Here is a 111943-nt window from a genome sequence, read left to right as displayed (position 1 = left end):
AGGCTGCCGTGGCGCAGGCCGAGGCCATCATCGAGACGCGTGTGCAGAACTTCATGCACTGGCTCGATGCGCGCAGCGTGGTGCCCGTGATCCGCGACTTGCACTCGCAAGCCGAGGTATTGCGCCAGGGCGAGCTGGAACGCGCCCAGCGCATGCTCGCGCGCGGCGATGACCCGGCGCTGGTGCTCGAAGCGCTGTCGCAAGCGCTGACCAAGAAATTCCTCCATGGCCCGACGCATGCGCTCAACCACGCGCAGGGCGAAGGCCGCGAACAGCTCATCGATCTGCTGCCGGCGCTGTTCCGCCAGTCCAGCCACTCCGAGCGCTAGCGCCCGTTGCGTCGCATGCGCGCTGCCCTGGCGCGCAATTTCCGGCGCGGTATCATGCGCCGCCTTCGCCCTCAGCGTTTCCTTCTGCGACTGCCCGAATGAAGCCCAGCATGCTGTCCAAGCTCGACCAACTGGCCGAGCGCATCATCGAAATCAACGCGCTGCTCGCGCGTGAAGACGCCACCGCCAACCTCGACCAGTACCGCAAACTCACGCGTGAACACGCCGAGCTGGAACCCGTGGTCGCGCAATTCGCGGCATGGAAGCAGGCCGAGGGCGACATTGCCACCGCGCAGGAACTGCTGGCCGATCCGGACATGAAGGCGTTTGCTGAGGATGAACTCGGCGCTGCGCGCGAACGGCTGGAATCGCTCGAAGGCGAACTGCAGCGCCTGCTGCTGCCCAAAGACCCGAACGACCACCGCAACATCTTCGTGGAAATCCGCGCCGGTACGGGCGGCGATGAATCTGCGCTCTTCGCGGGAGACCTCTTGCGCATGTACACACGCTTTGCCGAGCGCCAGCGCTGGCAGGTGGAGATCGTGAGCGAATCGGCGTCGGATCTGGGGGGCTACAAGGAAGTGATCGCGCGGCTCGTGGGCGAAGGCGCGTATTCGCGGCTGAAGTTCGAATCGGGCGGCCACCGTGTGCAGCGCGTGCCGGCCACCGAGGCACAGGGGCGCATCCACACCTCCGCCTGCACTGTGGCGATCATGCCTGAGGCCGATGCGCTGGCCGACATCCAGATCAATCCGGCCGACCTGCGCATCGACACCTTCCGCGCGTCCGGTGCGGGCGGTCAGCACATCAACAAGACGGATTCGGCCGTGCGCATTACCCACCTGCCGACCGGCCTGGTGGTGGAGTGCCAGGACGACCGCAGCCAGCACCGCAACAAGGACCGCGCCATGCAGGTCCTGGCCGCGCGCCTGAAGGACCGCCAGGAGCGCGAGGCACAGGCCAAGGAAGCCAGCGCCCGCAAGAGCCTGATCGGCTCGGGCGATCGTTCGGATCGCATCCGCACGTACAACTTCCCGCAGGGCCGCGTGACCGATCACCGCATCAACCTGACGCTGTACAAGATCGACGCGATCATGGATGGCGACATGGAAGAACTCGTGGGCGCGCTGGCTGCCGAGCATCAGGCCGAACAGCTTGCCGCGCTGGGCGAGGATGCCTGATCGCGGCTGATTGTTAAAAAGCGCTCACCCCGTAACATCCGCTTGCGTTTGATACAGCTTTGCGCGGTGGCACGCGGGGGCGGCATTCCTATAATCGATTCCGGTTGTCTGTGCGCGGAGATGTGCACAGCCACCGCCCCCCGAGCCCTGCAACGCAATCGATTTCTGGAGAGGAGAAGCATGAAGACCACCAACGCATTGGCCCTCGCACTGGCCGCCACCGTAGCCTTCGGCCTGGCCGCCTGCGACAAGAAGGACGCAGCCCCGGCCGACGCCGCCAAGGCCGCGATCCAGCAATCGGCCGATGCGGCCAAGAGCGCCGTTGACAGTGCCAGCAATGCAGCCGGCAAGGCCACCGAGGCCGCCGACCAAGCCAAGGATGCGGCCAAGACCAGCATCCTCGACGCCGCATCCAACACCAAGGCAGCGGTATCGAGTGCCATGGCTGCCGGCCAGGACGCCGCGAACAAGGCCATCGACGCCACCACCAAGGAAGTCGAAGGCGCCAAGAAGCCCTAAGCCGCCTACCGCACCTCGCCTCGCACGGGCCCGCGCCACACCGCGCGGGCCCGTGTTATTTTGGCGACCCGATTACGCATTCCCCGCACCGTGTCCGTGCTCTCGCCCGATTCGCTTTCCACCATTGCAGACGCCTTGACTGTGCTGGCCCGCAGCGGCCTGCCCGCACTCGAGGCACGCATGCTGGTCTCCCACGTGACCGGCCTGTCGCGCGTACAACTGATCACACAAGACACGAACCCCATCGATAGCGCCATGCGCATGCACTTGGCCGAACTGGCCGCACGCCGTCTGGCTGGCGAGCCAATGGCCTATCTGCTGGGCGAGCGTGAGTTCTTCGGCCGCATGTTCCGCGTCACGCCAGCCGTGCTGATCCCGCGCCCGGATACGGAGCTGCTGGTCGAGCAAGCACTGGATCGCATCGAAGACCGCGATGCGCCGGACGTACTGGACCTTGGCACCGGCAGCGGCATCATCGCCATCACCATTGCGCTGGCACGGCGCGATGCACGCGTGTGGGCCACCGATGCATCAGCAGATGCACTCGCCGTGGCAATGGGTAACGCGCAAGCGCTCGGCGCCACGAACCTGCATGCCGCACTGGGCGATTGGTACGGCGCGCTGGCAGAGGCTGACGCCCCGCACGTCTTCGCCCTGATCGTCAGCAACCCGCCGTACATCGCCGCCACCGACGAACACCTCGGCCAGGGCGATCTGCGCTTCGAACCCGCTGGCGCCCTCACCGATCATGATGACGGCCTGCGGCATTTGCGCACTCTCATCAACGGCGCCCCGGCGCGCTTGGCCGCCAACGGCTGGCTGCTGCTCGAACACGGCTACGACCAGGGCGAAGCCGTACGCGCGTTGCTGACGGAAGCAGGCTTTGCCGATGTCTTCACCGCACAGGATCTGGCAGGCAACGACCGCTGCAGCGGCGGACGACGCCCTGCCTGAAACGGCGCAGGCCGAATCTCGCTAAAATAGACAGGTTTTCCAATGCGGATGCAGCAGCCCTGCTCATCCCTCACTGAATCGAGTCTCCCCATGAGCACCACGCACGAAAAGATCGACCAGATCGTCAAAGGCCACCCTGTCGTCCTCTTCATGAAGGGCACGGCGCAATTTCCGATGTGCGGCTTCTCGGGCCGCGCCATCCAGATCCTGAAGGCCTGCGGCGTGGACCAGCCGCACACCGTCAACGTGCTGGAAGATGAAGAAATCCGCCAGGGCATCAAGGACTACGCCAACTGGCCGACCATTCCGCAGCTCTACGTCAAGGGCGAATTCATCGGCGGCTCGGACATCATGATGGAGATGTACCAGAGCGGCGAACTGCAGCCGCTGCTGGCGGCCTGATCGCCCTACGCGTCCTCATTTCAGCGTGCGCATTTCAGCGTGACCTCGCCCACAACCTCAGCCCAGTCCGCCGCAGGTGATGCGCAGCGCATGCGCCGCATCATCGTGGCGATCACGGGGGCGTCGGGGGCGATCTACGGTGTGCGGCTGCTGCAGGTGCTGCAAGAACTGCGTGAATCAGCGGGGGTGGAATCGCACCTGCTGATGTCGCCCGCAGGGCTGATGAATGTGCAGCACGAGCTGCACATGACGCGTGAAGAAGTGGAAGCGCTCGCGCACGTGGTGCACAACGTGCGCGACATCGGCGCGACCATCGCCAGCGGTTCGTTTTCTGCCGAGGCAATGGTGGTGGCGCCGTGTTCGATGCGGACGCTGGCGGCCGTCGCGCATGGGCTGTCGGACAACCTCATCGCCCGCGCAGCCGACGTCACGCTCAAGGAGCGCCGTCGCCTGATCCTCATGGTGCGCGAAACGCCGCTGAATCTGGCACACCTGCGCAACATGACGGCCGTCACCGAGATGGGCGGCATCGTCTTCCCGCCCGTGCCCGGTTTCTATCAGCGCCCCAAGACCATCGACGACCTGGTCGACCACACAGTCGGGCGCGTGCTCGACCTGCTGGGCCTGCCGCAGACGCTGGCGCCGGGCTGGCCGGGGCTGCGTTCAGCGGATTAAGGTCCGTACACGGCCTGGCGGCTGATCAACGGCGTCCGCCGTGGTAGTTGAAGTAGACCGACGGCCCCCAATAGCCGTAACCGCCGTAGTAAGCCGGATAGGCTGGAGCCGCATAGACCGGTGCAGGCGCGACCGCCACCGGTGCCGGATACACCGCACAACCCCCAAGCGTCGCGGCCAACAGGGCCAGAGCCACGATTTTCATGATTAGCGTCCTTTGGCCCCTCCAATGAGGCCATGCGGACGTTATAAGCCGGCGCGGGCGACGCCGGGGTCATGCGGGTGTAAGGGATGTAACGGAACACTACGAGCGTGTGTCCGTAAGCTCACTACTGTGACGCGGGCTTCCCTGCTGCAGGTTTGTTGGCTGCGGCAGGCGCAGAAGCCGCCACGCCGGAAGCCGGCTTCGGCGCATCCGGGTCCACCTCTGCGCGCATCTGATCCATGACCGCACCGGCGCGCGGCGACCAGAGGAATTCCACCGTACCGTTCTGCGGCTCTTCCGGAATCGCGTACATCGTCACGATGGTCTGTTGGCCGGCCCAGCGCGCACGCAGCGAATCAACGGTCTTGCCCGACTTCAGCTTGAGCGCCGCCTTGCCTTCCTGCGCGGGCTTGCCATAGCGATCCGACAGCGCCTGGAACACGCGCTGCTCCGTATCGACACCACGCGTGGGCACGAACATGCCGGCGATGTTGCCATCCTGATCAATCAGCAGCACGGCCTGCGGGCCGTCCATCAACTCAGGGCGCTTGCCCGACGGCACACCCAGCGAGCGCGTGCGGCCGTGCGATTCCAGCGTGTCGGAGCAGTATTCGGAGACATCCTTGCCGCCTGCACTGCGCACGTCCTCGCACGAGGGCAGCTTGCGCAGCGGCTTGCCGAGCGGGAAAGCGTCGAGCAGCACCGCCACGTCGCCCGGATCGCGCACCGCCTTGGCCGGCGCCTCCGCCTTCGGTGCCGCCTTGGCCGCAGGTGCGGCAAACGCCACCGGTACCAGCAGCGAGGTCGAGAAAACGAGCGCTACCGCGCCGCGCGTCCAGCAAGTCATGCGAACTCCATGAGGGAAAGAGCCGAGAGTGTGCCACGCTCGCAGAGTGGGCGATGGCGAACGCCGTTCTGACCCGATGGGTGGGGCCGCGTTCCCTCACCCGAAAGGTTGGCCCAACGAAAAGACGAGGTTTACACGCAACTTGACGTGGTTATCAGCCGGATACCGGCGGAAACGTTATCAAAATGTTGCCGGTTTTGATCTCGCAAAGGTCCGGCGGGTAAAATCCCGGGGGCACAGACGAATGATCGGCAGGCCCAAGCATCACACCTCTCCCAACCTGCCGCACAGTACGCGATCTCATTTTGAACACTCCCGACGCTGTTCCCTTCCATTCCGGCCGCCCCAGCAGCCCTCGCCGGACACGCTCCGTTGCGGGTTACGCGCGGCTGGCCGTGGGTCTGCTGGCGCTGGCTTCGGCACACGCGGCGCTGGCCTTCGGCTTCAATGACGTGGCCGTGCGCGCCAAGCAACTGGCAACCAAGCCGTACCAGGCCCCGGCCGAAACGCTGCCGCGCCAGTTGCGCGAACTCCGCTACGACCAGTACCGCGAAATCCGCTTCAAGTCGGATCAAGCCTATTGGCGCAAAGACAAGCTGCCGTTCGAACTCGGCTTCTTCCACGAGGGCTCGTACTACGACCAGCCGGTGAAGATCAACGAGGTCTCGCCGGCCGGTGTGCGCGAAATCCGCTTCGACCCGCGCCTGTTCGACTACGGCCCGGTCAAGCTGGACGCGAAGCAGTTACAGCATCTGGGCTTTGCCGGCTTCCGCGTGCACTACGCAATGAACACGCCCAAGTACAAGGACGAAGTGATCGTCTTCCTGGGCGCGTCTTACTTCCGCGCGATCGGCAAGAACCAGGTCTACGGCCTCTCCGCACGCGGCCTGGCCATCGACACCGCGCTCAACTCCGGCGAGGAATTCCCCCGCTTCACCGATTTCTGGATCGAGCGCCCGGCAGCCAACGCCAAGGAGCTGACGGTCTACGCGCTGCTGAACTCGCGACGCGCCACGGGTGCGTACCGCTTCGTCATCAAGCCGGGCACCGACACCGTGGTCGACGTGAAGGCACAGGTCTACATGCGTGAGAACGTCAGCAAGCTGGCGATCGCCCCGCTCACCAGCATGTTCTTCTTCGGCGAGAACCAGCCGGCCTCTGCACTGGACTTCCGCCCCGAGGTGCATGACTCCGACGGCCTGTCGGTGCTCTCCGGCACCGGTGAATGGATCTGGCGCCCGCTGACCAATCCGAAGCGCTTGCTGGTCAGTTCGTTCTCGACCACCAACCCCGGCGGCTTCGGCCTGATGCAGCGTGACCGCGCGTTCTCCAGCTATGAAGAGATCGGCGATCGCTACGAACTGCGCCCGAGCACCTGGGTCGAGCCCGTAGGTAAATGGGGCGCCGGGCGCGTGGAACTCGTGCAGATTCCGACGCCCGACGAGACCAACGACAACGTGGTCGCCTACTGGGTACCGGACAATCCGCCCAAGCCGCAACAGCCGTTCAACCTGGAATACCGCCTGCTGTGGCAGAAGGAAGGCGACAAGAAGCCGGCCCTGTCGTGGGTCACGCAGACGCGCCGCTCGCACGGCTGGACGACCAAGCGCCCGGATGAACGCAAGCCCGACGACACGATCGCCTTCGTGGTCGACTTTGAAGGTCCGGCGCTGGCCAAGCTGCCACCCAATGCGGCGGTCGAGCCGGTGTTCTCGGCAGACGCCAACGGCAAGATCGAATCGATCTTCGGCCAACCCAACACCGCGACCGGCGGCTGGCGCGTGACTGTGCGCCTCAAGCGGGTCGACGACGACAAACCCATCGAGTTGCGCGGCTACCTGCGCAGCGGCGGTACCGGAATCTCTGAGACGTGGAGCTACCTGCTACCTCCGGGCTGAACGTGACGTCAGCCCAGAATGGCGGCGCTGCAGGCGCTGCCACTTCCGCCGACCCGGCCACCGCGCAATCCGTGGCCGATCGCTATCTTGAAGCGCTTCCGCTGGCCGCCACGACGCGTGCTGCACTGGTGCGCGACGCCGGCATTGTCGCGGGTGACGACGATGCAGCAGCGCTCGCCAAGCTGCATCACGCGCTGGCCAAGCTCGACCCGGCACAGACGATGTCGCTGGAAGGTAGCGCACCGGCCTATGCATCAGTGGGGTCGCGCCTAGACGCTGCCTACGGCGCCACGCGCGCCGATGCAGCATCGGTCGAGCCCGCGGCCGAACCGGCGCCGCCGCTTGCGCACGACAGCGAAGGCCGCATTCACCTGGACACTGGCCCCACGCCCGCCCGGCGCTCGATGGTGCCGTGGCCGTGGGTGCTCGGGCCGATCTGGCGCATGCGCAACGCCATCCACCGCTGGCAGCACGGCGGCAAGGCGCCCGTGCCCTACGAAAAGCCCGACTCGCCCGACCCGAAAGGCATCTGGCGTTTTGTCGGTGCACGCCGCCGCTTGACGCTGCTGGCGCTAATGATCGCGCAGACCATCGCCGCAACCTGGGCGATGAGCACGGTGCTGCCGTATCACGGTCACGACTGGCTCGAAGCCATCATCATCGTGCTGTTTGCGGTGCTGTTCTGCTGGGTGTCGGCGGGCTTCTGGACGGCCATCACCGGCTTCTTGCTGCTGGCCTTCCATGGGGATCGCTTCGTCATCTCGCGCCGCGCCGCGCCGGATGCCGTGATCCCGGACGATGCGCGCACCGCCATCGTCATGCCGATCTGCAATGAAGATGTGCAGCGCGTGTTCGCGGGGCTGCGCGCGACGTATGAATCGTTGCAGCGCACGGGGCACCTGGAGCACTTCGACTTCTTCGTGCTGTCGGACTCCGGTGACCCGGACCTGCGCACCGCAGAAGCCGATGCGTGGCTCCACCTATGCCGCGCACTCGATGGCTTCGGCCGCATCTTCTACCGCTGGCGCCGCCACCGCGTGAAGCGCAAGAGCGGCAACATCGACGATTTCTGCCGGCGCTGGGGCGGCAAGTACCGCTACATGATCGTGCTCGACGCCGACAGCGTGATGAGCGGCGATTGCCTGACGCGTCTGGTGCAGTTGATGGAAGGCGCACCTTCCGCCGGCATCATCCAAACCGCGCCACGCGCTGCAGGCCGCGACACGCTGTACGCACGCATCCAGCAGTTCGCCACGCGCGTGTATGGGCCACTGTTCACCGCCGGCCTGCACTACTGGCAGCTGGGCGAATCGCACTACTGGGGCCACAACGCCATCATCCGGCTGGATCCGTTCATCAAGCATTGCGCGCTCGCACCGATCCCGGGCAAGGGCTCGCTCTCGGGCGAGATCATGTCGCACGACTTTGTCGAAGCCGCGCTCATGCGCCGCGCCGGCTGGGCCGTGTGGATCGCCTACGACCTGGATGGCAGCTATGAAGAGATGCCGCCCAACCTGCTCGACGAGCTGGGCCGCGACCGCCGCTGGTGCCATGGCAACCTGATGAACTTCCGCCTGTTCGGCGCGCCGGGCTTCCACCGTGTGCACCGCGCGGTGTTCATCACCGGGGTGATGGCCTATCTGTCGGCGCCGCTGTGGTTCCTGTTCCTGATCCTGTCGACAGCGCTGCTGGCCAAGCACACGCTGATCGCGCCGGAGTACTTCACGCAGCCGCGCCAGCTCTTCCCGATCTGGCCGGAGTGGCATCCGGAAAAGGCCGCGGCACTGTTCTCGGCCACCGCCACCGTGCTGTTTCTGCCGAAGATCCTGAGCGTGCTCGTGCTGTGGGCGCAGGGGCCGAAGCGGTTTGGTGGTGCCCTCCACCTGGCGCTGTCGATGGCGATTGAAGCGGCGTTCTCGGTACTGGCCGCACCGGTGCGCATGCTGTTCCACACGCGTTTCGTGACGGCGGCGTTCCTGGGCTGGAAGGTGCATTGGAAATCGCCGCCGCGTGAAGATGCGCAGACGCATTGGGGCGACGCCGTGCGCCGCCACGGCCTGCACACCGTGATCGGCATCGTCTGGGCCGCGATCGTGTATTGGCTGAACCCGAGCTTCCTGTGGTGGCTCTCGCCGGTGGTCGGTGCGCTGATCGTGTCGATTCCGCTGTCGGTGTTCTCGAGCCGTGTGAGCCTGGGCCGACGCATGCGCCGCCTGCACCTGTTCATGATCCCCGAGGAAGTGCGCCCGCCGCGCGAACTGCGCGCCACGCGCAAGCATCTGCGCAATGCGCCGCCCACACCTGACTTCCGTCAGGCCGTGGTCGACCCGGTCACCAACGCGCTGATGTGCGCGGTTGGCACCACGCGCTTCCCGCACGACCGTCGTCTGCTCGCTGTGCGCGAGGCCACCGTGCGTCACGCGCTGGAAGTTGGCCCCGACAAGCTCACGGGCAAGCAGAAGCTGGTGTTGCTGTCCGATCCGTTCTCGCTGTCGGCACTGCACCTGGCGGTGTGGTCGTCATCGGAACACCGCGCTGCCTGGCAAGCCTAGGCACGCAAAACAGGCGCCGCCTGAAACCCACGCCCCACAAGGCTTTTGCCGGTGGGGCGTTTTACTTTCCGTTACATCCGTAGGAATTGCGTATCACCTGATCCGGCTTGCGGTTCATAGAATGACCTCAACAACCTGATACACGAAGCCACGCGGCAACCTCGCCCCCCCGGCCTCGCAACCGCAAGGAGAAGCATCATGAAACGCACACTGCTCGCATTCGTTCTGGGTGGCGCCGCGCTGTGCGCCTCGACGGCGGCGCTGGCACATGTGGATGTCGGCGTGGCGATCGGCGTACCTGCGCCGGTGTACGTGGCCCCGGCGCCTGTCTATGCACCGCCCCCGGTCTATCGCCCGGCGCCGGTCTACTACGCGCCCGCACCGGTAATCTACGGTGGTGGCTACTACCGCGGCCGCGACGAGTGGCGTGAACGTGAATGGCGCCGTCACGAGTGGCGTGAGCGCGAATGGCGCCACGACAACGGCTGGCACCGCGGTTGGGATCGCTAAGACCAGCTGATCAACCAAACAGGCAAACGGGCCGCTCACACGAGCGGCCCGTTGCTTTTGTGCGTGCCAACACCTGCGTAAATTGCAAACCGACCTATGCTGACGTAGCGGCCCCTGCAATCCCGCCGCCGGCCGCACAGCACACGGGAGGACGCCATGTCGATCTCCAGCACCCTCGACGGCTGCCTGCGCAGCAAGGGCTGCCTGTACGAGGTGATTCGCCATCCGCATACCCACACCAGCACGGAAACCGCGCAGTCCGCGCATGTCCCGGGTGATCGTCTGGCCAAGACGCTCTTGCTCGAAGACAAGCTCGGCTATGTCGCGGCCGTGCTGCCGTCGACATACCACCTGCATCTATCGGAATTGCAAAAGGCCTCGGGGCGCGATGACCTGACGCTGGCCGATGAATCGGAGCTGCGCGAAGTCTTCAAGGACTGCGACGCGGGCGCCGTGCCGCCAGTGGGCATGGCCTACGGCATGCCGACGTATCTCGACAGCAGCCTGATGACCCATCGCGATGTCTACTTTGAAGCCGGCGATCACGAGAACGTCGTGCACATGGACATGGATCAGTTCATGGCATTGATGCGCGACGCGAAGACCGCGCACTTCGCCTATCGGATGCAGGGCATCCTATTCTGAGTCTGCTGCACTGACGGAGGCCATCATGGCCGACGAAGTCATCATCACGGCCCGCAACAACGGGCCGTATCACATCAAAGGCAGCTTTTGCATCGTCACCCAGGGCGGGCGTGAGTTGCCAGTCGAAGGCGACCAGGCATGGCTGTGCCGCTGCGGGCACTCGCTGAACAAGCCGTTCTGTGACGGCTCGCACAAGCGCGTCGAGTTCGACAACAACCTCGACGCGCCGCCGCCAGTGGAGGCGGATCGGTCACCGTAAACGAAAACGCGGGCCGAAAGACCCGCATGTCCTCGCTTAACGCGTGACGGGCTTGTAGCGGATGCGCTTGGGCTTGGCACCTTCCTCGCCGAGGCGCTTCTTCTTGTCGGCTTCGTATTCCTGGTAGTTGCCCGGGAAGAATTCGACGTGCGAATCGCCTTCGAACGCGATGATGTGCGTGGCGATCCGGTCGAGGAACCAGCGATCGTGCGAGATCACCATCACGCAGCCCGCGAATTCGAGCAGCGCTTCTTCCAGCGCGCGCAGCGTTTCCACGTCGAGGTCGTTTGACGGTTCATCCAGCAGCAGCACGTTGCCGCCCGAGATCAGCGTCTTGGCCAGGTGCAGGCGCCCGCGCTCACCGCCCGAGAGCGTGCCGACGTGCTTCTGCTGATCGCCGCCCTTGAAGTTGAAGCGGCCGATGTAGGCGCGCGACGGCGTCTCGTAACGGCCCACCGTCAGGATGTCGGAGCCGCCCGAGATTTCTTCGAAGACGGTCTTGTCGGCGGACAGCGCATCGCGGCTCTGGTCCACATAGGCCAGCTTGACCGTCGGGCCGATCTTGATCGTGCCCGAGTCCGGTTGCTCCTTGCCCGTGAGCATGCGGAACAGCGTCGACTTACCGGCGCCGTTCGAGCCGATGATGCCGACGATGGCGCCCGGCGGAATCGTGAAGCTCAGGTCGTCGATCAGCAGGCGGTCACCATACGCCTTGCTGACGTTGGTGAACTCGATGACTTCATTGCCCAGACGCTCGCCCGCCGGGATGAAGATTTCCTGCGTCTCGTTGCGCTTTTGGTATTCCTGGCTGTTCAACTCGTCAAAGCGGGCCAGACGCGCCTTCGACTTGGCCTGGCGGCCCTTCGGGTTCTGGCGCACCCACTCCAGTTCCTTCTTCAGCGCTTTCTGGCGGGCCGATTCACTCGATTCTTCCTGCTTCAGGCGCGTCTCTTTCTGATCGAGCCACGAGCTGTAGTTGCCCTTCCAGGGGATGCCGTGACCGCGGTCGAGTTCAAGAATCCACTCGGCAGCGTTGTCGAGGAAGTAGCGATCGTGGGTGACAGCCACCACGGTGCCCGGGAAGCGGGTGAGGAACTGTTCGAGCCAGTCCACCGATTCCGCATCCAGGTGGTTGGTCGGCTCGTCGAGCAGCAGCATGTCGGGGCGCGAGAGCAGCAGCTTGCACAGCGCCACGCGGCGCTTTTCACCGCCCGACAGGTGCTCGATCTTGGCGTCCCACGGCGGCAAGCGCAGAGCGTCGGCAGCGATTTCGAGTTGCAGTTCGACGTTGTCACCGGCACCGGCGGCGATGATGGCTTCCAGGCGCGCCTGCTCTTCGGCCAGCTTGTCGAAGTCGGCACCTTCCTCAGCGTACGCCACATAGACAGCTTCGAGCTGCTTCTGTGCGTCCATCACTTCACCCAGGCCGCTCTCGACTTCTTCGCGCACGGTCTTGGCGGGATCGAGCTGCGGCTCCTGCGGCAGGTAGCCGATGTTCAGGTTGGGCATCGGCGTGGCTTCGCCCTCGATGTCCTTGTCGAGGCCGGCCATGATCTTGAGCACGGTCGACTTGCCCGAGCCGTTCAGGCCCAGCACGCCGATCTTGGCGCCGGGGAAGAACGACAGCGAGATGTCCTTGAGGATCTGGCGCTTGGGCGGAACGATCTTGCCCACGCGGTTCATGGTGAAAACGTACTGTGACATGGCGTAGAAGCGGGGGAAAACGCAGAATTGGGGAACCCGGCGAGTTTAACAAAGCCGGGACACGGCAAAGCCCGCGCGGGCCCTGCGGACAAAAGAAAAGGCGCCCGCATGGGGCGCCCTTCCGATGCAGCCGGAGGCCAAGCCTCGTTACATCGTCATCATGTTGGCGTTCATGTTATGCATGACCCACAGCGAGCCGACAACGACGATCGCCAGAATCAACAGCGTGAACAGGAATGCCATCACGTTCCAGCGCTGGGCGGACGAGCCGTCCAAGTGCAGGAAATAGATCAGGTGCACGACGATCTGCACAACCGCCAGCGCCATCACCGTCACCAGCACGGTGCCGTGCGAGTAGCCGCCGTCCATCACCATCTTGAACGGGATGGCCGTCAGGATTACCGCCAGCACGAAGCCGATCAGGTAACCCTTGATGGTGGCATGACCGGCGCCGCCGGCTGCATGGCCGTGGGCGTCACCGTGGGCAATGCCCGTCGAAACGTTGGTCTGTTCCATTACATCGCTCCCAGCAGATACACGACGGTGAACACGCCGATCCACACCACGTCCAAGAAGTGCCAGAACAGGCTCAGGCACGACAGGCGGGTCGATTGGGTCGGGGTCAGGCCTTTGCGGCCGATCTGCCACATCATGACGATGATCCACAGCATGCCGCTTGCCACGTGCAGGCCGTGAGTGCCGACCAGCAGGAAGAACGACGACAGGAACGCGCTGCGGCTCGGGCCTGCGCCCTCAGCGATCAGGTGGTGGAACTCGTTGATTTCCATGCCGACGAACGCGGCGCCCAGCAGCAAGGTGATGCCCAGCCACAGCATCACGTGGTCCTTGCGGCCGTTCTGCAGGCTGATCATCACCATGCCGTAGGTGATCGACGACACCAGCAGGATGCCGGTTTCGATTGCCACGTACGACAGATCGAAAAGCTCCTTGCCCGTCGGGCCGCCCGCCGTCGCACCGCGCAGCACGCAGAACGTAGCGAACAGCGACGCGAAGATGATCAGGTCGCTCATCAGGTACACCCAGAAGCCGAAGACCTTGGTGTCTGCGGCGTCGTGGTGGTGCGCATGGTCATGCGCGTGGTCGTGGCCGTGCGCGTGACCGTGCGCGGCGTGACCGTCTAGAACATTGGAAGCCATGGTTTAAGCCTGCGAACCGATACGTTGGAAGTAGGCCGACTCGGTCTCGTGAACCTCTTGAGCAGGCACGTAGTAATCGATGTCGTCGTTGTTGCTGCGGAGGATGAAGCTGCCGATCATGCCGACCAGACCCAGCACGGCCATCCACCAGATGTGCCAGATCAGCGCAAAGCCCATCACGATCGAGAACATGCCGATGAAGAAGCCGGCGCCGGTGTTCTTCGGCATGTGGATCTTCTCGTAGCTCGGCGCGACCTGCGTCAGCACTTCACCGCGGGCCTTCATGTCGGCAAAGGCATCGACGTCACGGATGACCGGCACGCGGGCGAAGTTGTAGTGCGCCGGCGGCGACGACGTCGCCCACTCCAGCGTACGGCCGCCCCACGGGTCACCCGTCAGGTCAGCCAGCGCGTGACGGTTGCGGATGCTGACGAAGATCTGGATCAGTTGCGAAGCGATACCGCAGGCGATGATCGCAGCGCCAACCACGGCAACGTACAGCCACGGCTGCCATGCCGGATTGTCGGTATGGTTCAGACGACGTGTCATGCCCATGAAGCCCAGCACGTACAGCGGCATGAAGGCGGTGTAGAAGCCCACGAACCAGCACCAGAAAGCGCGCTTACCCCACTTCTCGTCCAGCTTGAAGCCGAAGGCCTTCGGGAACCAGTACGTGATACCGGCCAGGTAACCGAACACCACGCCACCGATGATGGTGTTGTGGAAGTGAGCGATCAGGAACAGGCTGTTATGCAGCAGGAAGTCGGCGCCCGGCACAGCCAGCAGCACGCCGGTCATGCCACCGATGGTGAAGGTGATCATGAAGCCGATCGTCCACAGCATCATCGAGTTGATCTCAACGCGGCCGCGGTACATCGTGAACAGCCAGTTGAAGATCTTCACGCCCGTCGGGATCGAGATGATCATCGTGGCGATACCGAAGAACGCGTTGACGTTCGCGCCCGAGCCCATGGTGAAGAAGTGGTGCAGCCACACCAGGAACGACAGCACGGTAATACCGGCCGTTGCGTACACCATCGACGTGTAGCCGAACAGCTTCTTGCGCGAGAACGTGGCGACGATTTCCGAGAACATGCCGAAGGCCGGCAGGATCAGGATGTACACCTCGGGGTGGCCCCAGATCCAGATCAGGTTCACGTACAGCATGGCGTTACCGCCGCCATCGTTCGTGAAGAAGTGCATGTCCAGGTAACGGTCAGCACCCAGCAGCGCCAGCGCCACGGTCAGCACCGGGAAGGCAGCGACGATCAGGATGTTGGCGCACAGGGCGGTCCAGGTGAAGATCGGCATGCGCATCAGCGTCATGCCCGGCGCGCGCATCTTGAAGATGGTCGCGACGAAGTTCACGCCGGTCAGCAACGTGCCTAACCCGGATATCTGCAGGGCCCAGATGTAGTAGTCGACCCCCACGCCCGGGCTGTAGGCCAGCTCCGACAGCGGCGGGTACGCCAGCCAGCCGGTCTTGGCGAATTCGCCAACGCCCAGCGACACGTTGATCAGCACCACACCTGCAGCGGCCAGCCAGAACGACAGCGTGTTCAGGAAAGGGAACGCCACGTCGCGCGCGCCAATCTGCAGCGGCACGATCAGGTTGATCAGGCCCGTCATCAGCGGCATGGCCATGAAGAAGATCATGATCACGCCGTGCGCGGTGAAGATCTGGTCGTAGTGCTCAGGCGGCAGATAGCCGGCACCACCGCCCGAGGCGACCGCCAGTTGCGAGCGCATCATGATGGCGTCGGCAAAGCCGCGCAGCAGCATCACGATGGCCAGAATGCAGTACATCACGCCGATCTTCTTGTGATCGACCGAGGTGATCCACTCGTTCCACAGGTACGACCACTTCTTGAGATAGGTGATCAGGCCAAACAGGCCCGCACCACCCAGCAGAATGGCCGACACCGTCACGACCACGATGGGCTCGTGCAGCGGAATGGCCTCCAGACTCAACTTGCCAAACATCGTCAACTCCTAGGAATTCTTGGCGGTGCCCTTGGGCGCCGGCAGGGCGGACTGCACCGGCAGCGGGCGCGTTGCCGCCTCAGCCGTGGCCGTCGTGCAGTTGGCGCCTTCGAGCGCCTCATCGAGCGTCAGGACCTTGTCCGAGTCACCCATGTATTTGTGCAGGATGCTGTGATACAGCGCCGGGTCGACCGAGGCGTACGCTGCCGGCGGCACCTTCTCGCTCGGCTTGGCCAGCTCTGCGTAGCCTTCCTTGGTCAGGACCTGCGGCGCAGTGCGAACTTGCTTGACCCAGGCGTCGAACTCTTCGTTCGTCATGGCCGTGGCCTTGAACTTCATGCCCGTGAAGCCCGAGCCGCTGTAGTTCGACGACATGCCATCAAACACACCGGTCTCATTGGCGATCAGGTGCAGCTTGGTCTGCATGCCCGCCATGGCGTACACCTGGCTGCCCAGTTGCGGGATGAAGAACGCGTTCATCACCGTGTCGGACGTGATCTTGAAGTTGATCGGGGTGTTGGCCGGGAACGCGAGCTGGTTGACCGTCGCGATCTTCAGTTCCGGATAGATGAACAGCCACTTCCAGTCGAGCGAGATGGCCTCGACGGTGATCGGCTTCACATCCGATTCGATGGGCTTGTACGGGTCAAGCGCGTGCGTGGACTTGTAGGTGATCCAGCCCAGCACAACGATGATCAGGCACGGGATCAGCCACACCACCGCTTCGATGGCGTTGGAGTGCGACCAGTCCGGCTCGTAGCGCGCCTTGGTGTTGGTAGCGCGGTACTTCCACGCAAACACCAGCGTCATCACGATCACAGGAATGACCACCAGCAACATCAGGCCGGTCGCCACCAGGATCAGCGTCTTTTCTTCAGCCGCAATCAACCCCTTCGGGTCCAGGACCGTCAGGTTGCAGCCCGCCAGCAAGAGCGGGAGGCTTGCGGCCAAGAGCCGCTTCATATGTGGAACGAGTGTGTTCTTCATGTCTTGCACAGTTGCGCCGGCAATGCTTACCAACATCACGGGAGCCAAGCAGCCCAGACAGCGGCCACAGGCAGAAAAACGCGGGAAATGAGAAAAGACCGTGCTATCGGCACCTCGAAAACACCCGGGTGCAATAGCGGATCTTCGATCACATCAGGCGCCGGTCAGGGAAAAGCTGAACCCAGCGCACCCCGCCCGTGGGGCGGACTTCGGCCATGACTGGCATGGACGAGGCTGAGCGCCGCCGCACTGCACAAGGCAGCGGACGACAGATCGGGGGCGGCAGGATTCGATGCAGGCACTACGTCAAGCGCTCGTTGGGGAGCGCGGTTTGGAGTGGAATGCGGGCGCGATCTTACCGCCAGACAGCGCTTCGGATTACGTTATGTGCTCAGGCAAATAGAAATCCGGGCCGATTGACAAGTGGTGCCAGCGTTGCGCGGCTAGGGTTTACGCGGTTTTGCGGGTAAGCAAATCGAAAGTGGCTGTTGTTGCACTGCGACAATCAGCCACAGTGGTGCGCAGCCGACGCTGACCCCAAATGTGCGCCCAAATGTTGAATTGATAATAAGAATACTTCTCATTTACAATTCGGCACTTTCCCGCTCCGCATCACCGCCCGGTGTCCTGCGATTCCTCCACCCCGCCCCTGCTTGCCGCCTTGGTCCGTCACTACGACGAACTGGTCGATCTGCTGCGCCGTCGCTTTGGAGCGGACCGTGGTTTTGCGCGCGATGTCGTCCATGACGTGTGCGTGAACCTGCTCGCAGAACCGCCGCGCCAGCCGGTCGCGGCACCCGTGGCCTACCTGCGGCGCGCGACGGTCAACCTGGCAATCGACCGGCACCGTGTGGAAACCGCCCGCGGCGCGTGGGTCGAGTCCACCGACGCACTGCCCGAGCCCGCCGACGAAACCCCCGGCCACGATCGCAACATCGACGCAGGCCGCGAACTGGAGCGCCTGTCCGAAGCCATCGCCCTGCTGCCGCCGCGGTGCCAGCAGGTATTTGTGCTGCATAAGATTCACGAGATGCCGCAGGCCGAGGTGGCGATAAGATTGGGAATTTCGCGCAAGGCGGTCGAAAAGCACATCAGGCTGGGCATGATGGCCTGCCGCACTGCGCTGGACCGCCCAGCGGCAACACTGCCGCGTTGATCACGCCCTTGATGCCCCACCCACCCGACGACTTCTCCCGCGAGGACGACAGCCTGGCGCGCCACCGCTGCACGCTGCGGGCGCGCTTTGCCATGCCGGAATTGCCGGCGCGGGCGCCCCGTCGGCGCGCGCCGATGGTGGCGGCGGGCCTGATCGCCCTGCTCGGCGTGGTGTTGTGGGCCGACCCTGCCTGGCATACCCAGCGCTACGCCACGGCCGCGGGCGAACGCCAGCACCTGACGTTGCCCGACGGCAGCGACCTCACCCTCAACACACGCACCGTGGCCGAGGTGGAATGGCATCTGCGTTCACGCCAAGTCCATCTTGTCGACGGCGAAGCGCTGTTCGACGTTGCGCACTCAACGTGGCGGCCGTTCCTGGTGCGCGCGGGCGAAACCACCGTGCGTGTGGTCGGCACCGCCTTCAACGTGCGGCGCGCCGATCCGCGCGTAACAGTAACGGTGCTGCGCGGCCGCGTACACGTGGAAAACGCCTCGGGCGACGCCGTGCTGTTGACGGCCCGCCAGGCCGCCGAATCGTTCAACAACAGGCTCACGGTACGTGCCGCGCCCGACCCCGGCGCCGCCGTTGCCTGGAAAGACGGCAAGCTGATGTTTGACCACACGCCGCTGGCCCAGGCCGTGGCCGACATCAATCGCTACCGCACCACGCCCGCCGTGCTGACCGATCCGGCGCTGGGCCGCCTGCAGATCTCCGGCGTATTCGACAGCGCGCGCACTGATGCGCTGCTCGATCTGCTGCCGTCCATCCTGCCGGTTGCTGTGCGCCGTGAGGCCGGCGACACCGTACGCATCCTCGCCCGCAGCGTCACGCGCTAAAAAAATCGCACGCCGAGGTAGGGATGCCCGGCGCGCGGTTCGTCTACTCCCCTGTGACCTAGACCAACAGATCCGCAGATCCACAGATTCAACACGGGGAGCTTCACAGTGATTCGCACACAACGACGCGTGCCGCGCCTGATCGCGCTGGCCGCGGCCACGCTGCTTGCCGGCGCCGCCTTCGCGCAAACTCGCCTGAGCATCGACATTCCCGCCGAGCCGCTCGACGCTGCGCTCAATGCACTGGCACGGCAGGCGGGCGCACAGCTTGTCTTCGCCAGCTCGCTGACGGCGGGCAAAACGGCCCCGCGCGTGCAGGGCCAGATGAGCGTGGAAGACGCACTCGACCGGCTGCTCGCACAGTCCGGGCTGGTGGCGCGCAAACAAGGCAGCAACACGTTCACGATTGAGCCGACTGGCGGCAGCGCGCAGGTCACGCTGCCTGCCACGGTGGCGACCGCCAGTGCGCAGCAGGAATCGGCCACGGGTCCGGTGCGCGGCTACATCGCCCAGCGCAGCGCCACCGGCACCAAGACGGACGTGCCGCTCTCAGAGATTCCGCAGTCGATCAGCGTGGTCTCGCGCGACCGCTTCGAGGCCCAGGGCGCGCAGAGCGTGAACGAGGCGCTGCGCTATTCGGCGTCGGTGTCGTCGTACGGCGCGGGCACGCGCTCGGACTGGTACACCGCGGTGCGCGGTTTCGTGCCAGCCACCTACCTCGACGGCCTGCAGTTGCCCAACACCATCAACCTGGCAAGCTGGCGCGTCGACCCGTGGCAGATCGAGCGCGTCGAATTGCTGCGCGGGCCGTCATCCGTGCTGTATGGCCAGGGCGATCCGGGCGGTACCGTCAACGTCGTCACCAAGCAGCCGACCACCGAGCCGATCCGCGAAATTGAAGTGCAATACGGCAGCCACGCGCGCAAGCAGGTGGCTGGTGACTTTGCCGGCGCGCTCGATGCCGACGGCAAGCTGTCGTATCGCCTGACGGCCGTTGCGCGCGACGGCAACCTGCCCTTCGGCCCCTTCAAGGATCAGCGGCTGATGGTGGCGCCCTCGCTCACGTGGAAGCCGTCGGCTGATACCACGCTCACGCTGCTGGCGACCTATCTGCGCGACAAGACCAACTCCTCCGACAACTTCCTGCCTGCCAGTGGCACCATCCTGCCGAACCCGAACGGCAAGATTCCGGCCACGTTGTTCACCGGTTCGCCGGACTTCGATGCGTATGAGAAGACGCAGTACTCGCTCGGCTATCAGTTCGAGCACAAGCTCAACGACACGTGGACGGTGCGCCAGAACACGCGCTACATGCACCTGAAGCTGGACGACCGCATGACCTACGGCGTGGGCCTGGACCCGAGCGACCCGACGCAGCGCATGATGTGGCGCTACGCCGGCATCGCACGGCCGAGCTACGGGCGATTCGATGTCGATACGCAGGTGCAGGCGAAGTTCGCCACGGGCATCGCACGGCATACCTTCCTGGCCGGTGTGGACTATCAGCGCCAGACCACCAAGGACCCGGAGACCTACGCCCTCACCTCGTCGCTGGATCTGTACAACCCGGTGCATGCGCCGTTCGACTGGTCGATCTTCAACGGCTCAGGGGCATCGCCGCAGGACATCCATCAGAAGCAGACGCAGTTGGGCGTGTATCTTCAGGATCAGATCAAGCTGGGCGAGCGCTGGGTGTTCACGCTCGGTGGCCACCATGACTGGAGCGACCTGCGCACCGATGACCTGCTCGCCGGCACCAACACCAGCCAGCGAGATTCCGCCTTCACGGGCCGCGTGGGCGTGGTGTATCTGGGGCCGTACGGGCTATCGCCGTACATGAGCTATTCGACATCGTTCAACCCGACCATCGGCACCGACCGCAGCAACCAGCCGTTCAAGCCGACCAAGGGCAAGCAGGTCGAGGCGGGTATCAAATTTGCGCCGACCAGCAAGACATCGATCACGGCGGCGGTGTTCCAGATCCACCAGACCAACGTGCTGACGCCTGACTTGAACGATCCGACCGGTATGCACAGCGCACAATCCGGCGAGATCCGCTCGCAAGGCATCGAGCTGGAAGGCACGACGCAACTGCTGCCGGGCTGGAACGTGATTGCCAGCTACACGTACCAGGATGTACGCAACACCAAGGCGAATGACGTTACGCTCAACAAGTGGCCGATCGCGATTCCGATTCCGCGTCAGATGGCATCGCTATGGACGGACTACCGTATCCGCTCGGGGGTACTGCAGGGCGTGGGCATTGGCGCCGGCGTGCGCTATACCAGCCCGACCGCCGGCGCGCCCGACAACTCCCTCAAGGTGCCGGGCTACACGCTGTTTGATGCGTCGATCTTCTACAACGTCGGCCACTGGCGCTTTGCACTCAACGGCACGAACCTCGGCAATCGCGAGGTCATCTCCGGCTGCTACGACGCCACGCGCTGCATCTACAACAACGGACGCACGGTGCTGGCAACGGCAAAGTACGCCTGGTAACGCGCATCACCATCGCCAAAGAACAACGGGCCACTATGTGTGGCCCGTTTGCTTTACTGCGTCATTGGGTCAGCAGCCCGGCAATGCGTACCAGCACCAGCCCTGCCGCCACCACGAGGTAGCCGCGCAGCACGAACATCCACGTGCGCTTGAGCGGCGTCCAGCGTGCCGGCGTGAGTTGCTCCAGCGGCGGCATGGTCCAGTGGTCGCGGTCCAGCACGCTCACGCGTTGCGGATGATGCGGCCGGTGCTTGCGGCGCTCGATGCGCCACAGCACCAGCGACATCACCACCGCGATGATTGAACCGCCGATCAGGATCGCACCGATCTCGAACTCGCCGATGCCGGGGAACAGCACCGCCGCCGTCAGGATGACCGACAGCATCACCAGCACCGCCACCACGCCGCCAGTGAAGATGTTCATCGCACGGCCGTTCGTCCACGGGCCCAGCACGGCCTTGTCGTTGCACAACAGCAGCAGGAACACGGTCGCGCTCGGCAGCAGCACACCGGCCAGCGATTGCACCGCGTTGGTCAGCAGACCGAGCGGCACACCCGGTGTTAGCACCAGGCCGGCGGCCAGCAGCGTCAAACCGAAGTACACCGCGTAGAAGCCCTTGGCCTCGGTCGGCTTGCGATGCAGCGAGTGCCGCACGGCAAACACATCGCCAATCGCATATGCGGTCGACAGCGACACTGCGCACGCGCCGATGATGCTGGCGTCCAGCAGCGCAATCGCAAACAGCACGCCAGCCCAGCGGCCCGAATGCGCCTCCAGCCCTTTCGCCGTGCCCAGTGCGTCGGTGTAGTTGCCGAACTCGGGTGTACCGTGGAAGGCCTGCGCACTGAAGGCGATCATCGCCACCGCACCGGCAATCACGAGCACGATGCCCAGCCACAGGTCCGCACGCTCATAGCGGATGAAGCGCGCGGTGATGCGCTTGTCGATCACGTAGCTCTGCTGGAAGAACAACTGCCACGGCGCCACAGTCGTCCCGACAATGGCAATGATCAACAGCATCACCTCCGCCAACGGTGCACCGGCCGGTAGAGCAGGCACGAAGAAGTCGCGTGCCACCTGCCCCATCGGCGGATGCACCATCAAGAAGATGGGAATGAGCGTAAGACTGCCGGCCACCAGTGCAAGCGCGAAGCGCTCGAACCGGCGGAAGTCGCCCGTGGACGCTGCCAACATCACCAACGCCGCCGCTGCACACACACCCCAATGGCGTGGAATGCCGAGGTACTCCAGCGCAAGGCTGATGCCAATGAACTCCGTCACCAGTGTCAACGCGTTGACGAGGAACAGGTCGATCACGGAGAAGCTGCCCCAGAACTTGCCGAAGCGCGCAAAGATCAACCGCGCATGGCCGACGCGCGTGACGGCGCCCAGACGCAACACCATCTCCTGGTTCACGTACAGCACGGGAATGAGCAGCATCAGCGTCCACAACAGCGTGGTGCCGTAGTTCTGCCCGGCCTGCGTGTACGTGCCGAACGCGCCGGCGTCGTTGTCGCCGACCATCACGATCAGGCCGGGCCCGAGGATGGCCAGCAGCGTACGCAAGCGTGCACGCCAGCCATCGCGTGCGCCGGTATCGTGATGCGCGATGGTGCCGAGCGCACCGCGGATGTCACCGACGTGCGCGTCGTCGAGTGCGGCATGACGTGGTGGTGCGTCGATGCCCGAAGCAAATTGGGTCATGTCGACCTCCGATTTGTTATTGGATGATTGGATTACCAGTACGTGCGCGACAGCCGGATGGCGGCGGCAGCGTAGCCATGGTTGGAGAGCGCTTGGCCGCCGTCGTCGGCACGGCGGTTGGACGTGGCCGATACAGCGTTGGCACGCTCCGGCGCACCGGCACGGGCCTGTACGAACGGCGAGCTGAACGGCAGTGCGATGGCCGAGAAACGACGGGCGGGAATGTTGAATTTGCGCATGACGACTCCTCGCCACATGGGCACGACTGTGCACGGCATGCGGCAATCGCCGCGCACGGGTCGTACCCCGGGCGGCGGATTCAAACAATCAAGGAGCGATGCAGACACCGCTGCCTTGCCTGGGCGGCAAGTCAGCAGCAGGGAACAACCGCGCGGCGGACTTGCCTAGTGGGATGAAGATGTCGGGTAAGGTCGACTCGGACTGTCCATATGGGTCCTCCGTAGGTTTCAGAACTCGGCGTGAGCGCGCAGGCCAAAGAACTTGGCGGGCCCGCGGTCCCGGTTGTAGCCGGGGTTCTGGATCAACTGAAAATCGGGGCTGAGCATGATGCCCTTGACCGGTTGAAAGCTGTAAAACACTTCGAGTACGCGCTCGTGGCCATAGTTCAACGCGCCATCGCCCAGGAACGCACCACTGCCGCCGGCCGCCAGGTAGGCACGGTGATCCGAACCCAACATGTTGAGTGAGAAGGCCGCACCCAGCACATCATTGGGACGCCCCCACGACGTGCCCTTGAGCAAACCGCCGAACGACACGTTGCGCCCCACTTCAGTAAAGGCATACGTCTCGGTCCTGTCATCCGACCAGTTCAGGCGAGTGAACAAGCCCAGGTTCTCGCCCACCTTCTGCTCGAACGACAGGCCCACACCCACCTTCGCGTGTTCCTTGCGCACCAGGCTCAGGTCCGGCGCGCTGCCCGTGGCCTGGCCGAGTGCCATCGCATCATCAAAGCGGCCCATGCGCGTCTTGTTACGCCAACCCATCAGGCGCACCTTGCCGTCCTGGCCGAACAGCGTGTAGCTCTTTTCCAGTTCCACCATGTCACCATAGTGCTGCATGAAGGCGGTATCCAGTGCCAACCCGTTCGACTCGATCGGCTGCAGGAAGCGACCGGCGCGCGCGGCCCAGCCGAGTTCGCTGTCGATGTATTCCAGCGCGATCCCCCAGTTGTAGCCACGTGCATCGGCGGGGTAGTCGAATGACGGGCTCGCCATGAACGACCAGTTCAAGAATTGCGTGCGCGGATCATGCGCGTACTCCACCGCGTCGAAGATATCGAGCACCGGCATGTTGCCCACCGTCAGCACCACACGGCGCTTGTCGACCACGTCGGCAAACTGGTTGAAGTCGGCATCGATCTTTTCGGTATCACCGCCTAAACCCCACGTCTGGCGCAGGAAAGCGCGAGCGCGGTAGAGCGTCGGGTCGGTGCCCGTCACCTTGGCCAGCTCCCCGTTGGTTGGGCCGCCCAGGCCATGCAGGTCCGAGAACGCCTTACCCATGATCACTTCCGGATTGAAGTGGAACTCCGCCCCCTTCCACAACCGCATGCCCAGATCCAGCGTGGTGCTGAAGGAGTAGCTGATCGCGCGGCCTCCGGTCAGGCTGTTGTCGCCGCTGTATGGCGAGTTGAATGCGGGCTTGGCTTGCCAAACCCAGGTGGATTGGCCGTGGAAGCCAAAGCGATCATCCAGTTCGCCGCCAGCGATCGGCAACGCATCTGCGGCCGGCGCCGAAGCCGGGGCTTCTTGCGCTTGAGCCGCGTGGGTGAAAACTGAGAACGAGGTCATCGCGGCCAGCAAGGCCGGACGACGGAGGGGGCGCAGTGCGGCGGCACGCACCAGAACAAGCGGACGCACCGCAACCCAAACGTATTGCAGCATCGAGAGAAACAGCATGAGACCTCCCCCGTTCGTTTCTATGACGAACGTAGGCATGAGCCGACCACGGTCCTCCCAGGAAACCACGCACGCAAGCGCGCACGCAGCCACATGGCCGTGTCGGTAAAACAATCGAATTGTGGGAATGGGCTTGTACGGAGAACCCGCACAAGTGCCACTACCCGCCGTGCAAAGCGGCTAGGCAGTGGATGGGCGCCAAGCGAAACTCAGCGCCGAGACTGTCTAGCCGTTCAGAGTGCGATCGAAGATCGACTAGAACAACTGTCCATGGAGAACATCTCCGTAGTGATGACGGGGCGCAGAGTAACAAAGTGTTCTTGAGCTCGGCAAGCGTTTTTTGGAGGGGATGGAAGGCGCTTTGTGCAGCAGCAACAAGGACATGACCCGCCATCCGAAGGCCGGTGCGGGATTGGCCTACTGACGCCGTTTGCGGGCCGCGAGGCCTCACCCAAAAATACTGCCCTCCAGTACAGCAACAACCACACGAATCTCACGCCTATTCATCATGCGTAGACCACACGCGACAGGCAGTCGTACCCCGCCGCCGCGTCTGCTTAACTGACCGTGTGGATACACTACCGCCACGCACCCGAGCGCACCGTGCTGCCCGCACACCGCACTCGGCCGCACATCACATCCAACACAAACGAGAGGTTGTATGACGCGCTTAGCAACGATGCTCACCACGGTTGCCGCAATCGCAGGCATGGCTGGCTGCTCGACGGCTGGCACAGGACAAACCAAGAACGCAGGCGAAGCGCCCATGGCTGAACACACGCAACCGGCCAGCACATGCAAAGCCGCCTCCGCGCCCGATGACACGCTGATCGGCAAATCCGAACAAGACGCCACGGCGCTGCTGAACGGCTGCCTGTGGCGCATCAGCGAACGGGACGGCAAGGCCCTGCCCGGCACCATGGACTACCGCGAAGAGCGCCGCAATCTGGGCATCCAGAACGGCAAGGTGATCTGGGTTCGACGGGGTTGAACCTGGCGCGAAGGTGAAGCACGCAGGCGACCAAGGGAGTGGTCCGAAACTGGCGCGTTGACGAGGTTTGCGGGCACTACGATCCGCGTAGATTCCGCCCCTCGCGCCTCACATGACAAGCCGAACCAGCAAAGACATCGTCGCGGATGCATGGCGTGCATTCGCCTCGCGCGATCCTGCACGCATCGCCGCCTGCTTCGCGCCGGACGCGCAATGGCTTGCTCCCGAAGGCAACGCCACAGCCGTCGCGCTCGATTACACGCATCACATGATCGGGCGCGACGCCATCATCCATTTCCTCACCGTTGAGTTTCCGAAGCTTTTCATCGCCGATGTCTCGGTGGAATTCCTCGGCATCCACGCGGACGGTCAGACGGTGATCGTGGAAGAACGCATGCAGGCGACACTGGCGAATGGCCGGCACTACGACAACGCGTATTGCTTCGTCTTCGTGCTGGAGGGTGAGCGGATCGCGCTCGTACGTGAATACATGGATACAAAGCGCGGCTGGGCATGCATCTTTGGCGAGGGACCGCACGCGTAGCCCCCTGGAGCGCTCGCCCAAAGAAAACGGCCTCCGCAAGGGAGGCCGTTTCTTAAAGCTGGTGCGGCTGCAGGACTCGAACCCGCCACCTGATGATTACAAATCACCGAAAGTCGATATTTCTTCGCGTTGATCGATGCTCACGAAATCTTGAAAAATGGCTTAAACACTGGACTTATGAGCTACTCGCAGTAGTCAAGTGATTGACTGAGGTGGATAGAATACCTCACACTCGGGTTACATGAGAGTTACATAGGGAGGGGGCGACTCCCCAGAGTCGCGTAACCCGGCAACGCGAGAAACAAGATGGCAAAGATCAACTTCACCGCTGCGCGCGTGGACGCGCACCACTGCCCACCCGGCGAAGTCACCGAAAAGGGAAACCCCGTAACACAGGCGTTCCTTTGGGACAGCAAAACTCCAGGGCTCGGCTTGCGAGCCACTATTGCTGGAGCGAAGTCATACATCTTCCAGGGCAAGATCCATGGGCAAACAGTGCGTCTGACCATTGGAGACACGCGTAGCTGGACGATCAGCAAGGCTCAGGAGGAAGCACGACGCCTACAAACGCTGATTGACTCCGGCCAAGATCCGCGCGAGGTCAAGGAAGAACAACGTGCCAGCTATGAAGCACGGCAGGTCGCTGCACTTCGGGAAAGCGCAACCGTCTCCCAGGCATGGGCCGACTACATGAGTGACCTTCGCACCAAGATCTCCCCGAAAACCAAGCAACCGAGGTCTGCGACCTATATCAACGACCACATCAAGTTGGCGGCGCCGGGGGGAACCCCAACCAAACGCGGCAGCAAACAGACTGAGCGCGGCCCGCTGTACCCGTTGATGGGACTGAAGCTTTCCGAACTGACGACCAAGGCCATCTGCACATGGCTTGAGTCAGAGGTACCGTCTCGACCAACGAGCGCAGCCTATGCATTCAGAATGCTCAAGGCGTTTGCGCGGTGGTGCGAAGGACACGACACATATGCGGGCATAGTTGCCGCTGATTGGTGCACATCCCCCAAGGTAACGGGACTATTGCCGCGCAACAATACGAAAGACGGGGACAGCCTACAACGCGAGCAACTGGCTGCCTGGTTTGCGGCAGTGCACGGCCTCCCCAATCCCGTTCAGTCAGCCTATTTGCAAGGGCTGTTGATTACCGGCGCCCGACGCGAAGAATTGGCAGCCCTCCGGTGGGAGGATGTGGACTTCCAATGGCGAAGCCTGCATATCGCCGACAAGATTGAGACGGAAGCTGGGCGCGTCATCCCGCTCACGCCCTATCTGGCAAGCCTGCTGCTCAATCTGAAGCGCGTCAACGAAACCCCGCCGAGCACACGGCGACTGCGCACGTTGGAGGCGCGCGGAGAAAAGTGGGAACCGTCACCGTGGGTATTCAGCAGCCTCAACGCCGAAGAGGGTCACATTGCGGAGCCGCGATATGCGCACAATCAGGCGACTGAAGCCGCCGGGCTGCCGCACATTACGCTGCACGGACTGCGCCGCTCGTTCGGCACGCTGTCAGAGTGGATCGAAGTACCGGTTGGTGTAGTCGCACAGATCCAGGGGCACAAGCCGTCCGCGCTGGCGGAAAAGCACTACCGGCGGAGGCCGCTCGACATGCTTCGGATGTGGCACGACAAGATTGAGGCGTGGATGCTTGAACAAGCCGGAGTCGAATTCCAGCCGACAGCCTGCCCCACAAAGGAATCATCTCGCAACCATAGTTAGCGCGCAGACCAATGCCATGGCGGCCTATCCAGCTCGTGAAAACCGAGTACCTGTGTTTGACCGAACTCTTTCTCCAAGCAGAATTCCCTGCAATCCTCGTGCTCATTGAGCACGGCAACTAACCTAGCCGCATGCGAGACAACGACAACCTGGGATCTTCGTGCAGCGCCGCTGAGGAGTCGGCCGAGTGCCGGCGGCAAATCTGGGGACAGACTGGTTTCGGGCTGCGGCCTGCTGGCCAAATCAAAAGAATCAAATCGGGACGGGGAGTTAGCAGTGATTCGGCACAATGGGATGCGCTGGTGCGCAGCGCTCCTGCTCGCGTTGGCGCTAGGCGGTTGCGCAGAGCAAAGAATTCGAGACGAAGCGAGCCATCAGTTGGGCGCTGGTGCCTACGAGGACTCGCTGGCCACGCTGGATGCCGGCATTGCCCAATACCCCGAGAGCGCGACCTTGCGCGTGGCTCGCCGCACCACTCAGGACGCGGTCGCAGACAAGCTACTCCAACAGGCGGGCAAGGAACTCAATACCGGCAAGCGCACGGCTGCCCAGGCCACGCTCAGGCGCCTGCTGGACATCGAGCCCCAGAACGACCACGCCCTTGCCCTGCTGCAAGCGATCAAGCGTGATGAGCAAAACGCCACTGCCCTAGAACTCTCCAAGCAGAAGACCGGCAGCGGCTCGCTGGTAACTGCGAAGGGATCAAATAGGCACCGTCGGCTCGCTCAAGCTCTTCTTGCGCCCATCGCTTTCATATAGCGTTGAGATCCGACGAACCTCAGAAATCAACATCGACCAAAAGTCTGGCCACTCATTAAGCGTTTCCACAGATTTCCTGGGGCAACGAAAAATTTTTCCTGTGTCGATTTCAATATATAAATTCGAACCATCCCAGCCATACCCACCGATAAACAACATGTTGGAACTCGCCCCCTTGGGCCGCTCCAACAAATTAGGCGATCCTAACGGATATGGATAAGCATCTTTAGAGAGACGATCCAAAGATAATCTAGCACCATAGATACAGAACGCTCCAGAGAAGGCCGTCAATCCATTCATACTCCTCAGAAAATCTGCAAATACTGAGGGAATTGTAATTCCAACCTCTTCCCCCAAATCGTCAACCTGATTTGCAGTCAATCCTGGAAATACAAAATGCCACCACCTCCTGATGCCGAGGCGCTCATCCTTTACAAATCCAATGAGCCGCGCTCCATTTGGAGTTATCTCCTCACCAAGATGCGCTGACGAATTCAAAATCTCCAGCAACTCATTTATTCGACTCATTGCTCACCTCTCAATCATGGAGCCCGATGACGGATTGGCCCAGTTACCTCCATGACCATTTTCCAGATGCTCCGATCTCGGCATAAATTCCACATTATTTGGATTGCTTGCCAAGCCCGGATTTCCCGCAACACCATTGATGTGGTGCCCTTCATAGCCAGCAACGCGGCCGTTGGATATTAGCTGCTGAAGTTCCTCGTCAGTCCATCGACGCGAGCCGCCTCGACCAGCGGTGATACCTGCCACCTCGTCTTGCCAAGCTCGCCTTACGCCTGCGCCTCGCGCATAGCGCACGTAAGATTGCCAAGAGCTTTTGCACTGCTGGCTATTCTCTCGAGACAAAACATCACGTGTAAGGTTGGTCAGAATCTCAACATCTCGATAAGTATAAGAGTTAGCACCTCTCGCTGATACTGTTTCGTAGGTGTAGTTGGGCCGAACTTGTCGAATAAGCTCTTGGAGCCGCGCTATGTCCGCAGCCGCTCGAACATTCTCAATCGTTGGCTCTCTAGTTTCTACTGCTAGATCGCGCTCTTCAATCCCAGCAAGACCAAGCGGATCGAACCAGCTCAGCGGGTTACCACCCACATAGCTATACGTGGAAGCCTGTCCGCCGTGAAGCCCGATGGGATCAGACTGAACGTAGCGGCCGCCAGCCGGATCGTAGTCCCGGTTCACGTTGTAGTGCTTGCCCGTCTCTTGATCGTACAGTTGACCCGGGAAGCGCGGGTTGTACGTGAAGGTCCCTTGGCCCGACGGGTTGCCGTCCGGCTGTGCCGCCCCGAACGGATCAGCCTGATCCCACCTCCACACCATCAGGTTGTTCGTGTCCGTGATCACCCGCGGCGTGTCGATCTGGTCCGCGTAGATGTAGTACGCGGTACCGTTCTTGATCGTGGCAACCGGCGTGTCACCCAGGTACACCGTTTCTTGGATGGCGTTGCCCGCCTGGTCGTATTCCCCGATCAGGTGCCCCGCGTCGTCGTACACATACAGGTTGGCGCCAGTGGGAACAGTTGTTCCCTGCTTAACTGTGCGCTGACCCAAGCCGTTGTATAGGTAGCTGGTGGTGTTGCTGCCGTTGGTGACGCTGACCAGCCTCCCCCGGTCGCTGTAGCTGTACGTGGTGACCCCGTCTCCCGTCTGGTTGCCCGCCGCGTCATAGCTGTTCGTCGTCGGCGTCGGGCCCGTGCTCGCCGTCTGACGGTTGCTCGCAGAGTCGACACTCTGCGTGTAGCTGCTGCCGTTGACGGTCTGCCCAACCCGGTTGCCGTTGGCGTCGTAGCTGTAGCTCTGGCTGCTAGCCGCCGGCAGGTAACTGATCAGCCGATCGTTGTCGTCGTAGCCAAAGGTCTGGTTCGCGGCCGTGGCGATGCTGCTGCTCGGGCTACCCGTTGTATCGGTGTGGGTGTACGCCGTGATGCGCGAGGCGACGTCGTAGTTGACCGTGCGCGACAGGCCGTTCGGGGTGGCGCCGCTGCCTGTGGTGGCACCCAGCGGGAACTGCGTCAGGCGACCGTTCAGGTCGAAGCTGCGCGTGTAGGCGGTGCCGTTGCCCCAGGTCCAGCCGGTGGGCTTGCCGAACGGCTGGTACTGGATGTTCGACAGCAGTGCGGTATTGCCCGCGAGCGTGGTCAGCGTCAGGCCCGCGATGCGCCCCGCCGCATCGTAGCTGTAGCCGATGACGTTACCGCTGGGATAGGTCTTGCTGACCAAGTGGCCAGTCGCGCTGCCGCTAGTGCCATAGGCATACGCCACCGTTTGTGTGACGGCTGCGCCGTTGGCGTTGCTGATCTGGGTCTTCTGGACCAGGTTGCCGAAGCCATCGTATTGCAGGCGTGTGCTGCCGGACTCGTCGGTGATCTTGGTCAGACGCCCGATGTCGTTGGGCAGCGGGCTGGTACCACCGTCGTACTCAATGACGGTGGGGGTGCCACTGGCATACGTCGCCTTGGTGAGTCGGTTCAGTGCATCATACGTATACGTCGTCGTCTTGCCCCGCGCATCCGTGCGGGTGATCAGGTTGCCAGCCGCGTCGTAGGTGGCATTGCTTACCCCGGTGTCAGGGCTTTGCTGGGCGGTCGTGTTGCCTAGGCCGTCGATGGTGTAGGTTGTTACCAAACTGCGCGGGTCAGTGACCTGAGACACCCGGTCTTGGCCGTCATAGGTGAAGACGGTGGTCGGCACCGGGCCACCCGACGTTGCCGGCGGAACCTGCACTTGTGTACGCCGGCCCAGCGCGTCGTAGGTGAACGTCGTCACCAGGCCTCGTGGGTCTGTGACCTGCGTGAGGTTGCCCTGCGCGTCATAGGCAAACTGCGTCGTTGCGTATTGCGTCGTCTGTGCCAAAAGCGATGTGCTCAGGCTCAGCAGCACCGCCGCGCTGATACCTCGAAAAACGTTTGTGTGTCGCATGGTGTTTATTTACTCCCTGCCCGTGATCTGTTGTACGCGGCCAAGCACGTCGATGCTGCGTGAGAGCGAGCGCGTCAAGTTGCCGCCGGGCTCCTTGACGTTCACCGCAACGCGGTTGCCGGCGTTATCCAGCGTGTATTCGATTCGGTTGCCCTGGCTGTCCTTGGTCGCGACCAACCGGTGGGCCGCGTCGTATTCATAGCCAATCCAACTGCCGTCGGGACGCGTAGCTTGAAGCAACTGACCGACAGCGTCATAGCTGAAGGCTGTGGTCTGGCCGCCGACACTGGTGCTCAGCAAATGCAAGCGCGGATCGTAAGTACTCGTGGTAGTGACCCCGTTGGGATCAATTACCTGCAGCGGCAGACCTGCTGCGTTGTATTGCGAATAAGTTGTGACCTGGCCTTTGGCGTTGGTGACCGTCTGCAGGTCGCCCAGGGTATGGCCAACGGCGCTGCCCCCCGTGCCGGTGAGATTCGTGTCGCTGTAATAAGCGTAGGTGATGACATTGTTAAGCGGGTCTTGCTCGGTCAGCACTTGACCTGTTGCGCTATAGGTCCACTGCTGAACACGGGGCGTAACTCCACTTTGCTGCGCGGTAGCAAGACCGAGATGCCCATCCGTGTCTGTAGTCAGTTGCTCGACCTGCTTGCACAGCACCGCAAGGGGCTTACCGTCAATCGCCAATGTTCCGCCTGATGCGCACGACGCAGTAGCGTTACCGTTGAACGGGTCCGGCTGGCCGTTATAGACGTACGTCGTGATCTTGCCCGGTTCAGCGACTTGGGTAGGCAGCGTCCAATCCGGGTGCCATACCGTACTGACCTTGCGAGCGCCACCAGGCAAAGACGATCCGTTTGGCGTATAGCTAGAACAGGCCATGCCGTTACCCAGTCCCTCAACCCGAGTAGTTTCCAGATTGCGGGTGAGGTCGTAGGCGTAGCACGCACGGTTGCCGTTGAAATCGTCTTCGCTGGCCTTGTTGCCGTTGGCATCGTAGGTCAAAGCGTTACTGGCTGCGGTGCAGCCGGAGCCTGCTGGCTGGCTTTGGCTTGTCATCCGCGGCACGCCGTTCACCAGCGTGACGTTCTGGGTGAGGCTGCTACCGTTCGGCGTCACAATGACGACGCCCTGTGGTGGCGCCCAGTAGTGATCACTGTGAACCACACCGGCTGCGCTATCGTAGTTTTCAACGATGTTCCAATTGGGTGGCGTTGTATAACTGACGCCGTAGTGGTTCACCCCTCCGGCCAATTGAGTATCGGTCGCGCGACCCTGTGCGTCATAACTGTAAGTCGACAACCGGCTGCCGTTCTCATCGACGATTCCGGTCAGTGCCCAAGGCAAGTCCGTGCGCTCGTACAGATATTGACGGACTGCGCCATCTGGCCAAGTGAGCTTGTTCAGGTTGCCATTCGTGTCATAGCCTGCTGCGACCGCCTGCCCGTCGGGCATCGTGATTTGGTTGACGCGTGCGCTACCGTTGCCGTCAGCTACGTATTGGAACTGCACCGATCGCCCTGTCTGATCCTGCACGCGAATCAAGAGGCCACTCTGGGGTGCAACAGTTGCCGGCGTATTGCTGTCACTGTAGGTGTAGCTGAGGCTTGCGCCGTTGGCATAGGAAACCTGGCGCAGCGCGCCATCGCCGCTGTACAGCTCCTTTGCGCGCGCATCGGCGTCATAAAGGAAAAAACCATTGGAACCGTTCCATTGAGCTCCCCCCATGCGGTCGTTGACATCGGAGTTGGGCGTGTAGGTTCTATCTCGCTGAGGGGAAGTGAAGCTAACCCAATGGCCCAACCCTCGATAAAACTGAAAGTCAAAATAGTCATCGGTCAACGACACATTCTTGTGCAGGCTACCAAGCCACAACCCGCCGAACGATGGCGGAAGTGGCTGAGCGAACACAGCATTGGGATAGTTAGCCGGGACTTTGAACTGATTGTTGTAGTCAATCGTCAGGCTTTGCCCTGCCAGCGTCCAACTGCCCAGAACCTCGGATTGCACCTTGCTGCCAGTCAGCGGATAGATCGGATTGCCGAAACCTCCCTCGCATCGTTGCGGTCTAGCATGCAAGCTCTCGATTTTATCGACGCATGTGCTGCTGCCGTCCCCGCGCCAAACGAAATCGCCGTGCTGAATCGCGCCATTGGCAATCCACTCCCCTGGGCATCGCCAGACCTCGACGGGCTGACTCGTCGGCCACGGGCTTTCATACCAAAATGTCGGCACGTATATGAAATTGCAAATCCCCGTATTGGGTCCAGTCCAAGCGAATGACCCATTGGTCAGCCCAGAATCGTTCTTTTCGTATTCCAGGCAGACGTCATTTGGATCGACGTGATACAGGGTGTTGTAGGGTTTCGCAAAACGATACTGCTGTCCTGGTGTCGCCTGGGCGCATGCGTTATTGACAACTGCGAATAGGAGAAGCACAAGAGCAAGTATGCTTACTTTTCTCATGAGTTTATGTTTGTTCCAATTGTGATCAAGCAGTTGTTCTTCAGCCGTTCAACCACCACTGGTCGGTGCCGTGCCAACCGTCGTCCTGAGTGGCCGGTTCATTGAATCGAAGACACGGGAGATCTGGCGTGCCAAGTTACCGCTCGGGTCCTTTGCCTGTTCTTGGGTTCGGTTGCCCATCGCGTCCAGTGTGTAGCTGACGCTATTGCCCGAACTATCGGCCGCACCGGTCAAGCGGTGAGCGCCGTCATAGCTGAAGGTCACACTGCTGCCGTCCGGGAGTGTCACCTTTGTCAACTGCCCCACCGCGTCGTAGCTGTAGGTCGTGGTCTGCGCCGCACCACCTCCTGCCGGCGTCACGGTCTGACTGGTCAGCCAGCCTCGGTTCGAATACGTGAACGCAGAGACTGTGCCGTTGGCATCCGCCATCTGCAGCGGCCGGCCGTTGGGATCGTACTGATTGATCGTGGTGACGTGGCCTAGCGGATCGACGATCCGGTACAGGTCCCCTTTGCGGTATTGCGGTGGGGTGTTGGTGTCGTCTGTCGTGCGATACACGTAGGTAGTACTGGTGACCACATCCATGCGGGGACCGCTGCTGGTAGCCACCTGGCCGTCAGTGGTGTAGGCCCAAGTTGTCGTGCGCGCCGGGCCGGTCGTGCTGGCGCCAAAGCCCTGGCTGCCGTTGGTGTCCGCCGTCGGCGTCTCGCTGTAGCTGGTCAGGTTGCCGTTGGCGTCGTAGCTGTAAGTCTGGAGCTGAGTCGGCGAGGCGATCTGCGTCGGCTGGCTCAAGAACTGCGGATGCCACTGGGTGCTGATGGTACGGGCACCGGGCGTACCGGCACCTTCCACCCGCTGGATCTCCCGCTTCTGGCTGTCGTAGGCGTGCGTGGTGACGGTGCCGAGATAATCCGCTTCCTGGATCAGGTTGTTGTTGGTGTCGTAGCTGCTGCTCTGGCGCGTGCTGCCGCACAGGCCACAGGGCGCGCTGATCGAAGTCGGCAGCAGCACGCCGTTCTGCTGCAGGAAGCTGTAGACGCTGGTCTTGCCCGTTGGGTCAGTGATGGTCGTCTGGTAGTTGTCACCGTACTGGAACTGATACTGATTCACTCCACCCGCGAGGGTGCTGCTGGTGGCGCGGGCTTGGTCATCGTAGGCGTAGGTAGCGTAACGACTGCCGTTCTCGTCAATGATGCCGGTCAGGGCGGTAGGGAAGCCGCTGTTCTCGTAGACATATTGGCGCACCGCACCATCTGCACGCGTCAGCGTCGACAACATGCCGCTGGCGTTGTAGGCGTACTTCGTGGTGGCACCGTCCGGGGCGCTCACGCTGGACAAACGATTCTGAGCATCGTAGGCGAAACTCAGGCTGCGCCCGCTCGGGCCCGTGACCATCGTCAGTTGCTTGGCGGCGTTGTAGGTCAGCGTCGTGATGCGGCCGTTGCGGTCACGCGCCGATTGCAGCTTACCGTTGGCGTCGTAGGTCTCGACCTCGCCGGTATCGACAACGGTGTATTGCCAACTGGCCACGTTGCCGCTCGCATCGACGACCGACTGCAGCGTGTCTTGGGTGTCTGAAGCTGACCAACCTGCCCCACTCTTGGTGTAAGTCGACGCCGACCCATCCTCGCGCGACACCATCACCTGCGGGGTTGAGTAGGCAGCCAAGGTCGTATCCAGGCCGCGCTGCCAATTGGTCGCCCACTGACCTCCACCGCCACCCAATCCGTACACGCTGTATGAGCGATAGGAGAGTGTGACGGGAATGTCCGCGCTACCGCCTTCACTTGGCTCAAAGTAGGTCTTGGTACCGGTGCCCGGAATGGCTGGACTGCCAGCCGAGCAGACTTGTACCGGTCGGCGAGACAACTGGCATGATCCATTCGACTGAAGCGTGTAGCCGATAGCACAGTTCCGCAGATCCAGATAGACCGGACCGTACTGATACGGCGACGGATGGCTAGGATCTGTCACATAACAAAGCAAAGTCGAAGAATCAACATAACTGAACGCAAGTGGAATGTTCGCAGGCGACAAAGCCTTGGTACAAGCTTCCGCAGCTGTGCCACCGTACCAATTCTCCCCACCAGCAGCCATGTACCAACGATGCCCAATCGCTCCCGTACCGCTCGTCTGGCAAAAACCCAGACTTGGGCCAAATGCACACACCACGACCGACACCACAACAAATCGCTTCATCCCCGTCCCGAAATTCATTCTGTTGTCTGGCCCTGGCAGCGGATTCCCGCGCTGTCGTTGGCCCATTGGGCGGTCACCCGCCACAGTCGATTAAAATATATTGAAGTCAGATTTCATAAAAACTAAACGCAAAATCCGACTCACATTTCTTCGCGGCAGGCAGCCTGCCATCCCAGAAAGCGACACGCAACAAACTTGAAGTGGGGTGTCCAGATTTACCCATTGAGAAAATTTGAGAATCCCGCGCAAACACGGCCAGTCGTTGTGTGATCAATGACCACCACTGCATAATGCGCAGCGGCCTGTCGGCCAAATCAAAAAAGTCAAATCGGGACGGGGAGTTAGCAGTGATTCGGCACAATGGGATGCGCTGGTGCGCAGCGCTCCTGCTCGCGTTGGCCCTGTGCGGTTGCGCGGAGCAAAGAATTCGGGACGAAGCCAGCCATCAGCTGGGCGCTGGTGCCTACGAGGACTCGCTGGCCACGCTGGATGCCGGCATTGCCCAATACCCCGAGAGCGCGACATTGCGCGTGGCTCGCCGCACCACTCAGGACGCGGTCGCAGACAAGCTACTCCAACAGGCAGGCAAGGAACTCAATACCGGCAAGCGCACGGCTGCCCAGGCCACGCTCAAGCGCCTGCTGGAGATCGAGCCCCAGAACGACCACGCCGTTGCCTTGCTGCAAGCGATCAAGCGCGATGAGCAAAACGCCACTGCCTTGGAACTCTCCAAGCAGAAAACCGGCAGCGGCTCGCAAGAAGCCGCCCTCACCGCCGTCGAAGCTGCCCTGCGTGGCGATCCCAAGAACCGCCGGCTACTGGATGCGCAAGCGGCCCTGGAACAGCAGTCTGGGCGACGCGACATTCCCCAAGCCAAAGGGGCAGCGGCCAAGCAGCCGATTAATCTCGACTTCCGCGATGCCAGCGTGCGGATGATTTTTGAGGCCATGGCGCGCAGCACAGGCATCAACTTCATCCTGGACAAGGATGTCCGCCCCGACTTAAAGACCACTGTCTTTCTGCGCCAAGCCAAGCTGGAAGACGCGCTTGATCTGATTCTGTCCACCACACAGCTCAACAAGAAGCTGATGAATGGCTCGACCATTCTGATCTATCCGAATACACCAGAAAAGCAGCGCGACTATCAAGACTTGGTCGTCCGGGCGTTCTATTTGACGAATGCCGAGGCCAAGCAAACCGGTGCGATGCTGAAGACGATGCTCAAGATCAAAGATCCGTATATCGATGAGCGCACCAATATGGTGGTGATTCGCGAATCCGCGGATGTCGTCCGGCTTGCCGAGCGGTTGGTGGAATTGCAGGACCGCAATGATTCGGAAGTGGTGCTGGAGGTCGAGGTGTTGGAAGTCAGTTCCACCAAGCTGACCCAATTGGGTATCCAGTACCCCAACAGCTTCACGCTGACGCCGCTGTCGGCGACCGGCGCCTCGTCGCTCACCCTGAGCGACCTCAAGAGCCTCAACAGCGACCGGATCGGCGTGAGCACGCCCAGTGTCATCCTGAACCTGCGGCGCGAACTGGGCGATACCGACCTGCTGGCCAACCCGAAGATCCGTGCCAAGAACCACGAGAAGGCGAAAGTGCTGATTGGCGACAAGCTGCCCATCATCACGACAACCTCCACCTCCACAGGCTTCGTGTCGGATAGCGTGCAGTACGTCGACGTGGGCATCAAGCTCGAAGTCGAGCCTTCGATCTCACCGGACGACGAGGTCAGCATGAAGATCAACCTCGAAGTCAGCTCATTGGTCAACCAGATCACCACACGCAACGGGACGACTGCTTACCAGATCGGGACGCGCAGCGCGAACACGGTGCTCAAGCTGCGTGATGGCGAAACGCAGTTACTGGCCGGCCTGATCAAGACACAGCAAACCTCCAGCTCTGCCCGCATTCCGGGGCTGGGCGATATTCCAGTGATCGGGCGTCTGTTCTCCTCCCAAACCGACAACGGTGTGCGCAACGAAATCGTGCTGTCCATCACGCCGCGTATCGTCAAGCCATCACACCGCCCCGAGACCAACTTCATGGAGTTCTGGTCGGGCACCGAGACAAACGCACGTGCGCGCCGCGCGCTGCAGGACGGACAAGCGCCGGCAGCGCTCAAGGTCGCAGATGGCACGCCCGCTACCCCGGCCGCTGCGCAGACGGCCGAAACTGTGGAAGCGAATGAAACTCCGGCTGTCGGTCAGCAGGAAGGCGGCAGCGTCGCCTTGACCATGAACGGCCCATCGGCCGCCAAGGTGGGCGAAACATTCACGGTCGCGTTGAACCTGCGCACCGATACCGCGCTGCGTAGCGTCCCGATCCAGTTCGCCTACGACAAGGACCGCTTTGCCTTCGACAGCGTCGAGGCCGGTTCGATGTTCTCGGGTCAGAAAGCGGCACCCAATCTGGCCAAGACCGACCTGCCTGCGGTGGGCCGCGTGATGGTTACGCTATCGGCTGCGGACAATACGCCCATGACCGGTCAGGGCGAATGGGCCAAGTTGCGTTTCCGTGCCAAGGCGGCCGGAACGGGGGCGATCTCGGTGGCGACGGCAACGCCGATTGGTACAACGGCCGCGCCGCAACCGCCGCAGATGCCGGCCCCGGTCTCCATCACGGTCAAATAACGTGGCGGCATCGATGCTCCGCAGACTCGGGACGGGACTCGGACAGTGGTTCGAGTGGACGCTGTTCTGTATCGCTCGGCTTGCGTCGCGCATACCCATCTTCATTGCCATCGGGCTGCTGCTCCTAGGCGGCGCGGCGTTCTTGTGGGCGGTGTGGGAGCCGGGCACGGCGGTGCAGGTTGCGCGTGTCCAGCGCGAGCTTGCCAAGAAGCGTGCGGCGGCACCGGCACCAGTGCGCCAGACCAGCTCGCTGGAAGCCGTGGCCACGCAATTGGAATCCCCGCTGAACCGCTCCGTCATCGGCAGCGACATCTTTGCAGGCTTCACGGCACAGAGCGTGCGCGTCGACCAAGTGGTCTTCAGCAAGGACGTTGAGGAAGCCGCCACGGAAGACGTGCGGTCGGTCCGCCTGCAGGCCACGGTCATTGGGCTGTACCCCGCCATCAAGACCGGCTTGGCCGACCTGATGCAGAAACATCCGAGCCTCGCGCTCGAAAGCGTCACCCTCACGAAGAACGGCGGCACCGAAAAAACGGTGACGGCCGATCTGGCATTCGTGCTGTGGTACCGGGGGCACTGACGTGAAGCCGGTCTACCTCGTCGCCTTAGCGCTGACCTTGGCAGCTTCGGGCTGGGTCTGGCTGCAGGACCACGGCAAGCTGACTTCCACCTCCGACGTGGTGGAAGTCAGCGCACCGCGCCAACGCAAAGCCCAGCACCAGCCTGATACAGCCGTCTCTGCCACTTCGGCCACCTCAACAACCTCGCTGCTGCGCGCGTCGATTGATCCGGCCGCTGGTGACCCGTTCAACGCGGTAGTGCCCCCGCCACCGCCTCCTCCACCGGCACCGCCTCCGCCGCCCCCCCAGCCACCGCCCTTTCCGTTCCGGTATTTCGGCGTGATGTCCGACGAGTCCGGCAAACCAGTCCACTTCCTGGCCAAGGGGGATGCGCTCGTACCGGTGAAGCCGGGGGCGTCGCTGGGCGATGGGTACCGCGTCGAGAGCATGAACGACAAGACGCTAGTGGTGCTCTACGAGCCGATTCCGAGCAAGACGGTCATCCAGCTTGGGGGAACCCAGCCATGAAAACCGCCAAGTGCGCGGGCTATAGCCTGATCGAGCTGGGGGTCGTCTTGGCCGTGCTGGCAACGCTCGCGGTACTGTCCGCGCCCGTTGCCCAGTTGATGACTAAGCGTGCCAAAGAGCACGAGCTGCGTGTCGCGCTGGAGCGCGTCCGCGATGCATTGGACGCCTACAAGCACGCCGTCGACACTGGCGAGATCCAGTCGTCCGGCACGCTGTCGGGCTACCCGCCCGCGCTCGCGGTGCTGGTGACGGGAGCCCCCTCGGCGCGCGACCCGGACCACCGCAAGATTTATTTCCTGCGAGCCATTCCGCGCGACCCGTTCGCGCCGCTCTCGCTCGCGGCAGAGCAGACTTGGGCGCTGCGTAGCTATCGTTCGCCAGCAGACGCGCCCCAGCCCGGCGAGGATGTGTACGACGTGCACTCAACCAGCGAGGAGGTTGGCCTGGATGGCCGGCCGTACAAGCAATGGTGACCCGCAAACATCCCCTCTCCCGCGGATTCACGCTGATCGAGCTGATGGTCGTCATGGCGGTCGTTGCCCTGCTGACGACCATCGCACTGCCTCAGTATTTCAAGCACGTGGACACGGCCAAGGAGCGTGTGCTGCGCGCCAACCTGGAGATGGTGCGCGACGCCATCGACAAGTTCTATGCCGACAAGAATCAGTACCCCGCATCGCTGGCAGACCTGGTCAAGCAGCGCTATCTGAAGACGGCGCCGATGGACCCGATCACAGATCGCACGGACAGCTGGAAGCCACTGCCCTCGCCCAACGGCGAGCCGGGCATCTATGACATCCGCAGCGGCGCGCCGGGCAAGTCCATGGATGGAACCCTGTATGCCGACTGGTAGAGCGCGCGGCTTCGCCTACCCCGCGCTGCTGGTGGGCATTGTGGTGTTCGGCATTGGCCTCGCCAAGGTCGGTGAGTGGGCATCGCAGCAGAAGCGCCGCGAAGACGAACGTGCGCTGCGGCACACGGGGGCCGATGTGGTCGGTGCCATCAAGAGCTACTACTACTCGTCACCGAGCATTCCGCGCGCCATGCCGCGATCGCTGGAAGACCTGGTCGATGACAAGCGGTTTCCTGTGACGCGGCACCATCTGCGCGATGTGCCGTTCGACCCCATCAGCCGCTCGAAGGACTGGGGCATCGTACGGGCGCCGGACGGTGGCGTCACCGGCATCTACTCGAAGGGCGGCGGGACGCCATTGCCGAGCGTTGACGCTGCCCAAGTGCGATCGGCCTATGCCGACTGGAAATTTGTATTCGATCCAAATGGAAGGTAAGGAAATGAAACTGATCATCCAGGTGCTACGGTGGGCGGTACGGGTTCTGTTCTCGTGGAGACTTTCCCCCTCTATGGCTGGGCGATTCTTCTCGCGTCCTGCGCCCATCTGGACACGCTTCCGTCTTCGGTTTGCGCCGCTGATGGCAGCCGGTGTATTTGGCGTGATCTCGGCTTCTAACGCGTTTGCCTCGGTTCCTGCCGGGCAGATTGATCCGAGTTCTACTGGTTGGAGCAACATCTCGAATCCAGACGGGGGGTGTAAGCAATATACCTGTACTGCTAGGCAGGCTTGCGAGGCGGTGCGTCCTTTTAAGCTTGCATTGATTGAACAGATCGGTCCTACGACTGCGACGTGCAAGTTTTTTGGGGAAGGGTATTTTGAGGGGCAACTGCTGGCGTGGGGGAATATTGGCTTGCAGTCGACGTATGTGCCTCCGCGCCCACCCGTCCAAGTCTGCACGGCCGGCAGCTCCGTCACTCCTGGTACGGGTGCCACCATAGCTACCGGAGGTGATGCGGGTGGCAGCCCCGACCTGCCCATGACACTGGCCTACCAGACGTTCACCGGCGGCGGTCAATGGACGACGAACTGGCAGCGCAGCTTGGACACCAGCGCGGCGAGTGGCGCAACGGCCCAGGTGACCGCACAGCGCGAGGATGGCTCGGTCGTTACCTTTAGCGGGAGCGGCACGGGTTGGACTGCTGCCGGCAGTCAAGACACGCTGCAGTCGGTTGCCGACACCAGTGGCAACACGACCGGCTGGCAATACACAGTCGCCGGCACGGGAGCTATCGAGACCTACAGCACCAACGGCCAGTTGCAATCAGTGCGCGACCGCAACGGCCGAATGACGACGCTGACCTACAACGCCGCCAATCAACTGTCGACCGTCACCGCTCCGAGTGGGCGCAGTCTGACGTTCACTTACGATACCTCGGGCCGCGTGGCCAGCGTCACGGCACCCGATGCAACAGTCGCGCGCTATGCGTACACCTACTTCGGCATGCTGCTGAGTGTGACTTGGCCGAACGGCACCGTGCGCAAGTACGTTTACGAGAACAGCAGCTTTCCTGCCGCCCTAACCGGCATCATTGACGAGAATGGCAACCGCTACGCCACCTACGCCTATGACACCCAGGCCCGCACCACCAGCAGCACCCTGGCAGGCGGAGCAAATCAATACCAGTTTCAGTACGGCGACAACAACCAGACCACCATCACTGATCCGACTGGCAAGGCCAGCGTCTACAGCTTCATCCAGCAGAACGGCGTGCTGCTACCGACTTCGATCAGCGCGCCATGTGGCTTGTGCGGCAGCACACGGCAGAGCAGCAGCTACGACGCGAACAACAACCTGATCCAGGAAACGGACTACCTGGGCAACGTCACGACCCACGCCTACGACAGTCAGAGGCGGGAGACGCAGCGCGTCGAGGGTGCCGGTATGGCAACTGCGCGCACGACCACCACCGTGTGGCACCCGCAGTTCTGGAACCTGCGGACACAGGTCGCTTCACCCACCAAGCTGGAAACGTACGGCTACGATGTCAACGGGAACCTGATCAGGTACAGCGAAACACCGACTACCGATACGAATGGCAGCCAGGGCTTCAGCGCCGCAGCGGCAGGTCCGACGCGCACGACCACGTGGACTTACACCGCCGATGGTCAGGTGGCGAGCCGTAGTGGCCCGCGTACCGATATCAACGACGGCACGACATATGCCTACCGCACCGCAGACGACACCAACACGCCGCCGCAATATCGCAGGGGTGATCTGTACCAAGTCGTCGATGCGCAGGGCCACACCACGACCATCAACCAGTACGATCCGAACGGCCGCCCACTGCAGATGACGGACGCCAACGGCACAATCACCGCGTTCACGTACTCGAATCGCGGCTGGCTGACTAGCCAAGTGGTGACCCCGGCCAATGGGGCGGCACAAACTACGAACTACAGCTACGACGCGGTGGGCCAGTTGATCAAGGTGGCGCCCCCCGATGGCAGCGGCGTGAGCTTCGGCTATGACGGTGCTCATCGCATGACCGGTGCGACGGACAGCCTAGGCAACAGCATCACCTTCACACTGGACGCGATGGGCAACCGGACACAAGACCAGTCCAAGGACCCAAGCGGCAACCTCACCCGCCAGATCACCCGCGTCTTTGACTCGATGAACCGACCGCTCAAGATCACCGTCGGCGCCACGCAGTAAGACAACAACGCCCCAAACGAGAAATGGATCAACGGCCAGTCGGCCGCCAATCAAGATGAGCATGCCCAGACTCTCGAAACTGAAGACCATCCCAACCGTGCGCGGCTTCACGCTGCTGGAACTGCTCGTCGTCGTCGCGATCATCGGCCTACTGGCCGCCTACGTGGGGCCGCGCTACTTTGCGCAACTCGGCAAGTCGGAAGTCGGTGTAGCAAAAGCCCAGATCCAGGCGTTCGAGAAAGCCGTCGACCAATACCGGCTCGACACCGGTCACTTCCCGACCACGGAGCAAGGTCTCAAGGCACTCATGAGCGCCCCCACCGGGGAGACCCGCTGGGGCGGGCCCTACCTGAAGAAAGACGTGCCACTCGACCCCTGGGGCCACGCCTACGAATACCGTCAGCCCGGCACCAGCGGCCGCGACTACGACATCATCTCTTATGGCCACGATGGTGCGGCTGGCGGCGACGGCGAAAACGCTGACCTGACGAACTGAGCGATGCAGTTCAAGGTCAGCACGTTCGATTCAGCCACGGCGCGGGTCTCCACGCGTCGGGTGACTGGGGACGACCAGGCCTCGGTGGAAGCGCGCCTGAAGGCGGAGGGCGCGACGGTGCTGTCGGTCGAGCCTATCAGAAGCAAGCTGACGCTCCCGTCCCTCAAGAACCGGCGCCGCAAAGTGGACGCCGGGCTGGTGTGCATCGAATTGGGCGGGCTGCTGCGCGCGGGCCTCACCGTCTCGGAAGCCCTGGACTCGCTGGCGCATCGCGATGATCACCCCAATGTGGCGGTGTACCGTCAGCTCTACGATGGCCTGCTGAGCGGGCTGCCCCTATCGGCATCGATGAGACAGGTCGAGGGCGTGTTTCCGGGCATCCTGGTCGCAGCGATCCAAGCCAACGAGCGCTCGGGGCGTATCCCTGACGCGCTGGAAGAGTACGCCAAGTATGCGCAGGCACAGGACGCGCTGCGCAAGAAGGTTGTCAGCGCCGCCGTCTATCCGGCCACCGTGATCGGCTTTGGGTTGCTGGTGGTGATCTTCCTGCTGGCCTACGTGATCCCCCGGTTTGCGATGGTCTACGACGGCACGGCGATGCAGGTGTCCGGCGCGACCAAGATTCTCCTCTCCGTGGGGCACTTCATTCATGACCGAGGTTGGAGCGTGTTGATTGGCATCGGGCTGTTGGCGCTGGTCGTTGCCTATCAATTTGCTCGCAGGAATGCGGCCGAGCGCCTCCTGGGCTCCATTGCCAACGTTTGGCCATTCAAGAAGCTGGGGGAACGCTTCCAGCAGGCCCGCATCTGCGCCTCTCTGTCGATGTTGACCCGCGGCGGCTACGACTTCCCGGAAGCGATGCGGCTGGCTTCGCCGCTTGCCATCTCGGCGTCCACCCGCGCCCAGTTGGATGACGCCCGCGAGCGCATCTTGGAGGGCGTGCTGGTCAGCCAGGCTTTGTTGAAGACGGACTTCGGTGATGGCTTTGCGGTGCGAATCCTGCAAGCCGGCGAGCGGGTCGGCGATCTGGCCGGCAGCTTCGAGATGCTCGCGCAGACCTACCGGCGCGAACTGGAGACCATGCTGGAGCGCACCATGCGCCTGGTCGAGCCGATTCTGCTAATGACGGTGGCCAGCATGATTGGTGCCATCGTCGTGCTGATGTATCTACCTATTTTTGATCTCGCGGGAGCGATCTGATATGTCCGACGTGGTACTCGATTGGACCGCATTCGGCAGTTGGCTGCGCTCTGCCCGCATGGCGCGTGGGGATGGCAGCCTGGTAGTTGCGCTCGCAGAGCAAGCCGGCATGCCGGTCGAGACGCTGGTCACGGCCGTTGCCAGGCGATTCGATTTCCATCGTGTTGACCTGCACGCCGACCTTGCCGCCCAGGTCACGCTTGACCCCATCTCGCTCAAGGACTGCCGCCAGCACAAGATCCTCCCGCTGCGGATCGACGACCAGTGGGTCGTCGCGATGGACGACCCCTGGGACGAGGCGCTAGTGCGCTGGACCCACGAAAGGCTTGGGGCAGCGCAGCTTGCCTGGGTCGACGGCCATCGCAGCATGGCCATTCTGGAGCGCGCCTTGAGCACGGCGTCGGCCTCTGCCCTGCTCGCCCAACGCGGACCTGAAACGGTCGTCCTGGATCAGGAAGTCAGCCGCATCGTCTCGCCGGATTCCATCGAATCGGCTGAGAGTGCAGTGGTGCGCTTCCTCGATGCGGTCCTGCTCGACGCCTGGCGTGCCGGTGCCAGCGATATTCACGTCGAGACGTCGCGTTCCGGTTTACATATCAAGCTGCGGCTCGACGGCGTCCTGGTGCCGGGCCCCGCCTTCACCGGGGCACGTTCGCCGAGCGAAGTCCTGAACCGTATCAAGGTGTTGGCCCAACTGGACATCGGCGAGACCCGTCTGCCGCAGGACGGTCGCTTCCGCGTGCGGCTGGAGGGGCGCGACGTGGACATGCGCGTCTCCATCATGCCCAACGTGTTCGGCGAAGATGCCGTCATCCGCTTGCTGGACAAGGCTCAGTTGCGCGGTGCCTCCGAGACGCTCACGCTGGAAGCACTTGGCTTCGACTCCGCCGCCACGGCCACCATCCGTCGGCTCACCAAGGAACCGCACGGCATGCTGCTGGTCACTGGCCCCACCGGCAGCGGCAAGACCACCACGCTGTATGCCTCGCTCTCCGAGATCAACACCGGGCGGGATAAGATCATCACCATCGAAGACCCGGTTGAATACGAGCTGTCGGGCATCCTGCAGATTCCCGTCAATGAGAAGAAGGGCCTGACGTTTGCGCGCGGCCTGCGTTCGATCCTGCGCCATGACCCCGACCAGATCCTGGTGGGTGAAATCCGCGACTCGGAGACCGCGGAAATCGCGGTGCAGGCTGCACTGACGGGGCACTTGGTCTTTACGTCCGTGCACGCGAACTCCGCGCTCGATGTGGTCGGCCGCTTCCTGCACATGGGCGTTGACCCTTACAACTTCATGTCGGCGCTGATCGGCATCGTATCGCAGCGCTTGCTCCGCCTGAAATGCCCGGAATGTGCACCCACTGCGCCGGCTCCGGGCAGCCCGTCTGCAGGATGTCCAGCTTGCCGCTACACGGGCTATCGGGGCCGTACCGTCGTCTGGGAAATCGTGCCCATCAACGACATCATTCGAGAACTTGTGATCCGGCGCGAGCCGCTGCGGTTGATCCGCGAACAAAGCCGCCAGATGGGCGTCGTCTCGCTGCGTGACCAGGCCGTGCGCATGGTGGAGCGGGGCCTCACGACCTTTGAAGAAATTGACCGCGTGGTGTCGCCCAATGAATGACTATTGGCTCTATCTCTCCAAGTCCGAGATGGTGATCGGCAGAGCGCGTGGACGCCGGCGTGAGGCCACGGTTCTGGACACTGCAGAATGCCGAATGGAGGGGCTCGCGGAATTTGTGGGGCAGCGCGTACCACGCGGCAAGCGCCTGTCGGTGTGGCTCAGTGGCGGGTACTGCCACTATGTGACCTTTGCGCGGCCGTGGTGGGTGTTTGCTCCAGGCAAGCTGCGCACGATTGCCGCGAAAGTCTTTGAGCAGAAGACGCTGCTGAGCGCGTCCGACTATGCGTTCAGCCTGAAGCCGTCTCGCTCAAGCCTGCATGTTTGCGGAATCCGGCAGGCGGATATGTCACAGATACTGCGAGCGGTCGGCGATCGCTATGCCGTACACACTATCTCGCCGCTGGCCCCGGCCGTGTTCGAGGCATACAAGCGCGCTGCCCGCGGGGCTACCCTGGCCTTATATGAGCCGGACAGCCTCACCGTGGCCCAGCCAAGCAAGGAAGCCGGACTGTTGCTTGCCACGACAGCCGGAGCATCCCATGCGTCCGTGCTAACTCGCATGCTGGCAGCCCACGGCGATACGCCCGCCGAGATCGAAGTGATTTCAGTGTCGTCAGTGCAAGCAGGATTGAGCGAGGCTCAAACGCCCGGTCTAATTCTGAATGGCTGGCTCAAGCGTCAGGAGCGCCTGCAGCAGCATGGCTAACTTCACGTTCCCGGTTCGCCCTAAAAACCGGCGACTGTCTCTGCTGGTGATGACACTAGGCTGCACGGCAGCCCTGATCGCGCTAGACAAGTTCGCGGAGACAGACAAAAGACTGGCGGCGGCACGACAACAGGTCGCCGCGATATCGCGCGATGTACCTGCGCAGCCAAGCAAGCCCGATGAAGCTACCGACAAGAAGAATGCATTGGCACGTGCTATCCAAACATCGATGGCCATCGATTGGAACAGCCGGTTGAACCTGCTTGAAAGCCTGCGTGGTGAAGCCGTGTGGGTCGGCTTGATCAAGCTTACCGCCGCTGACACCAAGGCTGAATTGCGCCTGATGAGCGACACACTGGAGGCGGCGAACGGTGCGTTGGATCGATACGCGCAAGCGGCTGGTGAAGACATGCGCCCAACGGTCACATCGATCGCTTATCGGGATCGGCGGTATGTGACGACGACGATCGTTCCGGTTAGATAGAGATTGAGCGTTCAGTTGCCCGCATTGCGTGGCGTACACGCCTAAAATCTGGGAGTGCATGACGAATGTCTCCAGACAGCAAGCATTCGACTAACGTTGGTACGTGCATCCCAGCCATGAGTCTGACAACGACGACTGAGCTACGGCGCAGATGGGGGCTTGGCAAATGGCTTGCCGTCGGCCCCATGCAGCTCGAAGAACGGTGCTGCGCTGTCATCCGTCTCCCAAAGATCAACAATGCGAATCGCACCGTTCCGGTTGAGGTAAATCCAGTGCGCGATTAGTGGCACTCTGACCGTTTCATCGCCATAGCGCGTTATGGTTGGGGCACTTAGTGGCTCAATCGTCCATCGATCGCTCTTTGGCTGTTGTGCTTCCGCACAGGCCACCGCATTGAAGATGCTCTGCCACGCGTCACCTACATTTGAGGCGGGCTTCATCCTCAAGAGTTCTACCTTGATTGCCTGAATACGTGCAACGCTCTTGGGATCTCTCGCCATAGCGACTCGTTTCCCTTGATATTTATCTAGCGACACAACCGGCTCGGCCAGCGCCTGCCCAAGCTTCGGCTATCGCGTATTGTGTCGCGCCATCAGCCGGGTTCGCTTGTGCCTGTGCTAACAACTTGGCGCGAAAAGGCTCACACTCGGCGCGTGGTGCCAGTTTGGCAACCAACCGTTCGACCTGGGTTGATGCGCTCTGCGAAGTCAGGTGATCCGCAAATTGCTGATACACCGCCCAAGCACCAATGGCGCTCACCACAACAGCGGACACGCCGAAGACCAACGGGATGCGGGGCTTTGAGGCCACGGGCTTTCCTAGGCAAAGAACTGCTTAGCTGCCGCAGCGCTCACCCGGACTGGCAGGCCTTTGCTACGCGCGAGCGCCCGCACAATCCGGTCATATCCGCCCTGTTTTCCTCCACAGCGCAATTCGACGTGCTTGAACGCGTCCTGGACTTTGTGCAGTACATAGAGCTTGCCCTTATCCGCGCCAGCGCTGTACGGGTCGCAGTCGTTGCACCATGCGTAGAGACTTGAGTCGCTGTTCCAGTAAGCCGTCACGAGCGTTGCCTCCTCTGTGCAATGATGACAAGGCTTCAACGTTGGCTTCGCATCGAATTTTGTGATCAGGTTCTCGAAATCCTTGCGCAACAAGGAGAGGCTGGAGCCTGCGTTGGCTTGACCGAGAACCCATTTCACGTAGGAGCCATGCCTCAGAAAAACCTCTTCGGACGATTTGCCGTCGTGCTTTCCAAACGCGATTTGCATAGGAGTCTTCCTTCTTCGGTGATTCAGAGGTTTTCCTACAGCCCTTCAAAAAGCGCCTTCACCTGGGCCGCGCTCACCGAGTTGTCGAAGACGTACTTAACGGCGCCCTGAGTACTGTTCTCCCGCATCTCGATCTCGCCCGAGTCATGGTTGTACGAGAAGGCGTAGCGGTTGCCGCCGATGTAGACCCAAAGAACATTCGTCAGTACTTTGATCTCCTGGTCCGCATCCTTGCGCCAGAGGATGGCGCCGATCAACACCAGTGCGACCTCATCGACGCCCCGAGCGTGATGATCAGCCCGTTGCATAACGCCATCGATGTACTGGCGAAGAACTTCAACTTCCGTCACTGCTGTAGCCATAGGCTCCCCCGATGTTCAGTCAAACTGCACGCGCATAACGGGACAGTATGGAAAAAGTCACATCCGAGTGCAAAAGAAGTCCACATCACCCAGCCGCTCTTCGGAAAAGCCGACAAATCGGTAGCGCTCCATGGCGCCTTCATCTCTCCCTTGGCAAAAAAAAAGAGGAAGGCGCGAGACTGCCAGTAGGCCCGAAGGCCTACCGGCGTCTGCGCATGGGCAGAAAGGTGCTCTAGCTGGTTGGGTTGGGCCGGCGTCGGAAAGTCACGTGGCTGAGCAATTAAGGCGTATCAATGCGCGGAAACCGCCCCCACTGATTGCTCGCACTGCTGCTCCATCGCCCGTGTCTGCTCCATGGTTCTGTTGGACGCGGCGCTGCCACCGTGCTGCGCGTCGTATGCATTGATGCTTTGTGAGAAACACGCCGTCACGGCCTGCGCCTGACTTTGCTTGTCCGCGTTCGCCTGAAGGGTCGCCTTCGCTTGGGCATTGGCCGCCGCTTGCGCCGCGATCTCGTCCGCAGTCGCGAGACGAGTGCCGCGATCGTAGGTAACTTCCTTAAGCAGCTTACCGTTGGTGTCCCACGTCTTGACGACACCGTTCATCTGATTGTTCTCCCAGTCGGCGTGCCCGATCTGCTTGCCGGTCGTGGCATGGTACTGGTCGTCCGGCCCCTGCTTCTTTCCCGCAACATACGTGACCCGGTGGATAAGCTGCTTGCCATCCGGGGCGTACACGAGCAGCTCGCCGTCGTACTGACCGTTGACGCGCGTCGCATGCACGTAGCGGTTGCCAGTATCTTCGTAGTAGCCCTCCTCCTCGCCGGTCGCGACGCCGTTTTCCCAGTTGTTGCGGTACACGAGCTTGTGCGTTTTCAGGCTATAGACCTTCTGTTCGCCCTCCGGCTGACCACTGCGGAACGTCACGGTAACAAAGGGCTCCCGGCCGTCGGTATCGGAAACCACGAAATCGCCGTCAAGCGCGCCCGCCTTGAAGACCATTTGCAGGCGTACAGCGTCCGATTGCGGTGTTTTGCAGGTAGCCTTGCCGTCGAGTTTCCCATCCTTGACGTGAACGTCACAGATCGAGCTGAGACCCATCGCGCCGACCGTCGTTGACGGCAGGTCGTAGTTCACGACATTCATCAGCTTAACGAAGCCATTCTGCGCAGCTAGGACCTGGCCGGCAGAAACATTCGTCAGTGTCCCGGAAAACGGCGTATTCGAGTCACCGGCATAAACCTTGCCGTTGTTAATCTGAGCGTTGCGGTAGTCGAGCATCTTGTCACTGCAACCCGTCATCAACAGTGAGGCTGCAAGCGGAAGGAAAAGGACGTTATTGGTCAGGGTGCGTTTCATGATCTTGGGAAGTGGGAGATTCGGCGAGCCCCGACGCAATGACAGCGGGGCCGAACCGGGTGGAAGCGGGAAGGACAGCAAGGCCCAATGGATTTCCCTGCTGTTAGCGAGCGCGATATGCCGGTCAGTGCATCGTCTGCACCGACCGGCTTTGCTTCAAGAAGGAAGCGCTTACGGATTCAGCGTGATGCCGAGGGCCGTGGCCGCTGCATGCATCGAAGCCGCGACCAGATCCGATTGCGCTGCGGTCAGCAGCTCGTAGGTCTGGGGTACAGATGCTGGGAACAGGTAGCCCATGGCCGCTTTGCCAGCGATGAGGGCCACAATCAGATTGCCACCGCTGGCGATGGCGCCCTTCACCGTCGGGTTGATATCCAGAGCGGTAGCCGACTTCGGCAGGCTGATCAACATGAGGTTGTTGTTACGCGGATAGATACTCCACTTCCCTTGAACCGGTAGCGACACCTTGCTGTAGTCGCAGCCCGACTTGCCGCTTGCTGCCAACTGCACCACACCACCTGCCTGGATGTTCAACACAATGCAGGAGCGCGCCTGGACGTTGTATGACACGTCTGCGGATTTACCGACGACTTGCGAGACATCAGTCATCGACACCATCACCGACGGATCACCCAGGGTTAGCACGGCAGTGGACGGTGCATTGTCCGGCGTGACAAAGATGCCCGCGTTGAATACGTCAGCTCCGTTCACCCATTCCGGACCCCAACCACCGGTGGTGACGATGGCCTGGTCGTTGGCGTGCCGGAGGGTGGCGTAGACGGCTGTCGAACCCGGAGCAAAAACACCAGCCATTGCCTGACGGATGGCGTTGGTCGGCGGCACGATCAGTGCACTGGACACCGGCTGATTGCTCACGTCCACCTGCGACAGCGAGACCGTCACAGCGTCATTGGTCAGCTGATCGGTGGCGCTGATCTTGCCGCTGGTTGAACTCACGGCGTAACCCGGATGCATCTGGTCGCTGGATAGGAATGCCGACAGCGATCCATCGGCCTTCATCACGTAGCCACCGGAAAGCGGCATCACATATGACAGCGGGTTGCTCAGGCCAGCACCCGTGATGTACGAATCGAACATGCCGACTTGCGGGGCGTTGACCCAGCCGCCTTGGTGCAGTTGCTGCGGCACCGTGAGCGTACCGCCGCTCAGGGTGTACGCATCCCGCACCGGCACACCAACCGCGTCTTGCAGGCCATAGTGCGAGAACGGCGTGCCACCGCTGCCGAGATAACCTTCCATCGCGTAGAGCGGTTGGGCCAGTGCCGTCGCGGGATCAACGGGCGTGCCGTTGGCTGCCGCTTGCTGCGCCACCGACGAAGCCGTCACCGCCGCCGGAGAGCCCGTAGCGACCACGGCATTCAGCACGTTGGCCGCAGCCGTGGTGGTGGTGCCGCCATAAGCCTGCAGCACGCCGACCGTCTGGGAAGCGAGCGTTGCCACCGGAGCGTTGCCAGCAGCGATGTAGTCGCCGTTGACATCAGCACCGCTGGCCAGCGCCTGCACCGTAGCCGTCGCATCCGCTTGCGATTTCCCAGCCGCCATCTGCGCAACCACCATCGACGTGAGCGGGGTGATGTTCTGGTTGGCACCGCCGACGATAGCCGACAGCAGGAAGCCCTGCTGGAAGGTCGTGTTCGTCGTGGTATCAACGTTGCCGGCCTGCACGACGGCGAGCAGGTGCTTGCCGGTCATGTCGCCCGACACGTTCAGCGTGTAGTTGCCGTTGATGTCCGTCACCGCCTCCGGCAGCGTCGGATCGCAGGCACCGTGACCGTTGTCGAAGCAAACCATCGCGCCGCTCAGGTAGCCGTCAATGGCCTTGCCGGTCAGTTGCTGGGTTGTGGCAGCAGGTGGGGTTGAGCTTGAAGTGGTGGAACTGCCGTCGCCGCCTCCGCCGCAGGCTGCCAGAACGGCAGCCATCATGGCGCTCAGCACGAGCTTGGGAATGCCCAGATTTCGAGTGGTGTTCAATTTGTAGACCCCCTGTTGTGTTGTACGAAGCGAATGCCCGTCTCGACAAGAAACCGGATGGGCATTCCTGCGGATGTGTATTGCGTGGCTTGGTTGGCCCTTTACATGGAGTGGTCGGCATCCTCCTCGGTCGTTGCGTGCAGTGGGTCTGCGATCTCCGCGTCCAGCACTGCCAGGCATGCTCGGAAGATCGGCATGCCCAACACGCCGCTACGCTCCAGCGCGATCAGCCGTTCGCGACGCACGTGCGCGGGTTGGTTGGCATCTCCGACGAGTGCCCAGGCCGCATCGATCAGCGCACGCCGTGCTGCCCGGCGCTGGAGCAGGTATGCCGCGCCTGCAACTGGCCCAATGCAGGCGGAGGCGAAAACCCAGCCCGCAGCGGGCAGACCGACGTGGTTCGTGCGCAGCCGGCGCATGTCGAGCACGATGGCGAGCGCTGTCGCAGCAGCACCGGACAGCCAAACGAGTTGAAACATGTGAATCCCCCTGAATATATCGTATACGGATAGAGAATATCGCGTATGTGTATCTAGAATGTTTGGCATGGCCCACCCGATTCACGACCCTCGCTATCAGCGGATTGCGACGCTGCTCACCGACCTGCGCAAGCAGCGCGGTTGGCTGCAGCAGGACGTTGCTGATCGGATCGGACGGCCCCAAGCCTTCGTGTCCAAGGTCGAGAGCGGCGCTCGCCGCTTGGACGTAGTTGAACTACTCGATTTTCTGCGGGTGCTGGAAGCAGACCCGCACGCGTTCATCGACACCCTTCTGGACAAGCCGATGTCGGCGTTGCCGCGCTGACGGTTAGTAGTCGTCAGGCAGCAGGACGGTCGTCACGGACCGGTCCCATTCGGTGATGATCCACACCTTCTGTCCACTCCCCAGCAAGTAGCAGGACAGCACACGCTGGCCGGTGATGGCTGCGAGGTCGTTCAGTGCGAGATCTTCGGATGAGAGATCGCCCCAGTCGCCCCGGGCGTGGCGGTTCAGCAGTTTGAAAATTGACACGTCGGCCACAGCCAAAGCGGCAATAGCGGCGGGGGTCGCCACCAGTTGCCCGAGTGGCAGGCGCGGTGGAGGCAATGCGGGTAAAGAGGGTTCTGTCATAACGCGCTCCTGAAAATGGACGAGCGCCGGCCTCCGGCGGAGCCGGATGCAGGGTCGTCGGGATTGGGGAAATTGAATGAAGAGAAAGCCGGGCGCGAAGCCCGGCTTTATGCCTGCATTGCCATCAAGTTAAGGGCACAAAAAAAGGCCGCTCCGATTTGCTGGAGCGACCTCTTTGCTTGTTTCTGACGCTGCGCTTAACTGAACCGCATTCGGCCCGAGGGCCGGTTTCTTGTTGCCTGTGGCAGCGTGCAGCGGTTAGCCCGCTGCCAGGCTGCCGTTTTCCACATGCACGCGGTCGCCTACCTGGAAGCCCGGCGCGGCCTTATACGTGAAGGTACGGGTGGCGCCGTTGTCCATGCGCACGCTGACGTTGTAGGACGTGTCGCGGTGGTAGTAATTTTCCGCTTCGTGGCCTGCATAACCACCGCCCACTGCGCCGGCGACGGTCGCCAGCGTGCGGCCATTGCCTCGGCCAACCTGATTACCCAGCAGGCCACCTACTACTGCGCCTCCAATCATGCCCAGACCGGTTTCGTTACCTTGCTGCGTGGTGATCGGCGTGACGGCGGTCACCTGACCCGCATACGGGTTGACGGCCGGGCGCGGCTGCGCATAGTCGGCGTTCGACGGTGGGTTACGTTCCGCATACGACGGTGCCGGGTGATGCACCGCGTGCCGTACCGCGTTCGGCTGTGTCGGATAGGCCGGGGCTGCTTGGCTCGGTGCAGTCTGGCCGGGCGCAGCCAGTGCCAGTGGTGCGGAGGCCGATTGCGCGGCAACGTTCGGGTTGGTACTGCCCTGCGTGGCCTTGGAGGTGGGCAGCACGCCAGTGATGGCGGCCACGGCCGTCACGCTTGCGATGATCACCGCGACGGCAGCACCGGCCATCAGCGGATGCATGCGGCGCGACTGCGGCACTTGGCCCAGCGACGCGCCGGCATATTGTTGACCCTGGGTGTTCGGTTGCATGTTGTTCATCTTCGTTCTCCCGTGACCAATGCATGTGGTCTGTTGATGGAGAAAGTTTGGTCGATCGACCGATTGGATTCCGTTTTAATTTGTGAGAATCTGTACTGCTCGATTCCGCCTACAAATCAATGGGTTGAGCGCTTTCCGGGTAAGGCGTGGAACCCTGACGATGTTACAAATGGTGGGGGTATGCGTGCGATTGGCATCTGCACTGCGCATAAGACGTGGCGTCGCCGATTGTTGGCGAAGCACCCATGGCCCGACCGACAGGTCGAGTTCGGCCATAGCCAGTCATTGGTTCCCGCGTGTGACCGAACGATCGGAGGTCCGTTCTGGAACGGAGAGCGGACACCGGCGCAAAGTCCGACCGATTCGCGGCCAAGAAAAAGGCCCACCTAGAAGTGGCGAACCATCAATCTACCGTCCTGGCAAAAACCACAACGCGCTACTCCGGGCTGCTACCGTGAGCGGGCGCCGGCAACGGATACGTCTCTTGCGGAAACCCTTTGGCACCGTAATCGGTATAGGGGCCATCGTATCCGATGAGGTGGAAAGTTAGTTGCGCAAGAAGTACGTGAACGCAATGTATGCGATCAATCATTTTCTGCTGTTGCTTCTGATCCGGTTTGTTCAGATCCTTGATCTTCGGATGAACATGCCGGTTCCGTAGCTGGCCCCAGGCCGCGACGTACTTCTTAGTTATGAAGCCGTCATGCGCAAGTGCGTGTAGAGCGTCTTGAGGTCGCGAAGCGCTGAGCCCCTTGATGAGCCCCTCCATGCGTTGCGCGACACCCTCGTACCCCAACAAAGTCGCAATATAGTCAAACATCAACTGCTGGAACGCGGCGACCTTTTTTTCGTTATCTGGGTCAGCCTTTAGCGCTACCAAACTCGCAACGGCTTCGAGCGCAACGGAGACCCCGATTGCCCAAGCATCGATCGAATTAGCACTCGATTCGCGAGCGTTGTGCAAATGGTAAGCAAGCGGATTCCAATAAGTATCCTGCGTATTTTTCAACACATAGGCCAAGTAAGCTGAAAAGAGCTTCCATCCATGCGTCCTGTACTCCCATGCTGCGAGCGCAATAGGCGGACAAAAGTGCGGCCGCAATGACGCTTGTCCCGGTGATACAAGCTCCAGCATCTGGAGTCCCGGGCTACATGTGACCCGTGCCCGGTACGTTGCTGATTTGCCCGTCATATACTGGAGCGCCTCCTGTACCCGGAGGTGAAATGACGAGTGAAGAGCGGACGCGGAAGTTGCTTCAAAAGCCGTTAGACCAGAGCCTTTTCTGACCTTCACTGTAAATTTTGCGCCGCAAGCCTCAAATTTCGTGGTGTCGAGCGTCCAACACTTTTGGCCATGCTCCTCTGCTTCGCTCATTTCGTGCAGAGGCACCTCGTGCTCTTCGAAGAAATACAGCTCCAGACAATGATGTACCTCAGGAAATTCAATCTTAGCGGTGAGCGATTGAAGTTTGCCAATCGCAATTTCAGCGGCGCCGGCCGATGCTCCCCATGAGACATTGGGATAGATTCGCGTCGCCGATACCGTTGTCCCGTCATATGTTTCGGCGGTAAGGTTGTAATGCATTTCGTCGCCATGCAACGTACCGAGTTGGTGGTTCAGCATCGTGGCGACATAGTTGTGTGGCGTCGCGTTTTCAACCTTAGTGATATACAGCTTGTAGACGAGTACGTCGTCTTCGGCTTGCCTGATGTAGCCCTTACCCTCGTAGCGCTCCCCGCCTTCTTTGTTCTGGCTGAGAACCATCCGCTTGCAGTCAAGATCGACTTTACCGCGGCGGAAATCCTCGATCATCTTGTCTATATTCACAATTTCTTTCAATATTTTTACTATGTCTAATCTGCCATCTTATTGGCAGCATCGCTCACTGCATCTTTCCACACGCGGCTCCCAACCAGTGTGGAGCGCAGGATATTTATCCCATCACAATCAGCGATGGAATTGAGCGCTATTTTTGTCGCCTCGACGAGAGGACGACCCAGCCAAGGGTTGAGGTAGATACTGTCGATTGCGCTCAAAGGAATGGGCATGTCGATGCTACTTCGCTTCTCGGTTGCGCTCTCATACACCACTCTGAATTCACATTCATCCGAGAAGCCAGCGCGTTTAACGAACGGAAGTTCATCGACGGTCGCACCACCATCATTCATCTGTCGCAACGTCCTGTATTCCACGCTCTGATGTTTTATGCCCTCATATTCGTCAAGCGCGTTCAATAATCGCCCCCTATTAAACACGATGCAAGCGCCGCCGTTGCCACCTGCAAAGACGTGCCAATGATGATAAGTCTCTGACGTTTCCGTGAAGCATAGCGCGAGGACGGTTTGCAATTTAAGCTTCTTCTTATAGACATCTAGCGAATGTGAGTCGTTGGTGTCATCCCATGTCGCCGGACTCAAGAGTGTGATCGCCTTGTTCTGCAACAGGTAAATCAGCGAGGGAATGTTTGTGTAACGTCTCAGTTTCATGTAGACCTCTTGCTGCTGAATGCGTCCTACGGTTATACCGAGTTTCCCGGCGACAGACTACGAACCACGAGGCGAACGCTCGGAAATGGAACCGGGATACTTTGCCTCAAAAAGTTGCTCCTCAAGCCAGTCGCACAGCTTTTCGACCTCGGCGACAGCGGAAAACAGCTTTTCACGATCAACGCTCACAGCCGGAGCAATCATCCATTTAAACGCATCGTTCTCGTTGGAGTCACCCTCGCCAGCAGCCTGGAGCATCTCAGCTTCGCTTTCACTGACAAAGAACAATTGCGGGTACTTTCGAATATCATCTTCGCCATGACGTATGTCGAGAGCAGTGATGTTATCGGGGTGCTGGTCCCGGTTACGCGCCAGCACAATTTGTTCAATCAGTGCCAGTCTTAGCGGGCAGGTATCCCAGAGAATTCCCGCACGTTCCGTTAGGACTCGCTGATACGCCTGAAGCCATCCTTCATTCTTTTTCTTCTTAGGGGGCTTGACACCGAGTTGATGCGCCCATGTCGTGAAGTACAGATTCAGCGATGCGGCGAGCATCGACAAGCAGGAGCGTCCCTGTATCTGGATTGCATCCTGAGCATTCAGCCATTCGGTCATGAACGCAGGTTCACCAGTTCCGATGTATTCACCCTCGTCATCATAACCATAGTCGGGCGGAACTTCGAAAGGAGCTTCTTCCGCTTCGATTTTCCGGATGATATCCAAGAATGGGGCAGTCGACTGGTCATAAAATTCGCGAATGAATCTCGTTCGCCGCTCCAAAAAATATTTTACTTCCATAGTAGCCCTTTTTTGATTGGCTTCCGCGTGGGCGGATCATCGCCCCTGCTCAAGAATGATCAGTGCCGACGGCTCATGCTGTTTGTAGCAGAGTATCAATCCGCTCGTACGCACAGACAAATCTAGTTGTGACCGGTGGTGATTGTCGGAAGAACCTTGCTGATCAACTCCAAGAGGCAAACGGCCGCTGCACACCCAATAGTGGTCGTTACACGATCATTGCCTGGAACGGCGGACACGGGTCGACTACGGCCGCCTGCGGTCGCCGGAAGCCCGCGCTTTGGGGCGCTCTGTCCCGCAGATCGGCGATGAACCATCAAGAATGTCCCGAAGAGTGCATGCCGGTGGTTCTCCCGATCAGTGCAGCGGAGTTGGGCATGTCAGTTCTGCCGAGTGAAGTAGGCATCGAGCTTTTCCTTGATCTCGCGGGCCACGCCCTGCCAGGCTTCGGCACTGATCAGTGGATTGCCCTCGAACGCCTTGCGCAACTCCTCGATCGGTGTCTGCGCGATCTTGTCGGACCACTTCGAGAGCGCATCAATCACGAACATCTGCGCCAGTGGCCCGAAGCACGAGAAGTCCATCAGCTCGCAGACAAAATCGATGTTGGTTTTGGGTTTCGGCATGGCTTTGTCCCTATGTCGGGTAGATAAGAGAAAAGAGAGCCGGGACCGAAGCCCCGGCTTATATGCCCTTAGGTTGAGTCGAGCACCACAAGCTGCCGACGCAACGCCAAGGCGCGGGCCTGTGAGCAGCCCAGGTGACGGCGGATGTCAGCCACGGTCGGGCGGACTCGTCCTGCCACGACGTCCTGTGCGAGTTGGGTCACGTCGGCGTCGGGTGGGTCGCTTGCCGGTAACGGCGTGAACGGCTCGCTAACGGGGGGGTGTCTCCCCGTCTCCACTTTGTGGCTCCCGGACTCAGGCTCGTGACTCGCCACGACTGGCGGATGACTGACCGTGACGGATACCACGTCTGGCACGGCGTCCGGGACCGGCGGCCGTGATCGCAGCGCGATCGTCCACAGCAGGCAGGCGACGCCTTCCAGTACTGCAGCAAATGCCAGCCCCGACACCAGATCGATGCGAGTGACAGTCGTACCCAGTAACACTGCCAGTCGCGCCGTGACCGGATCGGCTACCAGAGCGTCACGCCGAGCCACGGCCCGGTCATCTGCTGTCTGCTGGCGTTGGATGTCTCCGGCTTCGGCGTCCAGCGCATCGAGCTTGGCAGTCAGCGTGACTCGACGGGCTTCCAGCGTCGTGCAGTTGCCAGTACAGCGCTGTGTGTTGGCCGCCGCCAGTCGTGCAGTGACGCTGGCCCGTTCCCCCATGACCGCCGTGAGACTGCGACCAGTTGATGCGGACTCAACTACCGGAACCGCCACGGCGCGCAGGTCCCCAGCATGACGCTGAGCTAGCAGGAAGAAGCTTGCATGACCGAAACAAGCTGTCGCCATGCAAGCCAGCCACAACACGCCAGCCACCGCACGCACCCGGTATGGCGAATCACGTACCAGGGCTGGCAGCAGATGTGCGCTCGCCACCAGCACGACCCCGATAGACAACCACATCAGCCGCTCGGCCAGCGATCCGCCGCGCTGCCAGCCAGCTAGGACCGACAGGCAGATTGCGGTGCCAGTTGCCCCGATCGACAGCACCCAGCAGGACAGCCGGATCATGCGGCAGTCCCTCCTAGCAAGGCCGCCTTGCGATCCAGCTTGTCGCGCAACGTGGATGGCTTGGGCTCGCCGGGTGTGTCCGCGCTACCGGCATCGGTGCTGCCGCCCGTCGGCTCGGGAAAGAACTCTTCGGCGACGGCAGCGGCTTCCTCCGGACTGTCTTCGAAGGCGCCGTTGGCAAAGCCTGCCTTGGCCGCAGCATCCAGGGCTGCTTGATCGAACCCTGCCGCCTTGCGACGCGCATCCAGCTCGCGCGCCTCCGCAATCGTGGCTTCCAGGGTGGCTCCTTCCCGAACCGCCAGATCGACGTAGTAGATCGCGGCTCTGTAGCTCAGAGCGGTCGACTTGCCCCGCAACACCAGCCTGAGCGACAGGCAGGCCAGCAGGTTGCCGGACACTGCGTTGAAATACCGAAGCCGCGCAGCCAGCGTACGGATCGAGTTAAAGCTTGTGGTTCTGAACACGAACGACCCAAGCTCGTCGTCCGTGTCTCCGACGCTGACGTTGAGCCGCCCGTACGGCTTGCAGCCGCCAGGACCGCCGAACTGACACCCTTCCGGCGACGGACAGGGCAGGATGGCAATTCCGCCTTCTTCCACCCGCTTGCAGCGTTCGCCATTGCCGACACAGACTGGCCTCCCTGTTTCCCGGTCGAACAATGTGTACTCGGCGCGCAGGTTCAGGTCGGGATCATTGAAAAGCATCCGAACGGGGATCGATCGCAGCTTGCCCGGTGTGGCTTTGCGCAACGACTCATTGAGCGGGTGCAGTACCCACTCCCCACGCTGCTGCACTTGGGTAGTGAGTGTGAAAGCGTCGTCCTTCTCCGGCAGACGCCTGCCGTTCTTCTCGACCACGCGGCCGATAGAAATCCGCCCGATGACGGGCGGCGTTATCGCGAGTCCTTTCAACATGGGGAAACTCCGTTAGGGGTACATGAGGAAGCGGCGTGAGCCGGCTTTCGGAATGGCGTACTGCTGCGCAAGCTCGGGGTGGTCGGCAAGCAACCGTTCCAGGTCGGTGCTGGCGCTGTCCTTACTGCGTCGGAAGGTGACTTCGCCGGTATCGAACAGCGCCCGTGAGGCGTCACCCATGGCGAACTGGATAGACTGCTTAAGCTTCGCAGCGGCCACTTCCAGTGTTTCGATCTGCTCACGGACGGCAACCAGATCAGCAAAGGTTGCCGATAGCTGGCGGTCGTCCGAGAAATCCACCGTGCCGCCGCTGTCCCGTGGATAGAGGCAGCGCAGCGCCCGGTCGGCGGATTCGGAGCCGTCCCCCGGTGGTGGAGTGTCGGTTTCCACGTACCGCCAGAACTCGCCTTCCAGTTGAATCAGTCGCGCGATCAGCTCATCGTCGCGCTCGATGCGGTACACGGCCAATTGCTGTCCACACAGCAGCACGGCCACATCGGCAGCACGCTTGCCGGTGACGGCTAGCTGATGCTGCACCTGTAGCTGCACGTATTCCGGCACACCGTCCTGCCAGTGGCGGGCGCCGAACTCGCCCGCCGTCTTGCATTCCAGAATGTGGACATCGGGCACTCCAACGACTTCCCGGTCGAGATTTGCCAACATGAACGGCACTTCGGGGTGTCGCAGTACCGCGTTAACCTTGCGCACGCGCCGCCCCGTTTTCAGCGTGTAGGCGGCGGCTACGATGGGCTCAAGCATTGATCCCCAAAATACGGGCTCACTTGTGTCGTTGGGGTCGGGCTTGGGCAGATCCGCCGCACGGCCAACTTTCTCCAGCCAGAGTTCGGTTTGCGACTTGAACGGATTCAAGCCAACCGCCGCTGCGGCATCTGATCCACCGATGCCAGTTCGACGGACTTCCAGCCAGTCGGCGCGAGACAGCTCGGTCGTCTTGACCAGCTTCAATGCAGCGCGCCGGGGCCTGGGTCGGATGGGTTCGAGGGCACTCATGCAGCCTCCAAAAAGAAGAAGGCCCGGTGAGCGCACTCGACCGGGCCGGCAGATAAGGAAAGAGGGAGGGAAAGATGGCTACACCACGAGCCGGAGCGCTTCGTCCCAGGCGCGCTGCTTGATAGCCGCACCTTGCCCAAACCAGGCCGCATCACGACGGTGATCGTCGCTGCGTGCCCGGCGGTGGTGGTCGCAAAATTCAGTTACCGCATTCAGCAAGCCAAACGCTGTACCCGATGCAGACGGCAACTGCGCCCCCTTACCACGGCCAGCGTAAAGCTGCTCGACGGCCTTGATCGCCCGTTCGTTGACTGCGACTGCAGCACGATCGGACGGATTGGTGGTCGGGTAAGTCAGCACGCGCCGGAAGAAGGTTTCTGCGGCCGAATTGGTCACCTTGCGCTCAGCCAACGCCTTGGTACGGGCCATGAAGGCGTCCCAGGAAGAGACGGCGATACCGAGCTGGCGTTTCACCGCTTGGGCGTCGAACTGGCTGCGGTGCGGCACCTTGACGGCGCCAGTCCCATCACCGAGCGCAATCTGAAGCGTGTTGTTGCAGACCACGCGGATCGACGTGAACTGTGCGGTAGTTGCCAGCGTGCCATCGCAGGCCGTGGCGAGCAGTAGGTACCCATTGATCGTGTCCTTGCCCTTGAGGGTGCCGGAATGTCCGGTTTTGGCAAGCGCCCAGAACTTACGGCCTTCCTTGAGCACACCGGCAGTCTCCAGCTCGAACCCACCGACTTCAGTCAAATCCCGGTAGAAATCAAGCACCTCCAACGGTTGCACGACCTGATACCGCGCGGAAACAACAGAAAGCGGCGCTTTGGTGTCCGAGCGGTAGAGCACCTTCTGATCTGGGAAAGCGTGGATGGCACCGATGCTGGAACTGGCGTTGCCCGAGACGAAGCGGACCTCCGACGACTCGATGCGCCAGTTCATGCCGGCGCGTTCGGCCCACACTTCGATCGGTTGGTTGGGCGCGAGCTTGTTGCCGAGGCCGTGCCACGGTTGCTGGCCGGTCCAGGCCATGGACGAAACGAGATGCATATTGGGTCCTTGAAATAGAGAAGGCATAAAGCCCGACACAGGGCCGGGCGACAGAGAAACAAATCAGGGAAAAGAGAACGGGAGGCTGTTCAGCCCGGCCGGTTGGAGAAGTGGTGGCCGCAAGCGCGACAGCACCAGTTGAGAAGGACCGTGTTGTCCAAGGTCTGTCCGAGTGCCGCGCCGGTTGCGCAGCCGGCAGCGGCGCCGGCCAAGCCAGCGATGATTGCGCCGGCGATGCTGCCGCACAGCACGCCTAACGGACCACCCAGCGTGCCTGCTGCCGCACCGATCTCGGCGCCGGAGAGTGAGGCCGCGGCTGCGCTGGTGCCTCCCGCCGCCGCGCCGAGTGCGCCGCCAATGCGGCGAGCAAGATGGCGGGGCTCGGTGCGGAACGACTCGCAGGCCGGACAGGCGTAGATCAATTCGCCCGTATCGGGCCGATAGCGAGGCGGTTCAGGTTCGTGCGATGGATGTCTCGCGAATGCGTCAGGCGGCTGATGGGGGTACGGCCATTCATCATCATCGTCAGGCGGAAGCAGCGAACGATGGTCACGCATGACACGTCGCCTCCCGTCGGACCTTGCCAACGTACTTGCAGAAGCAGATCGACCACAGCACTCCGCTTAGATAAGCGAGGGCGAACGCGATCAGATATTCGAGTGGAGAAATTGGGAGCACACCGGACTCCTAAAATGAAGGAACGCCCGTGCCGGGGTTGGCGCAGACGGAGCGGTCGCGTTAGCTGTTGCTCGCTGCTGTGATATATGCGTGAAATTTTTTTGAATCGACGAACCCTTGATGCGTGCTCCAACGATCGACGCCGCATTTACTGGATGCCCCGAATCTCGATGTTGCGCCAGGCATCCCCTTGGATGGGCGGCACGGAACATGAGACTTCGTCGATAATCGAGCGTGAACAGTCCAAGTAACAGATCGAACGTGTGAATCCTAGGAAATGAAAAACCAACGCGACGTCATAGCTCAGTTACCTACTCAATTGATTGCGAAGCGCATAAGGGAAGAAGATTCCAAGGTACTCAGACGCGAAGCAGTGACACCGCTCGATCAATATCAGCACGCTGTTGTTCAGTTCGGGGACTGGATAATCAGAGAACAGCCAGTCTTGATGCTGCCCCGAGAGCTTACTGAGTTTTTGAGTCTCGATCTGCGAGATCAGGGAAATGATCTCATTGAGGAGACCCGGCAATTGAACAATCAATTTGTCGGGCGCTCCATGCGGACCGTTACAGCACTTCTGATCGCAGACATTGAATTACTGGACTTGAGTGAACGCGTCCTTCTTTGGACGGAGTCCGTGATTCGTCAGGTGGTTTATCGTTGCCGCCGGCGAATCCAAAACAATCCTTTTGAGACTTACATCGACCTCTTCGATGCTTTCGTGCGAGACATCGATACTCGGATCGCGCACGGCGATGATCGCATGTACCAACGAGTGTGGTCGGATGCGATCGACTGTATGGTCTATCTCTTGATCGAGGCGTGTTTCCTGAAATCAGGTTATGCGGCGCTGATACACGAGGACGAGCCACCACATTACCCACGCCTCGTGGGCACGGTTGTGTCAAATCCAGATCATGAAGAGGCGATTTCTCGGGATATAAATCTCTTCGGCGTGGAGCCCGTTCAGTACATCAACGAGATAATTGCAAGGCCGCTTACCAATTTTCTGGAGGCCGAGGGTTACGCAGAATCAAGAGATGACTTGCTAGATCGCTTTCACGGGTATGTGGGCGATCTACTCGAAGCATCGCCGTATCTTTGCGCTTCGGGAAGAGCTTCGCGGTATATGTTTGCGATTCCCGGTACGGCGTGTTGGGCTGCATTCCGTTTTATCGCCTCGCACGGATTCGGAGTGTTCTTTTTCTCCGACAGCGAAGAGGATATGCGACGCGATCTTGAGACAAACGCTTTTAGAGGGGCGATCAACGTCGGATTTGACGGCAGTTTCAGCTACATGATGCACCCTTGGTTGACACTCGGACGCGCCCTTGGTTCTGACGCCGCGCTGAGCATAGCGTGTTGGATGCTTGAACAGATCCACGCGCGAGTCGTCGATGACTATCTGAAGGTCGGCGTTGGCGGCCCGAAAGCTCGGACCGGCGAGTCCGAGCTTGCCGTTACATCGGATGAGCCCGATTCCGATCAACTGGTCGCCAACGAGATTGCGATCTATGCGTCGTGGGTACGCGAAGCCCAAGCCGAAGATGAGCTTGCCAGCGATTTGACGCCAACCGTAGACCGAGATTCCCATATCGACCCTGCGGCTGCAAAGACGCGCCTACCGCAGATAAGACGGAGTCGTTTCTTCAAGCTCTTACGAGCATGCGACGTCGAGATTGTGCAGGGAAAGGGCTCTGAGAAGAAGCTGTTGAGAGGGGGCGCTCATCCATTTAGGCTTGGTAGCCACTATGGCCCGAATCCGACTATTCCGTCATTTCTCGCCGGTCAAATACTTCGTCGACTCAATATAACCCACGAGGAGTGGATGTCTGCAATCGTGAGTGTTAAGGCTATTAAGGCGTAAGCATATCGGACCGTTCGCGTGACTCCCCACTCATGCCGTCGATGATGCCAGTTGCCATCATACGTCCGCCTACTGAGCACAGACTCATCAGGACCGTCATCGACGCGACTCTCACGACGGCTGCTAAAATCGTCCGCGCCAAAACTGCCCCCTTCCATCATCATGCAGTACCGCGTCGCCTATGAGCATAGCCTGCAAGATGCACCGGACGACTTCATCGTCCAAGTACCATCGCAGCTTGTCGACGGCATCCCCGCGGACACTCCCCGAGCGCTACTGCCGGAGTACATCACAGACCTGATCTTGAAGCGCTCACCGCAGATCGCGAAGATTCGCAACCTGCGGCTGCTCTAAACCGGCCGATACTTTCGCACCTAGTCAGTCGAGCTTGGCACGCTTCAGTTCCGCCGGCAGGTAACCGCTCCTGGAAAGAAATGCACCACGCGCGCCGCTCAACCTAAGACCCTTACCCACGGGCTGCGCCAACCACTACAATCACCTAGCCTACAGATCGAAGCTGGCCTCACAGGGGCGAACGACTGGAATGCAGACGATTTATACCAACGAGCATCTGCGCAGAGCGTTGTACTCCATATACACCGCGCAATTTCATGCCATTCGGTCCTACCCTGAAGGATTCACCAAAGCCGACGCGACGCGGATGCTTACCAGCCTTATGGGGGCACGCCCGTGGTCTTGGCGGGTAGTCGGCGTCACCCGGGCAGCGCTGGATCTGTTTGCTGCAAATGACTTCAAGCGCCCGCCACACCAGCTACAGCGCGGGCACAAGCAAGACCGGTCAAGCACCGCGCAAGCGCTGTACCTGGACATCGCCGAACCAATGACGTTGGTTCAGTTCTTTGAGTTCTTTCTTGACCGAGATATGACGGTCATCATGACCAACGAGGAAAACAAGCACAGGCCGGATGGTGCATTCCCCGACTATCTCAGCATTGATCCCATGCTTGGACTGTTTCCAAGTGGAACCTTGGTGGGCTGGCAGCACCGCAAACAAGAGATCAAATTCTTACGCGAACTTCATGCAGCGCAGTCGCCAAGGTAATCCTTGGTGGGATATGCTGTATGTCGCGGTATCGATAACCACAGGAAACCATGGCTACCTATAAAGAACTACTCGCTCAGAAACAAAAGTTGGAAGAACAGCTTGAAGGTGCCCGCCTCAAAGAGCTTGAACAGGTCATTGCTCAGGTCAAACAGATTGTGGCCGACTATGGGCTGACGGCAGAAGACATTGGCTTGTCATCGAAGGTCAAAGCAAAGGCTCGCCGCACCGTTGCGCCGAAATACCAAGACCCGAAGACGGGTGCGACCTGGACGGGTCGTGGTCGTGCACCAGCATGGATTGCCGGCAAGAACCTTGATCGCTTTCTGATCGCGTAGCCCAGAGAAACGCTGCACGAAGCCCGCTCCGGCGGATTCAAAACGAATAGGAAAGTCGATGGGCTTACCTTCGACACGCAGCGTTTCTTGATCTCATTCAATCCGGCGACATTGGCGCGTACGCCGCCACCACTGTAGCGCTCAGCATGCTCGTGAACACGGTTCTGAGTGGAGATCGCGCCGCCGCCGCGGTTCAGTCACCGAGAGGTGCCCACTACGGCACGTCAGCGTGATGCAGAGTTCACCGAAAGCCAGGCGCTAGCCTGGTTCTGAAGCGCTCCCGACCGTGGTCAGCGATCACGCCCTCAAGGAACATCTTTTCCGAATACCAGTGCCCGCATTGCAGCGAGGTCTCCGGCCAGACAAGCCGGTGGAGAACGACTATATCGAGAGCTTAAACGGGTGATTCCGCGAGGAACGCCCGAACGCGCACTGGCTACTGCGCTGCCTGCAGCTCATCTACAAGCTGATCCTTCGTTGATTGGTTAAAGAGATCGCGCCGAAACCTTAGTTGCTTCAAAAGAAAGGCATTGGCAAGCTCGAACGAGTCAAGGAGGGTGTACCAGTTCAGTACGTAGCGCTTCATGCGAGGGTCGTCACTTACGAGCCCGAGTTCCCCCCGAGAAATTTGCCCACGCATACGACTCTCAATCTCGGTATCCGCGGCTGATATTTTTCTGCCGACCAAGATCAACTCAAAATGCATCCTTTCGCTTCCGAATTCAGGATATCTCTTGATGATATTCGCGTAATCGTCGAGCTGACGTAGATGCTTGATGTTAAGGGCTATACCAGGACGCTTGATTTCGATGATAACGCAGCGATAAACCTGCTTACCGTCAGGAGCGATCGTAGGGATACGACGTGCAAGAAAGAGATCTGTCTGACGTTGCGCACCAGTAATATCGGCTACCTCATCATCGACATCCTCCGGGCCGACGTTTTCGATCTGTGGAATCTTATTGCGCAGTTCCTTCGCGATCTTCGTAAATGTGTCCTCCTCCGCTCCAAGCGTCTCGTACCCTGGCCCAAACAGCCACGTGTTGTTCTCGATAATCTTCTGCAGATCCGGAGTCTCCAGAACCTCGCGATAGTGATCGTTCATCAGCGTTCGAAGCTTCGACGCCGCGGCGTGACGACGTTGTAAGATTTCAATAGTCGCTATGATGTTCTCCAGCGTTGTCTGCTGGAGTTGATCCGCAAGCGATTTCACGGCGCCGTCGTCCAGATCCAGCACGCTATTGAGCACATCAAAGAGTGAGTCGTTCTCGTTGGAGACCGCCAAACGATCTAGCAGTCTGATAATGATCTTTCGCTGCTTCTTGCTGGCCGCATTGAATATCGAAGGGTCGGCGACATAGATAGACGTGACGAGCTGCTTCGCATTGTTTAGGCGCCACGAACGCTCTTCTGGAGGCAACTCGGCATACGTTGGGAACAGTCCGTCTTCGACGTACTTCTCGACTTTCACCTCAGCTTGCTTGCGCAGAAACTGGTCGTACAGCATCTGTGCCAACTCGCCTACCTGCCGCAAAAGCTTCTTCCACTCCGGAGCATTGGTCGTATGAGCCTCAGGTCGAAGCAGATCCTGGTCAGAAGCAAACGTGTCTGCCCACGGTGAGCTGATATAGATGCTCGTGAAGAAGCCCGCCTTATTGTTGAGCGCGCTGAGCTGCTTGTAGACGATTTTCCCCGTGGAATCCAGTAGATAGGTGTATGACTTCTCCGAGCTAGGTCTCTCGTCCCAGCGAATCACCTGCACATCAAACTCGTGCGACCCAGTCCAGAAACTACGCTCCGAAATCTCGTGCTTTGGAACAGGGATGGGCTGTCCATTCAACTTCAGTGTCTTCGACGAGTGCAACGCAAGAAACCAGCCGAATTCAATCGCTAACTTTGCACGTAGCTCGTCCGCGTCGGGCAGCTCACAGGAAAACTCCGACAACTCAACCAAAGTACCTTTTGTTTGCTGACGCAACTCCGGACATTGGGCTTCATCGGAAACGAAACCGGCTTGGTAATCCTTAATCGTTGTGGCATCGATAGCGATTCGTGCCTGACCAGCAGCGGATTTAGAGTGCCAGGTAGCGAAGCGACAAATGCGATGGAAGGAGAGACGTCCGCGACCATGCGCGCCATGTTGTGCTGCATCTTCACGCTTATGGGAGTCGTTAAACCGGCCAAACGTCTGCTTCAGCGCCGTCGGATCAATTCCGTCGCCGTCGTCCAGCACGGCGACTGTAGTCAAGGCGTGGAGGCTATTGAGTTGAGCGTCTACCGTGACAACGTCGGCCTTCGCGTCGAATCCATTCCAAACGAGCTCGAACAACGGTTGCCACGGCTCGATACTTTTGAAATGTTTTTTTATGCCCTCGTTGCCAATCTCTGTCGTACCGGAGATATCGATATTTTTGGTCATGGTGGCAATATGTGTTTTCAATGCCCAGCATGCGATGCCGCGCCCCACTGTCATGAGCAAACCGCAAACTCAATCCGACAAATATTGACGTCCTTGAATTGACGTCCTTGACGCCAACCCCGACTGACGCCATGGTGATCAGCCACTTGACTGATTGGCGAGTATTGTAGGCGGTCGTTGGACCAGTCAGTTACTCGCCCCAGTAAACGTCCACTTTCTGCGCAAGATGCCCCGCAAGAATGTAATCCCCAGACACTGCAGTCTTGGCTTCTAGTCTCTCCAGCTCGCCTGCCAGTAAGGTGCCCAGGTCAAACTGGCAGTAGAGGTTGCGCTGGCGGAACGTCGACTTCGGGCGCGAGAGACCCGCAACTAACGCCGCCAGCGATCGGACGGCGATATTTTCCTGACCGCGAAACTCAACGCGAACCCCTGACTTCTGGCCCATGCGACCCAGCTCGACGGCATCCTGCCAGCCCGCTTCGTAGTCCAGTTCTACGACCGCGATTCCGTCCATGCTCAGCAGCCGCAGCGCTTCTTCTCGCGTACCGGCACGCGCTGTTGTCATCTTGTCCTCTATTACCTTCGTGAGCGCCAGGACACCCGGCGTTGAGCTTGCCCTCTTGTACCAGGGAGAACCGTTGGCGAGCCAAGGGCAGTTGTTCAGGATGGAGCGCGAGCGTTCAACTTCTCGATCCCTCGCCCCAAGAATAGCGTGAGCGACAAAAATGCGGTGGGTATCCAGACCCAGTACAACTCTGATGCCATGACGGTGACGCCACGGTTCCCCATGAACCGGGATATACCGAGTGGCGATACGGCGATGGGACGGAACGGAAAGAACCAGCGATGCTCACTGAGCGGCCACAGAAGCACCACGCCCATTCCGCCATTGGTACAGGCATCAAGCAGGGGATGGGACAGCGTGGAGAGCCCAACAAAGATTGCGCTGCGCCATGCGGTGGTGCTCAACGGCCTATGGGCTAGCGCTGCCACGAGAGCGAGACCCAGTGCAAACGCGATCGAATGCGTGGCTCCACGATGGCCGAAAGCGTCTTGATACCGGATACCCAGCTTGAGAGCGGCAACGTCGAGATCCGGCAGCATCGCCGCAACGGCACCGGCAAATAGAAGCCGACCACTGATGCACCGGCGCCCAGCAGCCGCCCCGAGCATCAGGGGCACGGCCGCATGTGTGATGATAGATGGCATGGTGGCCTACCTACTAAATCCGCCCGAGCGACCCTGGACCTATTGGGCCGGCACCACCATGTGTATTAGCTGACGTTCATTGTTCGTAATCGTCTGGTCGAAAGCGAACCTGTGCTCAGGAAGTCCACCAACGAAGTCATGCGTACCCGTCTGATAGAAGTTCCGAAGAATGAACTCGGTAAACCAGCGAGGCGTCAAGCCAGCAGAGACAGGTATGCGACACCCTCGCACGTCACCCAAAGTCAGGTGCGAAAAGGGATGCTGGACATCCTTGGCAGCCTTGACGTCGAAATCAAATCGTAGAGGGAACGGCACAATTCGCCGCGAGACGATCTCTAGGAACAGATCGTCACGCATATACGCCTCTGGATCTTCTTGAAACGCGCGAAGGCTCGGAGATGGGTAGTACGCCAAGCGGTGCTTGACGAGTTGATCGCCGTTGAAGCGGTACATCAATTGAAGCAAGCCGCCATCGATCAATTTAACGCTGTACGACCGCTTCTCAGATAGCTCTTGATGGATATCGGTGTAGTCGATCTCACCCATGGCGATCGACACATGCTCCGCACCGTCAAACGAAATTTCCCATTCTGTCGCCGAGATTGAGCGTAGCACCGGGAAGTTTTGGTCATCCGCGATGCCACGCTCGATCAACGATGCGAGTATCGCCCCAAGGTCATCTTTGACAGCCCGCGGAGCCTTAGGAGGCATCATTCTTTGCCTCCAAGCGCCTGAATCAGTTTTTGCTTGGTCTCAGCATCAAGGTCATCTGGGGTGATGTCGCCTCGACGCAAGGAAGCCAACAACTCGGCTGCTCGCCCCTTGCCTTGCTCAAAGCGCTGCTTTTCGTGAGGCGACTGATCGCGGTAAGCAATCCGCAATTTCCCAAGGATAGCGTCGGTTGGATAAGTGAAGCCCAAGCGGAAATCCTGCTGCTTTAGCCGCTCAAACTCTTCTGTCAACCTAGCCATCCCCTGGCCATAGCCAACAACTCGCACCCAAGCCTTGCTGCGAGTGACCGCAGTAAACAGCCTGTTGCGTAGATTGGCTAAGCCTGGGCCAGTGGTGTCACAGTCCTGCGCATTGATCACGTAAACCATGCCGGCCTCGTTACCCTTCGCCCGGAAAATGCCAGTAAAAGTGACCGATGGGGTTTCCGTCTTGAAGAACACATCGGCCAGGGTATCGACGCCCGCAAGATGGCTCTGAATTTTGCGCTCAAAGAGAGTCTTGCGAATCGGCCCGAGGCGCTCGCGGGCAGAAATCGGGTCAGAATGAATGACAATGATGTCGTCGTGCCGCAGTTCGTCTTCTTCGATGTTGCGCTGGATCTCGTCGACCAGCCATGCATTCTGCTCGGCCTCGTTTTGAAACTGTCGAAACGACACGAGATCGTCGATCGGGGAATGACTGGACAAGAACTCAGGGCTGGTTTCGTTCGTACGCTCAAGAACGACAGGTTGTCCCTTTGCCAATCCCCCTTCGCGGACCTTGTAGCCAATCTCTTCCCACAAAGCCGGTTGGTCGAACATTTGTACCAACCCGGTTTCAGCGCTCGCAGGCGGTTCGCGATAGATACCAAAACCTAGAGCATGCGCCGTAACCAGCACCGGCCGTGAATTCCGGTAGCACTTTTGCAGGATGACATCCCTACTTGGGTCCTCGTCCAGAGACACGAGTGGACGCCCGCTTGCATCCGCGCCAAAAATCTCCTCTGGCGGCGGCAGAGAAGTGCCTGAGAGGTTTTGTAGCTCATCGTAGGCGTAGACCAGGCGTTTGGGCGTCCTAAGCATCGCATAGCAGAGACGCAAGAAACTTGGCGCAAAATCCTGCGCCTCGTCGACCAATACTGCGTCGTAAAGGTCTGTCGAGGAAGTCGCTCCTGCCAGAGCCATTCGACAGACGCCATCAAACGCCTTGTCATTGCCTCCGAAGCGATTGCTGGCAGAGCGGAAATCGTAAAACTCCTGGCCAGTAGCACGGCAGAATTCGTAGTAGACCCCATCGCGCTCATAGCCGCCCGGTGCGCCCCAGGCATTGATGATGCGAATCTTGGTCCAGTCAGGTTCCTCGCCACTCTGCTCGATACAGAAATTGTTGATCAGCCGCTTGAACTGGGCTTTCAGCGAACGAGTGTGGAACGTGACGGCAATACGCCAGTCTGGATGTTGCGTGTGAAGGTAGGCCGCCTTCAGCGCAAGTACGATCGTCTTGCCAGAGCCGGCCAAACCTCGGATACGTTGCACTCCGTCGACAGTCTCAATGACAGCCCGATTTTGACGATGGTCGAGTGTGGCGATAGAGTCTTCTAGCTTCTTCAGCCTGGCTCCCCGAGAGTCCGCCTTAGTGACCTCCCGTTTGGAACGGCTCTTGCGGATCGATGACAGGCTTTCCACCGCTGACAGCGTCAGGCGATACAGATCATCACCGACCTCATCTCCCCATGAGAAATCGTCAAGAACGCTCGACAGGTTCTTCTCATTGACAAGCGGATAGCCATCAACGGCAACGCGATCTACGTTGTCTACAGCCGGTGCAAACGTAATGACTTGGAGACTCGGAATGAGCCGGCGCCCCTTGACGAGTTCCTTGTGCAGCTTGAGCTTGGCTTCGATCTTGTTGGCTAGGTCGTCTTGGCGCGCAGCGTAGTCGCCAACATCCGTCCCTTCTATCAGATCGAACAACACGACGCCCTTTTCGGGGCTGACCAATGTCGCATCGAGGAAATACTTGCCTTCTGGCGTAGCGATCAACGGATACCCAAAAAAACACTCTCCCGCGATCTTGCCGACCTTGGACAAAGCCTCTTGCAACGCCTGCGTGGCGACGGGCTTTCCGTTCGCGCCTCGCGTGAAGTTGACCGTCGTCATGTCAATAGCCACCCATCCGTTTGAACCCGTTAGCCGTCTCCGCACTCTTTCCGAGTACCGACTTGAAAGCACCATCAGCGGTGCGCAAACAGCGCATGTGCGGACAATCTCTGCAACCTACTTCCGAACCTGCAACATTATCTCACCGACGCACGCTAGCTCAGCTTCCACACGAGGACGCCCCGCTCTCGTCTTCTTTGGCACCTATCCCGTGCTGAACAGGTGCATGAGTTCGCCTCCTTGATCAACAAGTGCTCGTTGAAGGCATAGCAATCTCACACCTCTACTCATTCGAGTATTTTTTTACTCCATCTCAGATGGTATGAGATGAGTAGTAGTGGGAATTGATAGAAGGGATTGAGATCACTCGCAGAGAGGAGCTGTAGGCGTGCATCGATTGTAGTCATCCTGGCCCACCAGAACACATGGGGGGAATAAGGACGCGCACTTAACCTTTCTATCAGAAAGCACAGAATCCTCGGCATTGCCCATCTCGCACATGGCCAGCGAAGAGCTTCTTCGTTGGTCTTTTTTGTTTGTCCACGAGAAAGGGTAGTCTGACCATGGCAAGTTTCCACCACACCATCAAGAGCGGCAAAAAGGGAACAGCGGCGAATCACGCAACCTACATCACAAGGCAGGGTAAGCACAGTCAGCGCGAAGACTTGGTCTGTACCGGGCACGGCAACATGCCAGCATGGGCGCAGAACAGTCCATCCGCATTCTGGAGAGCGGGAGACAAGTATGAGCGCGCGAATGGTGCGGTTTATCGCGAACACGAAATCGCGCTGCCTGACGAACTGACGCGCGAGCAGCAGCAGGAACTGGCAAACGACCTCGTCAAATCGCTGGTGGGTGAAAAGCCTTATCAGTTTGCCATGCATGCGCCGAAGTCAGCGCTCGAAGGCACATCCAATACCCACCTTCACCTGATGTTTTCCGATCGAATGGACGACGGAGTTGAGCGTTCCGATCAACAGACATTCCGCCGCTACAACGCGGCGAATCCCGAGCAAGGAGGCCGCAGAAAAGATAGTGGCGGCAAGAACCGGCTCGCGTTGCGAGATGAGGTCATTGAGATCCGCAAGAAGTGCGCCGAGCTGCAAAATGCTGCCTTGAATAAGTACGGTCATGCCGCTCGCGTTGATCACCGCACGTTGAAGGAGCAGGGAGTTGAACGCCAGCCGGAACGCCATCTGGGTCCAGCGCGTATCAGCAACATGTCACCTGAAGACAAAGCGCAGTACGTCGCGAGTCGATCGACGTTGCAGCAACGCCCCAGTCAGGGTCCAGCCGATGAACATGACCGGAGTCAGTCATCGCTTTAGCATGCACGCCTGACAAACCTTAGCGTCCTCTTGGGACTATCGAGTTGGCTCAATGTTCTGCGAAAAAAAAAAACAGCAGTACGCGTCAAGCTGCAGCCAATCGGGACGCAGTACGTCTTCGGCAAAATTTCGTGCAAATGTTTCGCCACACGAAGAAGAACTCAGCCAACTCTTTTTTTGCGACTTTCGCGCGATCTTTTCTGCGAATTCTTGCGCCCGGATTTCGCACAACTTGGAGCGCCGGCCACGCGTCGGCGGGCCGCCGCCGGAGCACGCATCGCCGGTACGGCCTCGCACTTCAGAAATCAGCGAGCCAATGAAATCAGTAGGTTAGGTGTTTTGGATACTGACTTTTGGAGGGTACGTCTGCACATCCGCGCGCTTCTACGAGTCCGTCTTGGTTTGCCTGGCGGATCGCCGCGGGGCTCGCGATTTGCCCTCACGCATGCCGAAATACTCGCCCTCAGGCTCGTTCTTCAGACGCACCAAGGCACGGCGCATGGGCAGGTAGCCGAGCGTTTCCTGAAGCTTTTCGCGGCGTCCAACATCATCGGCACAAACCTCGCCGTGGACCCAGTCTGGCCCATATAGCCACCCGTTTTTGTCGCCTCGAAGATAGCCCCCCTCGCCTGCGGTCGCCGTCCTCACCCAGTACGCTCCGATCTGGTCTGCATGGTCTTCCAAGATCGTCCCCGCTTGTTCAGCCTCCACCCTTTTGTCGTCGAGCACCTTGCACAAAGCGACCGAGTCGAACAGCAGTGTGAGGTGCAGATCGTACCCCCCTTCCAGCGAAGGCAAGATTGCCCAGACGTACCCAGGCTTCTGAGTGAACAGCGCAGGCTTCCTTCGCATGCGGTCGAAGAACACGTTGCGACAGGCTCGGAGTTCGCGCAGATCCTGATGTTGATCCTCCACCGGTGCCGAGATCAGGCTAGCCCGGTTCTTGGCGTGGAACAGACGGAGGTGCAGGACGGTCAGGCTTTGGTGCCGCGTGAACAAGCCACCCAGGTAAGCACGTAGGTTCGTTAGGTTCTCCCGACAGCCCATATGCCAGTTGTGCCGTTCCCGCCGAAGGAACTTCCTAGCGAGCATCGCCTGACGGAATTGAGCCACGAAATTGTTGCAGATCTCCGCCTTGATGAGACCCCCATGAACGGTAGGCGAATTGATGTCGCTGCCGCCGCAGTTCTGGATGGGGTGGTGGAAGAATGTGTCCAGCAGCAGCCGAAGATGCGGCGCATGCTCTAGTTGCGCGGCCGCCTGCTTTGACGGATCAAACGTTTCCGCATAGTGAGAGATTCTCTGCAGTTGAGCGGCCAAGTCCAAGGTGTCCTGGCAGTACGGGTTGGGCGACGCAGACTTGGTGTATTTCCATCTCTCGGAAGAATACCTTTCGTGCGGCGCTCCTTGCTCATGCTCACTCGCCAAATGCATCGTGCCGGAAATACGAAAAGGCGCGAACGGGGTTGCGAGCGCCGACCAGACAAAGCGGTCGAGCGCGAACAGGCTCCCGATTTCCGGACCGGACAAAATGGTTTTCCTGCCGTCCGGCTCAACACAGCAATTCAGGCTGTGGTCGATGTACCTGGTGAGTCCAGCGCGGATCTCCGGCGCTATTGTGCCAAGCGGCGTCTGCTTGCTCATTGTGGTGTTGTAGCGAGGGGACCAACGGCGGCGGTTGCGCTAGCATGCACTGCAAAAAGCCCCGTCCACCGGATGGCGAACGGGGCCAGCGAGGGCGTTCAGATGAGCGGCGGCAGATGGAGGGAACTGCTCGGCAACTCCACCATCTCCACCCGGCGACCGTTGATTGTACGCGGCAACAGTTGGAACTGACCCACCGCGTAAAGCACCCCCAGGGCCGCCTTGGTACGCTGCGGCGTCCATCCCAAGTTCTTTGCCAGCGTCACGATGTCCGTTTCACGAATGCCGCCCACACCGCGACGGCGCAACTCCCCGATAACGTTGGGCAGCAGTGCATGTGCGTCCTGTTGATGTTGGGGTGCGGGCTTAGGCGGGAACACAGTCGCAAGCCAATGCGCAGCGAAGCACTCGGCGATCGTCTTCGCTCGGACCATGGTGTCAGCCGACATTGCACCGTCATAGCCCTCGTAAACGTGCATGCAGCCGGCGATCCGGCGCGTATTTGCCGTTAGACGGACGGCGAACACGCGCGCCTCGTTCGGCGACAGAGCAGCGCTCGCCATCTGAACAAATCGCTCCTGAGCCTGCCGCAGAACATGCTCAGCCTCAGCCATCACTTCGATGACAGGAAGACGGTTCACCGACATCGCTTCGAGGTTGAGCCGCGCGCTTGCGATCATCTCGACAATGCGCTGGTCGTAATCCAGAAGCGCCACTTCAGGCTGCTGGCTTCCTGCCCCCTCCACAGCGATCTGGTCGGTTTCCATCATCATCAGGCGATACAGGTAGCCCGAACCGATAGCGTCTTCAGCATACTTGTCGAGCCACACGCGATGCTTGTCGTTCTGGACGTTCACGCACACGACCAGAATCGCGCTATCCGGGGCGTGCACGACCACCTCGTCATCGTCGTCGGCACGATCAAATGCCGGTACGTGGCTGTCGTACAGATCGCTCAGCTCCTGAAAAGCGCGGCTGAGATGGCCGCTGACTTGGTCGCTGAGATGGCCACGCCCTTCAGCCATGCTAAGCATAGAAAGAACCGAACCACCACAAATCTTCCGCTGCAATGTGGCAGGCGTCACATTAGCGAACTGCCAACGCTTCTTCCAGCCGTTCATCGCCTCGATGATGGGAGCGTTGAACCGATCGTGAGTGTCCGACTTGCCGCTCAAAGGTGGCCCGGCAAACCGGAGATGCAAGGTCAACGGCATTGCTTTGCCACCATGACCGCGAACGCGGCGATTGCCGGATGCAGCGAAGGATATCTTGCCAAACAGGTTGACCAGAATCGCCTCGTGCGACGATCCATAAATGGCTCGCTGCTCGCTTGCCACACGGAACAGGCTGGGCGTGAGCGCGTTGATCGCATGCGAAGCCTGGGGTGGATAGTAGCCGGGGGGGTAGATCGCTGACTGGAGCGGGGAATGTTGCGAGGGCATAGCGCCCCCGCCGTACGGATAGGCGGGGGCATTCATTAGGTGGTCACCTCTTCCTTCATGCCAGCCTCTTCGGCTTTGCCCGGCACTGGCTCGCCACGGCGCGTCGCTTCGTCTTCGAGCAATTCGTCGAAGAGCCTCGGATTGATCGACAGACCGACATCGGCCAGCGTTTTGATGATCGCGCTTTTCGACACGTGTGCATTGAGCTTGTCGCGAATGCCTTCGTACAATTGGGCGAACGACTCTGCGCGCTCGCGATCGCGCTTGACCTTAGGCGATTCGAGTGCGCCGACGGCCTTTTTGAGCGCCTCGATATCGACCTTTCCTGCTTCGATGATGTGCTTTTTCATGTTCATATCCGGGATTAAGCCCCACGCATTTGGGCGCGGATGGTGTGCAGTTCGACCGTGGCGTTCAGTTCGCGCAGTTCCAGATCAGTAAGGGCCTCGCGGATTCGAGCCAGCTCGGCATCTGCATCCCGCGCGTCACCGCGCACCTTCACCACGACCGCCGTCTTCAATTCACGTTTCAGCTGCGCACGCTGCTGGGTGCGGATCAGCTTCTCGTCCTTCAACTTCGCGCAGCGTTCCTGCCTGTACTGAACGGTGGCCCGTTCGATCTCCTCGTCCATCTCAGGCGTCCAGGTATCGGCGATATGGCGAATGATGGCGTTGATCTCGTTGATCTCTTTGATACTCAAACGACTAGTTTTTTTAGTGGGTTGCACTCGGCGACGGTTCGGTAGTCGGGTAGCCGTCCTGGCCGCTTGGATAGCGCTCTGCGAGCCGTCGGAACGGTTTTGCTTTTCCATTTCCGCCCCCTCACGCCGCCGCGCCATAACGGCGCTCACGCAAATTGACCTTGCAACGGCGACGGCCGGAGAACGGGCGGGTGCGGCGCTGCATCAGCCGAGCTTTGTCGTTGAACATCTCGCCCACGATCCAGGCCAGCGGTGCGGCTTGCCATTTGTATGTCTGCTCAACCGTGCGTTGCAGAACATTGATGTCGAACCTGAGTGGGAACGTCACATCGCGCACCGTAGCGTCAATAGTTTCCCGGATCAGGTTATCAAGGCGCGTGGGCTCAGGATCACTCGCCCCTTGCATCTGGCTGACGAGCGCCAAGATCTTGCTCAGTTGATCAAGCTGGACAGCATGCTGGCGTTCGAGGATTTCACGCTGGTCAAGTAGGCACGATTCGACGAAATCCGCGAGTTTGTCGCTCTGGTCGCTGACAATTTCCCGCACACGCTCGCCGGTCGGGCGCGCCTGCGTCTCAAACGTGGCCAGCCGACGCTCGCGCCCGGTTTCGTCACGCTGGTTGTCACCTGCATCTGGCGAGTCCACGTGCGCCAGTTTGGTGGCCTGCGATGGGAATACGTCACCGAAGATATCGCCAAATGCCTCAGCGAAGCCGTCCATACCTTTCTTATCCATATCAGGCCCCCATCAGAGATGCGCGAACGTCAGCGGCCTTGAAAAGCCAGCGGCGACCAAAGCGGCAGGGCTTGAGGCCGTGATGAGCCCCCGTGTTGCTGAGGTTCTTGCGGATAGTCTGGGGCTCGCAACGCAGATAGGCCGCGACCTCGTTCGTCGTCCAGAACTCGCTCGCTGCGACGGACGCTGTCGTGAGCGAAGCGGTAACCGCCGACGCGGCGGCGGCGGCGGCGGCGGCGGCGGCGGCGGCGTGCAGGTTGTGACTTTTGCCGCAGTCACGGTTGACTGCGACGGCAGATTTCGTACTCATCATGCTGCTCCTAATAGTTCGGGATTGAACAATTTCGTGAAGCCGCCACCCTTGTTGTAGATCGATCAAGAGGGGACGACTTGGAGCAAGCGTGATCTACGGTGATTTTTGAGCCAGATCACCGGAGGCGAAAGCCTCGTGTAACAACGAGGCTCATCGAGAATCACCGTAGCCGGTGCGGCTTAATGCATCGAGTTACCGTAAGAAGTAGGTACCAAAGGGTCTTCAGGCCCACTTGCCGACACGCGGCAAGACGTCCCGATGCGCAGAACTATGGGTTACGAGAGGAGGTTTCGAAGGGTTTCAGACTCACGGGCCCACATGGCGCGCCAATCAGCTAGTTCAGCGTTGGCGTCGAACACTCCGTTTAGAGTCAGCAAATTTGTCGGCCGGAGACGTTTCTTCTTCGTATCCCCACTTGGGATCATTACAGGCACACCTTGGGCCAGCATGCAGCCAATCATCACCGGATGCCACCACGCCTCTGTCCCCTTTGGGAAATTGGACATCCTCGCTGGCGCGAGCCAGGCATGCGGGTCACCTAACATCGTGGCCCATTCATCCTGCCCCTTGCCGAGGCATTTAGCGAAACACTTGGCAATATCGCCTGAAGTGAGATATCGCGGCTGATTGTCCTCGGCCAGTAAGCGAGGAATGAATCCGTACTCTTTGATCTGCTTCATTAGTTTTTTCTCATCCAGCCCGCCTGGATGCGCAGATTGTCGCTTGGGGGCGCCCGGTGGCATCACCCCCTCGGCGCAAGCCCCCTGCTGCGGCAATTGAGGTCTTGCGCCGGAAACGATCAGATCGGGGTAGAGCAACGCAAAGACTTCTTTCGTCTCAAACACAAGAGCGTCAAACCACTCACGCTCTGGCCGGCCCATCGCCACCGGATAACGCCCCGATATCGCCGGGTCGAATGGGCGCTGGCCATTCAAAACCGCCCAAAAAATTTGCCGGGTATCTTGCACCGTCTGTCCCAACATGGACATCGCCCGATCGCGCTCCTCCGTCCGCAGCCGCACTGCACTGCCTGTGATCAGCCAATTGTGCCAAACCGGCCCCTCGCTCTCGCGTTCAGATAGCTCGCGAAAAAGGAGCGTCGCCGCGGTTCCTCGCCTGAAAAGATTGGCTAATTTCGGCTCGGGCGGAAACAGCATGGCTCTTGCCTGTTCCTGTGGAGCCAATGACGCATCCCACTTCAGGCCGAATGCAGAAATCGTCTGCTCGACGTCGTTAGGAATCTCGACATCGAACGTACCAATCCATTCGATCAGCTCGGGCAAAGAGATGTACCGCTGCAACGGCAACACGACGTGTTCCGCTCTTTGTGTATCGAAGCGATTGGGTTGCAGCCGCATCATCAGTTTCCGTATTTGCCGACCAGCCACTCGGCTACCCCAAACCACGGGCCGAGATGGATCGAGTAGGAGTAAATCCGGTTACACGCGAGTTACACGGCCCCGGAAATGAACAAGGGGTTACGCGAAAAATTCACGTAACCCCTTGATTTTATTGGTGCCGGCTGCAGGACTCGAACCCGCCACCTGATGATTACAAATCAACTGCTCTACCAGATGAGCTAAGCCGGCAAAGAAACGCGATTCTAACCTAACACGCGTTACTTGACGACCTTCAGTGCGGGCTTACCACCAATTCTTGGCACATTCGGTGGTGTCGGTTCGTCGTCGGGGCCCGCATCAGCCTCGGCGACAACAGGCGCGGGGGCCGATTCGGAGTCCACTGCAGCCAGTTTGGGCGGCGGATTGTTCTCGCGCTCGGTCGCGGCCTGCGTGGTCGGCGTGCTGCGCTCAACCGGGAAAGCCATACCCTGCCCGTTCTCGCGTGCATACACCGCGAGCACGTTCTCGACCGGCACCTCGATCTTGCGTGACACGCCCGAGAAGCGCGCGCTGAACGTAATCCACTCGTTGCCCATGTCGAGCTGGCTGGTCGCGTCAAAGCTCACGTTCAGCACGATCTCGTCGTTCTTGACGAATTCGCGCGGCACGTTGGTGCTGTTGTCGACGAAGACAGCGATATACGGCGTGAAACCGTTGTCCGTGCACCATTCGTAAATGGCCCGGATCAGATAGGGCTTGGTCGAAGTTTCCGGCATGATGAAATCCGTAACCGTGGGGTGCGGCCGCGCGTGGGCTCAACCCAGCGCGTGACCGGCAACCCGGCGGCGATCAGCGGCGCATCACCTTTTCCGACGGGGTCAGCGCCTCAATATACGCCGGACGGCTGAAGATACGCTCAGCGTATTTCATCAGCGGGGCGGCGTTCTTCGAGACTTCAATGCCGTAGTGGTCCAGGCGCCACAGCAGCGGCGCAATCGCCACGTCGAGCATCGAGAACTCTTCGCCCAGCATGTACTTGTTCTTCAGGAAGATCGGGGCGAGTTGCGTGAGGCGATCACGGATGGCGGCACGCGCCTTCTCGTGATTTTTCTCAGCGGCCTTGCCCTTTTCGTTCTCCAGCACGGACACGTGCGTGAAGAGTTCCTTTTCGAAGTTGAACAGGAACAGGCGAGCACGCGCGCGCTGCACCGGGTCGGCCGGCATCAGCTGCGGGTGCGGGAAGCGCTCGTCGATGTACTCGTTGATGATGTTCGACTCGTACAGGATGAGATCACGCTCGACCAGGATAGGCACCTGGCCATACGGGTTCATCACCGCGATGTCTTCCGGCTTGTTGAAGAGATCGACGTCGCGAATCTCGAAATCCATGCCCTTTTCGAACAGGACGAGGCGGCAACGCTGCGAGAACGGGCAAGTGGTGCCCGAGTACAAGACCATCATGGTTGTAGTTCCTTGACGCATGGGCCGGGGGCGGCCCGATGACGGTACAACCGCGGCAGCAAACCCTACCGCCGCGGCACAAAAAGCCAAAAGGCAAAGGGCTAGGACCAGTTCTCACCGGCCTAGCCCTTGCCCGGAAAACACGGATTTTACTTGATGTCCTTCCAATAGGCCGCATTCAGGCGCCAGGCGAGCACAAAGAACACGCCAATGAACAACAAAACCCACACGCCCAGACGCTTGCGCAGGTTACCGGCGGGCTCCGCCATCCAGTCCAGATACGTGACCAGATCTGCTACGGCTTGGTCGTATTCAACCTTGTTCATCTTGCCAGGAACCGCTACTTCAAAGCCGACCAGCTTCTTCTCAGCCTCACCGTGTTCAGACTTCACCTCGGCGTACTTCGGCACTTGCTGGCCCTGCAACTCCCACAGCACATGCGGCATGCCGACCTTGTCGAACACCAGGTTGTTCCAGCCAGTCGGACGCGTGTCGTCACGGTAGAACGTGCGCAGGTAGGTGTAGAGCCAGTCGCTGCCGCGCGCACGCGCGATCACCGACAGGTCCGGCGGCACGGCGCCAAACCACTTCTTGGCATCGTCGCGCGACATGGCGATGTGCATCAGGTCGCCGACCTTGTCCGACGTGAACAGCAGGTTCTTCTGGATCTGTTCTTCGGACAGGCCGATGTCACGCAGGCGGTTGTACCGCATGGCGCTCGCGCCGTGGCAGTTCAGGCAGTAGTTGACGAACAGATGGGCACCGCGCTGCAACGCGGCGGTATCACTGGATTGATTGGGCGCCGTATCGAGCGGCACGCCACCCTCATTGGCCATCACAGGCGCGGCAAACACGAGACCGGCCAAGGCGAAAATCGCAAGCAGCTTTTTCATTCTTGTGTCCTTCATGGGTCCTTGTGCGCGGGCTCTATCAGTGCGGCTTGAACGTGACGCGTTCAGGCACTGGCTTGAACGTTCCGATCCGGCTCCAGATCGGCATCGCGAGGAAGAACGCGAAGTACAGAATGGTGCCGATCTGCGAAATGATCGAACCGATCGGGCTCGGCGGCTGGATGCCCAGGTAGCCCAGCACCGCAAAGGTGATCACGAAGACGATCAACAGCACCATGTGGAAGCCCGGACGATAGCGGATCGACTTGACCGGCGATTGATCCAGCCACGGCAGGAAGAAGAAGATCACCACCGAGCCGCCCATCACCACCACGCCCCAGAACTTGGCGTCGATGAAGGCAAAGCCCAGCGCGAGAATCACGGCCACAGCCACGGCCACACCCTTGACCTTCATGCTCTTCGAGCGCACGAACAGCAGGCCCAGCATGATGGCCAGGAAGCCCCACAGGATCGGCAGGAAGTCCGACGTAGTTGCGCGCAGCATCGAGTAGAACGGCGTGAAGTACCACACCGGCGCGATGTGCGGCGGCGTCTTCAGCGAGTCTGCCGGGATGAAGTTGTTGGCTTCCAGGAAATAGCCGCCCATTTCCGGCGCGAAGAACACGATCGCGCTGAAGATGAACAGGAACACCGCCACGCCCACGATGTCGTGCACCGAGTAGTACGGGTGGAACGGAATGCCGTCGAGCGGAATGCCACGCTCGTCTTTCTTGGCCTTGATCTCAACGCCGTCCGGGTTGTTCGAACCCACTTCGTGCAGCGCGATAATGTGCGCCACCACCAGGCCCAGCAGCACCAGCGGCACCGCGATGACGTGGAACGAGAAGAAGCGGTTCAGCGTTGCATCCGACACCACGTAGTCACCGCGAATCCACAGCGACAGGTCCGGGCCGATCAGCGGAATGGCGGAGAACAGGTTCACGATCACCTGCGCGCCCCAATACGACATCTGGCCCCACGGCAGCAGATAGCCCATGAAGGCTTCAGCCATCAGACACAGGAAGATCAGGCAACCGAAGATCCAGACCAGTTCGCGCGGCTTGCGATACGAGCCGTACAGCATGCCGCGGAACATATGCATGTAGACCACGACGAAGAACGCCGACGCACCGGTCGAGTGCATGTAGCGCACCAGCCAGCCCCACGGCACCTCGCGCATGATGAACTCCACGCTCGCATAGGCGACGGGGATGCCGGCGGCGTTGAGCGTGCCGTCCGGCTTGTAGTTCATCACCAGGAAGATACCGGTGAGGATCTGGATCACCAGCACCAGGAGTGCCAGCGAGCCAAAGAAATACCAGAAGTTGAAATTCTTGGGCGCGTAGTACTCCGACAGATGCGCCTTCCACAGCTCAGATGCCGGGAAGCGTGCGTCGATCCAGCCCAGCAGCCCGGTTGTCTCCACCTTCTTCTCGGCCATGATCAAGCCTCTCCTTTCTCGTCTTTACCGATCACCAGCTTCGTGTCCGACAGGAACATGAACGGCGGAACGTCCAGGTTCTGCGGCGCCGGCTTGTTCTTGAACACACGGCCTGCCAGGTCAAACGTGGAGCCATGGCACGGGCAGACGAAGCCCGGATCGCCAGCGAGCTGCACGTTGGCGCCGGCAGGGAAAGGACCAGACGGAGAGCACCCCAGATGGGAGCAGATGCCAACCACGACCAGCAGGTCCTTGTGTTCGGCACGGGAGCGCGTTTCGTTCTTGCAGTAGTCCGGCGTCTTCATGGTGAAGGGCACGTCGGACTTCGGGTCGGCGACTTCGGAGTCGGTCTTCTTGAGCGATTCCAGCATCTCGGGCGTGCGCTTGAGCAGCCAGACCGGCTTGCCGCGCCATTCCACCACCTTCATCTGGCCGGGGGCCAGGTCGCTGACATCCGCCTCTACGGGCGCGCCCGCTGCGCGGGCTTTTTCAGATGGTGCGAAGGTACAAACGAAAGGGGCCGCGACTGCAACCCCTCCCACACCACCTGCCACGGACGTCGCAATCAACAGATTACGGCGCCCTTTGTCCACGTTGTGCTGCTCACTCATTCAAGACCCCAGGGTGAGAAATCAAGATCGGTTCGCGTCGACCAAAAATTATACCCGAGCGTACCTAGCCGACGATAGCGGTCGCGGAGCACGTTGCTTGCGGATATAGTTGTCCCACCGATTGCCCGCCAGCCCAATACTGGCGCGGCTCCGGAGTGTCTCCTATAAACTCGCTTTCAACAATTCAGGTCAACCAATCAGCAGCTTGACCGTTTGTGTCGAATCAAACAATCCGGAGAAAACCGATGGCACTGATGCAAGATTTCAAAAAATTCGCGATGCGCGGCAACGTGATGGACCTCGCGGTGGGTGTGATCATCGGCGCGGCATTCGGCAAAATCGTGGATTCGCTGGTCAACGATCTGATCATGCCGCTGATCGGCCGCATCATCGGCAAGCTCGATTTCTCGAATCTGTATGTACAGCTTGCGGATGCTCCCGCCGGCGTGCCGCAAACCCTGGCGGATCTGAAGAAGGCGGGCGTGCCGGTCTTCGCCTACGGCAACTTCATCACCGTGGCGGTCAACTTCCTGATCCTGGCATTCATCGTGTTCCTGATGGTGCGCGCCATCACGCGCCTGACCGAAGCCAACCAGCCGCCCGCCGCTGAGCCCGTGACGCCGGAAGACGTTGTGCTGCTGCGCGAGATCCGCGACAGCCTGCAGAAAAAGCAATAAACAGGTGCTGAGTCAAACCGGATTCGGAATATCGATGAAGGTGTGGCGCACGCCAAAGCGCTCGGCGAGGTGGTTGCCGAGCGCCTGCACACCGCCACGTTCGGTGGCATGGTGGCCCGCCCCGATGTAGGCCACGCCAGATTCGCGTGCCAGATGCGTGGTCTGCTCCGACGCCTCGCCGCTCAGATAGACGTCCACGCCAGCCGCGACAGCCGCCTCGAACCAACCCTGCGCGCCACCCGTACACCAGCCGACCGTACGCACCGGCCGGTCGGCAACGCCCAGCACCAGCGGCACCCGATTTAATCGGGCCCCGACCATCTCGGCAAACGCACCCAGCGTGGTCGCCTGGGGCAGCGTACCAATCCAGCCAAGCTCATCGTCACCAAAGCGGCCCTTGGGCTCGATACCTAGCAATGCACCCAACCGGGCGTTGTTACCGAACTCGGGGTGCGCATCCAGCGGCAAGTGATACGCAAAGAGATTCAGATCGTTTGCCAGAAGTTGCTTCAGGCGCGCATGCTTCTGACCGACGATGCGAGCGTCCTCGCCCTTCCAGAAATAGCCGTGATGCACGAGGATGGCGTCAGCACCCGCATCAATGGCGGCTTCGATCAAAGCCAAACTGGCGGTAACACCCGTCACAATGTGAGTGACGTCTTCGCGACCTTGCACTTGCAGACCGTTAGGGCAATAGTCCCGAAAACGGGCCGCTTGCAATAGGTCGTTCAAGTACAATTCAAGTTGTTTTCGATCCATTTCGACTCAATTTCGCCCTATGTTGCGCCGCTTTTGGCTGTTTTTTGCGCAGGCCGTCACAGTCGTGCTGGCCGTCTGGTTCGTGATCGCCACCCTCAAACCCGAGTGGCTGCAGCGCGGCAAGATCGCGGTGCAGTCGGGCTCGCCCATCGTCGCGCTCAAGGAAGTCGCGCCGATCGGCCACGGCGGCACCTCCAGCAACTCCTACGCGGAAGCCGCCAAGGTGGCGATGCCGGCGGTGGTCAACATCTTCAGCAGCAAGAACGCCCCCAAGCGCAACAACAACCCACAGGCCAGTTCGGACCCGTGGTTCCGCTTCTTCTTCGGCGACCGCGCCCCTGAGCAACGCCAGGAGCCGACGGCCAGCCTGGGCTCAGGCGTGATTGTCAGCTCGGAAGGCTACATTCTAACGAACCACCATGTGGTGGACGGCGCCGACGAGATCGAAGTCGCCCTGACCGATGGCCGTAAAGCCAATGCCAAGGTGGTCGGCTCCGACCCGGAAACCGATCTAGCGGTCCTCAAGATCAACCTGCCCAATCTCCCAGCCATCACGCTCGGCCGCCTGGAAAACGTGCGCGTTGGCGATGTGGTGCTCGCCATCGGCAACCCATTCGGCGTGGGTCAGACGGTAACGATGGGTATCGTCTCGGCGCTGGGCCGCAGCCATCTGGGCATCAACACGTTCGAGAACTTCATTCAGACCGACGCGGCCATCAACCCCGGCAACTCGGGCGGTGCGCTGGTGGACGCCGATGGCAACCTGCTGGGCATCAATACGGCCATCTATTCGCGTTCGGGTGGCTCGCTAGGGATTGGCTTCGCGATTCCGGTGTCACTGGCCAAGCAAGTAATGGAGTCGATCATCTCGACTGGCAGCGTCGTGCGCGGCTGGATCGGCGTCGAGCCGCAGGACGTGACGCCGGAAATTGCTGAGTCGTTCGGTCTGTCGCGCAAGGATGGCGCGCTGATTGCGGCAGTGGTCCAGGGTGGGCCCGCTGATCGGGCAGGCCTGCGCCCTGGCGACATCCTCACCAGCGTGAACAGTGAGCCGATTCCCGACACGACTGCACTACTCAACAGCATCGCTCAGCTCAAACCTGGCGCGGAAGCCAAGGTGGCGGTGTCGCGCAAAGGCAAGGCAGTCGAGCTGACGATTGTTGTCGGCAAGCGCCCTGCTCCGACACGACGCAACGTGCCGATGCCCTCTCAAGACGAAGAAGAGCAGTAAGCGGAAGCAACCCAGCATGCGAACGGCGGCCGATGTGCCGCCGTTTTTCATTGGTGCCGACAGATGGGGATACCGCGTAACACGGAAGGCGAAAGCCTCCTCCATACGCAACCAACCCACCGCATCTCAGGAAAGCCCAACCGGCTCGGAGCGCAGACTGCACGGCCCTCGTCCAAGCACTGCCCAATAACGCGCGCATCACCGTCCTTTGACGACTGGAGCCGCAGCCAACGAAGGCGATCAATTCAAGCCTGCACCGACCAAGCGACGCCTTCACGCACGACGGCCCAACCCATACCGGTTCGCCCGGAAGCCTTCTCTATAGCCGGCGAAGAGCCACCAACAACCCAGCCAGCGCGCCCCAGCCCAATCATTTGCCACACACAAATCGTCTGCACAAAGAAAAACGCCGACCCCTTTCGGGATCGGCGTTTAACCGTTTAATTCGATGCGCCCTTACGAGCGCGTCAAATTAGAACTTGTGACGCAGGCCGACGGTAGCGCCGAACTGGTTGTTGCTGTTGTTCGGACCCGAGAACACTTGGCTGCCGCTCGTCAGCGTCGTGCCAGCGTAGCTAGCGTCGTTCAGGCCCATCACGCCCAGACCCGAACCGCCGCTGTTCTTAGCATAGGCCAGGTTGAAGTAAGCGTCGGTGCGCTTCGACAGAGCGTAGTCGGTGCCGACCACGAACAGCCACGGGTTGCCCGTACCGCTGTTCTTGAACTGTTGGTAGTAAGCCGTACCCGTCAGCGTCAGAGCCGGAGTAGCTTGGTAGCCCAGGCCTGCCCAGTACAGGTTCGAACGCAGGTTGCCATTGCCAGCAACGGTTGCGTAGTTAGCCTTGTACCAACGGTAGCCAGCGTACAGCTTGGCCGGGCCGAAGGCGTACGTGCCAGCGATCGTGGCGCGTTGTTCCTTGTTGTCGCTACCAACGGTCGTCGAGTTGGTCGAGTCATACACTGCGCCGATGCCCAGCGGGCCGCCAGCGTAGTTTGCACCCAGGCTCCACTCACGGCCGGTCTTGCTGCTACCAGCAACTTCGTTGCCGTTGTTGTTGAACGAGTACAGAGCCGAGACGTTCAGGCCACCGAACGTGCCGATGTACTTGACGGCGTTGTCAGCACGACCCGAGAAGAAGGCGTCTTGCGAAGCCAGCGAGTAACGCGTGGCGATTGCCATCGGGTCATAGATCAGCGAGAAGTCGTACAGCAGGTTTTGCTGACGACCCAGGGTCAGCTGACCCCACTGGCCTTGCAGACCGACGTAAGCGTTACGACCGAACAGACGGCCACCTTGAGCCGACGTGCCGGTGTCAATGTTGAAGCCGCTTTCCAGGTTGAAGATACCCTTCAGGCCACCGCCCAGGTCTTCAACGCCACGCAGGCCCCAACGCGAGCCCGACAGGCCGCCCGAATCCAGGCCAATACGCGAGCCGCTGGAACCAGCGGTTGCGCCCGGCACCTTGTTTGCGTAGGTCAGACCAGCGTCGACCACACCGTACAGGGTCACGGAGGATTGTGCATAGGCGCCACCGGCGGCCAGAGCTGCAACAGCAGCTGCAAACAGTTTCATCTTCATATCGACACTTTCCTTGTCAACTGATTGGGAAATCTTGACTGTCCTTATGGACGACGCAGATACCTCACGTCTGACCGCATTATGGGCCAGCGTTGACAGATTCCGGAAACCCTTTCTGGCTCTGGAGCACGATTTGCGGCCAAGTTGTTGCTCATGGGCAACACGCAAGAGCCCCCCTCCGACAGGGGTCAAGACCGGCTTTTGGCGCGATGGCGCGGGGGTTGGCGGGCAATTGTCGGGGGCTGGCGATGCGCCATTTTTGTCACCCGGGTGTCGACAGAATTTGTCGCCTTCTCGCCACGCCACTCTCAAAAGAGATCAATGAGCCTCTTTATCTAGCGACCGAGCGCGGCGCGCCATCGCTTCAGGAAATCGGCACGACGCAGTTGATCTTGATGGGCGAGTAAACCCGGTCCAACTGGAATCGGCCGGTGCGTATTGCCCAGCTCAGCGAGCAGGCGCTTGGCGGTCAGCCCGGTCTCGACGTCCTGACGCAGCGAGAAGAGGAACGCACGGTCGGCCATGACGCTCTGGCCATCACGCGAAAGCATGAAGTCGAGCCAGAGCTTCGCCGCATTGGGGCGAGCGGCGCGACGGGCAATGAACGCGACGCGCGTGGCGACCAACGTGTAGTCGGTCGGCATCTTGATGGCGAGCGCGGGATTGCGATCCGCGTAGCGCGCGGCGTACGAGCCGATCACGTCGTAGGCGAGCAGGCTTTCTCCCGAGGCCACGCGCTCGAGCATGGCGGCCGTGGTGATGTACAGGTTGACGTTGACGCCACCCAATGCCTTGGCAACATCCCAGAACACGGGGGATGTGCGTGCATCTTCAGCCGCAAACAGGAAGGCGGAGCCCGAGTGCTCGATGTCGTACGCAGCGACGCGACCGCGCAGCAAGTCGCGGTGGCTGTTGAGGATGCGGGCGAAATCGGCGTGCGTGGAGGGCACCAGATCGGCGGGCAATTGACGCGCGTTGTAGACGAAGACGACCGGCTCGTAGCTCGTGCCGTAGGCCTCGTTCTTCCAGATCGCCCACGACGGCAGGTACGGCCGCTCGGGTGACGCATACGACAGCGCGTGACCATCGTTGACGAGCTTGAACTGCTCGGGCATCGCCGAGCTCCACACGACGTCGGCGCCGGGTGACTTGGCGGCGAGTTCAGCGAGGAAGCGTCGATAGATGTCGTCGCTGTTCTGCTCGCGGTAGTCGACTGTGATGCCGGGGTAGCGTGCCTCGAATGCGCGGATGAGCGGGTGCGCGGCGGCAAAGTCCGTCGTCGAGTACACCGTGACGCGGCCTTCACGACGGGCAGCGTCGATCATCGCGCCGTAGTCACGCGGGTAGTACGACGGCAGTTCGGGCGCGGGCGTGGCCAGCCATTGCGCGCGGCTCTCAAGCGAAACGGCACCGCCCGCAGCCAAGAGGGCGGCGGCCTGGCACAGCCAGCGGCGACGGGAATTTGGGATGGACGACATGCAGGTCAGGCCGCATCGGTTGGACAGTGTGATCGGCGATGTGGCCGGGATCAGGGCGCCACGCATTATCATGAAAAAGCACACAGAACGATATTGAGAGACACCCGATGCGGATCTTGCTGGTGGAGGATGAGGACGAATTGGCGGCGTGGCTGGCGCGCGCGCTGGCGCAAAGCGGCTTCGTGATCGAGCGCGCGGCGGATGGCGTCATCGCAGAAGCATTCCTCGGCTCCGGTGAATTTGATGCGGTGGTGCTGGACCTGCGCTTGCCGCGCAAGGACGGCTTTGCCGTGCTGGCCGACATGCGTGCGCGCGACGACCGCACACCGGTGCTGATCCTCACGGCGCAGGGTGCGCTGGATGAGCGCGTGCGCGGCCTCAATGCGGGCGCGGACGATTTCCTCACCAAGCCCTTCGCGCTGTCCGAGCTGGAAGCGCGACTGATGGCGCTGATCCGCCGCAGCCGGGGCCGGGCGTTCCCACGCCTGCGCTGCGGGCCACTGGAGTTCGACACCGGGCGCAAGGCGTTCCTGCTCTCGGGCGAACCGCTCTCGCTCACGCCGCGCGAACATGCCGCGCTGTCGGCGCTGCTGCACAAGACCGGTCAGCCGATCGGCAAGGTGCACTTGTTCGACAAGGTCTTCAACCTCGACAGCGATTCGAGCCCCGACGCGGTGGAAGTGGTCGTGCACCGGCTGCGCAAGAAGCTGGCGGGCACGGGCGTGCAGATCGTCACCGTGCGGGGCCTCGGCTACATGCTCGAAGCCGGCACCAGCGACACCGGCACCGCGACCGACAGCACCGCCTCATGACGCAACGCCTTGCCCTGCTGCCGCGCAGCCTGAAGCTCACGCTGCTGTGGCTGCTGCTGCCCGGGTTGATCGGCGTGCTGGCGATCGACATCGTGACGGCGTACCAGGCGCTGCGCAGCGCGACTGACCGCGCATACGACCGTGCCCTGCTCGGCTCGGTGCGCGCCATCGAGAATGGCGTGACGATCGAACGCGGGCAGGTGCAGGTCAACGTGCCATATGTGGCGCTGTCGATGTTCGAGTCGACTGCGCAGAGCAGCGTCTACTACCGCGTCGCCTTTGAGCCGGCACCGGGCAAAGCGCCCGAGGCCGCGCTCACCGGGTATGACGACCTGCCGCTGCCCGCCACGCGCCTGGAGAACGACACCGAGTTTTTCTACGACGCGCTGTATCACGGTGAGCCAGTGCGCGTGGCGGCCGTGGCCAAGCCGCTGTACCAGCCGGGACTGCCGGCGCGCATCGTGATCCAGGTGGCCGAAACCATCGAGACGCGGCGCGCCTTGCAACAGGCCGTCTGGCGCGGCACGCTGCTGCGCGACGCAGCGCTGGTGGTGGTGAGCGCGGCACTGCTGTGGCTGGGCGTAACGGTGGCGCTGCGTCCGCTGAACCGCCTTGCGCGCAGCATCGCGGTACGTGCCTCCGACGACTTGCGGCCGCTCGACGCCGCTGACGTACCCGCCGAGGTACGCCCGCTGGTGGAGGCGATCAACCACCACATCCATCGCTACGCAGAGCTGGCCGAAGCCCAGAGCCAATTCCTCGCCGATGCATCGCACCAGATGCGCACGCCGCTGGCGGTGCTGCTCACACAGGCCGAGTACGCGCTGCGCGAAACCGACCCTGCACGCGTGCGAGAAAGCCTCACGGCCATCATCGCGCGATTGCAGTCGACCAACCGGCTGACCTCGCAGTTGCTTGCACTCGCCCGCGCGCGCCACGCAGGGCAGGATGCGCCGGCCGAAACCTTCGACCTGGGCGAGCTGGCGCGTGACGTGGTAGTCGACGCGCTACCGCTGGCACGCGAGAAGCAGCAGGACCTGGGATGGGACGATGCGGGGCTCGCATCAACACTACCCGTCACTGGCTACCCCGCCTTTCTCCGGGAAGCCCTCTCCAATCTCGTGCACAACGCGATCCGCTACACGCCGGCCGCTGGGCGCATCACCGTGCGGGCGATTGCCGATGGCGACACTGCGCTCGTCTGCGTGGACGACACCGGCCCTGGCATGAGCGCCGACGAACGCGCACACGCATTTCAGCGCTTTCGCCGCGCACATGAGGGCGGTGGCCGTGCGGGTAAACCCAAGAGTGCGCCCAAGGATGCACGCTATGCGGCTGAGGGTTCCGGCCTGGGACTGGCCATCGCGCGGGCCTATGCGGCGCGCAGCGGCGGGCAGATCGAGCTGGCCGATGGTGAGCCAAACGGGCATGGCGGCGTGGGTCTGTCGGCGCGGATTCGCGTGCCGCTTGCTGCATCCGCAGCGTCTCCTGAGCATGCTGCAACGCAGCAGCTTCAATGAAAGCGTGGCGAAAGCGCGCGATTTCTATAATCCGCCGCACCTGGGGCCATCCGTCCGAGCTACACGCAACAAGCCATAAGTAGCCGGCCCCACACCATCACAAGCAAACAGGAGACAAACCCATGCTTCGTGGCCGCTTCGTGCCCGCGCACGCCGCTCTCGTTTCGATTGCTGCTGCCGCACTGACCCTCAGCACCGCTGCACTCGCGCAAGTCCCGGCTGGCTACCCTGCCAGCTACGCCGACACCATCGCCGCCGCCAAGAAGGAAGGCAAGGTGGTGGTCTACGCGACGACCGACACCAAGGCCGCCGATCCGCTGATCAAGGACTTCGAGTCGCTCTACCCCGGCGTGAAGGTCGAGTACAACGACATGAACAGCAGCGAGCTGTACAACCGCTTCATCAGCGAGCAGGCCGCCGGCGGCGCCTCGGCTGACATGATGTGGAACTCGTCGATGGACTCGCAGCTCAAGCTCGCGCAGACCTACGCACTGAAGTACGACTCGCCCGAAGTGCCGCACCTGCCGACGTGGGCTGTCCACAAAGGCCTGGCCTACGGCACCACGTACGAGCCGGCCGTGTTCCTGTACAACAAGCGCCTGATCAAAGACAGCGAAGTCCCGCAGACGCACGCTGACCTCGCCAAGCTGGTCAGCAGCCAGGGCGATCGCTTCAAGAACAAGGTCACGACGTACGACATCGAGAAGTCCGCCGTGGGCTTCATGATGGCCGCGCAAGACAACCAGGATTCGCCGCAGTACTTCGACTTTGTGAAGGCCGTCGGCCCGAACCTGGTGCTGCAGTCGTCCACCGGCACGATGATGGAACGCGTGGCCTCGGGTGAAAACCTGATCGCCTACAACATCCTCGGCTCGTACGCGATGGCGCGCGCCAAGAAGGACCCGTCGATCGGCATCGTCTACCCGAAGGACTACACGCTGGTGGTCTCGCGCGTGGCGATGATCGCCAAGAAGGCGAAGAACCCGAACGCGGCCAAGCTGTGGCTGGACTACATCCTGTCCAAGCGCGGTCAGGACATCCTCGCCAACAAGTCGGATCTGCACTCGCTGCGTGACGACGTAACGGGCGAAGCGACTGCTGCCGGCCTGAAGAAGATCCTCGGCAACTCGATCAAGCCGATTCCGGTGGACGAGTCGATCCTGACGTTCCTGGAGCCGAAGAAGCGCCTGGACTTCATCAAGCAATGGCGCACCGCCGCCGGTCGTTGATCTGCTGACGCGCTGATCACGATTCCTCTCATCTGACCGATCTGCCGGCGCCATCCGTTTCTGGCGCCGGCCCCTCTTGGAGGCACCATGCGTTCTCTAGCGCAAGACCGTGCCGCCGCTTCGGAAGTCTCCCTCAAGCGCTCGCCCTGGACGCGTGTGGGACAGGCTTTGCCGCGCGGCGTGGTCATCCTGCTTACCGCGCTGGCGATTTTCACGCCGCTGGCGCTGATCTTCTACCAGAGCTTTCTCTCCGCGCCGTTCTTCATGCCGGACGCGCTGGCGGGGCTCGATGCGTATCGCTTCATCTTCACGGATTCGGATTTCTGGCACGCCTTTGAGAAGTCCGCCGCGCTGGCCTTTGGTCTGGCGGCAATCTCGGTGCCGCTAGGCGGCATCCTGGCGTTCCTGATGGTGCGTTCGGACCTGCCCGGCCGCCGCATCCTGGAGCCGATGCTGATGATCCCGGTGTTTGTCTCGCCAATGGTGCTGGCCTTCGGCTACGTGGTGTCGGCTGGCCCCGTGGGCTTCTACACCGTGTGGTTCAAGAACCTGTTTGGCGGTGCGCCGTGGAACGTGTACTCGTTCACCAGCATCATCATCATCGCGGGCCTGACACACGTGCCGCACGTGTATCTGTATGTCTCGTCGGCGCTGCGCAGCCTGGGTTCGGACGTGGAGGAAGCCGCGCGCATTGCCGGTGCCTCGCCGCTGTCAGTGGCACTGAACGTGAGCCTGCCGATGGTGCGCCCTGCCCTGTTGTACGCCGCCGTGCTGGTGACCTTCCTGGGCTTCGAGGTGTTCGGCCTGGTGCTGGTGCTGGGCGATCCGGAAGGCCACCTGGTGCTGGCCACGTATCTGTACAAGCTGACCAACAAGCTCGGCACGCCGGCGTATCACTTGATGGCAGCCGTGGCGGTCTGCCTGGTAATGGTGACCTTCCCGCTGGTGCTGCTGCAGCGCTACATGCTGAAGTCGGCCAACCGCTTCGTCACCGTCAAGGGCAAGGTCACGCGCAGCCGCCCGCTGCCGCTGGGCAAGTGGCGCTGGCCGGCCTGGGCGATCGTGGTGCTGTGGTTCTTCGTGACGGTGGTGGTGCCGCTCTCGGGCATCGCGCTGCGCGCCTTCGTGTCGAACTGGGGTGAAGGCGTGTCGCTGGTGGAAGCGTTCTCGACCACGGCGTTCCAGCAGATCTTCGAGCAGCCGCAGTTCCTGCGCGCGATGGTCAACACGGTGTTGATCGGTGTGATCGGCGGCGCCATCGCCGTGGCTTGCTACACCTGCATCGGCCTGGCCATGCACCGCAAGCCGGACGGCTGGACGCGTTTTCTCGACTACAGCGTGCTGGTGCCGCGTGCGGTGCCGGGCCTGCTGGCCGGTCTGGCCTTCCTGTGGGTGTTCCTGTTCGTCCCGAACTGGATCGAGACCCTGCTGACCGACAGCGGCCTGCCCTTCGCCAACTGGATCATCGAGCACGTCGTGCCGAGCCTGCGCGATCTGCGCAGCACGATCTTCAGCGTGTGGATCGCCTACACGGTGGTGTGGATGGCGTACGGTCTGCGCCTGATCTCGGCAGCCCTGCTGCAAGTCGGGCCTGAACTGGAAGAAGCCGCACGTTCGGTGGGCGCCACCCGCGCCCGCACCACGCGCGACGTGACCGTGCCGCTCACGCGCTACGGCCTGCTCGGCGCCTGGCTGCTGATCTTTCTGATTTTCGAGCGCGAGTACTCGACCGGTGTGTATCTGCTCTCGCCGGGCACCGAGACAATCGGCTCGATGCTGGTTTCCCTGTGGGCGGGCGGCGCCATCGATATCGTCGCCGCGCTGTCCTTCGTCAATATCGTGCTGGTGGCCGTCGGCCTCGGCATCGCACTGCGTTTCGGGGTAAAGCTCCATGATTGAACTCACTGTCAACGACCTGCACCTGCAATACGGCAACAACCCGGTCCTCAAGGGTGTCTCGATGCAGTTGCAGAAGGGCGAGGTCGTCTCGCTGCTGGGCCCGTCCGGTTCGGGCAAGACCACGCTGCTGCGCGCCGTCGCTGGCCTCGAGCAGGCCAGCCAAGGCACCGTCAAGATCGGCGACCGCGTCATGTTCGACGGCGCCAAGAAGCTCGACGTGCCCGCCGAAGGGCGCAACCTGGGCCTGGTGTTCCAGTCGTACGCGCTGTGGCCGCACAAGACCGTGGCCGAGAACGTCGCCTACCCGCTCAAGCTGCGCAAGACGCCGTCCGCGCAGATCAAGGAACGCGTGCAGGCCGTGCTGCAACAGCTTGGCCTCGGCCACCTGGGCGAGCGCTTCCCGAGCCAGCTCTCCGGCGGCCAGCAGCAACGCGTGGCGATTGCCCGCGCGCTGGTCTACAACCCGCCCGTGATCCTGCTCGACGAGCCGCTCTCCAACCTCGACGCCAAGTTGCGTGAAGAAGCCCGCGCCTTCCTGCGCGAGCTGATCGTGCGCCTGGGTCTGTCCGCGCTGATGGTCACCCACGATCAGAGCGAAGCGATGGCCATGTCCGATCGCATCCTGCTGCTGAACAACGGCGTGATCGAACAGCAAGGTACGCCCGAAGAGATGTACGGCGCGCCGGAAACGCTCTTCACCGCCGAGTTCATGGGCAGCAACAACCGTGTCAACGGCAAGATCGCCGAGGTGCGTGACGGTATGGCCCGCCTGGTGGACGAGGCTGGCGGCTGGTCGCTGTGGGGTGTGGCGCGCGGTGATCTGAAGCCGGGTGCGTCAGCACATGGCGTGATCCGCCTGGAGCAGGTGCGCGTCGGCCAGGACACCGCCGACAACACCATCCACCTGCCGCTGGCCACTCGCATGTACCTGGGCGACCGCTGGGAATGCCTGTTCCGTGCCAGCGGTGCTGCCGGCACGGGCCTGCGTGCCTACGCCAGCAGCGCCCCGAGCGACGGCCAGTACGCGCTGACCTTCCCGCGCGAGCAGTTCTGGCTGTACGCCGCATAAGCGGTTTCAACGGCAACAAAAAAGGCAGCTTCGGCTGCCTTTTTCTTTGGACCTGTGGACGACCCGTGGATCAGTCCTTCACCACCGGAAGATGTTCGGGGTCAGCATCGGGCGCGACCGTCTTGCGCAGGAAGATCGCCGCCAGAATCAGCCCCAGTTCGTACAGCAGCCACAACGGCACCGCCAGCAGCAACTGCGACATCACATCAGGCGGCGTGACGACCGCCGCAATCACGAACGCACCCACCACCACGTACGGCCGCGCCTGGCGCAGCTTCTCCAGGGGGACGATGCCAAAGCGCACCAGCACCATCACCACCACCGGCACCTCGAAGGTGATGCCGAAGGCGAGGAACGTGGTCATCGCAAAGCTGAGGTACTTGTCGATGTCAGTCGACATCTCCGCACCCAAGGGCGCGTTGTAGTGCGCCATCACCTTGAACACGGTCGGGAAGACGAGGAAGTACGCAAACGCCACACCGCACAGGAACAGGATGTAGGTGCTCACCACCAGCGGCATGATCATGCGCTTCTCGTGTGAGTACAGCCCCGGCGCCACGAAGCGCCAGATTTGGTACAGCACCCACGGCAGCGCGATCAGGAAAGCCGCCAGCAGCGTCACCTTCATCGGCACGAAGAACGAGCCGGTGACGTCCGTCACGATCATGTGACCGTTCTTAGGCAGTGCCTGAATGAGCGGCCGCGAGAACAGATTGAAGATGTCCGGCGCCCAGTAGACCAGGCCCAGGAAGATCAGCAGCACACCCGCGCCGGCCTTGACGATGCGCTCACGCAACTCGACCAGGTGCGAGATGAAGGTTTCCTGCGCGCCGTCCTCGGGCGACTCTTGCGGATCGGCACTCATGTCGACTGGAAAGGGGGAAAGTCAGCGCGCGGCACCGCAACAACGGCCCGCGCCCGGAAGATCATTCGAAGAAGGAGCGCCCACGCGACTGCGCGGCAACGATAGGCGGACGGTGACGCTTGACGCGTGCCGCGCCCGATTGCGCCCACATGCGTACGCCTTGCTTCTGGCGGTACCACTTGGGCATCGAGAGCTGCTTGTTGCGCCAGCTGTTGCGTCCGTTGCGCGACTTGCCCGGCGCGGGGCGCCAGTCGGGGGCGGAGGTGGAGGTCTCGCGCAACGCCGGATCGCCGAGCGCCTCGTTCAGGCGCTCGTTGATCTCGGTGGTGTGCTTGCTGACCTCCTGGTGGATGGTCTGCTCAACATTGCGCGCGGCCTGCTCAAAGTCGGTACGCATCTTGCGTAGCTCTTCGAGCTCGATCTCGCGGCTCACCTCGGCCTTCACGTCGGCGATGTAACGCTGCGCGCGGCCGAGCAATGCGCCGGCGGTGCGCGCCACTTTGGGCAGGCGCTCCGGCCCGATGACAACAAGCGCCACCATGCCAATCAGCGCCAGCTTGGAAATGCCGAGATCGATCATCGGTCAGCGCGCGCCGGTGCTCAGCCTTGCTTGGACTTGTCGCGCGCTTCGACGTCGATCGTCGTCGCGTCGTGCAGCTCGCGCGGCGGTTGGCCGGCCGCCTGTTGCGGCGCTGCCGGCTTGTCTTCCGAGCCTTCCTTCATGCCGTCCTTGAAGCCCTTCACAGCGCTGCCCAGGTCCGAACCGATATTGCGCAGCTTCTTCGTGCCGAACACCATCATGATGATCACCAGCACGATCAGCCAGTGCCAAATGCTAAAGGAACCCATGTCCTACTCCCACGTAAATACGACTGGTGACGCCGCAGCGATGGCGACGCCATTGGTTGATTTTACTGATTGGCGTACATCGGCTTGCTGTCGTTGAGGTACAGCCAGCCCTTCACAATACGATACAGCATCCAGATGCCCAGAACCCACAGCACCGCAAAGCCGATAAAGGCCAGCGGAATGAGCATCACGCCGATCGCACCCCATAGTACGCACCACCAGAACGAACGGATCTGCCAACGAAAGTGCGACTCATACAGCGTGCCGCGCACATCGTCGCGCTTAACATACCCGACGATGATGGCAATCAATGCAGTGATGCCGCCAGTCAGCCAAAAAATGGCGTAGAGCGCATACAGGATATGCGTCAGCCGCCGCAGCCCGGCCAGACGTTCATCGTCCGCCGTCACCACCACTGCCGATCCGTATTTATCCACGCTGCCTCCCTGCGGCGATTCGTCACCGATCAGTCACCTGCGGCGTTATTCGCCCGCCGCATCCCGTGCCTGCGACTTGCGCAACGCCTTCTCTTCCAACCCTGAGAGTCCTTCGCGGCGCGCCAGTTCGTTGACCACGTCATCCGGCGTGAGGTCGAAGTGCGACAGCAGCACCATGGTGTGGAACCACAGGTCGGCCACTTCGTAGACGACCTTGCTACGTGCCTCGTCAGTCATGCCGGCGGCGCGGGCGTCCTTGGCGGCCATGACCGTTTCGGTGGCCTCTTCGCCGATCTTCTTAAGGATGGCGTCGTCGCCCTTGTTGAACAGGCGGGCGATGTAGCTCTTCTCCGGGTCGCCGCCGTTGGCAAGCTTGCGGGATTCGAGCACCTCGCCCAGGCGGCGCAGAGTGTCACTCATGGTTGTGGCCGGGCTTGCCGGCGTAGATGTCGTCAGGATTCTTGAGCACGGGCTCGACGGTGTGCCAATCGCCGTCTTCTGCGTTGCCCTCGAACTTCTGGAAGAAGCACGCGTGGCGGCCAGTATGGCAGGCAATACCGCCAACCTGCGTGACACGCAGCAAGACCACGTCTTCATCGCAGTCCAGGCGGATTTCGTGCACCTGCTGGATGTGGCCGGACTCTTCGCCCTTGTGCCACAGGCGCTTGCGCGAACGCGACCAGAACACGGCCTCGCCGGTTTCCACAGTCTTCTGCAGCGCCTCACGGTTCATGAAGGCGAACATCAGCACGTCGTTGCTGCCCTGCTCCTGCACGATCACCGGCACCAGGCCGTTGTCGTCCCAGCGGACCTTGTTGAGCCACTTCTTGGTCATGATCAGATCCGTACCGGAATGCCGTTTTCGGCCATGAACTGCTTGGCCTGGCCGACGGTGTATTCGCCGTAGTGGAAGATGCTGGCGGCCAGCACCGCATCGGCGTGGCCGAGCTTGATGCCGTCCGTCAGATGCTGCAGGTTGCCGACACCGCCTGAAGCGATCACCGGCACCGGCACGGCATCTGACACCGCACGTGTGAGGTCCAGGTCAAAGCCGGCCTTGGTGCCGTCGCGATCCATGCTCGTGAGCAGGATCTCGCCGGCGCCACGCTGCGCCATCTCGCGCGCCCAGGCCACGGCATCCAGACCCGTGCCCTTTCGGCCACCGTGTGTGAACACTTCCCAGCGCGGGACTTCGCCAGCGGCCGACACCTTCTTAGCGTCGATGGCCACGACGATGCACTGCGCGCCATGGCGAGCGCTGGCGTCCGACACGAGTTGCGGGTTCGATACCGCCGACGAGTTCATGCTGATCTTGTCAGCACCGGCATTGAGCAGTCGACGCACGTCTTCCAGCGCGCGCACACCACCACCGACGGTCAACGGAATGAAGACCTGCGACGCCACCGCCTCGATGATGTTCAGCATCAGGTCGCGCCCATCGGACGTGGCCGTGATGTCGAGGAAAGTGATTTCGTCGGCGCCCTGCTCGTCGTAGCGGCGCGCGATTTCAACGGGGTCGCCCGCGTCGCGCAACTCGACAAAGTTGACGCCCTTGACCACCCGGCCGTTGGTCACGTCCAGGCAGGGGATGATTCGTTTGGCTAGCATGATGAGTCGGGTGCCCTTGCACCCGTGTGCCCGATGGGCGCGCCCGAGTGGAATCAGGCGGCGCCGAGTTTGTCTGCGTGATCCTGCGCTTCGCGGAAGTTCAGGTCGCCGGAGTAGATCGCGCGACCGCAGATCACGCCCTCTACACCGTGCTGCTCCACCGCGCACAGATGATCGATGTCCTTCAGGTTGGACAGGCCGCCGCTGGCGATCACGGGAATCTGCACCGATTGGGCCAGTTTGACGGTGGCCTCGATATTGATGCCCTGCAGCATGCCGTCGCGGCCGATGTCGGTGTAGATGATGGATTCGACGCCGTAGTCTTCGTACTTCTTGGCCAGGTCGGCGACTTCGTGGCCGGTGAGCTTGCTCCAGCCGTCGGTAGCCACCTTGCCGTCCTTGGCGTCGAGCCCGACGATGATGTGGCCGCCGAATGCGGTGCACGCATCCTGCAGGAAGCCCGGATTCTTCACCGCCGCCGTGCCGATGATGACGTACGACAGGCCGTCGTCCAACCAGCGCTCGATGGTGTTGAGGTCGCGGATACCGCCGCCGAGCTGCACGGGAATCTCGTTACCCACCTCGGCGATGATCGCCTTGATGGCAGCCTCATTGCGCGGCTTGCCCACGAAAGCGCCATTCAGATCGACGAGATGCAGCCGGCGCGCACCCTGTTCGACCCAATGCCGCGCCATGGCAGCAGGGTCTTCCGAGAATACGGTGGCTTGATCCATATCGCCTTGTTTGAGGCGCACACATTGACCGTCCTTCAGGTCGATGGCCGGGATGAGCAACATAAGCGTGACGACAAAGTTGAGGGGGTAAGGGAAAAAACAGTGTTGCTTGTGACGGTAACGCCAGATTCAGGGCTTCCAGTGCACGAAGTTGCGGTAGATCTGCAAACCGGCTTGCGCACTTTTTTCCGGGTGAAACTGTGTGGCAAAAATATTATCCCGGGCGATGGCACAGGTAAACAGCACCCCGTATTCGGTCTCTCCGACCGATTCTTCAGCCCGCGCGGGTCGTGCATAGTAGCTGTGCACGAAATAAAAGTAGCTGTCGTCCGGCACACCGGCCCACAGTGCGTGGGGGCGGCATTGGCGTACACGGTTCCAGCCCATCTGGGGCACTTTGTACCGCGAACCGTCCGGTTGCAACTGGCCGTCCAGATCGAAACGAATCACTTCGCCGCCGATCAGGCCCAGCCCTTGGGTGTATTCCTGGCCCGGGCGCGCCTCGGTACTGCGCTCGAGCAGCATCTGCTCGCCCACGCACACGCCAAGCATCGGCTTGGTACGGGACGCTTCGAGCACCGCTTCGCGCAGGCCCGATTGGTCGAAGGCGGCCATGCAGTCTGGCATCGCGCCCTGCCCCGGCAGCACCACACGGTCCGCCGAGCGGATTTCATCGGCTTGCGCACTGATGCGCACATCGGCTTCCGGAGCCACGGTACGCAGGGCCTGCGCTACCGAGCGCAGGTTACCCATGCCGTAATCGACAACTGCGATCTTAGTCATGATTTGAGAACAGGCAACAGGGTTTTCAACCCGTCAACAATGAATTCCACGGCCAGCGCCGCCAAGATCAAACCCATCAACCGCGTGCCGACGTTGATGCCGGTCCGACCGATCACACGGGCGATCGGCTCGGCGGCGCGCAGCACAATCCAGACCACCAGCGCGATCCCCACACCTACGCCAGCCAGGAGCAGCAGCTCCCACCAGTGCTTGGTCTTGCCGGCATAGACGATCACCGTGCTGATCGAGCCGGGGCCCGTGAGCAGCGGAATCGCCAGCGGCACGACGGCAATGCTGGCCTTGGCGCCGGCCTCGTCCTCTTCTTCGGGCGTGGCCTTGGTGCGGCTGGTCTGCGCGTTCAGCATGTTCAGCGCGATCATGATCATGATGATCCCGCCGCCCACCTGCAGCGAGCCGACCGAAAACCCGAAAAAGCCGATGATCTGCTCGCCCAGCAACGCGGACAGGCCAATCACGATCGCCACCGAAATCGACGCGACCTTGATGGTGCGGCGCTTCTCTTCATCCGTCTGGCTTTCGGTCAGGCTGATGAAGAACGGGATCGCCCCGATCGGGTTGATCAGCGCGAGCAGCGAGAAGAAGCTCTTGGTCAGATCCATGGGATCGGTGGCCGGGGCATTGTGTCAGGAGCAGGAATCAGAAACGCTCGGCCAGGCCGATGCGGTGGATCAGAGCGTGCCCTTAGTCGACGGAATCGTGCCGGCGGCGCGCGGGTCCAGTTCAACCGCCATGCGCAATGCGCGACCAAAGGCCTTGAACACGGTTTCGATCTGGTGATGCGCGTTGACGCCGCGCAGGTTGTCGATATGCAGCGTCACGCCGGCATGGTTGACGAACCCGCGGAAGAATTCGATGGACAGGTCCACATCAAAGCTGCCCACGCGTGCACGCGTGAACGGCACGTGGAACTCCAGGCCCGGACGGCCGGAGAAGTCGATCACCACGCGCGACAGGGCTTCGTCCAGCGGCACGTAGCTGTGGCCATAACGCACGATGCCCTTCTTGTCGCCGATGGCCTTGGCCACGGCTTGGCCAAGCGTGATGCCGACGTCTTCCACGGTGTGGTGATCGTCGATATGGGTGTCGCCGGTGGCCGTGACTTCCAGGTCGACCATGCCATGGCGGGCGATCTGGTCGAGCATGTGGTCGAGGAACGGGACGCCAGTGTTCAGCGTCTGCTTGCCCGTGCCGTCCAAATCAAGGGCGACGCGGATCTGCGTTTCAGAGGTGTTGCGAGTGACCTCGGCACGGCGGCTCATGGGGCTTCCTGCAGCGATGCGGCAAAGGCATCGAGAAATTGCGCGTTTTCTTCGGGATTGCTGACCGTCACGCGCAGACAGTTGGCCAGCAATGGGTGCATTTTACTGACGTTTTTGACCAGAACCCGCCGTTTGAGCAGCTTATCAAACAAGCCGGCTGCATCAGGCACGCGCAGCAACAGGAAGTTGGCAGCGCTCGGGAACACCGTCACACCCGGTTGGACAGACAGCGCTTCGGTCAATTTAGTGCGCTCGGCGCGCAAGGTGGCTGCCTGGGCATCGAGCACATCCGCGTGATCGAGCACGAAGGCGGCAGTGGCCTCGGTCAGCACGTTCACGTTGTACGGCGGGCGCACCTTGTCCAGCTCGGCGATCCACTTGGCATGGCCGGCCACGTAGCCCAAACGGATGCCCGCCAGGCCCAGCTTGGAGACGGTGCGCATGACCAGCAGGTGGTCGAAATCCGGCAGGCGCGGCATCCAACTGTGCTGCGCGAACGGCTGGTAGGCCTCGTCGACCACCACCAGGCTCTGGCACACGGGCCCGCGCGCGGCACGGATGATCGCATCCATATCGGCGGCGTCGAACAGGTTGCCGGTCGGGTTGTTCGGGTACGCCAGATAGATGACAGCGGGCTGGTGCTCCGCCATGGCGGCGAGCATCGCTTCACGATCCAGCGTCAGGTCCGCCTTGAGCGGCACACCGACGAAGTTCAGGCCCAGCAACTGAGACGACATCGCATACATCACAAAGCCCGGCAGCGGTGCCAGCACGGTCGCGCCCGGCTTGGCCGCGGCAATGGCGATCATGCTGATGATCTCGTCCGAGCCGTTGCCCAGCAGCACCTCGGCACCGGCCGGCACGTGCATCACGCGCTTGAGCTGCGCCTTGAGTGCGTCGGCGGTGGGAACCGGGTAGCGGTTGAGTGCGACCTCGGCCAGCCGCTTGCCCAGCGCTTCGCGCAGCATGGCCGGCAGATGGTACGGGTTCTCCATCGCGTCCAGCTTGACCATGCCGGTGGCATCGGGGACGTGGTACGCGCCCATGGCGCGAACGTCGTCGCGCACGATGCGGGCGAGCAGGTCGTCAAGAGAAGGCTGGACGGATGCGATGTCGGTCATTGCGGCGTCTTGGTGGGTGGGTCGTCGTACAGGTTGCGTTATTCGGATGCCGTGCGTTGCAGGCGGTATTCAGCGCTGCGGGCGTGCGCCTGCAGGCCTTCGCCGTAGGCCAGCTCGGCGGCAATCTCGCCCAGCATCTGCGCGCCGGCTTCGCTCACCTCAATCAGGCTCGAGCGCTTGATGAAGTCATACACGCCCAGCGGCGACGAGAAACGCGCAGTGCGCGAAGTCGGCAGCACGTGGTTCGGGCCTGCGCAGTAATCGCCCAGCGATTCGCTGGTGTATTTGCCGAGGAAGATCGCGCCGGCGTGGCGGATGCGCTCGCTCCACTGCCGCGGGTTCTCGGCGGAAATTTCCAGGTGCTCGGGCGCGATGTCGTTGGCGATCTCGCACGCCTCTTCCATGTCGCGCACCTTGACCAACGCGCCACGGCCCGACAGCGATTCGGCAATCACGTTCCGGCGCGGCATGTCGTCGAGCTGGCGGTTAATGCTGGCTTCCACCTGTGCGATGAACTCGGCGTTCGGGCACAGCAGGATCGACTGCGCCAGCTCGTCGTGCTCGGCCTGCGAGAACAGGTCCATCGCCACCCAGTCCGGGTCGGTCGTGCCGTCGCAGATGACGAGGATTTCCGACGGCCCGGCAATCATGTCGATACCGACCGTGCCGAACACGCGGCGCTTGGCAGCGGCCACATAGGCATTGCCCGGGCCGACGATCTTGTCGACGGCGGGGACGGTGTCGGTGCCATACGCCAGCGCACCCACGGCCTGCGCGCCACCGATCGTGAACACGCGGTCCACGCCGGCGATGCAGGCAGCAGCCAGCACCAGCTCGTTGCGCACGCCACCCGGCGTAGGCACCACCATGATGATTTCCTTGACGCCGGCCACGCGTGCCGGAATCGCGTTCATCAGCACTGATGACGGGTACGCCGCCTTGCCGCCCGGCACGTAGATGCCGACGCGATCCAGCGGCGTGACCTTCTGGCCGAGCACCGTACCATCGGCTTCGGCGTATTCCCAGCTGTGGGTGCCGCACTCGAGCTTCTGCTTCTCGTGGTACGCACGCACACGGGCAGCCGCCGCTTCCAGCGCCGCGCGGCGCTTGGGCTCCAGGCCATCCAGCGCGGCTTGCAGCGTGGCGGGCGACAGCTCCAGCGCGGCCACGCTGTCGGCTTCGATGCGGTCGAAGCGGCGCGTGGCTTCCAGCACGGCAGCGTCGCCGCGCGCTTTCACGTCGGCCAGGATCTGCGCGGCGGCGCGATCGATGGCTTCGTCTTCGCTCGCCTCAAAAGCGAGCACCTGGCGCAGTTGCGCCGCGAATCCGGCTTCGGCCGAATCCAGCTTACGGATGGTCAGGCTCATGCGGGTTCCCCAACGCGCGCATCCTTGGCGGAGGCGCGCTCGAAAGCGTCGAGGATCGGTGCCAACCGCTCGCGCTTCAACTTCAGCGCGGCCTGGTTGACGACCAGTCGGGACGAGATCTGCACGATCTCTTCCACCTCGACGAGGTTGTTCGCGCGCAGCGTGCCGCCGGTGCTGACCAGGTCGACGATGGCGTCGGCCAGGCCCACCAGCGGGCCCAGTTCCATCGAGCCGTACAGCTTGATCAGGTCGACGTGCACGCCCTTCTTGGCGAAGTGCTCGCGCGCGGTGTTCAGATACTTCGTCGCCACCGACAGGCGCGCGCCCTGGCGCACCGCGTTGGCGTAATCGAAGCCCTTGGGCACCGCCACCGACATGCGGCAGCGGGCGATGTTCAGGTCGATGGGCGCATACAGGCCCGCCATGCCGTGCTCCATCAGCACGTCGCGGCCAGCCACGCCAAAGTCCGCCGCGCCGTATTGCACGTAGGTCGGCACGTCGGAGGCGCGCACGATGATCACGCGCAGCGCCGGGTCCGACGTCGGCAGAATCAGCTTGCGCGAGGTTTCCGGATCTTCGGTCACCTCGATGCCGGCAGCCTTCAGGAGCGGCAGCGTCTCTTCAAAGATGCGCCCCTTGGAGAGCGCCAGCGTGAGCTGATCGGGAGCGGACTGGATTGCGTTCATGGCCTGCTTGTTCCTTACCTTACGCTTGGACGCGGCGGATCTTGGCGCCGACAGCGGAGAGCTTGTCTTCGATGCGGTCGTAGCCGCGGTCGAGGTGATAGATGCGGTCGACCAGCGTTTCGCCCTGCGCCACCAAGCCGGCGATCACGAGGCTGGCGGAGGCGCGCAGGTCGGTCGCCATGACAGTCGCGCCGGAAAGCTGCTCCACGCCCGTCACCACCGCCGTCTTGCCGTCGGTCACGATATTCGCGCCCAGGCGGTTGAGTTCCTGCACGTGCATGAAGCGGTTCTCGAAGATGGTCTCCGTCACCGTGGCCGAGCCTTCGGCGATGGCGTTGAGCATCATGAACTGCGCCTGCATGTCAGTCGGGAACGCCGGGTATTCCGAGGTGCGGAAGCTCACCGCCTTCGGGCGGCCGGTCATCTGCACGCGGATCCAGTCATCGCCCGTGGTAAGCGTCACGCCCGCTTCGCGCAGCTTGTCGAGCACCGCATCGAGGATGCCCGGCGGCACGCCGCGCAGCGTCACGTCGCCGCCAGCGGCAGCCACGGCGCACAGGAAGGTGCCGGCTTCGATGCGATCGGCAATGACGGTGTGCTCGGCGCCCTTGAGCGATTCGACGCCCTGGATCACCAGGCGGTCGGTGCCGATGCCTTCGATGCGCGCACCCATCTTCACGAGCAGGTTGGCGAGGTCGGTCACCTCCGGCTCACGTGCAGCGTTTTCCAGCACGGTTTCGCCGTCGGCCAGCGCTGCGGCCATCAGCAGGTTTTCGGTGCCCGTGACCGTCACCATGTCGGTGACGATGCGTGCGCCGCGCAGGCGCTTGGCGCCATCGGCGAGCTTGGCTTCGATGTAGCCGTGTTCGATGACGATTTCGGCGCCCATCTGCTGCAGGCCCTTGATGTGCTGATCGACCGGGCGTGCACCGATGCCGCAGCCGCCCGGCAGCGACACACGCGCATGGCCGAAGCGCGCCAGCAGCGGGCCCAGCACCAGAATCGACGCGCGCATGGTCTTCACCAGGTCGTACGGTGCTTCCGGCGAGTGGATATTCGCGGCGTCCAGCGTGAGGTTGTGGCCGTCCAGCGCACCCTCCACGCCCATCTGGCGCAGCAGCTTGAGCATCGTGCGCACGTCCTGCAGGTTGGGCACGTTGTTCAGCGCCAGCGGTTCAGGCGTCAGCAGCGCGGCACACATGATGGGCAGCGCGGCGTTCTTGGCGCCAGACACGCGAATTTCGCCCGACAGCGGGCCATTGCCTTCGATCAGCAGTTTGTCCATGAGCGAAACGTCACGTCGTTCAGCGCGCTCGGCGAGCGCAAGGTCATCGGTATCAGCGTTATTAACCGGGGTGGGATCAAGCTCGGCCATCAGGACTGCCACTCCGTCGGGGTCAGCGTCTTCATGGACAGCGCGTGGATCTCCGCCCGCATCCGGTCGCCCAGCGCCGCATAGACGAGTTGGTGACGTTGGATCAGGCGCTTGCCTTCAAACTGCGCGCTGACGATGGTGGCGAAGAAGTGCTGCCCGTCGCCCTCGACTTCGAGGTGTTCGCACGGCAGGCCGGTTTCGATGTACTGCTTGACTTGTTCAGGTGTGGGCAACATGGCCGTCCCTTCTCCAAAAACGTTAGGGTGTGCGTCGTTCGTTTTGTTATCGACGCATCAATGGCGCAGCTTGTAGCCCGTGCGCAGCATCTGCAGGGCAATCCCCCCCACCACGACCAGCGCGATCAGCATCACGCCGAGGCTCGTCGCCACCGGCACATCGGACACGCCGAAGAAGCCGTAGCGGAAGCCGTCGATCATGTAGAAGAACGGGTTGGCGTGGGACACCGCCTGCCAGAAAGGCGGCAGTGAATGGATCGAATAGAACACGCCCGCCAGGAAGGTGGCCGGCACGATCAAGAAATTCTGGAACGCCGCGAGCTGGTCGAACTTCTCGGCCCAGATGCCCGCGATCAGCCCCAGGGTACCGAGCACCGCAGCGCCCAGCACGGCAAACACGATGATCCACAACGGCTGCGCGAAGTGCAGGTGCGCAAACAAGGTCGTCACGACCAGCACGCCCGTGCCCACGGCCAGGCCGCGGATGACGGAGGCGCATACGTAGGCGCCAAACATCTCCCAGTGCGACAGTGGCGGCAGCATGATGAACACGAGGTTGCCGGTGATCTTCGACTGGATGAGCGACGACGAGCTGTTCGCAAACGCGTTCTGCAGCACGCTCATCATCACCAAGCCGGGTACGAGGAAGGCGGTGTAGCTCAGTTGGTCGAACACCTTCACGCGGTCTTCCAGCACGTGGCCGAAGATCAACAAGTACAGCAACGCGGTCAGCACCGGCGCAGCCACGGTCTGGAAGCTCACCTTCCAGAAGCGCAGCACTTCCTTGTACAGCAGCGTGCGGAAGCCGACCCAACGGCCCGGCAGGCTCTCAGGAATGGCGCTCATGCGGCAGGCTCCAGTGCGGTCTCAGGTGTTTGCGGCACAACGGGGATGCCGCCTTCGCGGCGCATGATCTGCACGAACACGTCTTCCAGGTCAGCCTTGGCGATTTCCATGTCGTCGATCTCGCAGCCGGCCTGGCGGCAGGTGGAGAGAATCTGCTCGACCTCGCCGTAGCCCGACAGGCGCAGGCGCACGCCGCGCTCACCGTGGTTGCCCGGCGGCAGGCGCAGCCCTTCGAGCGATGCCGGCAGCGCACCGTTCGCGAAGCTCAGCACCAACTGCAGCCCGGCAAATTGCGACAGCAGATTGGCGGTGCGATCAAGCGCCACCACCTCGCCAAACTTGAGCATGGCGATGCGGTCGCACAGGGATTCGGCCTCTTCCAGATAGTGCGTGGTCAGCACGACGGTGTGGCCTTCGCGATTCAGGCGCGAGATGAACTTCCACAGCGTCTGGCGCAGTTCGACGTCCACGCCAGCGGTCGGCTCGTCCAGCACGATCACCGGCGGGCGGTGTACCAGTGCCTGCGCCACCAACACACGGCGCTTCATGCCGCCCGACAGCGCGCGCATGTTGGCATCGGCCTTGTTGGTCAGGTCCAGATTGGCCATGACCTCGTCGATCCAGTCGTCATTGTTGGTCAGGCCGAAATAGCCTGACTGCAGGCGCAGCGTTTCGCGCACCGTGAAGAACGGATCGAACACCAGTTCCTGCGGCACCACGCCGAGCTTGCGGCGCGCCGTGCGGTAGTCGGACACGACATCGTGACCGAGCACGCGCACGTGGCCGGAATCGGCACGATTCAGGCCCGCGAGGATGGAGATCAGCGTGGTCTTGCCCGCGCCGTTAGGGCCCAGCAGGCCGAAAAACTCGCCCTGCTCGACAGACAGGCTCACGCCCTTGAGCGCTTGCAACGACTTGTAGCGCTTGCGGACGTCAGCGATTTCGATGGCTTTCATGGCCGACAAAGTGAACTACTCTGCGCATCTCGTGACCGCCGATTCACATGATCATCGCGGCCCCGGACGCCGCGCATGGCGGCGGCAGAGCGACAAACCGAGAATTATAGGGGAACTGCACCAACTCACGGCGGCGCGGCTTGCAGCGCGGCACCGGAGCTGCCAGAAGCGCGCGCGGCGCCCTGGCCGGGGCGCGGCATCGCGATGTCAGGGGAAACCGCCCCGCACCGGACGCCGCCTCAATGTCGTGCGTGATGGTGGGCCGCAGTTGCCGGCCGAATCGTCAGCGAGGCCAGCAGAGACTCTACGCCGTAGAGCGTGGCGAGATTGGACAGCGCCTCCGGGGCGCCTGCGATATCGAGTGCGATACCGGCGGACTGCGCCGTGCGCTGCCACGAAAGCAGCACCGCCAGCGCGGAAGAATCGACCTGCGACAGCCCTGCACAATCAACGCGCAGCGCGGTAGTGCCGGCCTCGCGCGCCTGATCGAGCTGCACCTCGCCCTCGCGCAGAACGCGCGGCGCTTCACGGTGAGTCAGCGGGCCGGACAAGGTCAACATGGTCGAGTCAGAAAAAGAAACAGCGGCCGCCAAGGATGGCGACCGCTGTGTGGATTCTACCGGAGTCCAGCTTACTTTGCCGGGCCCTTGGCGAGCTGCGCGTTGCGCTCATCCAGGAACTGCACCAGACCGGCCACACCACCCTTCTTGCTGATGACATCAGCAAACTGGTTCTTGTACGTTTCCGACAGCCACAGGCCACTGATGTTGATGTCGTAGACCTTCCAGCCGTTTGCGGTCTTCTCCATGCGGTAGTCCAGCGCCACCGGCTCGCCGTTGTTGTTGACCGTCGAGCGCACCACTACATCGGTGTCAGC

General features: G+C 61.4%; 115 protein-coding genes and 1 tRNA gene (2 of these 116 only partly in view). 43 read left to right on the top strand and 73 right to left on the bottom strand.

Annotation, left to right across the window (positions count from 1 at the left end):
* From hemA to PI87_RS16710, 6 genes are all read left to right on the top strand, one after another.
* Positions 1–329 carry the 3' portion of a glutamyl-tRNA reductase gene (gene hemA / locus PI87_RS16735; RefSeq protein WP_039598839.1) on the top strand. The gene continues 979 nt to the left of window position 1, outside the view, so 329 of the gene's 1308 nt are visible here — the last part of the coding sequence; its start codon lies off the left edge, out of view; it ends in the stop codon at positions 327–329.
* A 98-nt stretch (positions 330–427) separates the two neighbouring features.
* Positions 428–1510: a peptide chain release factor 1 gene (gene prfA / locus PI87_RS16730; RefSeq protein ID WP_039598838.1), complete on the top strand. Its 1083-nt coding sequence runs from the start codon at positions 428–430 to the stop codon at positions 1508–1510.
* Positions 1511–1690: 180 nt separating this feature from the next.
* Positions 1691–2029, top strand: coding sequence for a hypothetical protein (locus PI87_RS16725; protein WP_039598837.1), 339 nt, complete (start codon positions 1691–1693; stop codon positions 2027–2029).
* 90 nt (positions 2030–2119) lie between these two features.
* Positions 2120–2983: a peptide chain release factor N(5)-glutamine methyltransferase gene (gene prmC / locus PI87_RS16720; protein WP_232314012.1), complete on the top strand. Its 864-nt coding sequence runs from the start codon at positions 2120–2122 to the stop codon at positions 2981–2983.
* 90 nt (positions 2984–3073) lie between these two features.
* The gene (gene grxD / locus PI87_RS16715; RefSeq protein WP_039598836.1) at positions 3074–3385 is read left to right on the top strand and encodes a Grx4 family monothiol glutaredoxin; all 312 of its coding nucleotides are present in this window, start codon (positions 3074–3076) and stop codon (positions 3383–3385) included.
* Positions 3386–3475: 90 nt separating this feature from the next.
* Positions 3476–4060, top strand: a complete 585-nt coding sequence (locus PI87_RS16710) for a UbiX family flavin prenyltransferase (protein WP_052321578.1) — start codon at positions 3476–3478, stop codon at positions 4058–4060.
* Between the two features lie 25 nt (positions 4061–4085).
* Here PI87_RS16710 and PI87_RS16705 read toward each other — a convergent pair whose 3' ends face one another.
* Complete coding sequence (locus PI87_RS16705; protein WP_039598834.1) at positions 4086–4265, bottom strand: hypothetical protein; 180 nt, start codon at positions 4263–4265, stop codon at positions 4086–4088.
* Between the two features lie 124 nt (positions 4266–4389).
* A complete protein-coding gene (locus PI87_RS16700) occupies positions 4390–5112 on the bottom strand; it encodes a hypothetical protein (protein WP_039598833.1) in 723 nt (240 codons plus the stop codon).
* A 305-nt stretch (positions 5113–5417) separates the two neighbouring features.
* Between PI87_RS16700 and PI87_RS16695 the strand changes: the two genes are divergently transcribed.
* The 5 genes from PI87_RS16695 to PI87_RS16675 all read left to right on the top strand — a co-directional run bounded on the left by PI87_RS16695 (position 5418) and on the right by PI87_RS16675 (position 10976).
* A complete protein-coding gene (locus PI87_RS16695) occupies positions 5418–7010 on the top strand; it encodes a glucan biosynthesis protein G (protein WP_039598832.1) in 1593 nt (530 codons plus the stop codon).
* Positions 6983–9562, top strand: coding sequence for a glucans biosynthesis glucosyltransferase MdoH (mdoH, locus tag PI87_RS16690; protein WP_039598831.1), 2580 nt, complete (start codon positions 6983–6985; stop codon positions 9560–9562). The genes PI87_RS16695 and mdoH overlap by 28 nt, the downstream gene beginning before the upstream one ends.
* A 198-nt stretch (positions 9563–9760) precedes the next feature.
* Positions 9761–10072 (top strand): PXPV repeat protein, encoded by a 312-nt coding sequence (locus tag PI87_RS16685; RefSeq protein WP_039598830.1) that lies wholly within the window; start codon positions 9761–9763, stop codon positions 10070–10072.
* Between the two features lie 156 nt (positions 10073–10228).
* Complete coding sequence (locus PI87_RS16680) at positions 10229–10717, top strand: aminoacyl-tRNA deacylase (RefSeq protein WP_039598829.1); 489 nt, start codon at positions 10229–10231, stop codon at positions 10715–10717.
* 25 nt (positions 10718–10742) lie between these two features.
* Positions 10743–10976 (top strand): CDGSH iron-sulfur domain-containing protein, encoded by a 234-nt coding sequence (locus PI87_RS16675; protein ID WP_039598828.1) that lies wholly within the window; start codon positions 10743–10745, stop codon positions 10974–10976.
* 36 nt (positions 10977–11012) lie between these two features.
* On the opposite strand, the gene ettA is transcribed toward PI87_RS16675, so the two are convergent.
* From ettA to cyoA, 5 genes are all read right to left on the bottom strand, one after another.
* Positions 11013–12680 carry an energy-dependent translational throttle protein EttA gene (gene ettA, locus PI87_RS16670; protein ID WP_039598827.1) on the bottom strand — a complete coding sequence of 556 codons (1668 nt, stop codon included), beginning with the start codon at positions 12678–12680 and terminating at the stop codon, positions 11013–11015.
* A gap of 147 nt (positions 12681–12827) precedes the next feature.
* Positions 12828–13196, bottom strand: coding sequence for a cytochrome o ubiquinol oxidase subunit IV (locus PI87_RS16665; RefSeq protein WP_039598826.1), 369 nt, complete (start codon positions 13194–13196; stop codon positions 12828–12830).
* Positions 13196–13837, bottom strand: a complete 642-nt coding sequence (cyoC, locus tag PI87_RS16660) for a cytochrome o ubiquinol oxidase subunit III (protein WP_039598825.1) — start codon at positions 13835–13837, stop codon at positions 13196–13198. The genes PI87_RS16665 and cyoC overlap by 1 nt, the downstream gene beginning before the upstream one ends.
* Positions 13838–13840: 3 nt before the next feature.
* Positions 13841–15820, bottom strand: coding sequence for a cytochrome o ubiquinol oxidase subunit I (cyoB, locus tag PI87_RS16655; RefSeq protein WP_039598824.1), 1980 nt, complete (start codon positions 15818–15820; stop codon positions 13841–13843).
* 9 nt (positions 15821–15829) lie between these two features.
* Positions 15830–16807, bottom strand: coding sequence for a ubiquinol oxidase subunit II (gene cyoA / locus PI87_RS16650; protein WP_442965495.1), 978 nt, complete (start codon positions 16805–16807; stop codon positions 15830–15832).
* 622 nt (positions 16808–17429) lie between these two features.
* Between cyoA and PI87_RS16645 the strand changes: the two genes are divergently transcribed.
* The 3 genes from PI87_RS16645 to PI87_RS16635 all read left to right on the top strand — a co-directional run bounded on the left by PI87_RS16645 (position 17430) and on the right by PI87_RS16635 (position 21301).
* Positions 17430–17963, top strand: a complete 534-nt coding sequence (locus PI87_RS16645) for an RNA polymerase sigma factor (RefSeq protein ID WP_039598822.1) — start codon at positions 17430–17432, stop codon at positions 17961–17963.
* Positions 17964–17974: 11 nt separating this feature from the next.
* The gene (locus PI87_RS16640; RefSeq protein ID WP_039598890.1) at positions 17975–18802 is read left to right on the top strand and encodes a FecR family protein; all 828 of its coding nucleotides are present in this window, start codon (positions 17975–17977) and stop codon (positions 18800–18802) included.
* A 108-nt stretch (positions 18803–18910) separates the two neighbouring features.
* Positions 18911–21301, top strand: a complete 2391-nt coding sequence (locus PI87_RS16635) for a TonB-dependent siderophore receptor (protein WP_039598821.1) — start codon at positions 18911–18913, stop codon at positions 21299–21301.
* A 61-nt stretch (positions 21302–21362) separates the two neighbouring features.
* Here PI87_RS16635 and PI87_RS16630 read toward each other — a convergent pair whose 3' ends face one another.
* From PI87_RS16630 to PI87_RS16620, 3 genes are all read right to left on the bottom strand, one after another.
* Entirely contained in the window at positions 21363–23006 is a 1644-nt protein-coding gene (locus PI87_RS16630) for an NRAMP family divalent metal transporter (protein WP_039598820.1), read from the bottom strand.
* Positions 23007–23038: 32 nt separating this feature from the next.
* Positions 23039–23245: a hypothetical protein gene (locus PI87_RS16625; protein ID WP_039598819.1), complete on the bottom strand. Its 207-nt coding sequence runs from the start codon at positions 23243–23245 to the stop codon at positions 23039–23041.
* Positions 23246–23473: 228 nt separating this feature from the next.
* A complete protein-coding gene (locus tag PI87_RS16620) occupies positions 23474–24925 on the bottom strand; it encodes a carbohydrate porin (RefSeq protein WP_039598818.1) in 1452 nt (483 codons plus the stop codon).
* A 661-nt stretch (positions 24926–25586) separates the two neighbouring features.
* Here PI87_RS16620 and PI87_RS16615 point away from each other — a divergent pair.
* From PI87_RS16615 to PI87_RS16600, 4 genes are all read left to right on the top strand, one after another.
* Positions 25587–25916 (top strand): hypothetical protein, encoded by a 330-nt coding sequence (locus tag PI87_RS16615; RefSeq protein WP_039598817.1) that lies wholly within the window; start codon positions 25587–25589, stop codon positions 25914–25916.
* A gap of 112 nt (positions 25917–26028) precedes the next feature.
* Complete coding sequence (locus PI87_RS16610; protein ID WP_039598816.1) at positions 26029–26460, top strand: nuclear transport factor 2 family protein; 432 nt, start codon at positions 26029–26031, stop codon at positions 26458–26460.
* Between the two features lie 306 nt (positions 26461–26766).
* Positions 26767–28191: a tyrosine-type recombinase/integrase gene (locus tag PI87_RS16605; RefSeq protein ID WP_052321577.1), complete on the top strand. Its 1425-nt coding sequence runs from the start codon at positions 26767–26769 to the stop codon at positions 28189–28191.
* Between the two features lie 276 nt (positions 28192–28467).
* Entirely contained in the window at positions 28468–28950 is a 483-nt protein-coding gene (locus tag PI87_RS16600) for a hypothetical protein (protein ID WP_232314015.1), read from the top strand.
* Here the strand turns inward: PI87_RS16600 and PI87_RS29120 are convergent.
* Genes PI87_RS29120 through PI87_RS16585 form a run of 4 tightly spaced genes read right to left on the bottom strand, consistent with a single transcriptional unit; the run spans position 28894 to position 36558 of the window.
* A complete protein-coding gene (locus PI87_RS29120) occupies positions 28894–29478 on the bottom strand; it encodes an SMI1/KNR4 family protein (protein ID WP_157003159.1) in 585 nt (194 codons plus the stop codon). The two genes, PI87_RS16600 and PI87_RS29120, sit on opposite strands and share 57 nt — an antisense overlap.
* A gap of 3 nt (positions 29479–29481) precedes the next feature.
* Positions 29482–31893, bottom strand: coding sequence for an RHS repeat-associated core domain-containing protein (locus tag PI87_RS16595; RefSeq protein ID WP_198139573.1), 2412 nt, complete (start codon positions 31891–31893; stop codon positions 29482–29484).
* A gap of 9 nt (positions 31894–31902) precedes the next feature.
* Positions 31903–34359, bottom strand: a complete 2457-nt coding sequence (locus tag PI87_RS16590) for an RHS repeat protein (protein ID WP_084209989.1) — start codon at positions 34357–34359, stop codon at positions 31903–31905.
* 48 nt (positions 34360–34407) lie between these two features.
* Entirely contained in the window at positions 34408–36558 is a 2151-nt protein-coding gene (locus tag PI87_RS16585; RefSeq protein ID WP_442965494.1) for an RHS repeat domain-containing protein, read from the bottom strand.
* Between the two features lie 347 nt (positions 36559–36905).
* Here PI87_RS16585 and PI87_RS16580 point away from each other — a divergent pair, with 347 nt between their 5' ends.
* The 12 genes from PI87_RS16580 (at position 36906) to PI87_RS16525 (ending at position 48305) form a co-directional block, all read left to right on the top strand.
* Positions 36906–39194 carry a type IV pilus secretin PilQ gene (locus tag PI87_RS16580; protein ID WP_039598814.1) on the top strand — a complete coding sequence of 763 codons (2289 nt, stop codon included), beginning with the start codon at positions 36906–36908 and terminating at the stop codon, positions 39192–39194.
* Between the two features lie 13 nt (positions 39195–39207).
* The gene (locus tag PI87_RS16575; protein ID WP_039598813.1) at positions 39208–39774 is read left to right on the top strand and encodes a hypothetical protein; all 567 of its coding nucleotides are present in this window, start codon (positions 39208–39210) and stop codon (positions 39772–39774) included.
* 1 nt (position 39775) lies between these two features.
* Entirely contained in the window at positions 39776–40282 is a 507-nt protein-coding gene (locus tag PI87_RS16570; RefSeq protein WP_039598812.1) for a hypothetical protein, read from the top strand.
* Entirely contained in the window at positions 40279–40755 is a 477-nt protein-coding gene (locus tag PI87_RS16565; RefSeq protein ID WP_039598811.1) for a type II secretion system protein, read from the top strand. The genes PI87_RS16570 and PI87_RS16565 overlap by 4 nt, the downstream gene beginning before the upstream one ends.
* Positions 40749–41135, top strand: coding sequence for a type IV pilin protein (locus PI87_RS16560; RefSeq protein WP_039598810.1), 387 nt, complete (start codon positions 40749–40751; stop codon positions 41133–41135). The genes PI87_RS16565 and PI87_RS16560 overlap by 7 nt, the downstream gene beginning before the upstream one ends.
* Positions 41122–41571, top strand: coding sequence for a type II secretion system protein (locus tag PI87_RS16555; RefSeq protein ID WP_052321574.1), 450 nt, complete (start codon positions 41122–41124; stop codon positions 41569–41571). The genes PI87_RS16560 and PI87_RS16555 overlap by 14 nt, the downstream gene beginning before the upstream one ends.
* 541 nt (positions 41572–42112) lie before the next feature.
* On the top strand, positions 42113–43792 hold the full coding sequence (locus PI87_RS16550) for an RHS repeat domain-containing protein (RefSeq protein WP_039598808.1): 1680 nt from the start codon (positions 42113–42115) through the stop codon (positions 43790–43792).
* Positions 43793–43853: 61 nt separating this feature from the next.
* Positions 43854–44288 (top strand): type II secretion system major pseudopilin GspG, encoded by a 435-nt coding sequence (gene gspG, locus PI87_RS16545; protein ID WP_084209992.1) that lies wholly within the window; start codon positions 43854–43856, stop codon positions 44286–44288.
* 3 nt (positions 44289–44291) lie between these two features.
* The gene (locus PI87_RS16540; RefSeq protein ID WP_039598806.1) at positions 44292–45488 is read left to right on the top strand and encodes a type II secretion system F family protein; all 1197 of its coding nucleotides are present in this window, start codon (positions 44292–44294) and stop codon (positions 45486–45488) included.
* A 1-nt stretch (position 45489) separates the two neighbouring features.
* Positions 45490–47115 carry a GspE/PulE family protein gene (locus PI87_RS16535; protein ID WP_039598805.1) on the top strand — a complete coding sequence of 542 codons (1626 nt, stop codon included), beginning with the start codon at positions 45490–45492 and terminating at the stop codon, positions 47113–47115.
* Complete coding sequence (locus PI87_RS16530) at positions 47108–47821, top strand: hypothetical protein (protein WP_039598804.1); 714 nt, start codon at positions 47108–47110, stop codon at positions 47819–47821. The genes PI87_RS16535 and PI87_RS16530 overlap by 8 nt, the downstream gene beginning before the upstream one ends.
* On the top strand, positions 47814–48305 hold the full coding sequence (locus PI87_RS16525; protein WP_039598803.1) for a hypothetical protein: 492 nt from the start codon (positions 47814–47816) through the stop codon (positions 48303–48305). Before PI87_RS16530 ends, PI87_RS16525 begins: the two co-directional genes overlap by 8 nt.
* A gap of 140 nt (positions 48306–48445) precedes the next feature.
* Here the strand turns inward: PI87_RS16525 and PI87_RS16520 are convergent, their stop codons facing one another.
* The 6 genes from PI87_RS16520 to PI87_RS16495 all read right to left on the bottom strand — a co-directional run bounded on the left by PI87_RS16520 (position 48446) and on the right by PI87_RS16495 (position 53767).
* Positions 48446–48805, bottom strand: a complete 360-nt coding sequence (locus tag PI87_RS16520) for a hypothetical protein (RefSeq protein ID WP_039598802.1) — start codon at positions 48803–48805, stop codon at positions 48446–48448.
* A gap of 318 nt (positions 48806–49123) precedes the next feature.
* The gene (locus PI87_RS16515; protein WP_039598801.1) at positions 49124–49576 is read right to left on the bottom strand and encodes a hypothetical protein; all 453 of its coding nucleotides are present in this window, start codon (positions 49574–49576) and stop codon (positions 49124–49126) included.
* A 35-nt stretch (positions 49577–49611) separates the two neighbouring features.
* Entirely contained in the window at positions 49612–49938 is a 327-nt protein-coding gene (locus PI87_RS16510; RefSeq protein ID WP_039598800.1) for a hypothetical protein, read from the bottom strand.
* A gap of 290 nt (positions 49939–50228) precedes the next feature.
* Positions 50229–51296 (bottom strand): toxin-antitoxin system YwqK family antitoxin, encoded by a 1068-nt coding sequence (locus PI87_RS16505; protein ID WP_052321573.1) that lies wholly within the window; start codon positions 51294–51296, stop codon positions 50229–50231.
* A 171-nt stretch (positions 51297–51467) separates the two neighbouring features.
* On the bottom strand, positions 51468–53288 hold the full coding sequence (locus tag PI87_RS16500; RefSeq protein WP_157003158.1) for a hypothetical protein: 1821 nt from the start codon (positions 53286–53288) through the stop codon (positions 51468–51470).
* Positions 53289–53389: 101 nt separating this feature from the next.
* Positions 53390–53767, bottom strand: a complete 378-nt coding sequence (locus PI87_RS16495) for a hypothetical protein (protein WP_039598799.1) — start codon at positions 53765–53767, stop codon at positions 53390–53392.
* A 67-nt stretch (positions 53768–53834) separates the two neighbouring features.
* On the opposite strand from PI87_RS16495, the gene PI87_RS16490 reads away from it, so the two are divergent.
* Complete coding sequence (locus PI87_RS16490) at positions 53835–54092, top strand: helix-turn-helix domain-containing protein (protein WP_029240340.1); 258 nt, start codon at positions 53835–53837, stop codon at positions 54090–54092.
* Between the two features lie 3 nt (positions 54093–54095).
* Here the strand turns inward: PI87_RS16490 and PI87_RS16485 are convergent, their stop codons facing one another.
* The 12 genes from PI87_RS16485 to PI87_RS29850 all read right to left on the bottom strand — a co-directional run bounded on the left by PI87_RS16485 (position 54096) and on the right by PI87_RS29850 (position 63873).
* Positions 54096–54398 (bottom strand): hypothetical protein, encoded by a 303-nt coding sequence (locus PI87_RS16485; RefSeq protein WP_039598798.1) that lies wholly within the window; start codon positions 54396–54398, stop codon positions 54096–54098.
* 258 nt (positions 54399–54656) lie between these two features.
* Positions 54657–55379, bottom strand: a complete 723-nt coding sequence (locus tag PI87_RS16480; protein ID WP_039598797.1) for a glycine zipper 2TM domain-containing protein — start codon at positions 55377–55379, stop codon at positions 54657–54659.
* A 436-nt stretch (positions 55380–55815) separates the two neighbouring features.
* Complete coding sequence (locus PI87_RS16475) at positions 55816–57192, bottom strand: hypothetical protein (RefSeq protein ID WP_157003157.1); 1377 nt, start codon at positions 57190–57192, stop codon at positions 55816–55818.
* A gap of 41 nt (positions 57193–57233) precedes the next feature.
* Positions 57234–57866 carry a DUF2971 domain-containing protein gene (locus PI87_RS16470; protein WP_039598795.1) on the bottom strand — a complete coding sequence of 211 codons (633 nt, stop codon included), beginning with the start codon at positions 57864–57866 and terminating at the stop codon, positions 57234–57236.
* Positions 57867–57923: 57 nt separating this feature from the next.
* A complete protein-coding gene (locus tag PI87_RS16465; RefSeq protein WP_039598794.1) occupies positions 57924–58664 on the bottom strand; it encodes a hypothetical protein in 741 nt (246 codons plus the stop codon).
* Positions 58665–59044: 380 nt separating this feature from the next.
* The gene (locus PI87_RS16460; protein WP_039598793.1) at positions 59045–59290 is read right to left on the bottom strand and encodes a hypothetical protein; all 246 of its coding nucleotides are present in this window, start codon (positions 59288–59290) and stop codon (positions 59045–59047) included.
* A 68-nt stretch (positions 59291–59358) separates the two neighbouring features.
* Entirely contained in the window at positions 59359–60345 is a 987-nt protein-coding gene (locus PI87_RS16455; RefSeq protein WP_039598792.1) for a hypothetical protein, read from the bottom strand.
* Positions 60342–61259: a recombination directionality factor gene (locus tag PI87_RS16450; protein ID WP_039598791.1), complete on the bottom strand. Its 918-nt coding sequence runs from the start codon at positions 61257–61259 to the stop codon at positions 60342–60344. Before PI87_RS16450 ends, PI87_RS16455 begins: the two co-directional genes overlap by 4 nt.
* 12 nt (positions 61260–61271) lie before the next feature.
* Entirely contained in the window at positions 61272–62270 is a 999-nt protein-coding gene (locus PI87_RS16445; RefSeq protein WP_039598790.1) for a YqaJ viral recombinase family nuclease, read from the bottom strand.
* Between the two features lie 78 nt (positions 62271–62348).
* Positions 62349–63320 carry a DUF932 domain-containing protein gene (locus PI87_RS16440; protein ID WP_039598789.1) on the bottom strand — a complete coding sequence of 324 codons (972 nt, stop codon included), beginning with the start codon at positions 63318–63320 and terminating at the stop codon, positions 62349–62351.
* 89 nt (positions 63321–63409) lie between these two features.
* Positions 63410–63742, bottom strand: a complete 333-nt coding sequence (locus PI87_RS16435) for a hypothetical protein (protein ID WP_039598883.1) — start codon at positions 63740–63742, stop codon at positions 63410–63412.
* Entirely contained in the window at positions 63739–63873 is a 135-nt protein-coding gene (locus PI87_RS29850) for a hypothetical protein (protein ID WP_269746647.1), read from the bottom strand. Before PI87_RS29850 ends, PI87_RS16435 begins: the two co-directional genes overlap by 4 nt.
* Before the next feature lie 402 nt (positions 63874–64275).
* Between PI87_RS29850 and PI87_RS16430 the strand changes: the two genes are divergently transcribed.
* The 4 genes from PI87_RS16430 to PI87_RS16415 all read left to right on the top strand — a co-directional run bounded on the left by PI87_RS16430 (position 64276) and on the right by PI87_RS16415 (position 67266).
* The gene (locus PI87_RS16430; protein ID WP_039598788.1) at positions 64276–65865 is read left to right on the top strand and encodes a hypothetical protein; all 1590 of its coding nucleotides are present in this window, start codon (positions 64276–64278) and stop codon (positions 65863–65865) included.
* 162 nt (positions 65866–66027) lie between these two features.
* The gene (locus PI87_RS16425) at positions 66028–66219 is read left to right on the top strand and encodes a hypothetical protein (protein WP_039598787.1); all 192 of its coding nucleotides are present in this window, start codon (positions 66028–66030) and stop codon (positions 66217–66219) included.
* Positions 66220–66409: 190 nt separating this feature from the next.
* Positions 66410–66928 carry a hypothetical protein gene (locus tag PI87_RS16420; protein WP_039598786.1) on the top strand — a complete coding sequence of 173 codons (519 nt, stop codon included), beginning with the start codon at positions 66410–66412 and terminating at the stop codon, positions 66926–66928.
* Between the two features lie 50 nt (positions 66929–66978).
* Positions 66979–67266 carry an H-NS histone family protein gene (locus tag PI87_RS16415; protein WP_039598785.1) on the top strand — a complete coding sequence of 96 codons (288 nt, stop codon included), beginning with the start codon at positions 66979–66981 and terminating at the stop codon, positions 67264–67266.
* A 436-nt stretch (positions 67267–67702) separates the two neighbouring features.
* Here the strand turns inward: PI87_RS16415 and PI87_RS16410 are convergent, their stop codons facing one another.
* The 5 genes from PI87_RS16410 to PI87_RS16390 form a co-directional block, all read right to left on the bottom strand.
* A complete protein-coding gene (locus tag PI87_RS16410) occupies positions 67703–69739 on the bottom strand; it encodes an ATP-binding protein (protein ID WP_232314011.1) in 2037 nt (678 codons plus the stop codon).
* 136 nt (positions 69740–69875) lie between these two features.
* The gene (locus PI87_RS16405) at positions 69876–70250 is read right to left on the bottom strand and encodes a hypothetical protein (RefSeq protein ID WP_039598783.1); all 375 of its coding nucleotides are present in this window, start codon (positions 70248–70250) and stop codon (positions 69876–69878) included.
* A 95-nt stretch (positions 70251–70345) separates the two neighbouring features.
* Positions 70346–70894, bottom strand: a complete 549-nt coding sequence (locus PI87_RS16400) for a metal-dependent hydrolase (RefSeq protein ID WP_039598782.1) — start codon at positions 70892–70894, stop codon at positions 70346–70348.
* A 39-nt stretch (positions 70895–70933) separates the two neighbouring features.
* Positions 70934–71608, bottom strand: a complete 675-nt coding sequence (locus PI87_RS16395; RefSeq protein WP_084209985.1) for a DUF2290 domain-containing protein — start codon at positions 71606–71608, stop codon at positions 70934–70936.
* On the bottom strand, positions 71605–73764 hold the full coding sequence (locus PI87_RS16390) for a DEAD/DEAH box helicase (protein WP_039598781.1): 2160 nt from the start codon (positions 73762–73764) through the stop codon (positions 71605–71607). Before PI87_RS16390 ends, PI87_RS16395 begins: the two co-directional genes overlap by 4 nt.
* 563 nt (positions 73765–74327) lie before the next feature.
* Here PI87_RS16390 and PI87_RS16385 point away from each other — a divergent pair.
* A complete protein-coding gene (locus tag PI87_RS16385; RefSeq protein ID WP_052321571.1) occupies positions 74328–75092 on the top strand; it encodes a MobA/MobL family protein in 765 nt (254 codons plus the stop codon).
* A gap of 384 nt (positions 75093–75476) precedes the next feature.
* On the opposite strand, the gene PI87_RS16380 is transcribed toward PI87_RS16385, so the two are convergent.
* From PI87_RS16380 to petA, 13 genes are all read right to left on the bottom strand, one after another.
* A complete protein-coding gene (locus PI87_RS16380) occupies positions 75477–76736 on the bottom strand; it encodes a hypothetical protein (RefSeq protein WP_039598780.1) in 1260 nt (419 codons plus the stop codon).
* Positions 76737–76834: 98 nt separating this feature from the next.
* The gene (locus PI87_RS16375; protein ID WP_039598779.1) at positions 76835–78214 is read right to left on the bottom strand and encodes a DUF3987 domain-containing protein; all 1380 of its coding nucleotides are present in this window, start codon (positions 78212–78214) and stop codon (positions 76835–76837) included.
* A complete protein-coding gene (locus tag PI87_RS16370; RefSeq protein ID WP_232314010.1) occupies positions 78214–78528 on the bottom strand; it encodes a hypothetical protein in 315 nt (104 codons plus the stop codon). The genes PI87_RS16375 and PI87_RS16370 overlap by 1 nt, the downstream gene beginning before the upstream one ends.
* Positions 78529–78542: 14 nt before the next feature.
* Positions 78543–78989 carry a hypothetical protein gene (locus PI87_RS16365; RefSeq protein WP_157003156.1) on the bottom strand — a complete coding sequence of 149 codons (447 nt, stop codon included), beginning with the start codon at positions 78987–78989 and terminating at the stop codon, positions 78543–78545.
* Positions 78990–78999: 10 nt separating this feature from the next.
* Positions 79000–79599: a hypothetical protein gene (locus PI87_RS16360; RefSeq protein WP_039598776.1), complete on the bottom strand. Its 600-nt coding sequence runs from the start codon at positions 79597–79599 to the stop codon at positions 79000–79002.
* A 16-nt stretch (positions 79600–79615) separates the two neighbouring features.
* Positions 79616–79927, bottom strand: coding sequence for a helix-turn-helix domain-containing protein (locus PI87_RS16355; RefSeq protein WP_232314009.1), 312 nt, complete (start codon positions 79925–79927; stop codon positions 79616–79618).
* Positions 79928–80202: 275 nt separating this feature from the next.
* Complete coding sequence (locus PI87_RS16350) at positions 80203–81288, bottom strand: hypothetical protein (RefSeq protein ID WP_039598774.1); 1086 nt, start codon at positions 81286–81288, stop codon at positions 80203–80205.
* Between the two features lie 152 nt (positions 81289–81440).
* A tRNA-Thr gene (locus PI87_RS16345) sits at positions 81441–81516 on the bottom strand.
* Between the two features lie 29 nt (positions 81517–81545).
* Positions 81546–82043, bottom strand: coding sequence for a ClpXP protease specificity-enhancing factor (locus tag PI87_RS16340; RefSeq protein WP_039598773.1), 498 nt, complete (start codon positions 82041–82043; stop codon positions 81546–81548).
* Positions 82044–82116: 73 nt separating this feature from the next.
* Positions 82117–82728: a glutathione S-transferase N-terminal domain-containing protein gene (locus PI87_RS16335; protein ID WP_004634649.1), complete on the bottom strand. Its 612-nt coding sequence runs from the start codon at positions 82726–82728 to the stop codon at positions 82117–82119.
* 149 nt (positions 82729–82877) lie between these two features.
* Positions 82878–83621: a cytochrome c1 gene (locus PI87_RS16330; protein ID WP_039598772.1), complete on the bottom strand. Its 744-nt coding sequence runs from the start codon at positions 83619–83621 to the stop codon at positions 82878–82880.
* Between the two features lie 37 nt (positions 83622–83658).
* A complete protein-coding gene (locus PI87_RS16325) occupies positions 83659–85062 on the bottom strand; it encodes a cytochrome b (protein WP_039598880.1) in 1404 nt (467 codons plus the stop codon).
* Positions 85062–85670: a ubiquinol-cytochrome c reductase iron-sulfur subunit gene (gene petA, locus PI87_RS16320; RefSeq protein ID WP_039598771.1), complete on the bottom strand. Its 609-nt coding sequence runs from the start codon at positions 85668–85670 to the stop codon at positions 85062–85064. The genes PI87_RS16325 and petA overlap by 1 nt, the downstream gene beginning before the upstream one ends.
* A gap of 245 nt (positions 85671–85915) precedes the next feature.
* On the opposite strand from petA, the gene mscL reads away from it, so the two are divergent.
* Entirely contained in the window at positions 85916–86347 is a 432-nt protein-coding gene (mscL, locus tag PI87_RS16315; RefSeq protein WP_039598770.1) for a large conductance mechanosensitive channel protein MscL, read from the top strand.
* 12 nt (positions 86348–86359) lie between these two features.
* Here mscL and PI87_RS16310 read toward each other — a convergent pair whose 3' ends face one another.
* Positions 86360–87106 (bottom strand): Nif3-like dinuclear metal center hexameric protein, encoded by a 747-nt coding sequence (locus PI87_RS16310; protein ID WP_039598769.1) that lies wholly within the window; start codon positions 87104–87106, stop codon positions 86360–86362.
* Positions 87107–87125: 19 nt separating this feature from the next.
* Between PI87_RS16310 and PI87_RS16305 the strand changes: the two genes are divergently transcribed.
* The gene (locus PI87_RS16305) at positions 87126–88337 is read left to right on the top strand and encodes a Do family serine endopeptidase (RefSeq protein ID WP_039598768.1); all 1212 of its coding nucleotides are present in this window, start codon (positions 87126–87128) and stop codon (positions 88335–88337) included.
* A gap of 472 nt (positions 88338–88809) precedes the next feature.
* On the opposite strand, the gene PI87_RS16300 is transcribed toward PI87_RS16305, so the two are convergent.
* Positions 88810–89916, bottom strand: coding sequence for a porin (locus PI87_RS16300; protein WP_039598767.1), 1107 nt, complete (start codon positions 89914–89916; stop codon positions 88810–88812).
* Between the two features lie 335 nt (positions 89917–90251).
* Entirely contained in the window at positions 90252–91394 is a 1143-nt protein-coding gene (locus PI87_RS16295; protein WP_039598879.1) for an ABC transporter substrate-binding protein, read from the bottom strand.
* Positions 91395–91501: 107 nt separating this feature from the next.
* Between PI87_RS16295 and PI87_RS16290 the strand changes: the two genes are divergently transcribed.
* The 5 genes from PI87_RS16290 (at position 91502) to PI87_RS16270 (ending at position 97923) form a co-directional block, all read left to right on the top strand.
* Positions 91502–92206: a response regulator gene (locus tag PI87_RS16290; protein WP_039598766.1), complete on the top strand. Its 705-nt coding sequence runs from the start codon at positions 91502–91504 to the stop codon at positions 92204–92206.
* Entirely contained in the window at positions 92203–93726 is a 1524-nt protein-coding gene (locus PI87_RS16285) for a sensor histidine kinase (protein WP_039598765.1), read from the top strand. The genes PI87_RS16290 and PI87_RS16285 overlap by 4 nt, the downstream gene beginning before the upstream one ends.
* Positions 93727–93848: 122 nt before the next feature.
* Positions 93849–94955, top strand: coding sequence for an ABC transporter substrate-binding protein (locus PI87_RS16280; protein ID WP_039598764.1), 1107 nt, complete (start codon positions 93849–93851; stop codon positions 94953–94955).
* Between the two features lie 87 nt (positions 94956–95042).
* The gene (locus PI87_RS16275; protein WP_084209984.1) at positions 95043–96854 is read left to right on the top strand and encodes an ABC transporter permease; all 1812 of its coding nucleotides are present in this window, start codon (positions 95043–95045) and stop codon (positions 96852–96854) included.
* A complete protein-coding gene (locus tag PI87_RS16270) occupies positions 96847–97923 on the top strand; it encodes an ABC transporter ATP-binding protein (protein WP_039598763.1) in 1077 nt (358 codons plus the stop codon). The genes PI87_RS16275 and PI87_RS16270 overlap by 8 nt, the downstream gene beginning before the upstream one ends.
* Positions 97924–97993: 70 nt before the next feature.
* On the opposite strand, the gene tatC is transcribed toward PI87_RS16270, so the two are convergent.
* The 20 genes from tatC to PI87_RS16170 form a co-directional block, all read right to left on the bottom strand.
* Positions 97994–98788, bottom strand: coding sequence for a twin-arginine translocase subunit TatC (gene tatC, locus PI87_RS16265; RefSeq protein WP_039598762.1), 795 nt, complete (start codon positions 98786–98788; stop codon positions 97994–97996).
* A 61-nt stretch (positions 98789–98849) separates the two neighbouring features.
* Entirely contained in the window at positions 98850–99368 is a 519-nt protein-coding gene (gene tatB / locus PI87_RS16260) for a Sec-independent protein translocase protein TatB (RefSeq protein WP_039598761.1), read from the bottom strand.
* Positions 99369–99388: 20 nt separating this feature from the next.
* Complete coding sequence (gene tatA / locus PI87_RS16255; RefSeq protein ID WP_039598760.1) at positions 99389–99637, bottom strand: Sec-independent protein translocase subunit TatA; 249 nt, start codon at positions 99635–99637, stop codon at positions 99389–99391.
* Positions 99638–99699: 62 nt separating this feature from the next.
* A complete protein-coding gene (locus PI87_RS16250) occupies positions 99700–100074 on the bottom strand; it encodes a DUF4870 family protein (protein WP_039598759.1) in 375 nt (124 codons plus the stop codon).
* A gap of 45 nt (positions 100075–100119) precedes the next feature.
* Positions 100120–100494 (bottom strand): phosphoribosyl-ATP diphosphatase, encoded by a 375-nt coding sequence (locus PI87_RS16245; protein WP_039598758.1) that lies wholly within the window; start codon positions 100492–100494, stop codon positions 100120–100122.
* A complete protein-coding gene (gene hisI, locus PI87_RS16240) occupies positions 100487–100909 on the bottom strand; it encodes a phosphoribosyl-AMP cyclohydrolase (protein WP_039598757.1) in 423 nt (140 codons plus the stop codon). The genes PI87_RS16245 and hisI overlap by 8 nt, the downstream gene beginning before the upstream one ends.
* A 2-nt stretch (positions 100910–100911) precedes the next feature.
* Entirely contained in the window at positions 100912–101682 is a 771-nt protein-coding gene (hisF, locus tag PI87_RS16235; protein ID WP_039598756.1) for an imidazole glycerol phosphate synthase subunit HisF, read from the bottom strand.
* A gap of 53 nt (positions 101683–101735) precedes the next feature.
* Complete coding sequence (gene hisA / locus PI87_RS16230; protein ID WP_039598755.1) at positions 101736–102479, bottom strand: 1-(5-phosphoribosyl)-5-[(5-phosphoribosylamino)methylideneamino]imidazole-4-carboxamide isomerase; 744 nt, start codon at positions 102477–102479, stop codon at positions 101736–101738.
* Between the two features lie 66 nt (positions 102480–102545).
* Positions 102546–103199: an imidazole glycerol phosphate synthase subunit HisH gene (gene hisH, locus PI87_RS16225; protein ID WP_039598754.1), complete on the bottom strand. Its 654-nt coding sequence runs from the start codon at positions 103197–103199 to the stop codon at positions 102546–102548.
* The gene (locus tag PI87_RS16220; protein WP_039598753.1) at positions 103196–103819 is read right to left on the bottom strand and encodes a MarC family protein; all 624 of its coding nucleotides are present in this window, start codon (positions 103817–103819) and stop codon (positions 103196–103198) included. The genes hisH and PI87_RS16220 overlap by 4 nt, the downstream gene beginning before the upstream one ends.
* Positions 103820–103888: 69 nt before the next feature.
* On the bottom strand, positions 103889–104479 hold the full coding sequence (gene hisB / locus PI87_RS16215; protein ID WP_039598752.1) for an imidazoleglycerol-phosphate dehydratase HisB: 591 nt from the start codon (positions 104477–104479) through the stop codon (positions 103889–103891).
* Positions 104476–105600 (bottom strand): histidinol-phosphate transaminase, encoded by a 1125-nt coding sequence (hisC, locus tag PI87_RS16210; RefSeq protein ID WP_039598751.1) that lies wholly within the window; start codon positions 105598–105600, stop codon positions 104476–104478. The genes hisB and hisC overlap by 4 nt, the downstream gene beginning before the upstream one ends.
* A 38-nt stretch (positions 105601–105638) precedes the next feature.
* Complete coding sequence (hisD, locus tag PI87_RS16205) at positions 105639–106967, bottom strand: histidinol dehydrogenase (protein ID WP_039598750.1); 1329 nt, start codon at positions 106965–106967, stop codon at positions 105639–105641.
* On the bottom strand, positions 106964–107653 hold the full coding sequence (hisG, locus tag PI87_RS16200; RefSeq protein ID WP_039598749.1) for an ATP phosphoribosyltransferase: 690 nt from the start codon (positions 107651–107653) through the stop codon (positions 106964–106966). Before hisG ends, hisD begins: the two co-directional genes overlap by 4 nt.
* 19 nt (positions 107654–107672) lie before the next feature.
* Positions 107673–108938, bottom strand: coding sequence for a UDP-N-acetylglucosamine 1-carboxyvinyltransferase (murA, locus tag PI87_RS16195; RefSeq protein WP_039598877.1), 1266 nt, complete (start codon positions 108936–108938; stop codon positions 107673–107675).
* An 89-nt stretch (positions 108939–109027) separates the two neighbouring features.
* Positions 109028–109264 (bottom strand): BolA family protein, encoded by a 237-nt coding sequence (locus PI87_RS16190; protein WP_039598748.1) that lies wholly within the window; start codon positions 109262–109264, stop codon positions 109028–109030.
* Positions 109265–109321: 57 nt separating this feature from the next.
* Positions 109322–110110, bottom strand: coding sequence for an ABC transporter permease (locus tag PI87_RS16185; protein WP_039598747.1), 789 nt, complete (start codon positions 110108–110110; stop codon positions 109322–109324).
* Entirely contained in the window at positions 110107–111066 is a 960-nt protein-coding gene (locus PI87_RS16180; protein ID WP_039598746.1) for an ABC transporter ATP-binding protein, read from the bottom strand. Before PI87_RS16180 ends, PI87_RS16185 begins: the two co-directional genes overlap by 4 nt.
* A 239-nt stretch (positions 111067–111305) precedes the next feature.
* Positions 111306–111626 (bottom strand): STAS domain-containing protein, encoded by a 321-nt coding sequence (locus PI87_RS16175; RefSeq protein WP_039598745.1) that lies wholly within the window; start codon positions 111624–111626, stop codon positions 111306–111308.
* A 71-nt stretch (positions 111627–111697) separates the two neighbouring features.
* Positions 111698–111943, bottom strand: the 3' portion of a protein-coding gene (locus PI87_RS16170) for an MlaC/ttg2D family ABC transporter substrate-binding protein (RefSeq protein WP_039598744.1). The gene runs 390 nt beyond the window's last position; only the last 246 of its 636 coding nucleotides appear in the window; its start codon lies beyond the right edge, outside the window — the gene reads right to left on this strand; it ends in the stop codon at positions 111698–111700.

Origin of the sequence: Ralstonia sp. A12 (assembly GCF_000801955.1) — a bacterium.
In the GTDB taxonomy this organism is placed as follows: domain Bacteria; phylum Pseudomonadota; class Gammaproteobacteria; order Burkholderiales; family Burkholderiaceae; genus Ralstonia.
This window is presented reverse-complemented; position numbering and strand designations above follow the sequence as displayed.

Excerpts from the sequence above, each read along its gene's own strand:
- grxD (WP_039598836.1), top strand. The coding sequence starts at position 3,074 with ATGAGCACCACGCACGAAAAGATCGACCAGATCGTCAAAGGCCACCCT.
- PI87_RS16680 (WP_039598829.1), top strand. The coding sequence starts at position 10,229 with ATGTCGATCTCCAGCACCCTCGACGGCTGCCTGCGCAGCAAGGGCTGC.
- hisG (WP_039598749.1), bottom strand. The coding sequence starts at position 107,653 with ATGAACGCAATCCAGTCCGCTCCCGATCAGCTCACGCTGGCGCTCTCC.
- PI87_RS16710 (WP_052321578.1), top strand. The coding sequence starts at position 3,476 with ATGCGCCGCATCATCGTGGCGATCACGGGGGCGTCGGGGGCGATCTAC.
- PI87_RS16705 (WP_039598834.1), bottom strand. The coding sequence starts at position 4,265 with ATGAAAATCGTGGCTCTGGCCCTGTTGGCCGCGACGCTTGGGGGTTGT.
- PI87_RS16510 (WP_039598800.1), bottom strand. The coding sequence starts at position 49,938 with ATGGCTACAGCAGTGACGGAAGTTGAAGTTCTTCGCCAGTACATCGAT.
- PI87_RS16430 (WP_039598788.1), top strand. The coding sequence starts at position 64,276 with ATGAAAAACCAACGCGACGTCATAGCTCAGTTACCTACTCAATTGATT.
- PI87_RS16280 (WP_039598764.1), top strand. The coding sequence starts at position 93,849 with ATGCTTCGTGGCCGCTTCGTGCCCGCGCACGCCGCTCTCGTTTCGATT.
- PI87_RS16550 (WP_039598808.1), top strand. The coding sequence starts at position 42,113 with ATGACACTGGCCTACCAGACGTTCACCGGCGGCGGTCAATGGACGACG.
- PI87_RS16415 (WP_039598785.1), top strand. The coding sequence starts at position 66,979 with ATGGCTACCTATAAAGAACTACTCGCTCAGAAACAAAAGTTGGAAGAA.
- PI87_RS16590 (WP_084209989.1), bottom strand. The coding sequence starts at position 34,359 with ATGAGAAAAGTAAGCATACTTGCTCTTGTGCTTCTCCTATTCGCAGTT.
- tatC (WP_039598762.1), bottom strand. The coding sequence starts at position 98,788 with ATGAGTGCCGATCCGCAAGAGTCGCCCGAGGACGGCGCGCAGGAAACC.
- PI87_RS16585 (WP_442965494.1), bottom strand. The coding sequence starts at position 36,558 with ATGAAGCGATTTGTTGTGGTGTCGGTCGTGGTGTGTGCATTTGGCCCA.
- PI87_RS16505 (WP_052321573.1), bottom strand. The coding sequence starts at position 51,296 with ATGAAACGCACCCTGACCAATAACGTCCTTTTCCTTCCGCTTGCAGCC.
- PI87_RS16285 (WP_039598765.1), top strand. The coding sequence starts at position 92,203 with ATGACGCAACGCCTTGCCCTGCTGCCGCGCAGCCTGAAGCTCACGCTG.
- PI87_RS16350 (WP_039598774.1), bottom strand. The coding sequence starts at position 81,288 with ATGATGCGGCTGCAACCCAATCGCTTCGATACACAAAGAGCGGAACAC.
- PI87_RS16455 (WP_039598792.1), bottom strand. The coding sequence starts at position 60,345 with ATGATCCGGCTGTCCTGCTGGGTGCTGTCGATCGGGGCAACTGGCACC.
- hisC (WP_039598751.1), bottom strand. The coding sequence starts at position 105,600 with ATGACCGACATCGCATCCGTCCAGCCTTCTCTTGACGACCTGCTCGCC.
- cyoA (WP_442965495.1), bottom strand. The coding sequence starts at position 16,807 with ATGAAGAACACACTCGTTCCACATATGAAGCGGCTCTTGGCCGCAAGC.
- PI87_RS16610 (WP_039598816.1), top strand. The coding sequence starts at position 26,029 with ATGACAAGCCGAACCAGCAAAGACATCGTCGCGGATGCATGGCGTGCA.
- PI87_RS16495 (WP_039598799.1), bottom strand. The coding sequence starts at position 53,767 with ATGTTTCAACTCGTTTGGCTGTCCGGTGCTGCTGCGACAGCGCTCGCC.
- PI87_RS16180 (WP_039598746.1), bottom strand. The coding sequence starts at position 111,066 with ATGAAAGCCATCGAAATCGCTGACGTCCGCAAGCGCTACAAGTCGTTG.
- cyoB (WP_039598824.1), bottom strand. The coding sequence starts at position 15,820 with ATGTTTGGCAAGTTGAGTCTGGAGGCCATTCCGCTGCACGAGCCCATC.
- PI87_RS16540 (WP_039598806.1), top strand. The coding sequence starts at position 44,292 with ATGCAGTTCAAGGTCAGCACGTTCGATTCAGCCACGGCGCGGGTCTCC.
- PI87_RS16460 (WP_039598793.1), bottom strand. The coding sequence starts at position 59,290 with ATGCCGAAACCCAAAACCAACATCGATTTTGTCTGCGAGCTGATGGAC.
- PI87_RS16395 (WP_084209985.1), bottom strand. The coding sequence starts at position 71,608 with ATGATGCCTCCTAAGGCTCCGCGGGCTGTCAAAGATGACCTTGGGGCG.
- PI87_RS16515 (WP_039598801.1), bottom strand. The coding sequence starts at position 49,576 with ATGCAAATCGCGTTTGGAAAGCACGACGGCAAATCGTCCGAAGAGGTT.
- PI87_RS16365 (WP_157003156.1), bottom strand. The coding sequence starts at position 78,989 with ATGGAAAAGCAAAACCGTTCCGACGGCTCGCAGAGCGCTATCCAAGCG.
- PI87_RS16290 (WP_039598766.1), top strand. The coding sequence starts at position 91,502 with ATGCGGATCTTGCTGGTGGAGGATGAGGACGAATTGGCGGCGTGGCTG.
- PI87_RS16565 (WP_039598811.1), top strand. The coding sequence starts at position 40,279 with ATGAAAACCGCCAAGTGCGCGGGCTATAGCCTGATCGAGCTGGGGGTC.
- PI87_RS16560 (WP_039598810.1), top strand. The coding sequence starts at position 40,749 with ATGGTGACCCGCAAACATCCCCTCTCCCGCGGATTCACGCTGATCGAG.
- PI87_RS16185 (WP_039598747.1), bottom strand. The coding sequence starts at position 110,110 with ATGAGCGCCATTCCTGAGAGCCTGCCGGGCCGTTGGGTCGGCTTCCGC.
- PI87_RS16440 (WP_039598789.1), bottom strand. The coding sequence starts at position 63,320 with ATGCATCTCGTTTCGTCCATGGCCTGGACCGGCCAGCAACCGTGGCAC.
- PI87_RS16535 (WP_039598805.1), top strand. The coding sequence starts at position 45,490 with ATGTCCGACGTGGTACTCGATTGGACCGCATTCGGCAGTTGGCTGCGC.
- PI87_RS16355 (WP_232314009.1), bottom strand. The coding sequence starts at position 79,927 with ATGATGAGTACGAAATCTGCCGTCGCAGTCAACCGTGACTGCGGCAAA.
- hisF (WP_039598756.1), bottom strand. The coding sequence starts at position 101,682 with ATGCTAGCCAAACGAATCATCCCCTGCCTGGACGTGACCAACGGCCGG.
- PI87_RS16465 (WP_039598794.1), bottom strand. The coding sequence starts at position 58,664 with ATGGAAGTAAAATATTTTTTGGAGCGGCGAACGAGATTCATTCGCGAA.
- PI87_RS16700 (WP_039598833.1), bottom strand. The coding sequence starts at position 5,112 with ATGACTTGCTGGACGCGCGGCGCGGTAGCGCTCGTTTTCTCGACCTCG.
- PI87_RS29120 (WP_157003159.1), bottom strand. The coding sequence starts at position 29,478 with ATGAGTCGAATAAATGAGTTGCTGGAGATTTTGAATTCGTCAGCGCAT.
- PI87_RS16630 (WP_039598820.1), bottom strand. The coding sequence starts at position 23,006 with ATGACCCAATTTGCTTCGGGCATCGACGCACCACCACGTCATGCCGCA.
- PI87_RS16530 (WP_039598804.1), top strand. The coding sequence starts at position 47,108 with ATGAATGACTATTGGCTCTATCTCTCCAAGTCCGAGATGGTGATCGGC.
- PI87_RS16450 (WP_039598791.1), bottom strand. The coding sequence starts at position 61,259 with ATGTTGAAAGGACTCGCGATAACGCCGCCCGTCATCGGGCGGATTTCT.
- PI87_RS16605 (WP_052321577.1), top strand. The coding sequence starts at position 26,767 with ATGGCAAAGATCAACTTCACCGCTGCGCGCGTGGACGCGCACCACTGC.
- PI87_RS16490 (WP_029240340.1), top strand. The coding sequence starts at position 53,835 with ATGGCCCACCCGATTCACGACCCTCGCTATCAGCGGATTGCGACGCTG.
- PI87_RS16640 (WP_039598890.1), top strand. The coding sequence starts at position 17,975 with ATGCCCCACCCACCCGACGACTTCTCCCGCGAGGACGACAGCCTGGCG.
- PI87_RS16220 (WP_039598753.1), bottom strand. The coding sequence starts at position 103,819 with ATGGATCTGACCAAGAGCTTCTTCTCGCTGCTCGCGCTGATCAACCCG.
- PI87_RS16555 (WP_052321574.1), top strand. The coding sequence starts at position 41,122 with ATGCCGACTGGTAGAGCGCGCGGCTTCGCCTACCCCGCGCTGCTGGTG.
- PI87_RS16615 (WP_039598817.1), top strand. The coding sequence starts at position 25,587 with ATGACGCGCTTAGCAACGATGCTCACCACGGTTGCCGCAATCGCAGGC.
- hisI (WP_039598757.1), bottom strand. The coding sequence starts at position 100,909 with ATGACCAAGAAGTGGCTCAACAAGGTCCGCTGGGACGACAACGGCCTG.
- petA (WP_039598771.1), bottom strand. The coding sequence starts at position 85,670 with ATGAGTGAGCAGCACAACGTGGACAAAGGGCGCCGTAATCTGTTGATT.
- PI87_RS16575 (WP_039598813.1), top strand. The coding sequence starts at position 39,208 with ATGCTCCGCAGACTCGGGACGGGACTCGGACAGTGGTTCGAGTGGACG.
- PI87_RS16295 (WP_039598879.1), bottom strand. The coding sequence starts at position 91,394 with ATGTCGTCCATCCCAAATTCCCGTCGCCGCTGGCTGTGCCAGGCCGCC.
- PI87_RS16275 (WP_084209984.1), top strand. The coding sequence starts at position 95,043 with ATGCGTTCTCTAGCGCAAGACCGTGCCGCCGCTTCGGAAGTCTCCCTC.
- PI87_RS16445 (WP_039598790.1), bottom strand. The coding sequence starts at position 62,270 with ATGAGTGCCCTCGAACCCATCCGACCCAGGCCCCGGCGCGCTGCATTG.
- murA (WP_039598877.1), bottom strand. The coding sequence starts at position 108,938 with ATGGACAAACTGCTGATCGAAGGCAATGGCCCGCTGTCGGGCGAAATT.
- cyoC (WP_039598825.1), bottom strand. The coding sequence starts at position 13,837 with ATGGCTTCCAATGTTCTAGACGGTCACGCCGCGCACGGTCACGCGCAC.
- PI87_RS16390 (WP_039598781.1), bottom strand. The coding sequence starts at position 73,764 with ATGACGACGGTCAACTTCACGCGAGGCGCGAACGGAAAGCCCGTCGCC.
- PI87_RS16190 (WP_039598748.1), bottom strand. The coding sequence starts at position 109,264 with ATGTTGCCCACACCTGAACAAGTCAAGCAGTACATCGAAACCGGCCTG.
- PI87_RS16340 (WP_039598773.1), bottom strand. The coding sequence starts at position 82,043 with ATGCCGGAAACTTCGACCAAGCCCTATCTGATCCGGGCCATTTACGAA.
- PI87_RS16595 (WP_198139573.1), bottom strand. The coding sequence starts at position 31,893 with ATGCGACACACAAACGTTTTTCGAGGTATCAGCGCGGCGGTGCTGCTG.
- PI87_RS16380 (WP_039598780.1), bottom strand. The coding sequence starts at position 76,736 with ATGAGCAAGCAGACGCCGCTTGGCACAATAGCGCCGGAGATCCGCGCT.
- PI87_RS16270 (WP_039598763.1), top strand. The coding sequence starts at position 96,847 with ATGATTGAACTCACTGTCAACGACCTGCACCTGCAATACGGCAACAAC.
- hisB (WP_039598752.1), bottom strand. The coding sequence starts at position 104,479 with ATGAGCCGCCGTGCCGAGGTCACTCGCAACACCTCTGAAACGCAGATC.
- PI87_RS16310 (WP_039598769.1), bottom strand. The coding sequence starts at position 87,106 with ATGGATCGAAAACAACTTGAATTGTACTTGAACGACCTATTGCAAGCG.
- PI87_RS16685 (WP_039598830.1), top strand. The coding sequence starts at position 9,761 with ATGAAACGCACACTGCTCGCATTCGTTCTGGGTGGCGCCGCGCTGTGC.
- PI87_RS16385 (WP_052321571.1), top strand. The coding sequence starts at position 74,328 with ATGGCAAGTTTCCACCACACCATCAAGAGCGGCAAAAAGGGAACAGCG.
- PI87_RS16470 (WP_039598795.1), bottom strand. The coding sequence starts at position 57,866 with ATGAAACTGAGACGTTACACAAACATTCCCTCGCTGATTTACCTGTTG.
- PI87_RS16375 (WP_039598779.1), bottom strand. The coding sequence starts at position 78,214 with ATGAATGCCCCCGCCTATCCGTACGGCGGGGGCGCTATGCCCTCGCAA.
- PI87_RS16410 (WP_232314011.1), bottom strand. The coding sequence starts at position 69,739 with ATGACAGTGGGGCGCGGCATCGCATGCTGGGCATTGAAAACACATATT.
- PI87_RS16675 (WP_039598828.1), top strand. The coding sequence starts at position 10,743 with ATGGCCGACGAAGTCATCATCACGGCCCGCAACAACGGGCCGTATCAC.
- PI87_RS16425 (WP_039598787.1), top strand. The coding sequence starts at position 66,028 with ATGCAGTACCGCGTCGCCTATGAGCATAGCCTGCAAGATGCACCGGAC.
- PI87_RS16405 (WP_039598783.1), bottom strand. The coding sequence starts at position 70,250 with ATGACAACAGCGCGTGCCGGTACGCGAGAAGAAGCGCTGCGGCTGCTG.
- ettA (WP_039598827.1), bottom strand. The coding sequence starts at position 12,680 with ATGTCACAGTACGTTTTCACCATGAACCGCGTGGGCAAGATCGTTCCG.
- hisH (WP_039598754.1), bottom strand. The coding sequence starts at position 103,199 with ATGACTAAGATCGCAGTTGTCGATTACGGCATGGGTAACCTGCGCTCG.
- PI87_RS16300 (WP_039598767.1), bottom strand. The coding sequence starts at position 89,916 with ATGAAGATGAAACTGTTTGCAGCTGCTGTTGCAGCTCTGGCCGCCGGT.
- gspG (WP_084209992.1), top strand. The coding sequence starts at position 43,854 with ATGCCCAGACTCTCGAAACTGAAGACCATCCCAACCGTGCGCGGCTTC.
- hisA (WP_039598755.1), bottom strand. The coding sequence starts at position 102,479 with ATGTTGCTCATCCCGGCCATCGACCTGAAGGACGGTCAATGTGTGCGC.
- prfA (WP_039598838.1), top strand. The coding sequence starts at position 428 with ATGAAGCCCAGCATGCTGTCCAAGCTCGACCAACTGGCCGAGCGCATC.
- PI87_RS16725 (WP_039598837.1), top strand. The coding sequence starts at position 1,691 with ATGAAGACCACCAACGCATTGGCCCTCGCACTGGCCGCCACCGTAGCC.
- hisD (WP_039598750.1), bottom strand. The coding sequence starts at position 106,967 with ATGAGCCTGACCATCCGTAAGCTGGATTCGGCCGAAGCCGGATTCGCG.
- PI87_RS16400 (WP_039598782.1), bottom strand. The coding sequence starts at position 70,894 with ATGCCATCTATCATCACACATGCGGCCGTGCCCCTGATGCTCGGGGCG.
- PI87_RS16360 (WP_039598776.1), bottom strand. The coding sequence starts at position 79,599 with ATGGACGGCTTCGCTGAGGCATTTGGCGATATCTTCGGTGACGTATTC.
- PI87_RS16420 (WP_039598786.1), top strand. The coding sequence starts at position 66,410 with ATGCAGACGATTTATACCAACGAGCATCTGCGCAGAGCGTTGTACTCC.
- PI87_RS16335 (WP_004634649.1), bottom strand. The coding sequence starts at position 82,728 with ATGATGGTCTTGTACTCGGGCACCACTTGCCCGTTCTCGCAGCGTTGC.
- tatA (WP_039598760.1), bottom strand. The coding sequence starts at position 99,637 with ATGGGTTCCTTTAGCATTTGGCACTGGCTGATCGTGCTGGTGATCATC.
- PI87_RS16485 (WP_039598798.1), bottom strand. The coding sequence starts at position 54,398 with ATGACAGAACCCTCTTTACCCGCATTGCCTCCACCGCGCCTGCCACTC.
- PI87_RS16525 (WP_039598803.1), top strand. The coding sequence starts at position 47,814 with ATGGCTAACTTCACGTTCCCGGTTCGCCCTAAAAACCGGCGACTGTCT.
- PI87_RS16480 (WP_039598797.1), bottom strand. The coding sequence starts at position 55,379 with ATGAACAACATGCAACCGAACACCCAGGGTCAACAATATGCCGGCGCG.
- PI87_RS16370 (WP_232314010.1), bottom strand. The coding sequence starts at position 78,528 with ATGAAAAAGCACATCATCGAAGCAGGAAAGGTCGATATCGAGGCGCTC.
- PI87_RS16245 (WP_039598758.1), bottom strand. The coding sequence starts at position 100,494 with ATGAGTGACACTCTGCGCCGCCTGGGCGAGGTGCTCGAATCCCGCAAG.
- PI87_RS16475 (WP_157003157.1), bottom strand. The coding sequence starts at position 57,192 with ATGATCGAGGATTTCCGCCGCGGTAAAGTCGATCTTGACTGCAAGCGG.
- PI87_RS16620 (WP_039598818.1), bottom strand. The coding sequence starts at position 24,925 with ATGCTGTTTCTCTCGATGCTGCAATACGTTTGGGTTGCGGTGCGTCCG.
- PI87_RS16175 (WP_039598745.1), bottom strand. The coding sequence starts at position 111,626 with ATGTTGACCTTGTCCGGCCCGCTGACTCACCGTGAAGCGCCGCGCGTT.
- tatB (WP_039598761.1), bottom strand. The coding sequence starts at position 99,368 with ATGATCGATCTCGGCATTTCCAAGCTGGCGCTGATTGGCATGGTGGCG.
- PI87_RS16520 (WP_039598802.1), bottom strand. The coding sequence starts at position 48,805 with ATGGCGAGAGATCCCAAGAGCGTTGCACGTATTCAGGCAATCAAGGTA.
- PI87_RS16305 (WP_039598768.1), top strand. The coding sequence starts at position 87,126 with ATGTTGCGCCGCTTTTGGCTGTTTTTTGCGCAGGCCGTCACAGTCGTG.
- mscL (WP_039598770.1), top strand. The coding sequence starts at position 85,916 with ATGGCACTGATGCAAGATTTCAAAAAATTCGCGATGCGCGGCAACGTG.
- PI87_RS16665 (WP_039598826.1), bottom strand. The coding sequence starts at position 13,196 with ATGGAACAGACCAACGTTTCGACGGGCATTGCCCACGGTGACGCCCAC.
- PI87_RS16330 (WP_039598772.1), bottom strand. The coding sequence starts at position 83,621 with ATGAAAAAGCTGCTTGCGATTTTCGCCTTGGCCGGTCTCGTGTTTGCC.
- PI87_RS16625 (WP_039598819.1), bottom strand. The coding sequence starts at position 23,245 with ATGCGCAAATTCAACATTCCCGCCCGTCGTTTCTCGGCCATCGCACTG.